Raw genomic sequence first — 115343 nt, forward strand, 5'->3', positions numbered from 1 at the left:
ACCTCTCCGAACTGATTTCACGGTCGACGACGCGTGATCACAGTTGTCATATCCTGCTGGCACACTCGCCCCATGAGCGAACGTCGACTGAACAGGTGTGCCCGATGACGGCCCGCGCAGGTGAGACCTTCGATCCGGATCGGTCCGCGTCGGATGTAGAGACAGCCCTGCTCGTTCCCCTCCCCGCATCCGGGCCGACCACCGATGCGGGCGAACCGGCCACCGGCGAATGGACGTCCACACGGGGTGACGGCTTCATGTTGTTTCCCCTCTGGGAAAGCGACGACCTCGTCGGCGTGTACCAACCCGAATGGAACGACGTCGAGGACATGGCGGAAGGTCATCTCTCAGCGTTGGTTGCGGAGTTGGACCGCAGATGGGGGCCGCACCGCACGGTGACGATGGGTCCGGCTCTGTGGAATCCGCCCACCGCAGAGCCCTTCCGCACCCTGGTCGCCATGGACTGCCTCGGCGACCTCAACGTCTGGGGACCGGTCACTGCGTCGCATTCCCGATGGGTCGCGGTCTCTCTCAATCAGTGCGACGGCGATGCCCCGATGATCCTCACCGCGCTGGTCACCGACCGACCCATCGAATCGCTCGAGTAAGGAGGGGAGCCCTGGGTTCTCCCAACAGGCCCTATCGAGCTGGCACACTCGCCTCCATGAGCGATCGCCCCGTCACCATCACTGTCACCGGCCACGCCGAACGCGAGTTCGCACCCAACCGGTGCACGGTCGTGCTCCGCGTGCACGCCGACGGCACGACGCGCGAGCACGCCGCCGATCCCGTCACTTCCGCGATCACCACGCTGACCGGCCTCGTCACCGAACTACGCGAACGCGACGACACCCCCGTCAGACGATGGACCTTCGACCAGGTTCGGCACAGTCGCCACCGCCCGTACAGCAACGAGGGCAAGACCCGGCCGTGGCGGTACACGTCGTCTGCGTCGCTCACGGTTACGTTCCACGAATTCGACGCGGTCAGCGGGTTCGTCGACACCGTCTCGGAGATCGAGGCCGTCGCAATCACCGACCTGCGCTGGTGGATCACCCGCAAGACTCGGGAGAAGCGGATCGCGGAGGTACGCGACCTTGCGGTCGGCAATGCCCTCGCCAAGGCCAAGGGCTACACGAAGAGCCTGGGTTACAGCGACTTCCGAGCGGTCGCCATCGCCGATCCGGGAATGCTTGGACTTCAACCGGGTCCGAGTCCGCGCGCAGCGGGTGCGCCCATGATGCACGCGATGCGTTCCGACATGGCATCGGCGTCCGAGGAGAGCGGCAGCGGTTTCGTCCTCGAACCCGACCGCATCACTCTCAGTGCCGACGTGGAAGCGCGCTTCGAGGCATCATGACGCGGGAGAAGTCCGTACCGTGGTTTCGGGAGGAACACATGTCACTCAGCAGTTCGATCCTGCGCTTCGCGGGACCTTTCAACGCAGTCATCATGGCCGCCGCCGACCTCCCGGTCATCGGCAGCCGCATCCGTAACTACGTCGCACCCATCACGTATGTCGGTCGCAAATCCGGCCGGGTGATCACACTTCCGGTCGGCTACCGTATCTCGGGCGACACCGTGAAAATCGGTGTCGCGATGCCCGACCAGAAGTCGTGGTGGCGCAACTTCCTCGGCGACGGAGCGCCCATGAGCATTCAGTTCGACGAAGAGCGAACAGGCCATGCCGTCGCACACCGCGACGACCGCGGTAACGTCGAGGTGGTCCTCGAGCTCGACTCCGCATGATCTTTGGTGGGTTGGAGTTCGCCCTGCGGGCAAGATCCCACCGAACTGAAGTCTCGAACGGCGACACCTGGCCTACAGTTGAGCAGGCAGCAGAAACCGGGAGTCGCCGTGAACTCGAACGAGACGATGATGGCGTGGCGGGTAGCAGACCCGCGACCGATCCACGAGCAACCGCTGGTCTTCGAAACCGGCCCGATCCCCACGGTGAGTCCGGACGAGTTACTGATCAAAGTTCAGGCCTGCGGGGTGTGCAGGACCGACCTGCACGTATCGGAAGGCGACTTGCCCGTCCATCGGCACAATGTGGTGCCCGGACACGAAGTCGTAGGCACCGTGCACCGGACGGGCGCTGCGGTCAGCGGGTTCTCACCTGGCGACCGCGTCGGTGTCGCATGGCTCCGGTACACCTGCGGCCAGTGTCGGTATTGCCTGCGCGGACGCGAGAACCTTTGCCCTCATTCGCGATACACCGGGTGGGACGACGACGGCGGGTACGCCGAATTCGTCACCGTGCCTGCAGAGTTCGCACTTCCTCTCCCGGAGGGCTACGACGACGTCGAACTTGCACCTTTGTTGTGTGCCGGCATCATCGGGTTCCGCGCATTGGAGCGCGCGGCCGTTCCAGAAGGCGGACGCCTGGGCATCTACGGCTTCGGTGGTAGCGCCCATATTGCGGCGCAGGTGGCGATGTATCGGGGCGTGTCGGTTCATGTCATGACCAGGAGCGCCGACGCCCGCGCGCTCGCCGAGGAACTCGGCGCAGAGTCCGTGCAGGGCTCGGCCGACAAGCCGCCCGTCCCACTCGACGCCGCCATTGTGTTCGCTCCGGTCGGAGATCTGATTCCGACCGCACTCGAGGCACTCGACCGCGGTGGCATCCTCTCACTCGCCGGCATCCACATGACCGACGTCCCTCCGCTGAATTACCAGCGGCATCTGTTCTACGAGCGGGAGATCCGCTCGGTGACAGCCAATACACGCGACGACGCGCGCACCTTCCTGCGCTTCGCCGGAGAGCATCGGATCCAGGTGAGCACGATGCGCTACCGTCTGTCGGATGCGGACCGAGCATTGACGGATCTCGCCGACGATCGTGTCCGCGGCGCTGCCGTTCTGGTACCCGACCGCGAATTCGGAGCGACAATCGCACGATGACGCTGGAGGATCCGCCGGACACACGTTCACGCACGAAGTGGCTCACCGCGGCCTTCTGGATCATCACGGCCGTATTCGCGTACTGGCTCGGGCTTCTCGGCTGGTGGAAAGAGTTGATCTACCTCGCAGCGTCAGCGGCGCTCATCCACCTGTGGTGGAAGCGACACCACGGTGGTCGGTACGCGGTCCTGTTCGGTGCTACCTGCGGTTTCTTCGCAGCTATGTCCCTGGGAGTGAGCGGTGTTGCATTCTTGTCGACCTTCTCCATCCCGGTCGACAGTGTCGGGCCGCGGACAGTCGAGTGTGGATCCGTCGTCGATCCGCTGTCGGCCGATGAACTGACAATCGCGGGAGGAAACCCAGCGACCAAGTACTACCCGATACCTCAGAGCGCGCTGGAACAGCAATGCTCGAATCGGCGTGACTTCCGAGGTCATCGAGCAACAGACCTGGCTCTGATCGGATTCGCGCTGGCCGCGCGAGCAACCGGGCACCTCGCGACCCGGCCGCGCACATGAACAGTCCTCTAACGCTTCCCCTCCCGTGCGAACACGAGGACTTCCTCTTCCGTCGGCGGACTCTTCGGATGGCAGGACAGGCACCCGCCCTTCATCCGCGCCGGCATCCTGCTGCTGAGTTTCTTCGCAGTGGGTGGATCACAGCACGCGTTGTCGGATCCGGTCTTCACGTCGATTCCGGCCCTCGCCGACGGCCGGTACGTCGCGGTGGCACTCGCCGAGATCAACCCGGTCGCACACCACGACGATCGAGATACCGCGCGGCCCGACGGAGGGAGCGACTACATCGTCACCACGGTGCGTAGCCGTTGTACGTCGTTCCGGCGGAACTCCTCGGCGAGCTGATCGGCCGTGATCGGGCCGTCCAGGATGTCCTTCCAAGGCAGGTCGTCTCCGGCAGACGCGAGAAACTCCACAGCCTCCTGCAGGTGCCGTGGCTCGTAGTTGTGGACCCCGGTAATGGTGCGCCATCCACGCACGATCCACTCCGGATCCACTTCGGTCGCGCCGACCGGTGCAACGCTGCCGGCGAGGACGGCGGTGCCGCCGATGCCCAGGGCGTCGATGCAATTCCGGATGCCGACGGGCGAGCCGGAGAGTTCGAGGGACACGTCCACGGTGCCGGAGGCCCCGGCCTCGGGCGACACCGGGGTGGCCCCGAGGCTCTGGGCCAGCCTGAGCCGGGCCGCATTCGGGTCGACGGCGAGGATTGCGGCGGCACCGCGTCGACGGGCCGCGGCCACGGCCACCAGTCCCAGCATGCCCAGCCCGTTCACCAGCACGCGTCGCCCTGACAGGTCACCGGCGCGTTCGAGGACAGCCATCACCGTGGCCACAGCACATCCGGCGGTGGCCGCGACGCCATCGTCGAGAGAAGAGGGCACCGGCACCACGGCCTGGCCCTCCCGTAGGAGGATGTGAGTGGCGTAGGTTCCCGACAGTGGCCAGTCGCTCTCGAACGACTCGTGACCGATCTTCTGCACGCTCGTGCACTTGGCGGTGAGCCCGCGCCGACAGATCTCGCAGCGGCCGCAGGACCGGGTCACGCCGAAGACCACCCGGGTCCCGGGGCTCACCGGGGAGCCGTCGACCAGGTGTCCCCTGTCGGTGCTGACCACCACGCCGACGCCCTCGTGCCCGAGAACCGACGGGCACGGAGCCTCACGTCGTCCGTTGACGGTATGCCGGTCCGAACCGCACACCGTGGCCGCGGTGAGACGCACCAATGTCTCTCCGGGTCCCGGCTCGGGAAGGGGCATTTCGATGGTGCCGAAGTCTGTGCCGCCGCGCCACAGAACGGCGTGCGCTGTCGCCGTCACCGGACTTCCCTCGCCATGACAGTGTGCGATGGGAGGTCGGCAACGGACCCGAGCACCAGATCGGCATCCAGAGCGTCGAAGTCCGCGCGGGTCAGGTGCCCGGTGAGCACACCGATGGAGGTCACTCCGGCGCGCCGGGCCGATTCCACGTCGGAGGCGGTGTCTCCTGCACTGACGACGGCGGCCGTGTCGTGCACGTCCAGATGGGCCATGACCGCCTGGATCAGGAAGGGCTCGGGACGACCGACGGGCACTTCGTCGCCGGCCACGATGTGGTCGATGATCTCCCCCTCCTTCCAGCCGAGAGAATCCAGGATCAAGTCTGCGATCTCCCGGGAGAATCCGGTTGTCAGGCCGATCTTGATGCCGTTCGCCTTCAGCTCGCGCAGGGCCTCTTCGACGCCCGCGAGAGGCGTCGGCGGGGTGTCGGTGTAGGTCTGCCGCAACTCTTCGCGGAACCAGGCCCAGGCTTGCTCGACCAGGATCTCGTCGGCGTCAACACCGCCGAGCTTCAGCAGATTCTCGATGGCCCACCGCTTCTCGGTGCCCATCCACTGCTGGAATTCCTCGTCGGTGTAGGTCGCTCCGTGGCGCTCGGTGGACTCGCGTAGGACGCGGTATACCTCGTCGCGGTCATCGATGGTGGTGCCTGCCATGTCGAGGATGGCGAGTTCGATCATGATGTCTTCTCTTTCGTGCAGTTCGGGTAGGAAGTGTTGTGGGGCAGATCGATCAGCGGACCACCTTGCGCAGCCACATGGAGAGCGCCTCGACCGCCAGCACCACGGCGACCATGAGGATGAGGATCGTGGTCACCACGTCGAACTGGTTGACGCGGGAAGCGTTGAGGAGCAGGAATCCGATGCCGCCGGCGCCGACGACGCCCAGCAGGGTGGCGGAGCGGATGTTGGAGTCCAGGAGGTACATGGTGTGGGCGATGAAGGCCGGTGCGGACTGCCGGAGCGTCGCGCCGAAGAACACCTGGATCTCGGAGGCCCCGGCGGTGCGCAGGGCGTCCTGGACGTCGGTGTCGGTCTCTTCGAGTGAATCGGCAACGAGTTTGGAGAGCAGCCCGACCGCGCCCACCGCCAGGGCCAAGGTGCCTGCCACAGCGCCGAGACCGGAGACGACCACGAAGATGATGGCGAGGATCAGTTCCGGGATGCCGCGAACCACCACGATGAGCATGCGGAAGAAGGAGCGGACGGCCTTGTTCGCCACCACGTTGTTCGCGGCGAGGATACCGATCGGGATGGCCAGGACCGCTCCGATGAAGGTGGCTGCCAGCGCGATCTGGACAGTGACCAGCAGCTGCTCCACGAGCGTGCCGAGTGCGCCACCCGTCGATGGAGGTAGGAACAGCCCCAGCGTGTCGGGGAGTGCAAGCAGGCCGTCCCACAGGGCACCCATGGAGATGTCGACGCGCCAGAGCGACGCCACCAGCAACACCACGATGGCGCCGCCGGACATGAACCTCCGAACCCGTGCCGCAGTCCACGGCGGGGTCAGACGCAGGTCGCCCGACAGACCGGCTGCACCGCGGTTGAACAGCCGGTCGGACCACGTACCTCCTACCACCGCTCCACCGGATCGCTTCATGATGGCGGCTCGGATTGCCCCGGAGAGCAGTTCGACTGCGATGCAGAGAATCAGCACGAGCAGGGCCAAAGCCATGCCTCGCTGGTAATCCAGGGTCCGGAGTGCGTCGGCGATGGCCAGACCGATCCCGCCTACCCCGACATAACCCAGCAGCACCGATGTGCGCAGGTTGATGTCGAAGCGGTGCAGGGCGGTTGCCACGATCTGAGGCAAGAGCACTTGGGGGATGGCCGAGAAGATCTGCTGACCGCGACTGCCACCGGCGGATTCGATCGACTCGCGGGGGCCGTCGTCGAGTTCCTCGATCGCGTCTGCATAGAGTTTGCCGACCATGCCCACGGAGTGGATGCCCATGGCGAGGATGCCGGCCGTCGCGCCCAGCCCGAACATACGCAGGAACACGATGGCCAACACAAGGTCCGGGACCGCGCGGGCCAGGACGATCGGCGTGCGGGCAGTGCCCTGCGAGAGACGACCCCTCGTGGTGGCCTTCGCGGCAGCCAGAGCCAGTGGGACGGACAACACTACGGCCAGGAACGTGGCCAGGAACACGATGGCCAGGGTCTCGAAGATCAGACTCACCGTCTCGGCCACCGGCGGGAAGTCGAGGGGGAACATCCGCTGGATGAAGGCGACACCGTTGTCCAGTGATCTGGCAATGGTCGCGAGGTTGATTCCGAGCGAATCGACCGACCAGACACCGGCGACCACGAGGACGATCATGACCAGCGCGGCCGCAACGGACCCGACTCGCGGGGCGGGTCTCGGAGGGAATTCGACGGGGGGTTTCCGGGTAGCGGTCGTGTTCACTGCCGACCACCATGGCCGGCCAGGGCCATCCCGGAGACACTGGTGTAGATCTGTGACGCTTCCTCGGCATGCAGACCCCCGGTGGTCTGGTCCAGGACGATCCGCCCACTGCGCAGTCCGACGATGCGGTCGGCGAAGTCGATGGCGAGCTGCACCTGGTGCAGCGAGGCAATCACCGTCAGCTGGTTCTCGGACGAAATCTCTTGGAGCAGACCCATGACTTCCCTGGCGGATACCGGGTCGAGGGACGCCACCGGTTCGTCCGCCAGGAGGACCTTGGGATGCTGCATGAGCGCTCGCGCGATGGCCACGCGTTGCTGCTGACCGCCGGACAGCGTGTCGGCACGCTGGTAGGCCCGGTCGGCGAGACCCACGCGGTCCAGCTTCTCGAGTGCCTCCCGTCGCACGCTCTCGGGATACATCATCAGCGACAGCCGGGGACCGACGAGCGATCCGAGTCGGCCGGTGCACACGTTCTCGAGCACGGACATCGGACCGATTAGGTTGAAATGCTGGAATATCACGGCGATCTCACGTCGAAGTGTCCGCAAGGACCTGCCCCGCAAGGACGCCACGTCCTGGCCGAGGACCGAGACGGAGCCGGATGTCGGGCGATGCAATCCATTGAGGTGCCGGAGCAGGGTTGACTTGCCCGAGCCGGACAGGCCGAGCAGCACGGTGATGGCACCGGTGCGGAACTCCGTGGTGACGTCGTCGAGGCCGAGGACGCCTGCGCCGAAGTCCTTGGTCACATGCTCGAGTCGCACGGCCGGGCGGGGCCGGGCGTCGGTGTCCGCAAGGGGGTTGTTCATGGTCAGGTCCTTGATGGCAGTGGTCATGCCAGGTCAGTTGATGCTGTGGCAGGCTGCGGCATCGGTGGCAGCGCAGATTTCACGGATCGCGTCGAAATCGGTGTCATCGACCGGCAGGTAGCCGTACTCGATCTCCTCGGGCAGGACGCACTCCCCCTCGGAGGCGCAGATGCCCGCCGCGACCAGCGCCGGCTTGTTGGCCTTCTCGCGGATGACCGTGGAGATCTGCTCGGCCACAGCGGGATCGAGAGTGTCGAGGTTCAGGGCGATCGGGTCTTCGGGGATCGGCTCGGACTCCCAGACGGACCGCAGGGCACCGTCGTCGACCTGACCGGACGTGACCAGCGTGTTGAGCATGGTGTCGTGAGCGAAAGCGGCGTCGCACGAGCCGGATTCGAGTGAGAGCAGCGAGGCGTCGTGGCCTCCGGCGAGGACTGCTTCGAGATCCGTCTCGAGGTCGATGCCCTCATTCATCAACCCCTCCATGGGGACCAGATAGCCGGAGGTGGACGCCGCGTCCACGAAACACACGGTCCGACCCCGAAGGTCGGAGAGGCCCTTGATGTCGGAATCAGCGCGGACGTACGCCAGCGAGGTGTAGGCCGGCTGCTGGGCGGGGTCGCTGGTGGGCGCGGCGATGGCGTCGATGTTCACGCCCGAGTCCTTGGCGATGACATAGGAGAACGGGCCGTAGGAAGCGATATCGATCTGCCCGGCGCGCTGACCCTCGATGACCGCGGCGTAGTCGGACGCGTTCTGGAACTCGACGTCGAGACCGGTTTCCTGCTCGATGAGCGAGGTGATGTTCGAGTAGTCGCTTTCCAGAGAGGAGGACGATTCGGCCGGGATAGCCGCGAACGTGATGGTCTCACTGTCGGATCCGCTGCCGCACGCAGCCAGGATCGGGACGGTGGCCGACGCGAGGACGGCGGCGCGAACAGCAGCCGATTTCGGGGAGAAAAAAGTCTTCACAAGTTTCTTTCTGAGGGGGTTGGCTCGGAGCCGTACATTCCGCGTGCGAACAGCGGTCGCGACAACAGCCCGGTGGTGTCGGGTTCCAGTGTGCCGCATCGCGAGCCAACATGTATATACATATCGGTCCGGTTCATGAAGTGTTCACCGAGCGCTCATCCAGCCGCCGTGTGCGGGTCAGAAGCCGGGTACGGAGCCACCGTTCAGCGCAAGGTCGGCGATTCCGAAAGACAGGGTCATGCCGATCCCGGACGTGACGACGGCGACTGTGGTGCGCTGATCGGGGCGCTCGAGCACGAGGTTGGTCGAGCGACTGTCGGCGTAACGGCCCAGCCAGCGCTGACGAACGACCGGGGCCGTGATTCCGAGGATTTCCGTGGCGCGTGCAAGCAACAGGTTTCCGACACGTTCGTCGATGAACGGCTCCGGGCTCGCCGCATAGGCGTGACTGTCTCCGATGAGCAACCCATCCGCCAGACCCGTCACCATCAGGTTCGCAATGCACTCGACCAGTTCCGGCTCCCGTTCGGCCAGCTCGCGGCGAAGTTCCGGTGCGGATGGCATGGCGGTGAAGCCTTCGTACCGGGCGAGGGAGGTGCCGGTCAGCATTGCGAGATCCGCCGGAACGGCGTGCGGCCGGTCGATCAGGGACATGACGAGCGTGCAGGTTCGCACCTCGTGACTCTCGGCGAGGTCGGGGAACAGGTGGCTGAGCCGGTAACCGGGGCACACCACGATCTGCGAGGCCGTGTAATCGCCGCGGTTCGTCTCCGCGACACCGTCGGCCACGGCGGTGACCTGGGTACTCCAAGCGAAGTCGACCCCCTGCGCCGCGAGCCAGCGAGCCAGCACGGGCGCCGCCTCACGCGGGTTCACCCTCATATCCCGCGGCAGGTGCACCCCGGAAAGCGCTGCCAGACCGGGATTTCCGATGGCGTCAGCCACTTCGACTCCACTCAGGGAGGTGACCCGATCGGGGCCGCGATGCTCGGCGAACTCTCGCAGGACCTGATGCTCGGCCTCCGTGGTCGCCGGGATATACGTACCACCTTCCGATGCCCAGAAGCCGGCCTGCTCGGCCGCGTTCACCCAGCCCGACCTGGCACGATCGGCGACGCCTTGTATGAGGTCCGCCTGGCCGGTGAAGCAGGCGTGACCGAAGTTCTGGATCGAGGAACCGACGGGGCGGTCATCGCTGTCGATGACGCGGACGGACCGACCCTGCTCGTGAGCCAGGAATGCGGTGGCAAGGCCGATGATGCCGGAGCCGATGACAAGAAGGTCGGAGTGATTACGCATTCGACGATAGTATGAGCACTCGACACCTCATTCAGTACATGTATAGACATATTTGCTGGCTGTTCACCCACATTTCACCACACCCTCCGGATCATGAACCGTTGCCCCAGCACAGCAAACATTTACTGTATATATAAGTCGTCACCGGAAGAGGGAGTACGAACCACCATGGGGACCACGCTTCAGCAACATCAAGAGATCGCGGCCTTCCTCCGGAACGCCATCAGCCGCAAGGAGTTCGCCCCCGGAGAACCGCTTCCCTCCGAGTCCGAGCTGTGCGAACGATTCCGCTCGTCCCGTGGGCCTGTTCGCCAGGCCATGGCCACGCTGCGCTCGGAGGGGTTGATTTCATCGGGTCGAGGGCGGCGGACCATCGTGCTCGACACGGTACCGACCCAGTCCTTCGACGGCGTGATCTCCTACTCGGAGTGGTGCCGCCAGTCGGGATTCGAACCGGGACAGGTGACCCAGAGCGTCACACGCCGACCCGCAGACGAGACACTGGCCGCCGCGCTGGATATCGAACCGAAGTCCCCGGTGGTCACGGTGTTCCGGCTACGGCTCCTGAACGGGGCGCCCGCCATGGTCGAGCGCTTGAACTACCCCCTCGATGTGGGGCGCCATCTCCTCACGTTCGACACCGACTCCGGCTCCATCTACCAGCATCTGATCAGCTCCGGAGTAGATATCGACAACGCCACCCGCACCATCGACGCCGTCGGTGCCGACGCGGACGATGCCCGCCTCCTGGAGGTCGTCGAGGGGACTCCATTATTGCGGGTCCGCCGCCGCGCATTCAGCAGTAATGGGAACACGGTCGAGTCCTCGGATGACAGATACCTGCCGGGGACAGCGAGCTTCACGCTGAACACGATCCGCGGAAACCCGTCCCCCCTGTCGATGGTGTCCGCCCGTTAGTCACGATCTCTCCATACCGAGCACGGGCACCGGATTCGTCGGTGCTCTCCGGATCAAAGAAGTCCTACGCCAAGCGAAGAAGAGGTACATGCTGACCGCAGCGATCCTTTTCGGGATGCTCGCCCTGGCCATGTGAAGTGCGACCGAGATTGCGATCGTCCTCGAACCACGCCGCCCTGCTCACGGTATGGCAATCATCGCCTGCCTCGTAGCGACATGGGTTTCATCGTTCTGCCCGTCGCGTGGCTGTCTCCAGAGTCGGACACCGCCGACATCGTCATCCCCGTCGCGATGCTGGTGATCCGGCGTTATCGAAGCGTGGTCGAGGCGATGATCGCCTCGTAGCACTTGCCTGCCGATACCACGTCACCAGCGGTTCCGGACATCCTCCGCCCACCCCACGATGTCCTCGACGCGCACCCGAGCGCCGGTGTCATCCGCGACCGTGCCGGACCAATGGCCGAAACACTGGTGGGTGCGGGAGGAGAAGATCTTCAGGTCGGTGACGGACTTCTTCAGGTGGAACGGGGTGAAGGTGAGGTCGACGGTGTCGCCGGTGATCCGCCACGGCGCCATCCAGTCGCCCGGATCGTAGGTCCACACCAACTCTTCGCTGATCTTCGACAGATGCCCGTCGACGACCAGCGCGTTCTCCACCGATCCGGATCCGTCGGTCCACTTCCCACCGACTTGGATTCCGATCACCTTGCCGTCGGTGCGGCCGGATCCCGCGCCCCAGTTCCAGTGCACCGCGTACGGCCAGCGTCCGCGCCCATGGTCGAGCGTCGCCCACGACTCCCCTTCGGGCACGTCCGAGACGACGCCGTCGACACGAATGGTCCCGGTGGCGGGCCGAGCGACGTCCTTGACGGTGTACTGGAACAGTCGATCGGTCCACGGCACGACGACACCGAGACACTCGTGGCACTCCGGTCTCTGAGCAAGGATGTCGATCTCCACACGCTCGCCGCGCGCCCACAACCGCGTCCCGCCGTCGACCTCGTCGATATCGATCCGTACTTTCCCGGTGCGGGATCGAACCGGACCCTCACCGAGATTGGCCGGCAAGGTCGCGGTGCGGGGCAACCCGATGGCGTCGTATGCGATCGTTTCCCCGCTTGCCCGGTCGAGTAGCCAGATACCGTGCACTGCTGCGTAATCGATGTCGGACACCACGAGCGCGACCACATGGGTCGGTGTGGTCACCGCCCAGTACTCCCACCGCTTGTTGCGTCCTTTCCCCGCCCTGCCGCGGCCGATACCGTCGGTGGTGATCAGCGGTGTGCGCGTCCACCCGACCGCGCCGGGGTTCAGGCGTCCGTCGGGCCGGGTCAGGGGTACCGGATCGGTGATCTCCCGTTCCCGCACTGCGAGAGGTGATGCCGCTCCCCCGGCGGCGTGGTCGTGTCGGCCGCGCAACCGAAGGTTCGACGCACGAACGGCGTCGGCGTCGACCTTCAGGACCCGACGGTCGTAGGTCATCAGACCGTTCGTCTCTTCTTCGACGTCGGCGAGCTGGGTGTAGATGAAGGCCGCGAGCCCGTCCTCGACTGCCGGGGCAACTTGCGTATGTTGCAGACGCAGAAAGGCGCGCTCGTAGGTCCACTGGTCGGCGAATTTGCGGTAGCCGAACTCCTTGTCGCTCCACACGTGCCCCGGGACCCGATAGGAATACCCGCCGTACTCCGACAACACCGCGACACGCTCATCTTTCGCGTCGGCCCGCGACAGCCGATAGGGCCGGAAGTAGACGTGCCGGCTGGCCATGTCGCCTCCACCTTGGTCGTGCCAACCGCTGGCATGGTCGACGGGCCGGGTGGCGTCGAGCGCCTTGATCCGCGCGGAGGCCACGACGGCATCGAATTGTCCCCATGCCTCGTTGAACGGCACCCATGCGGCGATGCTCGGTGTCGAACGCAGCAGCGCCACAGTCGTATCGAGCTCCTCGAGGAACTCGGTGCGTCCTTCGGCGTCCTGCCGTCCGAACCAGGTGTAGTGAGAATCGTCCAACTTCACGGGTAGAGCGACGGGTGCGGTGACGACCGCCTGCCGGTAGCTCCGACCACCGTTGACCATGTCCTGCCACACGAGGATGCCCAGCCGGTCGCAGTGGTGGTACCAGCGCAGCGGCTCGATCTTGATGTGCTTACGCAGCATCGTGAAACCGAGTTCCTTGGCCGTGACGATGTCGTGGATGAGCGCGTCGTCCGACGGCGCGGTGTAGAGGCCGTCGGGCCAGTACCCCTGATCGAGCAGGCCCGCATGCAGATACGGTTCGCCGTTGAGCAGGAGTCGGATGGTGCCTGTCGCATCGGGTCCGATACCGAACGAACGCATCCCGACGTAACTCGACACGTTGTCGGCACCGAGGGTGACCTCGACGTCGTACAGGAACGGATCCTCGGGCGACCAGAGACGCACGTCGTCGCCGAGCCGCAACCGCGTCGGCACCCCGACCGGCACGCTGCCCGAAACGACGTCGCTGCCGTTGGCACCGATCGTGACGACGGCAGCACCCTCGCCAGTGCCGCCGACCACCACACACACCTCGACCTCACCGGTGTCCACGTGCGGCACGAGATCGAGCCGCTCGACCCACCGCTGCGGCACTGATTCGAGCCACACCGTCTGCCAGATCCCGGATTGCGGTGTGTACCAGATACCACCGCGCTCGAGTTTCTGTTTTCCGCGGCTACGCCACGACGTGTCGGTGACATCCCGGACCCGGACGACGAGTTCGTGACTCTCACCGCGCAGAGCGTCGGTGACGTCGAGGGTGAACGGCAGGTATCCGCCTCGATGCCCCCCGACGAATGTGCCGTCGACCCACACTTCGCAATCCTGGTCGACGGCTCCGAAATGGAGCAACACACGATCACGCACGAATCCGGCAGGCAGCGTGACGCTCCGCCGATACCACAGCGCTTCGCCCGGCTGCAGTATCCGATCGACGCCGGATAGCGGTGCTTCCGGTGAGAACGGCACCACGATCTCCCCGTCCCAGTCGCGGGGTCGCTCGGTGACCGAGGCGCAGATGATGGCATAGTCCCAGTGGCCGTTGAGGTTGACGTAGGAGTCGCGCATGAGTTGTGGGCGCGGGTATTCGGGCAGGACACGGTCGGGATCGAGGGTTTCGCCCCATTCGGTGATCACAGGCTGGTCTCCAGAGGTTTCGGTGCGAGTGTCTGTGCGCCGCCTACCTTCCGCAGCAGGACGACGGGGATGACGATCAATACCACCACGACTGCGGCGGCAGGGAAGATCCACGGTGTCGGCACCTGTTTCACGACGCCGAGATCGACGAATGTCTCGTCGGCACCGGTGATCACAGCGGCACCGAGGAACGGTCCGATCACCATCGGCACGAGGACGGCGAACATCATCCGCAGTCCCTGCACCTGGCCCGCGCGATCCAGCGGAGTCAGGTTCCGAACGGTTGCCGAGATCGCGGCGACCCCCAGCATGAATCCCGCCATCATCACGATGCCTGCTCCGATGACAGCGAGCATTCCCCGCGCAGGGAACATCAGGAGCAGACCGACGACATAGCCAACGGCGACGGGCAGGATTCCCCTGGATGGGCTAATACGGTCCAGTACCCGGCCGCCGATCCCGCTGATCACTGCCGCACCGATCAACACCGACGCCAGGACGATCGCGTATCCGTCCATGTCGAGGTACCGCTGCACGTAGATGATCAGGTACGGCAGGAACACCTGGGTGCTCGTTCCGAGGATCGCCCAGGCCAGCAATGCCAGATACAGCCGCGGATTGTCGCGCACGGTGCTGGGACGCAAGCCATGGACCACCGACGACAGGTAACTGCCGCTCGGTCTCGGTTGTCGCGGCTCGCGGACCCCGAACCAGGCGATCACCCCGACCGCCGCGGTGGCGCCGCCGATGATCGTGAAGAACAGCATCCACTGGCCGCCCCTGGTGAGCGGGTCGAGCGCACCGAACACCAGCAGCATCGCCAGCAATGGCATCGTGGCCAGCACGCCGTCGACGCGGCCGCGATTGTCAGGGCGGGTCGAGTCGGTGACCCACGCATTGAACGCGGCGTCGTTCGCACTCGAACCGAGAATGCTCATCACACGGTCGAGTACGACGATCGCGATCACCGCGATCGTCACTGCATCGAGCATCGGCATCAATGACGCGGCGGCATCGACACTCACCAGCCCGAAACCGGCGGTACAGAGGCCCCACGGCACGTGCCCGACCGCGATGAACTCGCGTCGCCCGCCGGTTCTGTCCGACGCCGCGCCGGCGAGCAGCGTCGCAATGGTGGCATCGACGGCACTGGTCGCGACCAGGGTGGCGAGTACTGTCGGCGAGTCGGTGATCGTGTTGTAGACGAACAGGTTGAGGTAGATGCTCTCGACCGTCCAGGCCAGTTGCCCCGTCAGCCCGAGCAGCACCACCCAGATCCAGAGGCGACGATCGGCCACACGCTCGTGTATCCCGCGACCATGGTGGTTCGCGCCATCCCGGCGCGTGGACCGATCCCACCGTGTCGGACCTCGTCATGTCGCGCAGATACGCAGCGTTTCGACCGCACTGCGGTTGACCGGGGCAGCTCACCCAGGTGGATGTCCCGAATGGGTGACCACGTAGCGGACCACGTAGTCGCCCGCCTGTGTGCAGCGCGCGGACCGGCCATTGTGATTCAGGGCATACCGCGTTCGAAACATCCTCGTCCATTCATAACCGTAGTCACAACGGAAGGAATCCTGATGGGACAGCTTGAAGGCAAGGTCGCGCTGGTAACGGGAGCAGCACGCGGACAAGGGCGCTCGCATGCCATCCGGCTCGCGGAAGAAGGCGCCGACGTCATCATCGTCGACATCTGCGCCAAGCCGGCAACGACGAAGTACCGCGGTGCGACGGAGGACGAACTCCAGGAAACTGCCCGGCATATCGAGAAGCTCGGGCAGCGTGCCCATGTCGCTGTTGCCGACGTGCGGTCGCTGAGTCGGCTCCAGGACGTGGTCGCCGAGGGTGTTGCGAAGCTCGGACGCCTCGACACCGTGGTGGCGAACGCCGGCATCTTCTCGTCCAGTCCACTGCACGAGCTCACCGAAGCGCAGTGGGACGAAATGATCGACATCAACCTGTCGGGCGTGTGGAAGACAATGCGAGCGACTGTCCCCATCCTGATCGAGCAGGGTGAGGGCGGATCGATCGTCCTGATCAGCTCCACCGGTGGATTGCAGGGTTTCCCCAACTTCGCCCACTACGTCGCCGCGAAGCACGGCGTCACCGGTCTCGCCCGAACTGCCGCCAATGAGCTGGGCTCCCATCGGATTCGGTGCAACTCGATCCATCCTACGTCGGTGCTGACGGACATGATCGACAACGAGGACATGTACCGGCTGTTCCGACCGGACCTCGAGACGCCCACACACGAGGATTTCCGCGAAGCGTGCGAGACCGCGATGAACGTGCTGCCGACTCCCTGGATCGAACCGGCGGATATCAGCAACGCCGTGGTGTGGCTCGCTTCGGACGCGGCACGCTACGTCACCGGCATCGCACTGCCCGTCGACGCGGGCGCCCTCAACAAGGTCTGATCAGCAGACACCAGCAAGCGGGGCACCCGGAACCAACCCGGAGTGCCCCGCTCTGCGTGCGCGAACGCTGCGGCGATCTCGTGACGACCAATCGTTCCCAGCGTGACACCGCCGCTGCTCATTTGTAGTGCCTTCTCACCATTGCGCTGCGTGGAACCCCGCATGCACTGAGTCGTAAACCCCGACTCGGTGCATGCGGGAAACCGGATGTCAGAGCAATACTGCTCTCGCCTGCGCATACTCGGCTCTGAGACGTTCGATGATCATTGCAGCCGTCAGCACGGCGTCGACGGCGCCGATGCCCTGCCCTGCGCCCCAGATATCGCGCCACGGCTTCGCCTGCGGCTTCGGACCCGGCTCGGCGCCTTCGGTGATACCGAAGTTCGGCACGGCCGGCCTCGAGTCGCCGAGTGCGTCGGGATCGAGCCCGGCGGCTCTGATGCTTCCCCGAAGGTAGTTGCCGTGGACACCGGTGAACCGGCTCGAGTAGACGATGTCGCCGGCGCCGGAATCGACAATCATCTGCTTGTACCTGAGGTCGGCATCGGCTTCGGTACTAGCGATGAAGACGGAGCCCATGTAGGCGAGGTCCGCTCCGGCGGCCTGCGCTGCGAGGATCGCGCGGCCGTGGGCGATGGCTCCGGACAGCAAGAGCGGGCCGTCGAACCACGCACGTATCTCCTGGAGCAGAGCGAAGGGGGACTGTGTCCCCGCATGGCCACCGGCTCCGGCAGCCACCGCGATCAGCCCGTCTGCCCCCTTGGCGACCGCTTTGCGGGCGAACGTGTTGTCGATGACATCGTGAAGGACGATGCCGCCGTATGAATGGACGGCGTCGTTGACGTCCGCGCGGGCACCGAGCGAAGTGATCACGATCGGAACCTCGAACTCGACGATCGTGGCGAGATCCTCCTCGAGCCGAGAGTTGGTCTTGTGCACGATGAGGTTGACCGCATACGGGGCGGCCGGCGCTTCCGGGTTGTTCGCGTCGTATTTCGCCAGTCTCGCAGTGATATCGGCGAGCCACTCGCGCAGAACCGGCCGGGGTCGCGCGTTGAGCGACGGGAATGATCCGACCACACCGGAGGTGCACTGTGCGACAACGAGATCGGGACCGGAGACGATGAACAAGGGTGAAGCAACCACCGGCAGACGAAGCCGGTCGTGGAGGACGGGCGGCAGAGTCAAGTTCGTGTCCTTTTCGACAACACGGCAATACGGCAACAGTTCTCAGGGTGTGTCGTGCGGAGTGTGTGTTCCGAACCGCCGAGCATGGTAGGTCAGTGGCGCGGCGATGGGGTCGGTGTCGACACCCGTGACGCCTCCGACGAGAATGACGTGATCACCACCCGGGAGAATGTGATCGACCCTGCAGGACAGCCAGATTGCAGACCCGTCGAGTCGCGGTATCGAATCGTGCCGGTGCCAGAGTGTTCCCGCGAACTTGTCGTCCCCCTTGATGGCGAAACGCGTGGCGACGGATTGTTGCTGCGCCCCGAGGACGTTCACTCCGAACGTGCCGGTGCGCGTGATCGCCGACAGGCTTTCCGATGTCGTCGCCATCGCCACAGCGATCAGCAGTGGTTCGACCGACAAGGACATCACGGCACTGACGGTCGTGCCGTGTGGACGATCGCCGTCCATCGTCGTGACAACGGCGACCGGTGCGCACATGTGCGCCATCGCCTCTTTGAAGTCGGCCGATAGGTCGGCTTCACGGCTGGTCGTCGGGGTGGGGATGCTCATGGTCGATCGGTCTCCCAGGGACGTCGAGTGCGGTGGACGATGCCGTTCATGCAACGGCTGTACGACTGTCGGTGATCGAGGCTCGCAGGTCCGAGTAACGAATCGTAGGTAGGTCCCAGTGCTGGGCTTCGTCGATACCGGCCTCGCGGCACGGATCGATGCGGGACACCAGGGAGGCGAATGCCACCGGAAAGCCCTGCACATCCGCCCCGGCCGCTGCGCAGAGGTACCCGGCTTCCGCGATCAAGCGTGGTCTGCCGGGTGCGTTCTCGTCTGCAGCAAGGACAGGGATCACGTGGCCTGGGCGGGTGAACGAAGTGGGAGTCGATTGTCGATCTCCCAACGTGCGCAGAGTGACTGCGCGGTCCTGCGCGGAGATGCCGGTCGTGACGCCTTCTGCTGCGTCGACCGCCACGCACATCCGACCACCGAACGAATTATCGGCTTCCCAAACCATCGGCGGCAGGCACAGGCGATGAGCATCGAACTGGCTCACGGTGACGCAGACGAACCCGCTTCCTTCACGAATCATTTCGGCCACTACGGGCGTCGACGCGCGCCGGGCCAGGACCATCATGTCGATGCCGGTGCCGTTCAGATCGTCCACTGCCAGCACGGGGCCACCGGCCTGCAGGGCTTCGATTGCAGAGTCGAGGGCCGAGCTGCGCATGCAGCGCTGTGCGATGCTCATCGCCATCACCTGTCAGCCGGCAAGTCCGGTCGCGGACCAGAACGCTTCGAACGAGGACGGCACGAGATCGTTGCCGCGCACGACCTTGCCGTCGACGAATCGGTGGCCCATGACCATCGTGATATCCAGTTCGTGTTCGCCGAGCTTGCGGTATGCCCGGATCTTGGCGACCACGAGTTCGTCGTCGATCACATCGCAGCTGACCACTTCGTTCGCGGAGGCGTCGAGTTTGGCGAGCACACCGAGACCCTCCAGGAATTCCGCCTTGGTGTAGACCCGCTGTGTGCCGTCGAAGGTGAATCCGGCCCAGGTCATCGTGTCGTCGTACAGGTCCAGGAGGGGTGTGGGATCGCCTTGGTCGGCAGCGGCGAAAGCCTTGGTGAGCGCGTCGGCGTTCTGCTGTGTCATCAGTACCTCCGTACGTAGGAATGTGGTCCACACCACCTTCGCAGCGACAACGAGGTGCGGTAACCGTCCGATCACGTGACCGTGTACGGGGGCGTCCAGCCACGACTCCCGGCGCCATTTTCGCTGGTGAAGGCCTATCCTATCGAGAAAGGGGGTGGCGCATGTTCCGCCGACGACCGAAAGTGACACATCTTGACCCCCCATGTTGCGGTGCGTCACCTTCGGCCAGCAGAGTGATACGCGTCTCATAGGAGGTGCGGTTGAACGCCGACGAGTGGTTCGAAATCCATCAGTGCCGTGGCGAAGGTGAGTCGATCAAGGGCATTGCCCAACGGTTGGGTATCTCCCGGAACACGGTGCGCCGAGCTCTTGCGATGTCCGAACAGCCGAACGACCACCGACGATTGAAGGGATCGGTGGCCGACGAGGCGGATGCACGCATCCGGGACCTACTCCAACGGTCTCCGAGCATCTCCATCGCAGAGATAGGCAGATGCATCATGTGGAGCCACTCGCGAACACTTCTCGTACGTAAGGTGAACCAGATCAAGAGCGAGATGACCACCGTTCCCTTCGATCCCCCCTCGATCGGCACCGGACTTCCGCAACATCCCACCAGTTTCGTCGGACGGCACCACGAATTGCGCGAGATCCGCCGTCTACTCGGTGACCACAGGCTGGTGTCGGTCGTCGGCCCCGGAGGGATCGGAAAGACCCGACTCGTCGTACGAGCAGCGGAAGAGTACCGACGGGCGTTCGCCGACGGAATCCGCTTCGTGGAACTCGCATCCCTACGTAGCGAAAGCTTGGTGAGCCAGGCGATCGCCGATCGACTCGGACTCGAAACCCGCGACGGCCCGAACAACTCCGCCGACGACATCCTCGTCGAGTACTTGCGCAACCGAAGGATGCTCCTGATCCTCGACAACTGCGAACATCTCGTCGACGGGGTCGCAGCCCTCGTCAGCCGCCTGACCGAAGAAACGCGCAACCTGCGAATCCTCACCACCTCGCGGGAGTACCTGGCAATCCCCGGCGAGTACGTCTTCCACCTTCCGCCACTTTCCATCGACGGTGGTAAGGAATCTGGAGCTGTCGAGTTGTTCGCCAATCGCGCCGAGTCCGTGCTGTCCGGCTTCGAACTCAGCGACTCGAATGTGGACGCAGTCAGACGGATCTGTCAACGGCTCGACGGACTTCCCCTGGCCATCGAACTGGCCTGTACTCGCTTGAACGTCCTTTCGGTCGAGGACCTCGCGGAACGACTGGATCGGCGTCTGTCCATGTTGACCGTCTCCGCACGCGGACGCACACCGAGACACCGGAGTCTGCAAGCGACGATCGACTGGAGTTACGAGTTGTGTTCGGAGACGGAACGCATCTTGTGGTGCCACACTTCCGTCTTCGCCGACAGTTTCGACATCGGTATGGCGGTGGCTGTGTGCTCGGACGATGCGCTGTCCGAGGACGAGATCATGGAAGCAGTCGCCGCGCTCGTCGCCAAGTCAGTGGTGGTGCGTGAGATCTCGGACAACGGGGTTCGCTTCCGGCTGCTCGAATCGATACGGGAATACGGATGGGGGAAACTGACCATCCCGGAACGCCGTCACATGAACGAACGGCTCCTCGAATACTGTGCCCGTATCGTCGAAGAGTCGACCACCTCCTGGTACGGACCCGAGCAGCTGACGAAGGCGACGGCGGTCTCGATCAACCGCGGAAACATACGGGCTGCACTGCATTCGGTGATGAACACCCCCACCGATCCTGCACTCGTAGAACTGGCCGCTGACACGCTGGGATCCTCGAGATTCCTGTGGGCCTGCGGAATCTCCGTACGCGAGCACAGAATGTGGTTGACGCAGGCACTCGACCTGCCCGGAGTCTCGAGGACCGCACGCGGACGTATCCTCACCGTGCTCGCATTGGTTCAGACACTTCAAGGTGATCGAGATGCGGCCGACTTCACCTTACGCAGGGCACGCGAGCTCGCCGGCGACCGCGAAGATCCGGTCACCAGATCATTCGCGGTCCATATCGCAGGACTGCGGGACTTCTTCGCCGGCCGAGCGGATTCCGGGATGGCATACCTCGACGAGGCAGAACGCGGATATCAACTCCACGGCTGTGATCCGGAACTGGTATCGATGTTGCAGGTCCATCGAGGCATGCTGCTCTGCTCCACGCAGGACGTATCCGGCGCCGCCGATGCTTTCAGCCGAGTGTTCACCAGTACCGACGAGATCGGCGAACTCTGGTTCCACTCCTACGCGACCTACGGACTCGGCCACGTCGCACTGCTCGAGAACGATCCGGACACCGCTGCCCAGCGCGCGCTCGAAGCACTTCGCTACCAACGAGAGTTCGCCGACCCGATCGGCAAGACAGTGATGGCAGACCTTCTGGGATGGGCACTCGCCGAGCAAGGCCACGGTGCACGCGCCGCGGTCGTGCTGGGCGCGGCCTCATCCATGTGGGGATCGATCGGTCGACAACTCTACGGTGCAGATCACTGGAATACCTTGCGCGCACGCGCAGTCGATACGGCACGGCACCACGTCGGCGGTTCGGCATTCGATGCCGCATGGGCCCGAGGCCAGGCCATGACCGCCCCCGAATTGCTCGCCTACATCTTCGACGAAGACTGTGCCAAGCACGATCACCCTGCCCCAGACCGGAGTTACTCCGCCCACGCAACAGCTAGGGCCGATGCCTCCCAACTCGACCTTCTCTCACCCCGTGAGCGAGAGGTCGCCGAACTGGTCGCACAGGGACTGACCAACAAACAGATCGCCGGGAGGCTCGTGCTGTCATCTCGTACCGTGGAAGGGCATGTGGAGCACCTGCTACGCAAGTTGTGCCTTTCGCGACGAACCGAGGTACCTCGAGCACTGTTCGCGACGTGAACGGAACCATCGGGCCCGCCACGCCCGGGCCGCCGGAGCGGCCCGGGCGGACTCGTAACGCACCCGGCGATCAGCCCTGCTGATAGCCGGGCAAGATCGCCCCGGCCGCATCACTCAACGTCATGCGGTCGATCAGAGCGTGCTGAGTGGCAACAGCTGCGTCACGGACGCACCGGCCCAGCACGCTGGGGTTACGAACCGTGGCACTACCGGCCCAGCGGTGAGCAAACATCACGACATCGCCCGCGACCTCCTGAACCCAGGTCGCAGCCTGCCGTAGACGCGCGTGCTGCTCGTCGGAGATCGGCAGTCCTGCTGCCGCGGTCTCCTCCGCATCCCCGAATACCTGGTAGACGTAGGCACAGGCGGCCTTGTACAAGGCTTCGTGGCGGGCGAACTCGATACGGAAGACATCGGAGTCACCGACGGCACCGTCGTATCCGGGCCGGACCTTCCCCGCGACGATGCGGGCGATCTCCTCCAAGGCTCGCTCGGCCAGCCCCAGTGCCACAGGTGCGTGGCCGCCGACACCGATGCCCAACAGCCCGAGCTTGTACACGGACTCGGGCCGGACTGGAACGGTCGAGAAGGTGTTCATGGTGAACCGCTCTGCGACGAACACGTCGGTCACGCGGTAATCGTACGAACCGGTGCCGACCATCCCCATGACGTCCCAGTTGCCGAGGAATTCGATGTTCTCCCTGGGGATCCAGGCGATACGGGCCTCGGGCTGCCCGTCCTCTCCCACCATCGGATTGCCCTGGTCGTCGTGTACGACGAAGCCTGCGCCGATCCACGATGCGTGGGCCGAGCCGCTGGCGAACTGGAAGCGGCCGGTGACACGGTATCCGCCGTCGACTCGCACGCCTGTGCCGGTGGGGACGATCATGCCCGCTGTGATGCCTTTGTCGACACCTGCAAACATCTCGCGCGCACCGTCGGGATTCGTGTAGCCGACCGCAACACCGGTGCTGCAGGAGTTGGCCATGAACGCCCAGCCCGTGGAGCCGTCGGCGCGTGTGATCTCCTGGACCACCTTGAAGGCACTGACGATGTCGAGGCCGGCACCGCCGTATTCGTCCGGCACCAGAATCCAGAACAAGCCCGCCTCCGCAAGCGCCTCGTAGACAGGCCGAGTGATCGTTGCTTCTGTTTCGATGGCGTTCGCTTCGGCCTCGATGACCCTGGCTACTTCGCGGGCGCGATCGAGATACTCGGCCCCGCGAGCTCGCTGCTGATACGTCGAGAGAACGGGCGCGGTGATTGTCATCCGAGGATTCCTTCCAGATGGGTACGACGGGTACCTGCATATGACTGGAATCACAATGACCCGCCACGCGTATCTCGACAGCGGGGCAACTACGTGGTCGACTACGGGATCCCGACAACCGGGTACACAGCCAGGCTATAACAGCATCCCGCCTGCGTGACGGGGTCAGGATGTGTCGGTAGCGAAGACAGAGTATTTGGTTGCAGTGGCCCTTTCGAAAGAGGAGCATCCGAGCTGAGTCTTTCACTCCGCCCTTTCGATCCCGGTGCCGATCCGTAGTGATCACGTAGTTGGACGGTATCGACTCACCCAATTGCGAGGGCACAGTTCATCTACGAGTCGTGCCGCGAGGCGGGAACCACGACCGACTCCGACTCACACCTGAGCAAAGAGGTCACACATGCAGTTCGGCAGCGCCTGCTCCACCCTCGTGTCCCACGCACGTGGCCAATCCATCGGCGACCTTCCGCGGCGGTCCTCGGCACGCTTCCCGGACAAACTCGCGATCGTTCACTGTGAGGTGCGGTTGACGTTCGCGCAGTTCGACGCGGTGGTCGACCGCGTCGCAGCCGCGCTCCACGCTGCCGGCCTGCGCCGCGGCGATCGCCTGGCAGCGCTCTCGCACAACTGCTGGCAACTCCCTGTCCTCAACTTCGCGACTGCCCGGCTCGGGGTCGTCTTCGTCCCGATCAACTTCATGCTCACAGGGCCGGAGATCGCCTACATTCTCGACGATTGCCGAGCCGATGCCTTCGTGGTCGAAGATGCCCTCGTCCCCGTCGCCGACCAGGCCGTCGCGGACTCTGCGGGAAGTGTCCGGATCAGAGTCGGTATCGAACTGTCCGATTCTCCAGTACCGGACAGTTGGACACCGATATCGGAGTGGACGGAGTTCCGTGGCGATGCAGCGCCGGAAGTGCCGATCGGCGACGACGACGTCATCCGGATCATGTACACCTCGGGCACGGAGTCACGCCCGAAAGGGGCTCTGCTCACCAGCAGGTCCCTCATGTGGCAGTACATCAGTTGCATCGTCACCGGAGGAATGAGCACCGAGGACAAGGAAATTCATGCTCTTCCGCTCTATCATTGCGCCCAATTGGACAACTTCCTCAGCACCGACATCTATCTCGGGGCCACCAGCGTCATCCTCGACAGACCGGCCCCCGAATTGTTGTTGCGCACCATCGAAGAAGAACAGATCACCAATTTGTTCTGCCCTCCGACCGTATGGATCGCCTTGCTGAACTCGCCGAACTTCGACACCACCGACCTTGGGTCGCTGCGCAAGGGTTATTACGGTGCCTCTGCTCTCCCTGTCGAGATCCTGCACGAGATGAATCGCCGACTTCCCGGAATCCGACTGTGGAACTTCTACGGTCAGACCGAGATGTCTTCTTTGGCAACGGCCCTGGGTCCGGAAGACCAGATCCGCAAGGCAGGTTCTGCCGGTCGGCCGGCGTTGAATGTGGAAACTTGCATCGTCGACGACCAGGACCGCCCACTACCCGCAGGAGAGGTCGGCGAGATCGTGCACCGCAGTCCGCACGCCACGGTGGGTTATCTCGGCCGGCCCGAGAAAACTGCAGAGGCGTTCTCCGGGGGGTGGTTCCATTCCGGTGACCTCGGCTACCTCGACGACGAAGGCTATCTGTGGGTGGTGGACCGCAAGAAGGACATGATCAAGACGGGCGGCGAGAATGTTGCCACCCGAGAGGTCGAAGAGGTTGTCTACGCCCTCGACGGCGTCGAGGAAGTAGCGGTATTTGCTGTTCCCCACCCTCGCTGGATCGAAGCCGTTGCAGCAGCCGTCGTCGTCGCCGACACCGAGATCGACGAAGCCGCCGTCGTCGCGTACTGCCGGAAACATCTGGCCGGCTACAAGGTCCCGAAGCACGTCGTGATCGTCGACAGCCTTCCGAAGAACCCCAGTGGCAAGATTCTCAAGCGCCGACTGCGTGAACAATTCTCCGCAGAACCGTCCATCGCCAGAACGTAGCGCCGGAAACATCTGATTCGCCCGACGCGACATCCGTTACCGGCAGGCCGTTTCTGGCGTCACCCTGATGATCGACAAAATGTCCGAAGTTCGGACAGTCATCCGTGTCGACTCTCACAACAATGACATCTCAGTGACCAGCACCACGGAAGGGCTCGAGATGTCGACAGCGAATGCTGAACCTACGGAAACCGCAACGCAATCGCTCGAACTGGATGCACTGATCATCGGCGCAGGAGTTGCCGGTCTGTACCAGCTGCACCAGCTACGAGAACAGGGTCTGCGAGTGCGCGCATACGACGCCGCCGACGACGTCGGGGGTACCTGGTACTGGAACCGTTATCCCGGTGCGCGTTTCGACTCCGAGGCGTACATCTACCAGTACCTGTTCTCAGAAGAGCTGTACAAGAACTGGAGTTGGAGCCAACGCTTTCCCGGCCAGCCGGAGATCGAGCGCTGGATGCACTACATCGCAGACTCCCTCGATCTTCGCCGCGACATCCAACTGTCCACCAGAATCACCAGCGCGCACTACGACGAACTCGCCGCGAAGTGGGTCGTGCGGACCGATCGCGGCGAGACGATCACCACTCGGTTCCTGGTCGCCTGCAGCGGAATGCTGTCGGCTCCGATGTCGTCCATGTTCGAGGGGCAGGAAAATTTCGACGGACAGATCTTCCACACCTCCCGTTGGCCGAAGGACGGTGCTGATCTCGACGGCAAGCGGGTCGCTGTCATCGGGGTCGGCGCCACCGGCATCCAGGTGATCCAGACCGTCGCCGACAAGGTCGAGCATCTGAAGGTGTTCATCCGCACCCCCCAGTACGCGCTACCGATGAAGAATCCAGCCTTCGACGAGTCGGACGTAGCGGCATACAAGAACCGGTTCGCCGAGCTGAAAGAGACACTGCCGACCACCTTCAGCGGCTTCGAATACGACTTCGAGCACGTGTGGGCAGATCTGACTCCGGAACAGCGCAACGACGTGCTCGAAGAGATCTACGAGAACGGCTCATTGAAGCTGTGGCTCGCGTCGTTCGGTGAGATGTTCTACGAAGAGGAGATCAGCGAAGAGATCTCGGAGTTCGTCCGACGCAAGATGCGCGCACGCCTCCAGGATCCACACCTGTGCGACCTGCTCATCCCCACCGACTACGGCTTCGGCACGCATCGTGTGCCCCTGGAAACGAACTATCTCGAGGTCTATCACCGCCCGAACGTCGAGGCCATCGGAGTCCGCAACAATCCGATCACCCGGATCGTGCCCGAAGGCATAGTTCTGGCCGACGGCACGCTGCACGAGGTCGACGTCATTGTCATGGCCACGGGTTTCGACGCCGGCACAGGAGCATTGACGCGGATCGACATCCGCGGGCGCGGCGGACGGTCACTGAAGGACGACTGGAATCGCGACATCCGCACGACCATGGGTCTGATGGTGCACGGCTACCCCAACATGCTCACGACCGGTGCGCCTCTGGCCCCGTCCGCAGCACTGTGCAATATGACCACCTGCCTGCAACAACAGACCGAATGGATAGCCGAATGCATCCGGTATATGCGGGCGCACGACCACACTGTCATCGAGCCGACCCTGGCCGGTGAGGACGAGTGGGTCGCCCACCATGACGAGACCGCGAACGCCACCCTGGTCTCGAAAACCGACTCTTGGTACAACGGCGCAAACGTCCCCGGCAAGCCCCGCCGCGTGCTGTCCTACATCGGCGGAGTCGGCGTCTATCGGGAAAAGACCCTCGCTGCCGCTGCCGCCGGGTACAAAGGTTTTCAACTGAGCTGACCCACTACCCACTTCATCTGCTCGCCCGAGGAGGACGACCATGATCGAGAACCCGTACTACACAAGTGAATTTCATGGCGATTACGACGTGATCAGCATTGGACCACTCGATTTGGAGGAAGGCGGTTCCATACCCGAGTGCCGACTCGCGGTAGCAACCTTCGGCGCTTTGAACGAGGCCAAGGACAACGCGATCCTCATCCCGACGTGGTATTCGGGTACGCACCAGATCTGGCGGGATGTCTATATCGGCCCCGACCACGCACTCGACCCGGAGAAATACTTCATCGTCTGCATCGATCAGATCGGTAGCGGGCTGTCGATTTCACCGCACAACGCCGCCGGCGCCAACGCAGGAATCGCGATGTCGAAGTTCCCGCACGTCCGTATCGGTGACAACGTGGTCGCGCAGGAACGCTTGCTGCGGGAGCACTTCGGTATCACGCGGCTTGCGCTCGTGACCGGCGGTTCGATGGGAGCTCAGCAGACTTACGAATGGGCAGTGCGATTCCCCGACAAGGTATTGCGTGCCGCACCTATCGCGGGCACTGCCCAGAACACGCCGGGCGACTTCCTCATCGCCCAGATCATGCGCGAAGCGATCCAGTCGGATCCGGGATGGAACGGCGGTGAGTACACCTCCCACGAACAGGTCGTCGACGGTCTGACCCGGCAAGCCCATATCTGGGCAGTTCTCGGCTTCTCGACCGAGTTCTGGAAGCAGGAGATCTGGCGGGCAATGGACTTCGACTCCAGGGACGCATTCCTCACCGGATTTCTCGAGCCCTATTTCACTGCGATGGATCCCAACGCGCTCCTCACTCAGTCATGGGCGTGGCAGCGCGGTGACGTCGCCCGTCACACCGGCGGCGATCTGACTGCAGCGCTCGGACGAATCACCGCCAAGACCTTCGTCATGCCCATCGACGAGGATCAGCTGTTCCCGGTGCGGGACTGTGAGCCCGAGCAGCAATTGATCAAGGACAGCGAACTGCGGGTCGTCGAAGACACCCTTGGCCATTTGGGGCTGTTCGGTGTTTCGCCTACCTATATGCCGCAGATCGACCGCCATCTCCGAGATCTCCTCGACACCGAGATCTGACCAGCTGTACCGCGCAGTCACATCTTCGAAGGGAATCCAGTGCATCACCTCATCGTCTGCTACGGCCACCCCGATGACCCCGAGTCCTTCGACCGGTACTACAGCGCCACCCATCGCCCATTGGCCGACAGGATCCCCGGTGTGCGTACCTGGCATGCCGGCAAGGTCAGCACGCTCGACCGGTCGCAGGCGCCCTACTATCTCGTAGCCGTTCTGAGCTTCGACTCCAGACAGGCGCTCGACGACGGGCTCGCATCAGCCGAAGGGCAGGCCGCCGCCGCCGACATCGGAAACTTCGCCACTGGCGGCGCCACCTTGTTCGTCACCGACGGCTTCATTCCCTCCGCCTGAACTGGGGCCGCGCCTCCCGGACCATGCACGCACTGGGTCCGGGAGGCGCAGTCGTCCGGCTCCGCCACCCACCCTCGCACCTCGAGCCCGCCCCGAGTTGGAGCAGGTTTCCCACCCGATGTCCCATTCTGGGACACTCGAGACAGGTGATCTGCGACACAGTGATGTGGAAACGGCAGAGACACGCAGGACGGAGATGCGATGGATACTGACTACCGGAGGCGGCGAGTGACCACCGACCGTCGACCCGCTTCATCCCTGTCCACAACCGACGACGTCTCGAGTTTTATCGCCCAGTCGTGGCAGCGATCTCGCCAGGCGGGTGTAGTACCGGATGGTTCGAACCCTCCTCGTCTCCAGTTCGTCGAGGACCTCGACCTGCGGCGCAGGCTGGTCCAATGCGCTTCACCGATCCTCGATCGCCTTCACGACGACCTGTCCGGAATGTCGCTGAGCGTCGCGTTGACCGACGAGCATGCGCAGGTCATGTTGCGCCGCGACAACGATCCTGCCCTTGCCGCGAAGCTGGATGGTGTCTGCTTCGCGCCGGGGTTCAACTACTCAGAGGACGTCATCGGTACCAATGGCGTCGGCACAGCCCTCGAAACCGGGATGGCCGTCTACGTCAACGGGCGCGAACACTTCCACGAGGCAATTCACGATTTCAGCTGCGCCGGCGCACCTATCCACAATCCGATTCTCGGGCGTGTCGAAGGGCTGATCGACATCACCGGTCTCGCCCGAGAGGCGAACCCCCTGATGCGTCAGCTCGCGCTCGGAGCTGCCCGGGACATCGAATCCGCACTCCGTTCGACGGGATCGGAGAAGCAACAGCTCGTACTGGGAGAGTTTCTGGCAGCCTGTCGGCGGCGGCAGGCCGCGGTGTACTCACTGAGCTGCGGTGTCTTCATGTCGAACTCCATCGGCTCTCGCCTGCTCGATCCGATCGATGAAGCGTTCCTCCGCGAGGAGGCGCATGCACTGCTCGGCCCTTCGCAGATCACCCAACTCGACCTTCACCTGCCCTCGGGCGGAAGTATCACGGTCAAGCGCAACATCATCGAGGACGGTGTCGAGGTCGCGGGCGTGATCCTGGAAGTCGAACGGTCCCCGCACCCCACACGCGCGATCACACGCCACCGAAGCATTCCCGTGCTGCCGGGGTCGACCGGTTCGTCACCACAGTGGGCGCGGTGCAGCAGTGAGCTGATCGCGCTCGCCTCGTCAGAGGCCAACACGATCCTGCGAGGAGAAGGCGGAAGCGGCAGGCTCACCCTTGCCCGCGGCGCGCACCTGTACAAGAATCCGCAAGCACCGATCGTCGTCGTGGAGTGCGATGCCACCCAGCCCGTGGAATCGGGCGTAAGTAAGGCGATCGAGTCTTCCGCCACCACAATCGTTCTGCGCAATATCGATCTACTCGACGCACAACAGGACCAGGTCGTCTCCGATTTGGTATCCGCCGACCAGCGCAGCTATCCCGCACGGTGGATCGTCGCCACTTCATCCACGGATGGCAGTCGACTCCTGCACTCGGTCCTCGCCCGAAACTTCGCCACGACACTCGACGTCCCCGCTTTACGGCATCACCCCGATGACATACCGGCCATCATCCGGATGCGCTTGGGGCAGAGTGCACCTCACCGAGAGTCGGATATTCGCGATGACGCGTTGCGAGTGCTGAAGAAGTATCACTGGCCGGGCAACATCACCGAACTCGTGGACACTCTCGAGTTCGCCCTGCGTGTCAAGCCGGCGGGGGCGATCACCGCCGCAGATCTGCCACCCGCACTCAGTTCTGCGCCTCGGCGAACGATGACGACGATGGAAATCGCCGAACGCGATGCCATCGTGGTGGCGCTCCGCGAATGTGGAGGCAACCGCGTCGCAGCCGCGAAATCGCTGGGAATCGCCCGATCATCGCTCTATCGGAAGATCGAGACCTTCGGCATTCACGTCTGATGTGGATCATCGGCATCGTCGGCGCGGTCCGGACGAACGCCCTGTCTGTCAGTATGGGCTCATGTCAGCCCTGAGAATCTTAGGACGCGTGACCGGATGGACCTGCATCGCGATCGGAGGCATCCAGCTCGTCGGCGGAGCCTCCGCGGAACCCGGCATGACCGATGACGCGACCGTGGACTCACACGTGCGCTTCATGGGCCCCGTCTTCGCCGGCTACGGATTGAGTTGGCTCGACGCCACGGCTCGCCCCGAACCGGACCTGAACCGGATGCGGATCCTCGCCGGATTGATGGCTCTCGGAGGTGTCGGCCGGCTCGCGACCCGCGCCACCCTGGGTCGGCCCCACCGCTTCCATGATCTGCTGCTCGCCGTGGAGCTCGCTTCCCCGGTAGTGGTGGAGGTGTTGGCCCGGCGCGAGCGTCCCGCGCGCGGTTAGCCTCCGACCCGGATGCCTCGATCAGCGCCTGGTGCCGTGTGCCGCACCAGACGACCTTGACAGGCAACCTTTGGGTTGCTTATTTTGGAATAGGCAACCCAAAGGTTGCTTGAAGAGGTGATGGTGGCATGGACGAGGTATTCAAGGCGCTCTCCGACGCCAACCGCAGACGACTACTCGACCGCCTCAACATGCGTAATGGGCAGAGCCTGCGGGAGCTCCGTGAGGGACTGGAGATGTCCCGGCAGGCAGTGACGAAACATCTCGCCGTGTTGATCGACGCAAACCTCGTCGCGACCGTACGGCACGGTCGGGAACGTCTGCACTACCTCAATCCCGCCCCCATCAGCGAGATCGCCGACCGCTGGATCGGCAAGTACGACCGCGAACGCCTCCACGCGCTCGCGGACCTGAAACGATCCCTGGAGGACCGACCGATGAGCAAGCCCACGTTCGTGTACGTCACGTATATCCAGACCACCCCCGAGAAGCTCTGGCAAGCACTTACCGACGCCGCCTTCATCCGTCGCTGGTTCGGTGGGATGGCCATGGAATCCGACTGGCAGGTCGGATCACCGATCATCGCAATCGACCCGGACGGCACCCGGGTCGAGACCGGGGAGGTCGTGTTGGAATCCGAACCGGGCAAACACCTGGCCTACACCTTCAAGGTCGCAGCCGACGCCGGCAGCGAGTACGCCGAGTTGGCCGAAGAACCGGCGTCGCGGGTCACGTTCGAACTCGAACAGGACGGCGAGACAGTCAAGCTGACGCTGACCCACGATGACTTCATCGGACCGGAGAGCAAGGTTCTGGAGTCCGTCCAGCACGGCTGGCCGGCGTTCATGTCCAGTCTGAAGACTTTGCTCGAGACCGGTGAGCCGCTGCCCTGACCATCAGACGATCCACGCTGCCTCGTACCGCTCCCCGACCACCGTGTCGTGGTGGTCGGCGCCGCCAACTCCGCAATCCAGATCGCGGTCGAACTCTCCGCACACTCGAGAGTCGTGCCGATGTCTCGCCATCCGATCCACTACGCGACCAACACTCTGATTCCGACGAGTTCCCATTTCTGGGCGTGACTTTCACGTGCGGACGCGTGCCGATCTGTCGGCGGTTCGGTCACAGGCCGATACCCGTGGTCGACACACAGGGCGACAATCAGAGAATCGACGACGGTGCGCCCGAGCAACGCGACAGGTTGTCGGCGCACGAATTGTACGAGCCTCGGATTATCGTCGGCACGTGAAACGATGGGGTCCAGTACGCGGTTTCCGACAAATTCCGTCTGTTGTAACGGCAGTGTTGTCTGTTTCTCACGTGACCCGAGCGACAAGTCGTGCAGTATTGCAGCATGACCAGCGGCGGTGAACTCCCGCGCTTCGACAACAAAGGTGTGCCGAATGAAGTCGACCCGACCAACAAGGCTGAGAACTGCGGTATTCCTGACGGCCGTCGCCGTTGTCGCCGGCTGTTCGAACTCTTCGGGTGACACCGCAGTAGCCGAGCACGACACGCAGCCGGCAACACTACGTGTCTCCTACGGAGACGGCGCCGACAATTACGGATTCCTTCACCTGCCCGGCGGCGACGGCCCGCACCCGGTGGTGGTGATGGTTCACGGTGGAGGCTGGCTCGAAGATCACGATCTGTCGTATTTCGAGCCGCTCTCGCAATCGCTTGCCGACGAAGGCATCGCGGTCTGGAACATCGAATACCGTCGTGTCGAGGGTGCCGGAGGATGGCCGATCACGCTCGCCGATGCCGACGACGCCACCGAAGCACTCGCGACTTCTGTGCAGGACGCGGCCGGTGGGAGCCTCGATCTGGAACGAGTGCACCTCGCCGGACATTCGGCAGGAGGGCATCTCGCCGCCTGGATCGCAGGACGTCATACCCTTCCCCCGGATGCCCCGGGTTCGCAACCTGAGATTCGTCCGGTGAGCGCGACCATCATGGCCGGGGTGTTCGATTTGTCGCTGGCTGCCACTGCCGGGCACGACGGGTTCGTACGCGAACTGCTCGACGGCATGCCCGACGACCATCCCGACCGCTACGCAATCGCCTCGCCCATCGAGCATCTTCCCGTCGGCCTGCCGGTGACGGCTGTGCACGGTACCGCAGATCAGACCGTGAACCCCGTGCAGTCACGCACGTACGTCCAGGCGTCCCAGGCCGCCGGCGATCCTGCCGAGCTGCACATGCTCGACGGGCTCGGGCACGGCGAGTTCGGGGACGTTCACTCACCCGCGTGGAGCGCGGCGAAACAGATCATCGTGGAGCACGTAGGCGTCTGAGGACGACGGTGAACCGACCGGCGTAGGTCAGCTGTGCCCAAGGAGTTCATCGGCGATGAACGCCGTCCACGAGAGGATCCGCTCGGTATCGGTCGTCGGGAAGTACTTGTAGTCCCGTGCCGTGACCGTCTCCGCCAGTTCGGACAGGTCGATGTTTCCGCTCGACGTGTCGTCGGGCGCAGAGCCGGAGAACAGCCAGACCAGCCGTTGTGTCAGTGCGGGGGCGTGACGTCTGCACGCCTCTCGCGCGACGTCGGGCCAGCCGTCACCCTCCGTGTCGCTCCCGATGACGATGGCCTCGAACTCCGCGGCCCGTTCGAGGTCGGACAGGGTGCCCAGTGTGACATCGAATCCGTGTTGGGCCAGCGACCCCGCGATCACCGTGGCGGCGCGCCGGGTAGTGCCTCGGGTGCTCTCCGTTGCGACAAGGACGGACATGCCCACCGGGTTCCCCGGCGCCGGAGTGGGGAAACATCACTTCGAACGTGGCTACACCGAGTCCTCAGGTAGCGACGGCCCCCCAGTCCTCGGGTGCCACCTCGCGGATCGTCTGCCCGAAAGTCCACGCGTGGCCCTCGGGGTCGTCCGAGGAAAAACTGCGGCCGCCGTACGAGTGGTCTTCGAGATCACCTGGACGCCGAACGAACACATCTGTCACCCATTCGTCTGATATGAACGGTTCGCCGCGCCACTTCCCCTGGTTGGTGCCGTGCGCCAGGATCACCGCGACGTCGCCGTACACCCGCGCGTCCAGCACCGTGAAGTCCATTGCCGAATGCGTCAGGTCTCCGGAGGCGACGAACGCGAGGAACGAGTCGCGTCCGATCGGGCCTCCCTCAGGCCCGACGAGCTTCCAGTCGGGCTCGGCAAAAGCGCGATCCGGTCGGCGTCGTCGGCGACGATGGCGTCCGCCCACCCCTGCAGCAGCGCGGCGAACCGGGAGACGGGTAGCGCCCCGCCGCATTCCACGATCCCCTGCCACGTGGCCGCCAACTCGCGAGCAACGGTCTTCTCCCGCAGCAGCCGGAGCAGGACCCGGTCACACACCTCGAACCGCTCGGACCGGCCGGCGGGGCTCTGCAGTCGCTCCCAGAGCTCGTCCCCCACCTGTCCCAGCACGTCGGCGGATTCGAAGGAGCCGTCCCACAACTCGGCCGCCGGCATTCCGAACAGGGCGCGACACCCCACGGGCGACAGTTCGATCACGACGCCTTCCTGACTGCCATCATGAGCGATCAGCGCGGTCGACGCCTGCAGACCGCTGAGTACACACCGATAGCTGTCGGGATGTTGCGCCGGAAGGTCTGCGCGCACACGACGATCGGGGCTCCGATACTCACGATGAACGTCATGTGCCGCGACGGCAGCCCGCGATGGATTCCCGCGGGAAACCCCGCCATGCGATAGCCGAGGTAGCCGTCGACCAGTCCGCGCAGCGGTTCCGCTACTGCGCGGGTGGAATAATCGACGACCGGTTCCACGCCTGCCAGTGTATTGCGCATGGAAGCCGCTCTGAGCGGAGAGATTGGGGCAGGACGGCGTCGAGGGAATCGCAAGGATCGTGCCGCCTTTCCGCAATCAGCCTCGGTGCCTCGCGCGCCCCAGATTGCCCCCGCGGGTTGCCGTGTCGTGCCGTGTTTCCTCTGTGTGCGGCCCGGTCGAATGATCCCGCCATCCGACCAGCACCTTGTGCACGGTTTCAGCTCCGTGCAGCGGCGCAGGTGGTGCAGGCAGGTCTGCGGGGTAGATGAGAAAAGGCGTGCTCTGCGGGCCGCCCATCCCACCGTGCGAACCGACCTGCTCCTCGAACGCCGCAACCTCGTCGGTGTCGGGCCAGTACGCGCCGCCGACCATGATGTCGGCGACGTTGTCGAAGGTGTCGGTGCGACGCACCTTCGCCAGCGCGTCGTCGCCCATCACCGCCAGCGGGTCCTCGCCGGTCACCTCGCCGGTGGTCAGGTCGACCTGTCCGTGGGGCCCGAGCACCACAGATCCGCCAGGCGCCGCGACGAGCAGAAAGCCGATCCCGGGATGTTCACGCAAGCCGGTGAGTAGCCCGGGGTGGGCAGCCTCGATGGCATGGATGTCGGCGCGACCGGGCAGGTGCGGGAAGTAGATCAGACCGAGGTTGCCCGAGCCCAGCACGATCGGCTCACCCGTAGACGGGTGCGCCTCCTCACCGGCGGTCGGCGAATGCACACTGGCCGCGGCGTAGCCACGCCCTTCCGCTCCCGGCTGGGAAGGCACCTCGGATCGACGCTCGTACCAGTGACGCCGGACAGCGTCCGATTTGCTCCTTGATGCCAGCCGGATCAACAACTGCCCCAGTGTTTCCCCGTAGCGTTGCAGAAAGGTCGCGCCCTGACTCTGGCCGTGGTCGGACAGCACCACCACGCGGTACGGCCGGTCGGCCTGCGCCACCACCGCGAGCAGCATCTCGACGACGTCGTCGAGTTTGGTCAGCACCGCAAGGGTCTCGGGCCGGGAGATACCGGAGTGGTGCGACACCTCGTCGTACCCGATCAGATCGAGATAGACGGTGCTGCGTCCCTTGATCAGATCTCCGACCACCGCGGCAGCGGCGACGTCGGTGGCCAGCACCGTCGCGAACGCTCGGACGAATGGGTACACCCCGCCCCGCGGCACCCGCGGCCGGATATCTTTTCGCTTCTGCCGCAGAGACTGACGTATTTCCCGTTGCAGTTCCGCGACCATCCTGATGACGGTGCGCAGTGCGCTCGCCGGATCGGCGAAATAGTCGCGGTAGCCGGCACCGCCACCGAGGCGCGCACCACGCATGCGGCTGACGACGAGCACGTTGTCGTGCGCGCCCCCGGTGAACAGGTTCCCGCGGCTCGCACCGTCGCGCGCGAGCAGCCCGGGAATGTCGCTGCGTTCGAGTTCTCGCTGTTCGTTGTCGGCCGGGTTGCTGAACACCGAGACCCGTCCGGTGCTCTTGTCGTACCAGCGGAAGGCAGGCACGTTGTGGTTCGAGCCGTGCAGCACGCCGAGTTGGGTCGCGCCCGTCTGGCTGCTCCAGTCCGTATGCCACGGCATCAGGCGGTGGGTCTCACGCACCAACTTCGCCAACCCGGGAGTCACACCGTCGGCGATCGCGCGGCGCAGCACGTCGTAGCCGAGGCCGTCGATCTGGACACACAACAACCCCGGGGACGCGTCCGCGAGCACCCTGTGGCGACGCAATCGGAACCGTTGTCGGCGTACCTGCATCAACCGGTATGCGTTATCGGAGCGGGAAGCGATGGCTCCCGAGACCACGGACGTGAACAGCGAGAGCAGCGCCGCGAGGAAGAACGCATCCTGCCATCGGTCCACCGACGCCAACGGTACGAGGTAGAGCGTGAGCAGCATGATCAGTCCACCGGCCACGAACACCCCGACGAACAACAGTACGGGCCCGATCCATGACATCAACCGCATCATCACGGGCCACAGCGCCGCGTTGAGCAGCCCGAAGACCAACGACAGCGCCAACGCGGCCGGAAGGGTCGGAATCGGAGCGAACCCGGACGGATCCAGTGTGATGCCACCGAGGATGCGGTCGAGCACGATGATCGCGAGCGCCGACAAACTCCACAGCACAAGGAACTCGACGAGCACTCGAACCATCCCACTCACCGTGCGCATCTCAGTCCCTCCCCTCGTCTGGAATCGTAAGGGGCGTGAACACCACCGCGGGCCGAGATGACGCCCCGTCCGGTGTGCGCTGGCTCGGACATGCCAGCACGCTGATCGCGGATCGGGGGACGGTCGTCCTGACCGATCCGGTGCTGACCGACCGCGTCGCGCATCTGCGCCGCCGACGGGGCCCCACTCCCAGCGGGCCGCACGTGCGAAACCCGGACGCGGTCCTGCTCTCGCATCTGCACGCAGACCACACACATCTACCGTCGTTGCGGCTGCTCGATCCGAGCATTCCGATCGTGACCCCGTGGGGAGCGATCGACGGTCTGCCCGCACTGCGCCGGTTCGCCGACCGCCTGGTGCCGCTGCGCATCGGCGAAGAGATACGGATCGGCAGCGTCACCGTCCGAGCCGTGCCCGCCCGGCACGACGGCCGGCGCTGGCGACGCGGCCCGGAGCTCGCTCAGGCGATCGGTTTCGTCGTCGAGGGCGACCGCCGGACCTACTTCGCCGGTGACACCGATCTGTATCCGGGCCTTGCCGACCACGTCGGCCCCGTCGACATCGCGTTGCTTCCCGTCGGCGGCTGGGGCCCCACCCTCGGCAACGGTCACCTCGACCCGTCCCGAGCCGCGGTCGTCGCGCGTCTCGTGGCTGCGGGACTGGCAGTACCGATCCACTACGGCACCCTGTGGCCGGTCGGCCTCGACGCCGTGCGCCCCCGATTGTTCTTCGGCCCCGGAGCCGAGTTCGTCCACCATGCCCAGCAGGCAGGTATCGACGCGGTGGAATTGTCCCCAGGTGGCGAACTCGGCACGCCGCACGAGTGAGGCGCTCTACGAGTCAGCGAAACAACTCGACATTCGCGGCGGCCCACCGAGCGAAGGTCGTCGCGGGCCGGCCGAGAATCTCCTCGACCGTCGTCAATGCCGATTGTGGATGATCGACGAGCAGCGCCCGACCATCCAGATACCACCCGGCGTACTCACCCATCGAGCGAGCAAGCACCGCTTCCGCTTCCTCCCGCGGCACCTCGACGAACGGCACGTGGCGCCCGAGCGCCGAACCGATGTCATGAACCATCTGCGGATGGGTCAGCGACTGTGGCCCGGTGAGTTCATACGTTCGGCCGGAATGGGACTCGCCGAGCAGTGCCTGCGCCGCAACCGCAGCGATGTCTTCGAGCGCGATCGGGGCATTCGCCGCGGTCGGATACGTGCCGCGGACCTCACCCGTCGTGCATATCTGCTCTGCCCAGATGGTCGCGTTGGTCATGAACTCGCCTGGTTCGAGGTGGGTGCATTCGAGGCCGGACGCTTCGACGTCGGCCTCGATGCCGTACCAGTCGGTTCCCGGGGCGCCGGTGAGGGTGACGAACCGGCGCACCCCGGCGTCGCGCGCGAGGATCGCGACTTCCCGCGCTGCCGCGGGGACCGGCGCGAGGTACACGGTGTCGATGCCGTCGAACACCCCGCTGAGTGAATCAGGCTTGCCCACATACCCTTCGACGACTTCCACGTCGCCGGGTAGCGCCGCCCGCGTGGGGTTCACCGTCAAGGCGCGCACGTGTGGGGCATCAGCGCGCATCAGTTCGTCCACCACGAGTCTGCCGACGTTTCCGGTTGCTCCCGTCACGAGAATTGTCATTTCACCAGAGTAGGTCGCCGTCGCAGCTCCAGTCGGCGAATACCTGCACCATATGCAGTGCAAAGCTGGACGTCCGCGCTCACACCCGATTCGGGATCGCTCGGATTTCTTGGTTACGTCAACGGCGTATAGCGACGTTGATCCAACCAAAGTTCGATCTGCGCCGTGACAATCCGGGCGCGATGTCCACCGTGCACAACCGGCAGAGGTAGACGGATCTAGTCTTCCGCCACCTCGAGCACGACGTCGATGTTGCCACGCGTCGCGTTGGAATACGGGCAGACCTGGTGCGCCTTCTCGGTGAGTTCGAGCGCCTTGTCGCGCGTCAGATTCGGCAGTGAGACCTCGAGGGTCACCGCGAGCGCGAAACCGCCCGCGTCCGTCGGGCCGATACCGACACGAGCACCGACTGCAGAATCGCTGACGTCGGCGCCTTCCTGACGCGCGACCATCTGCAGGGCGGAGTGGAAGCACGCCGCGTATCCGGCGGCGAATAGCTGCTCGGGGTTGGTGCCCTCGCCGTTGCCACCCATTTCGCTGGGAATCGCAAGGTTCACGTCGAGCTTTCCGTCGCTGGTGCGGGCGTGGCCGTTGCGTCCCTCACCGGTGGCGAGGGCTTCTGCGGTGTAGATGATCTTCATGACGGGTCTTACCCTTCTTCGGAGGTTCCGCCGGTTGCGTCCTGCAGCGCGGCGGTCAGCTGGTGAAGCGTGTCTCGAAGCGCGACCAGTTCGTCGACGCCGAGCCCACTTGCGCGCGCGATGCAGCCGGGGATGTCCTCGGCCTCCTCGCGGAGCGCGTTGCCGGCATCGGTGAGGTGAACGACGACTCGGCGTTCGTCGGCGCGTTGCCGTCGACGTTCGACGAGCCCGGCGGTCTCGAGCCGTTTGAGCAGCGGCGACAGCGTGCCGGTATCGAGATCGAGGGCGTCGCACAGATCGTGCACTCCGCGTGCGTCCCGTTCCCAGAGCGCCAGTAGTACGAGGTACTGCGGGTAGGTGACGCCCAGCCGCTCGAGGTGGGGCCGGTACACGGCGGTGGTGGCGCGCGACGCCCGGTACAGGGCGAAGCACACCTGCTCGTCGAGTGCGAAGTGATCGGACACGGCACCGAATGTAGTGCACAGTTATATTGTGCGCAATATAGCTGTCCGCGATCTACCTCATGAAGCGCGTCACGATACGACCGAGATCAGCGAACGGCACCCTGCCCCTCATGGCTGGGTCAGTCGTCGAATCGCATTGAGGGGCAGCCTCAACCACGTCGGCCGGTTCCGCGCCTCGTACACCACCTCGTATACCGCTTTGTCCACCTCGTACGCGCGAAGTAGTGCACCGATCCCCCGCGGATCGGATCCGGACGTGGCGGCATATCCGTCGCAGAACGCGGCGGAATTGCGCTGCGCCCACTCCCCCGCCCGGAACTCCCGTTGCGTCGCGACACCGTCGGGCTCGCGCTCGCGCACCGAATGGTGCGCCGCGTAGTCGAAGGACCGCAGCATCCCGGCTACGTCTCGCAGCGTCGTGTCAGGGCGCCGGCGTTCCGCGAGCGACTTCGCCGGCTCCCCCTCGAAGTCGATGAGCAGCCACCGCTCCGGTGTCCGCAGCACCTGACCGAGATGCAGATCGCCGTGGATACGCTGCACCGCGACCGGGCCGAGCATCGCGACCTCGCCGAACAACGCCCGCAGGTCGGGCACGAAGGCAGCGAGTTCGTCCACTTCGGCGGCCGCGGCCTCGAGTCGCCCGACCATTCCCGCGGCGAGCTCCGCCGCCGAGCGCTCCGATTCACCGAGACCAGCGGCGAGATGAGCGTGGACCTCGGCGACCGCGACGCCCATCCGGTGCGCCTCACCCGCGAAGTCCGTACCGACCTCGTCGGCGCGCAGATCCCCTTCGATGAGCAGGTCCCGGACGCTTCCGAGCGCCATCGACCAGCCGTCGGCGGAGTTCGCCGCAAAGTCCTGAACCATCGCGAGGGTGGTACGGACGCCGTCGATGTCCGCTTCGATCCACGCGCGTATCGGCGCCACCGACCGGCACTCCACCTCGGCGAGCGCGAGGTGGAGTTCGACGTCGGGATTGATCCCCAGCGTGACACGACGGAACATTTTGAGCAGCAACTGTTCCCCGAGCACAACAGAGGTGTTCGACTGTTCTGCACTCAGTGCACGCCCCCGCATCCCCGGCTCGATCTGCGTCCCCGGAACGGTGTGTAGGTCGATGGGGCCGCGGGTTCCGCCGAGCGCCAGGCTCTGTGCGTACAGACCGATGACCTCCTGGTCGCGTAGCCCGTCATACACGAACACGGAGTGGCGGGCCGCCTTGTCCGGCGCGGTGATCGTCGCCGGTACCAGTTCGTCCGGCAGATGCGATCGATAACCGAGTGGCACCTGATAGATCTGCTCGGGTGTGGAATCGAACGTGACCGCCACGAGCAGGTGGTCTGCACCGAACCCCGGCTCCTCGGCCAGGGGTTGCCGCAATACAACTCTCACGCCGGTGATCGTGTGCCCCTTCGCGGCAAACCACCGCTGATGCGGCAGCCACTCCACCAGTTGGGCTTCGAGTTCGGAATCCGGATACAACCGTCCGTTCTGTTCGGTCATGGCTGCACCGCCGCTTCCGCCTCGCTGCTGACCGGATGCACTCCGGGACCTTCGCGCGCGGGATCCGGCTGCAGCGCGAACCAGAAGAACCCGTGCCCGGGAAGCGTGATCATGTACCCCTCGTCCGTGATCCGCGGGAACGGCACGGACCCTGTGAGCTCCACCGGAATCCACCCGGCGAACCTCGACAGATCCAGCACCACGGCCTGCGGATATCGCGACAGATTGTTCACGCACAGGATCACGTCGCTGTAGTTGCGGCCAGGCCCGGGGTCCATTTCCCGCAGATACGACAGCACCGCGGGATTGGCGCTGCCGAGTTCGGTGAACGCGGCCTTGCCGAACGCAGGATGCTGCCTACGCACCTGGATCATCCGGCGCGTCCAGTGCAACAACGAGTTCGTCGAATTGAGCTGCGACTCGACGTTGACCGCCTGATACCCGTAGGTCTGGTCCAGGATCGTCGGCAGATACAGGCGTGCCGGGTCGGCTCGGGAGAAGCCCGCGTTGCGATCGGGCGTCCACTGCATGGGTGTGCGCACCGCATCGCGATCACCGAGCCAGATGTTGTCGCCCATACCGATCTCGTCGCCGTAATACAGCACCGGCGAACCGGGCAGACTCAGCAGCAACGCTGTGAACAGTTCAAGTTGGTTGCGGTCGTTCTCGAGCAACGGGGCCAGACGCCGGCGGATCCCGATGTTCGCACGCATCCGCGGATCGGTGACGTACTCGGCGTACATGTAGTCGCGTTCCTCGTCGGTCACCATCTCGAGGGTCAGTTCGTCGTGGTTACGGAGGAATATTCCCCACTGGGCGGTCCGCGGGATGGGCGGCGTCTGGGCGAGGATCTCGGAAATCGGAAACCTGCTCTGTCGTCGCACCGCCATGAAGATCCGCGGCATCAACGGGAAGTGGAAGGCCATGTGGCATTCGTCGCCGATCTCGGGTTCGCCGAAGTACTCGACCACGTCGGTCGGCCACTGGTTCGCTTCTGCCAGCATGACCCGGCCCGGATATTCGGCGTCCATCACCGCGCGGCACTTCTTCAGGAAAGCGTGCGTCTCGGGCAGGTTCTCGCAGTTCGTGCCCTCACGCTCGAACAAGTACGGCACCGCGTCGAGGCGAAATCCGTCGATGCCGAGGTCGAGCCAGAACCGCAGGACGTCGAGCATCGCGTCCTGCACGGCAGGGTTGTCGTAGTTCAGATCCGGCTGGTGCGAGAAGAAGCGATGCCAGAAGTACTGCTTGCGGACGGGGTCCCACGTCCAGTTCGACGACTCCGTGTCGACGAAGATGATGCGCGCATCCTGGTACCCGGTATCGGAGTCGGACCACACGTAGAAATCGCCGTACGGGCCGTCGGGGTCGGTACGCGAGTCCTGAAACCATGCGTGGGTGTCGGAGGTGTGGTTCATGACCAGGTCGGTGACGACGCGAATTCCTCGCTTGTGGGCCTCGTCGAGGAACGTCACGAAGTCGTCGACGGTACCGAATTCCGGCAGTATCGCGCGGAAATCGCGGATGTCGTAGCCCCCGTCGCGCAGCGGAGAGTCGTAGAAGGGTGGCAGCCAGATGCAGTCGGCGCCGAGCCAGGCGATGTAGTCGAGCTTCTCGGTCAGCCCGCGGAGATCGCCGGTGCCGTCCTGATTCGAGTCGTTGAACGCGCGTACGAGCACCTCGTAGAACACCGCGGTTTTGAACCAATCCGGATCGACAGGGAGACTACGCGCGTGCGCGAAGTCCTCGGATCGTGTCTCGACGATACGTCCGTCCGCGGTGTGCTCCGGTTCCACTGCGCGAGGGTCCGGGTGGGAGCTTTCCGCTGGCATGGCGCCTCCGTGCTCGTCGCGTCGCAAGACAGACGTGAGGAGGGTTCCCCGTTATCCGGGAATCCACACCCTGTTGGATCGAGAACATGAGATCGCTCCCGATCAGTGCGGTCCACCCCGCGCGAACGGAGACAATGCGCTCAGCGCGACCACGTCGGGAGATCGATACACGACGGCGTGGCCGACTCGTGGGAGATTTCCTGTTCTGCCCGGTGCAGGGTGGTCGCGGTGGCTGCGGGTTCACCCGACCCAGGGTTGCGGGCGTAGCGGGGGTGCGCGCCGGAGCTGATCTGGATCCCGACGCGGTGACCGGCGGCGAATTCGTGGAAGGTGGGCCACAGGCGGACCTCGACGATGCGGAATCCGTCCGAATCCGGTTCGGGATCGGTGGCTTTCGTTCCGACGGAGCCGATCCGGCGAATACCGTCGCAGACCGTCATCGCGCGGCCGTCCGGATGCACATCGCAGATGCGGACGAACAGGTCGGCGCTGGGCCGAGACGAGCGGAATCGGATTCGGGCGACAGGTTCACCGGCGACAGTCAGGGGTTCGGCGAGTGCGTCGCCGCGGAACACCACCACATCGGCCCGTCGTTCGTGTTCGGTGTTGTCCGCCGGATCCGATTTCGGATCCAGGCTCGGGCCGCCGAGGGCAGGGGTGGGATCGGAGGGGTCGTAGACGTAGGTAGTGCTGCCACCAGCGGGCTTGTCGGGCCCGAACCTGCCGCTGGGCTGGAGGAACAGCGATTCGGTGGAGACGCCCTGGGGTGGCCACGTGGGCAGATCGTGCCACTCGTCGGCACCGGTGCGGAACGCACGAACCGGTGCGACGCGTGTGGTGGGCGCGTCGGCGAACTGCTCCTTCAGGAACTCGACTGCCCCCGTGATCGTCGGCGCGGCCATACCGCGGGACTGGTGAGCCCACGGCCCCACCGTCAGGCTCGGCGGCCTGCCGGCCTCGACGAGTTGGGCGTAGTTGCGTAACTGCCAGGGCAGGAAGATGTCGTACCAGCCGGTGACCATGAAGATCGGCGCGGCGACCTCGGGAACGGACGCGGTATGCGACTGCTGGGTCCAGTACTGGTCGGCGAGGTCCTCGCGGGCGACCCAATCCTGGTACCAGTCGACCTTCCGTCCGTTCGCTGCGACGTCGCCGGCGGTCAGCGGCAGCACGTCGAACGCCTTCCGCAGTTTCGAATCCGGGCCGCGTAGCCCCAACAGCAGGGGCAGCATCTCCCGGTGGTTCATGCGGTCCATCATCTGCGTCCAGCCCAGCGCATTGCGCATGGAGAAAGCGCCATTGTCCCAGGTGGTGGCACCGAAGTCGGGCATGGTGACGAGCAGACAGAGCGCGTTCGGGGCGTTGTCGGGGTCGGTGCGTTCGAGTTCTGCCGCCACCGCCCACTGGGTGAATCCCATGTAGCTGGCGCCGTAGGTCGCGATCGGACCGGTGTGCCACGGCTGGTCGCGGACCCAACGATGCGTGGCCAGACCGTCGCGCTGTTCGTCGATCTGCGGGGTGAAGACTCCCCCGGACCCCCACGTGCCTCGGCAACTCTGGAACAACACCCGGAAACCCTCGCGGGCCAGAGCCCGCGCCGAACCTGCCACCCCGCCGCTGCGTCCATATGGGCCGCGAATCACGACGGTGGGCAGGCGCGGATCGGTATCGCCGAGTGGGGTGATGAGGTCGGCGAGGAGCACGACGCCGTCGTCCATCGGAACCCGGAGATTCTTACGGACCTCGATGTCGTACGGTCCGGGTTCGAGCCCTTTGATGGTCTTGGATTGAATCCAGCGACCGAGATGTTGACGTAGCGTGCTCACACCATCGATGCCCACCCCTACGATCCCCATGGTTGGTCAGTTTCGCCGAAATACCGTTCCGGGTCAATGACGTACACACCGTCACCCTGACGAGAGGTACCCCGTCAGGCGACACGCACCACCACCCGGGGTGGCCCGGCCTTCCCCGCACCTGCTGCGCGGGTCCAGTCTCGGCCGTCCCAGAGAACTATATTGTGCGGCACTATCTTTCCGAGAAGCGCCAGGACCTGTCGGTCCGGCACATCGTCGATCAAGTGTGTTCCGGAAGGGAAGTCGACGAGGCCGTCTGTCGCCAGCACCTGCGGCGCCGTGTACTGGGAACCACTTCCATCGGGTGTGTGCGGTTCTCCGCCGACAGCGAGATAGGCATACCGGTGTCCTCGCAGCGCCTGACCGAGATCGACGTCCGGCGCGTGATCGGACCGCAGCGTCAGCCGAGAGCGCCCGGCACCTCCGCCCGTCTCCACGAGCATGTACTCCGGCTGCCTCTGCCGTCCGGATGATGCCGGTTCGGCGGTGGGGATTGCCAGGTAGTCGTCGACGACCGGCACGAACGCCGTCGGCTCACCGTCTGCGGCATCGGACCAGTCGAGCAGGCCGCGCGGCGAGTGGAGCGGCGAACCCGTCACCACCGAGGGCAGCGCTGTACCGTCCTCGACGCGGAAACCGTAGGCACGTTGCGGAACCCGGAACTCCGATACCGCCCAGGCCGCGAGCTGCACGACCACGTCATGTCGGGGAGAGCGGGTGAGATAGTCGGTCAGAAACGCGCGGCGCGGATCCTCGATGCGGCGCAGACCGTGCTCGTCGACGCGCAGCCGAACCTGCTCCCAGTTGTGGAACGGCAGCAGCGCGTCGCGGAGGAGCACCAGTTGGTGCAGCCACTCGTTGTACAGCTGCATCAACACCGGAGCGTTCGGCGTCCGCGCGAGGTGAGCGGCTGCAGCCGGCGTCCACAGATGTCCCTCGCAGTTGCTACGCAACACCACTCCGCACACCGGAACTGCAGACTTCTCGGCGAGCGTCGTGATACCGGAACCGATCACGCGAGCCTGCCGCGCCAGTTCCCGCCGACGGTCGTCACCGGTGCGCTCGAAGTGCTCGACTCCGAGGACGGATTCGCGCCCGGCCGTGGCGAGCGATGCGGCGAGGCCGGCGAGGAGGTCCTTCCGCACTTGCTCGCCGGGAACATGGACCAGCACAGCGCCGATGAGGCCGCCTGCGCTGCGAACGAAATCCGTCGCCGTGACCGACGCGCCGGTGGCCCAGTTGTTCCATCCGGTCATGATGCGAACCTCGCTCCGTAGAAGAGTGGCCGGCTCGACGCATCGAGCACGATGCCGTCGGCCGACGCGGACGTGCCGACAACAGCGGATTGCTCGACCAGAGGTATGGCATATCCCTGATCGATCACCTCGCGCGCCGCTTCGTCGGTGAGACGTTGGCGCAACGACGGTTCTGTGACGCCTCCCAGCTCGTCGAGCAGCGCATCGATACGGGCGGGCTCGGTGCGCCGGTTGGGGTTGCCGGCACTCGCCGACGAGAACACGGTGTTCAGGACCTCCGGATCGGGTCGCGTCACCGCCCAGCACACGAAATCGTAGTCACCGTTGTTCTGCGCTTCCAGATTCGCCCCCGTGTGCAGCGGCACCAGCCGGAAGTCCACTCCGACGCGGGCCAGCTGCTGCTGCACGATCTCGTACACGTCCGAGCGGGTCTCGGTCGCCGCGAACACCAGACGCAGGGTCAGCGGGCGCCCCTCACGGACACGGATGCCGTCCGGCCCCTGCAGCCACCCGGCGGCGTCGAGCTCGGTGGCCGCGCGATCCGGGTCGTAGGCGAGCTCGGCGGACAGGTCGACGTAGCCGGGTGTCGCTGCGGACAGCACGCTGGTGGCGTAGCTCTCGTGCTGCGACAGTACCGAGGCCAGTTCCGGTCGATCGATCGCGTGGTTGACGGCGCGTCGCACTGCGGGATCCGACAGTGCGGGGCTCTGGTCGTTGGCGAGGAGCGTGTAGACGATGCCGGGGCGAGCACGCGCGAACACTTCGATGCCTGCCGCGGACAGCGCCGACTCATCCTGCGCCTGAACATCGGTATCGACATCGATCTGGGCGGTCTGCAAAGCTCCCGACCGCACCCCCGACTCGGTCATGACCGTGAACTCGAGTCGTTCGATCGCCGCGGCACCGGTGTGCGTCGCGGTGGTGCCGGGCCAGCTGTAGTCGGTACGCGACGACAGGGTGGCAGACGCGTTCGGGGCGTACTGGTCCAGAACGAACGGGCCAGACCCGATCAGCTGCCCGGTGCATCGCTCCTCCGGGCTCGTATCGAGTGTCGCCGGGGCGAGAAGCCCCGTGGTCACCATCGACGTCGCCTGCAGGAACTGCGCGTTCGGTACGTCGAACGCGAACTCGACAGTGCGAGCATCGGGGGTCTCGATGCTCCGCAGTCCGCTGACATACGAGAGCCCGAACGGGGATTTCGCACCGAGATCGCGTAGGTCCTCGAAATTCGCGGCCACGGCCGCCGCATCGATCGGGGTGCCGTCGCTGAAGGTGGCGTCGTCGCGGAGCGTGAACCGGAAACGAGAGGCATCGTCGGATACCGTCCACTCGGTGGCAATCCAGGGCACGATCTCGCCGGTCTGCGGGTCCTGGTCGGTGAGGTTGGCGACCAGTTGCCGACCCACGTGCAGGGATTCGGTGTAGGGGGCCTGATGCGGATCCAGGCATTGCGGGTCCGCGGACAGTGCGATCCGCAGCGAGCGTGGGCCGGTCGAGTTGTCGGAGCAGGCGGCGAGACCGGACGCGGTGACACTCGCGGCGAGGATCGCGCCTGCCGCGCGCACGATTCGAGAAGCAGACATGGGCTTCGGAACTTTCTGAGGTGGACGAATGCTGTGCGCAGAACTCTTCGCGTCAGGGCTGTTCGGGTCTACGTTCGAATTTCATTGGTTGAAATCGTGTTGTCCATGTCACGGAGGTCGAGCTCATGACCAGCGCTACTCGAACGGGAGTCGCCCGGCGCCTGTTCAGCATTCTCGAAGCGTTCGAGGACTCCGCGTCACCGCTGAGACTCAACGAGATCGCGCGGCGGTGCGGCCTGTCGTCCGCCACCACGCTGCGGATGGTCCGCGAACTGGTCGACTGGGGTGCGCTCGACCGTCTCGAAGACGGCAGCTATCGCGTCGGGATGCGGATGTGGGCAATCGGATCGCATGCGCCCTGCGTCCAGCGAATCCAACGGGAAACCACATGGCACCTACGGAGTCTCGCCGCTGCCAGTGGCCGCACTGTCGTGCTGGGCGCAGCCGTCGGAGGTGCTGTGGTGATCGTCGACCGGGCGCTCGGCCCGCGGCGCGACGGCACTGCTGTCGAGATCGGCGACAGGTTCCCGCTGCACGCGACCGCGGTCGGCAAGGTGTTCCTCGCCGCGGGAGATCCGCCCACAGCCGTCACCGAGCGCTACACCCGCTACACCCTCGACATCGCCGCACTCTCTGCGCCGCTGGCCCGGACCCGTCAGACCGGCATCGCGCGGGAGCGCGAGGAGTATCGGTACGGACGCTATGGCGTTGCCATCGGGATTCGCGGACCGTCGGGGCGGATGTCCGCGGCGCTCGGGGTCGTCGGAGCGGCTGTGCCCGACGAGCAACAATGGGTCCGGTTGCTGCAGGAAACGGTGGGTACCGTGACCGAGAGCATCATGCGGGTAGGATAACCGTTCGTCCGGGATTGCGGCAGCGTGTCAGTGCAACGTCAGTCGATCGAGGTACTTCGCCACCACATCGACTTCGAGATTGACGGCGCTACCGACATCGGCGCGACCCAGCGTCGTTGCCGACAGCGTGGTCGGAATCAACGAGACCCGCAAGCTGTGTCCACTGGCGTCGTGCGCGAGGGCGCTGACAGTCAGCGAGACCCCGTCGATCGCGACAGACCCCTTCTCTGCGACGAAGCGGGCGAGTTCTCTGGGCAGGGATATCCACACTTCCTCCCAGAAGTCCGACGGTGAACGCCCCAGCACCTGACCCGTGCCGTCGACATGCCCCTGCACAATGTGCCCGCCGAGGCGGGTGGTGGGCAGCACAGCGCGCTCGAGGTTCACTACCGAGCCGGGATCGAGCTTCTGCAACGTGCTGCGCAGCAATGTCTCCTGCATGACATCCGCAGTGAACTCCCCACTGTCAAAACACCGCACCACGGTCAGACACACACCGTTGACCGCGATCGAATCGCCATGTCTGGCGTCGGACGACACCAGTGGTCCTCGGATCCTCAAACGGGCTGCCTCGGGAAGATCCTCCTTTCCGACGATCTCGCCGAGTTCTTCGATGATTCCGGTGAACACAACTCTCCCTTCGGTCAAGAACAGTCGGTCGGGTCGGGGCTTGTCACGTGTGCGGCTCACCGTGCCGGCGAGCAAGGCGGATTCGCACTTTCCGCACGTGAGCGCAGCTCGCACGTTCGGCTGCGTCCGCATCACCTGCGATCAATGCGTCGGTGATGGCGTGGTGCTCCTCGACGGACAGGCGCGCGTACTCACGATTCGACCATCCGCTAGGAAATGCTCGACTGGTCTTGTTTTCGAACGAAGCCACGGTGCGTCGCAGAGTTTCGTTAGCCGCAACGTCGGCGATGAAGCCGTGAAAAGCGACATCTAGTTCCATGAATCGGCTCTCGGGAGTATCACCGGTAAGCGCAGCATCCTGCTCATCCATCATGGCTTTTAGGGCATCCACGTCGACCTCCGTGAGCCGGGTTGCCGCGAGGCGGGCCGCTAGACCCAAGAGAGGCTCCTTGACCTCGTAGATCTCGATGAGCTCGGAGATCTCGAGGCGGGCAACCTCGGCGCCTCGGTTCGGAACGTGAGTAGCAAGCCCCTCATGGATAAGTCGCTGGACTGCCTCGCGAACGGGACTACGGCTGATCTCCAGTTCCCTTGCCAGCGCCGGAACACTCAGTGCGGTCCCCGGCTCGAAACCCGAGTCGAGGATGCGTTGGCGAAGTTCCTCGTAGGCCCGATCCGCCAAGGACCCGCAATTCGCTGCATCGTCCCCACCGGGGTGGACGACGACAACACTGCGTAGCGACATATCGCCTCTCTCCGATCTACATGCAACACGGATACAGAGGCAGCATGACCTCGTACCCAGTATCGGCGGATCCACCTTCATCGCCGCCGTGGTTCTGGCGACCTACAGCATGCAATCTGTTGATCGCGATCCATCACTTGGGTGAATCATCTCCGAATCTTTCCGGGATTTGCGAAGGCCAGATGCCTTGTAACGGGATTGTCATGCGATATCTACCATGTGAAACACGAGATCCCGAATAGTAGTGCTCGGATCGCCAACGTTACATGCAATCGGGTAGAACCGACCGGGGAAGGCCCTCCCCGACTCCATGACGGTACAAATGCCGCCCACTCATCACGGTGCACCACGCCACCGATCTACGGCGCTGCATCCGTCAAACCACGCGAGGAGCACCCCCGTCATGACCGCTGTGAGTGAATCCCAGAACCGCCCGTATCTTGACGAGTTCGTAGCGCTGCTCGGCGACCTTCAGGTACTGTCCGAGGGACGGAAGATCTCTCGATATCTCCGCGACTTCTCTTGGTACAGCCCGATTCTCGAGAACGCACTCGCAGATACATCGGTCGACGCCGTCGTGCGCCCCAGGAATATCGATGAACTGACCGCCGTCGTCGCGCTTGCCGCCCGCCATCGCATCCCGATCACGATGCGCGGCGCCGGGACCGGCAACTACGGCCAGTCGTTGCCGCTCGAACAGGGCATCGTCGTCGACATCAAGGGTGTCGCCGGAATCCTCGATGTTGCCGAGGGGCGAATCGCAGCACTTCCCGGGACGATCATGAAGTCGATCGAGGAAGCTGCCCGTGGGACGGGGCAGGAACTCGCTGTCATGCCGAGCACGTACCGTGTCGCCACGGCCTCCGGTTTCATCTCCGGCGGTTCCGGCGGCCTCGGCGCGGCCGCACATGGCGACCTGTGGAGCAACAACGTCCTGGCCGTCGAACTGATCACCGTGGAGGAACTCCCACGCACCATCCGCCTCGAAGGCGCCGACGTCAACCTCATCCTCCATATGTACGGCACGGTTGGCGTCATCACCCGCGTCGAGATGCGGTTGGTACCCGCACACACCTATGAAGACGTCCTCGTTGTCTTCGACGACTTCGAACAGTGTTGCCGATTCGGTTGGGAACTGGTCGACTCCGACATCCATGCGCGGCTGGCCTCGCTCCAGCAGGCACCCATCCCGGCGATGATGACACCGATCACTCACGAGATTCCCGAAGGCAGCCATGTGGCATTGGTCTGGTCGGACCTCGACGATGCCGCGTCGATGCGTGCACTGGCGGAGTCGTACGGCGGCACGGTGAAGGCGTGGCCCGAGGGCGCCACCCACATCACCCAGTTCCCATACAGTCACACCATCCTGTGGTCGCGCAAGGCCGAGCCAGAATCATCCTGGCTGCAATGCGAATACGCCTCCGGCGACAAAGATCGATTCATCGAGCAGGTGCGTGCAGTCACCGAGCGGTATCCAGGCGTGTTTCTCCAACACATCGAGATCAATACCTCTCCGGATCGGACCGTGCGGTGCATGGGAATCCCGCCGCTCGTCGGGCTTGCGAATCATGAAGAAGCACTTGATGAACTGATCAGCTACTGCACGGGGCTGGGGATCTACCTGCTCAATCCACACAGCTACGTAGTGGAAGAAGGTGGATTCGTCGGCGATACCGAGCGGATGCTGGCTCTCAAGCAGGAAGTGGATCCATTCGGAATTCTCAACCCCGGGAAGCTCGGTGAGAGCTTCTTCTCCGACCGGACCGCCGTCGTCGTCTCCTCCGAGCGCGACATGCGCGCGCCCGAGCAACTCTCGGGCGAGTGACACCTAGGTCCCGACAATCCTTCGAATCGGAGGCACAGAAATGAGCACACGCACCAGTCAGCGCGCACTGGGTATCCTCTGCGCGCTGGGCACCGCGGCCACGCTTATCAGCTGCAGCAGCGAGGACGGGGCGACATCGACGGCGGCCCCAGCAGAATCAACGGCCACGATCGGAGCCGACCGCTGCGAGCAGAACCGCGCCGCAGGCAAGATCATCTATCTGACCTCATACGATCTCGGCGGCGGAGCCGGGGTCTTGAGCCAGGTCGCCGCCGAGGGCATGGGCTTCTATGACGACCTGTGCCTCGATATCGAGGTCCGCGCCAAGACCGACAACAACTCCCAGATGGTCAGTGCCGGCACTGCACAGTTCGCAGGCCTCGGCAGCGCCAGCGACGTTCTGGCCGCACAGGCCAACGGCGCCGAGGTCACGGGCATCGGCACCTTCGGCAATGTCGGGCAGGTCACCCTGATCACCATGACCGACGGGCCCATCCAGTCGCTGCAGGACCTCGAGGGCGCGACGCTCGGCTACAAGGTGACCATGCCCGGGCAGCTCCGTTCGATGATCGAGGATGATGGCGTCGATTTCTCCAAGGTCGAAGACGTGAAGGTGGGCTTCGATCCGCGGATCCTCCCGCAGGGGCAGGTCGATGCACTGCAGGGCTACAAGGACAACGAACCTTGGATCCTCGAGGCCGAAGGCTACGACGTCAGGATGTGGGATCCCGCCGAATTCGGCGTCGGGGGAACATTCTCCACCACGATCGTCAATACCGCGTGGGGCGAAGCACATCCGTCTGCGGTCGAGGATTTCCTGCGTGCCACCTACCATGCTTTCAATTGGATGCGAGAGAGCGAGCAGAATCTCGACGAGGCCATCGCCTACTCGGAATCCGTCTCCCAAGCCGGCTACGACGCAGCACACGAGAAGAATCGCTGGAAATCGTCGAGCGACCTCATCGTCACGAATCTCCTCGACGGTCACGGGGTGGGCTATCAGACCACTGACTTGTGGCAGCCGGAAGCCGACGAGCTGCTGCGGTTCGGCATCGTGACCGAGGCCCTCGATGTCGGTTCGCTGCAGACCTCGAAGTACGTCGATGCGATCTACGACGGGCCGGAACTCATCTGGCCAGCGCCCGGAGCCCTCGCACCGTAACCGGCTCGAAAGGACACCAGAGATGACACACATCGCCGCCACAGTGACCGAGCCGCACCCTCGAGCAGACAGCAGAATCATTGTCCGCGGAGTCCACAAGAACTTCGGATCCGGACGCGACACGTTCACTGCACTACACGATGTCGACCTGGAGATTCAGGAGGGCAGTTTCACGACACTGTTCGGACCGTCCGGATGTGGAAAGACCACCCTGCTGCGCATCCTCGCCGGGCTACAGACCCAGGACAGCGGAGAGATCTCACTGTTCGGACAGACCCCCCGGGCTGCGACCCGCGAGAAGAACATTGCCTGGATACCGCAGTCGTCGGCGCTCTTGCCATGGAGGGAGGTCCGCGCCAACGCCCTGCTGTCGAAGGTGGTGAACCGGCGAGCCGATCGCCGTGCCTCTCCCAAGCGGGTCGACCAGGAAGTCGAGACGGTGCTCAACGAGATGGGGCTGCGCGACTTCGCTCGCTCCCGACCTTCGCAGCTGTCAGGTGGCATGCGCCAACGAGCCTCGCTGGCCCGAGGGTTCGTTCATGGTGCACCGGTGATGCTTATGGATGAGCCGTTCTCCGCCTTGGACGAGTTCACCCGCGAGGCGCTGCGTTACCAATTGCTCGACATGTGGCAACTACTACGCAAGACCGTCGTGTTCGTGACGCACTCCGCGTCCGAGGCAGTGCTCCTGTCCGATCGCGTGGTGGTGATGACCTCCCGACCGGGCAGGATCCACCGAATCATCGACGTCGATCTACCCCGCCCTCGCCATGCCAGGCTCGAACGATCGATCGAATTCCACGAGAAGGTCACCGAAGTCCGAAACGCACTCCAGGAAGGGTGGAGCTGATCATGGTCGCCGAGGTGCACACACGTCCGCCGAGAACACTCCCGGCGAAGCTGCTCGACCCGAACAAGCTCATGCGGCGGCTCCCCCGCCCGTCCCTACATTCGACCGTCGCCGTGCTTGCCCCCGTGATCTTGATGGGGTTGCTCGCGTTGGGTTGGGAGTGGGTCGCGAAAAACCGCACCAGCGTCCTTCCCACCCTCGGCGCGGTCTTCACTGATCTCGTCGACCGGCCGGCTTTCTATCGAGAACACCTCGGATACACGCTGTCGACCGCACTGATCGGTTTCGTGATCGGGATCGTCGTTGCGATTGTGCTGGCCATCGTCGTCGTGCACGTCCCGTTGCTGCACGCTGCCATCATGCCCATCGCTGTACTCGTGCACGCCACCCCGATCGTGGCCGTCGCACCGGCCCTCGTCGTTGCCTTCGGATTCGGTACGACACCACACCTGATCGTCGTCGCTCTGATGGTGTTCTTTCCGATGCTCATCAACGCGATCACCGGATTCAAGGCAGTACCGGACGACATGATGGAAGTCTTCCGTTCGATGGCCGCCTCGAAGGCCGATATCTTTTGGAGGCTGCGACTGCCGATCAGCGCAACCTATCTGTTCGCAGCCGCCCGGACCTGCGTGACCCTGGCAATGATCGGGGCCGTCGTCTCCGAGTTCCACGGTGCCAACCAGGGTCTCGGCGCCACCATCGTGCAGGCCATGACCTACCTGAACCTTCCACAGATGTGGGGTGCGATCGCGATCTCGGCACTCGTGTCGCTCGGACTGCTCGGTGCCGTCGGCCTCCTCGAGAAGGTCGTCGTCCGCTGGTAGCGAATTCTCGGCGTTCTAAACCACACCCTCCCTACCCGTATCCACCCTGAGGAGAAGTACATGTCCCCCACCGAAAGCATCGTTGTACCCGTCATCGACATCAGCGGCTTCCTCGACGGGTCAGACCCCCACACCGCTCCCCGCGAAATCAACCACGCGGCAACGACAAGCGGATTCTTCCAGATCGTGGGGCACGGCATTGATGCCGCGCTGATCGACGCTGCCTATCAGGTTGCGACGGGACTCCAGTCGCTCCCCCGAGATGTCAAGGACACTCTCCGATCACCGTCAGGTCATCCGTTCCGTGGCTTGATGACCAACTACGACCTGAACGGAAAGATCTGTTCCGAGGGCTACACTGTGTCACGCTTCGACAGCCCGACCGACGCAATGGCGCACGGAGTCGACCCCGACTTCGCCGACTATTTCGACGACAATGTGTGGCCGCCGGTCGACAACTTTCGCGAGGTGATGACCGCGTGGTCGACCCGGGTCCGCGCGCTCGGCGCCCAAATGATGCGCGCATTCGCGGTGGGGCTCGAACTGCCCGCCGACTACTTCGACACCTACACCGCCCTCGACGCCTCGACCTCGACGATCCGTTCCTACCCCGCGCGCCTCGCACCACTCGACCATGATCCGACGGTCATCTTCGACGAGCACTTCGACGGCGGCATGCTCACGATGTTGCACCAGCGTGGAACCTACGAGGGCCTCGAGGTGAAGACACTCGACGGCGCGTGGTTCCCCGTCCCGGTCTACGAGGACGCATTCGTCATCAATGTCGGTGAGCTGATGACCCGATGGACCAACGGCAGGTGGCCGGCGACGCGACATCGCGTCGTCGCGTCGAGGGACCCACAGGGCTACCGCTTCACGCTCCCGACCTTCTACAACGTTGCCGTCGACACAGTGGTCGAACCATTGCCTACCACAATCGGCGACGACAGAGGAGCACCGTTCGAAGCTGTGACGGTGTACGGCTGGTTCCGCCGCCATCTGGCGACGACATACAAGGAACGCAAGCACACCCGAGTACCTGCCGCAGCCGAAGCCTTCGTGGCAAGCCTGCAGGACGCACCGTGACCACATCCGACCCTACCCACCGCATAGACCACCGCGGAACCGAATCCGCGGACATCGAAGCCGAAGTCGACTTCCTGGTGAACGTGATGGGGATGACCCTGATGCGTTGGGGAGTCCATGCCTGCACCGGAAAGCGCATCGCACTGCTGCATGACGCCGCAGCATCGAAGGTAGAACTGATGGAAGTCGACTCGGTAACAGGGGAACTCGACCATATCGCCTTCGCAGTGGAGGACCTGCACACGGCGCACGGCCAGGCGCTCCGCGCCGGGTGCACCGAGGAGCGTGGCCCGTTCCGCATCGATGCGGCCGGGGCCGACACCTCCTTCGTCCGCACGAATGGGGGCGCGCTGCTGCAGCTGATCAGGTATGACGCGGACAGCCCGGATCGAAGGCCCTGGGGGTGATCCCGACGCTGTCGCTGATCCAAGTACGTTGATCCCATGCGGCTACTCCCGGTTGTCTCGACGATCTCTGCGCTGTGCGCGGTGCCGATCCTCCTTTTCGTCGTTCCACAACTGGTCGCCTCGGGAGTTGTCGAGGTCGGGGGCAGTGTCGAGTTCATGGTGGTACTTCCGACTCTGATCGGGCTGCCCTGCTCGCTCATCGGAGCCACCGTCGGGGTCGGTGGTCTCCTCGGGCGGCGCACTCACGGGCTCGAGACGGTACTCATGACCATCGGCCAGGTGACGACGGTGCTACTGGCGCTTGTCATCGTTGTGTGGGCGTTAGGCTTCGCCTCGACGGGCTGGGAACTGCTGTTGTTGCCCACGTCGCTCATGGTCGGTCAGGTCATCGTGGCAGCGGGTCTGATCAAGACCGCTCGGCAATACAGGGCGTCGCCGGTGGCGGGTCCCGACTCAGCCGAGTGACGCAGCGGGGTCGATGCCGCCGAAAAGCTATTGTTCGTCGTCCGAGTGGCTCACGATGTTGACCACGGTGCCATCCGGCGCGCGCACGAAGAATCGCCGCACGCCCCACGGCTCCGTCGTCAGCGGGTACACGATTTCGAACCCGCGCCGTTGCGCGTCCTCGTAGGCGGCCTCCACCTCGTCGCCGACGTGGATGGACAATGCGGAATCCACGGGCGCAGTCTCATCGCCGCTCACGAGTTGCACGGTGGCGCGCCCGTCCGGGGTGGTGAACCGGGCGACCCATCCCAGATTCATCTCCTCGACGGAAAGCCCGAGATAGTCGGCGTAGAAGCTGCGGGCTTCCTCGATGCTCGGGACGTTCAGGTTTGCGGTGAGACCGGTGGGACGCATGTCGGAATCTCCTTCGGACTCGGGTGCGTTCCACCCGATTCCACTACATGCATGGGCATACCCGTGGCGGTTCGGGCTCGCGCAAGACCGTCACGCGCTATCCGTGCCGATGAGTGCGCGCCCCCATCGACTCGCACGTTCCGCTTCGCCAGGTGCAAGGACTGTCCGCTTGTCGACAAGAAAACTCTCCGGCTCTGCAACGAGAGTGAAACCGGCTTTGCGAAGTTTCTTGCCGATCGACTTCGATGCTCGGCCGGTCAACAACGGGTTGGCGTCGAGTCTCGTGTCGAACGCGGCGGCCTTCCCGGTAACCTGGCCGAGGGAAGCGAGCCATTCGCGCACGCCGTCGCTTTCCGCGTCAGGTTCGAGGGTGAGCGGGTTGTCGGGTTTCTCGGCCGCCTCCACTGCGCCGTGGCGGGTGGTGGGCCTGCTCATGCCGTGCACGTGGGTGGGGCCGCCGACCACCACCAGGTCGTACGCGGTGAGATCTTCGTCCCTCGCGTCTGCGGCTGCGACGATGGTCACCGCGGCAGCTTCTCCGATCCCCTGCGCAATCGCTTCCGCGACGTGACGGGTGTTCCCGTACATCGATTCGAAGATCACGAGAACCTTCATGGCGGATATCCTCTCGCCGGGAGAACTGCCGGCCTCGAGGCGACCGGCACGTCAATGCTATGCCCGTCGTGGGGTCGTCATTCGCGGATATCCCTCGAGAGCACCGGTGCGAGTTCATCCGTATAGAACCGGAAGAACCCGTCGACGTCCGGCCCCGCATTCACAAGGGCGAGATGGTCGAATCCGGCGTCCGCATAGGTTCGGATCTTCTCCAGGTGGCGTTGCACATCGGGACCGTAGGCGAAGCTCTCGGCTATGTCCGCTTCACGAACAACGGACGCTGCTGCCTCGAAGTTGACCGGATTCGGCAATTCCGCCTGAACCTTCCATCCGGTGGCAGAGAAACGGAACAGAGTGTGGGCCGACGTCAGCGCTGCCTCTTCTGTCGGTGCCCACGACAACGACGCCTCGGCATAGCGCGGCCCGTCACCACCGGCCTTCTTGTATTTGTCGACCAGATCGGGATCCGCATCCGTGGTGAAAAGTCCGTCGCCCAGCTCTGCAGCGAGCTTCACTGCCGGCCCGCCCGAACCCGCGACCACGATCGTTGGGAGCTCGTCGGGAAGATCGAACACACGCGCGTCCTCGAGCTGAATGTGGCGTCCGTCGTAGCTGTGGTAGCCGCCGCTCCACAACAAACGGATCACCTCGATCGACTCGCGAAGCATTTGCGTCCGTGTCGCGGCGGGTGGCCAGCCGCGTGCCACCACATGTTCGTTGAGCCGCTCACCGCTTCCCAGACCGAGGACGAACCGGCCTTCCGACAGGAGGGCCGTCGTCGCCGCAGCCTGCGCGACGATCGCGGGGTGATAGCGAATGAACGGGCATGTCACACCGGTGGCCAGGCCGAGTGTCGAGGTCTTCGCGGCAATCGACCCCAGTATCGACCACGCAAAACCAGAGTGTCCCTGATCGTGCAGCCACGGATGATAATGGTCGCTGATCTCGACGAAATCGAAGCCGGCCTCCTCCGCACGCACCGCCTGCCGGACCAGCTCGGTCGGTGAATACGCCTCCGCGAACAGTTTGTATCCGATTTTCACAGCGCCTCCGTTCACTCCTTCGGCAAAGCGCATGCATAGGCGCACACGACTGCCTCGTAGAGCGGTCTACCCACGGCGACGCTTCTCGAACCTGCCGACGGCACGTTGGGGGTGAGTTTCTCGTTCAGTATCGGTTGTAATGCTGCACAGTCTGCGCTTCGCCAGAGCAGATGCATTTTCGGTCGAGGCTTCGGTTCGAGGTCACGGCACAAAACCGAATACCGAGAGCATCGTGGGAATCCATGCTGTGCGGACATGCGTTGCAGGACAGCGCTGATTCCTCTGCGCGTGCCGGGTTCAACATTTCGGTCGGGTTCGACGCCATGGTGGCGCTCCAGTTCTCGGCCTTTCGACTTCCGGCCGGGTTACGCGCCGAGGACGACATGGCTGATCGCTCATATTCGAGTGTCCTCGGCAACCCCGAGGCTACCCTGGACCCGGCAGAACTTCGCCATCCTCGGCTTTTGCCGTCGGGTTGGCAATCGCAGACCCCTGACGCCAATGTGTCGCCGATCGGACGAGGGGACCGATCGATGGGCGAACACGGGGATGACCGACACGCTCGAAGCCGACCTGCCGCATCTGAGGTCGGTATCTCACCGCTTCGATCTACACGCCGAAGAACTGCCATCATGTCGCATCGCTTGGTCGCAGCCCTTTGAATCGATCTCAGCTCACCCGAGATTCAGGTTGCGCGAGCATATTTCGAGAGTCGCAGAAACTACATTCGAACCGCTGATTTCGCGGATACGTCCGGGCGAATGATCCCGCGATCTTCCCAGCTTCCCGCTCGCGCAATCGCGGCCGCGGGAAGCTGGGATGATCGCGACAAGGTCGCACCGCTGGACGGCGTCGGCGTTGACTCGCGGTCGGGGTACCAGCCCACCCGATCCCACTACGTGCACGAGCATCTCTATGACACTTCCCGCGGTCGGAGCCGCCCGCTGATAGATTGGCATGTATGCTGCTCAGCCGCCTGATGCAGGACGCGCTTGCCGCCACACCCGACAAACCCGCCCTCATATTCGAGGACACGGTGCTGTCATATCGGGAGCTGCACGACGCGATCGAACGTTCGGCCCGGGGCCTGCTCTCGCTCGGGATCGGCCGCGGCGATCGCGTGGCGATCTTCATGCGCAACCGGTGGGAGTACGTCGAGTTGTACTTCGCGTGTTTTCGCATCGGTGCGATCGCGGTACCGCTGAACCACCGGTTCCAGACCGACGAGGTCGTCTTCGCCGTCAACCACTGCACGGCGAAGTTGCTGATCGCCGACGAGGCACTGCTGCCGATCGTGAAGGACGTGCCCGAGCAGGCGCCAAGCCTCATCGGGATGTACGTGTACGGCGGCGACGCAGCACCGGACGCGCCGAACCGGTGGAGCGATGTGGTCGCCGCGGCATCCGATTCGGTCGTACGGTCCGAGGTCGACGACGACGATCCCGCGATGATCCTCTACACCTCGGGCAGCACGGGCAAGCCGAAGGGCGTCACCCACACGCATCGCTCGATCGGAGCGACCGTGGCAAGCCGCGTGACAACACAGCAGCTGGACGCCGACGACATCTCGCTGGCGGCCACTGCGATCTGCCACGCCGGAGCCGCGATCGGCGTGACGTTTCCGACCCTGCACGCAGGGGGCACCGTGGTGATCCTCGCCGAGAGCGATCCGGGGCTGTTCCTCGACGCAGTGAACACGCACCGGCCCACGCGCACCGTGCTGCTGCCCGCGCAGCTACTCGACGCCGTGGTCGACCCGCGCGCGACGAGCGTGGACTTCGGGAGCTTCCGGGAGGTCGCGTGCGGCGGCGATCAAATGTCGTCGGACCTCTACGACGAGTTCGCGAAGGTCGCCGACCTGCAGCTCAACCAGCTCTACGGGCTCACCGAGTGCGAAGCCGTGAGCATGAACCCGCCGTTCGGGCTGGTCGAACGTGGCTCGTTCGGCCTTCCCCGCGCCGGCGTCGAAGTGCGCATCGTCGCGGCAGCCCCCACTGCGGATGACACCGACGGTTCGCAAGTGCTGGATGCCGCACTCGGCGAAACCGGCGAGATCTGGGTGCGTAGCGACTCGGTGATGACCGGGTACTGGGACGACCCCGAGCACACCGCGGCAACATTCGTCGGCGACTGGCTGCGCACCGGAGACCTCGGCAGCCGCGACGCCGACCGCTACCTGCACTTTCAGGGGCGCATCAAAGAGATCATCATCAAGGGCGGCTCCAACATCGCCCCCGGTGAAGTGGAGGATGTGCTCGAGGCGAGTCCCGGCGTCGAGCTGTGCGGGGTCGTCGGCACGCCCGACGCGCGACTCGGGTCGCTCGTGCACGCGTTCGTCGAACTGAAGCACGGCCTCGCCGACCCGCCCACCGAAGCCGACCTGTGGGCCTTCGCAACCGAGCGGCTGGCGGCCTACAAAGTGCCCGATCGCTGGACGTTCGTGACCGGTCTGCCGCGCAACCACGTCGGCAAGATCGACCGGCACGCGCTGCATATTCGCGCGGCAGAACTCGACGCGACGTAGGGCACGGCTCGGCGAAGGTAGCTCGCCGAGGAGATCACCAATCACTGTGTACAGCAGCAGAATCGAGTGCATCTCCTGCAAGCTTCTCCAGATAGCCGGCGACACCGTCCTCGTCGTTACTCGGCAGGACGTGGTCGGCGAGCGCGAGGACTTCCGGCATCGCGTTGGACGGGCACAGTGCCGTGCCCGCCCACAACAGCATCGGGACGTCGTTGATGGCGTCGCCGGCGACGGCCACCTCCTCGGCACCGATCCCGTCGACCGCACAGAGCTCGGCAAGCGCACTCGCCTTGGAGACACCGGACGCCGCCATCTCGACGTACGGCGCACCGGAGTGCGTCAGCTCGACGCCGTCGACACCCGCCGCCACTGCCACCCGGTACAGCTCCGCGCTGGGAACCTCCGGATGTCGGGCGACGATCTTCACCATCGGCTCATCGATGTCGGGCAGCATTTCCGACAGTGCCATCTCGTGCGGATGCCGGTGGTGGTCGGCGTACTCACACAGCGCCGCGTATGCCCGCTCGGCGACGAAGCGAGTGGGTCCGACGTTCGCGAACACGACACCGGGCATCAGCGTCCGCACCCGGTCCATCGCGGCCGCGGCCGCCGCCACCGCGATCGTCGTGGTCGCCGTGATCACCGGAGTTCCATCGGCCAGATCGAGGACCACCGCGCCGTTCGCGCAGATAGCCTTGCCGCGGAATCCGCACGACTGCGCCAGCTCGTGCACCGAATGCCGAGCGCGAGCGGTCGCCCACACCACCTCGATACCCGACCGTCGCGCGTCTTCCATGGCTTGGGCGGTGCGAGGCGAGATCGTGCGGTCGGACCGAAGAAGGGTGCCGTCGAGGTCTGTCGCGAGGAGCCGAATTTGCGTCACCTCGGCATGATGCCAGGCAGCACGTGCACCCACACCTGAGACCTGGCCCGGTGACTGCCGGGAGCTGCGTGCAAGAGAGAGCAGATCGTCATGACCGCGCGCACAGCAGCAACCAGACGTCCCGTCCGCCTGTGCTCGCCGTCCGCTTTTCAGGCGGTAGTGCTCGGCTCCTCCGCATCTCGTTCGGCGCGGTCGGGGTAGGTGTTCGTGAAGTGGACCATCCAGACGATCAGGCCGATCGGGACTGCCCAGTTCAGGAAGAAGTCGAGTAGGTACGGGCTGTCGGTGCCCGTGGCGTGGGCGTCCAGGGCGGTGACGAGCACGGCCGCTGCCCCCATCAAGGTGATGGCGACACCCCACGCCGCGGACAGGACCAGGTTGATCCGCCGGAACAGCGGCGAGCCCCAGTATTCGCGGGGCGTCGATTTCTTGGCGTACTCGGCGGTGAACGGGCGGATGGACGAGGTTGCCAACACGGCCAGACCGAGGACCACACCGACCAGCGGACGTCCCCACTCGTACAGCCACTGGTCCACTCGGTGGTCGCCGATGAACCCGACCACAGCGATCACGGTGAACAGGACGAGGGAGTACATCTCGATCTGCGTGGGGCTTGACGTGCGTCGCCCGTAAATGACGAACACGAGGCTCATCACAGCAGCCAGCAGTGCGCTCCAGGCGACGCCGTCCGCGGCCAGTCGCTGGGCAACCAGGGTGAACACGATCCAGGGAACGAAGCCGACGAAGATCGACAACGGATTCAAATTCTTGGGTGAATTATCAGGCATGGCACTGCAGTCCTTTCCGGACGGATGGTGGGTACGGCCGAGGTGTGCGGGGATCTCTGGCGGTCACGGAACCGGAGTGGGGGCGAGGTCGCTGCCGGGCCCCACCAATGCGCAGTTGTCTGTGGGGGCTGCACCGGCGAAACGATCGGTGAAGAACTGTGCCGTCTGCGCCTGGAACGGCAGGAACGCGTCGCTGTGCGAAAGACGGTCGTACTGAGCGTAGGTGACGGCAACACCACGCTCGCAGTATTCGTGCGCCAACCCTTCGACATCGCCGGTGATCATCACCGAATCGCCGGTACCGTCGACATCCCCGACCGCCAACAGCATCGGCACCCGCGGAGTGCCCGCTGTGCCCATGATGTTGTCGTTGATGGCGCGGACGATGCCGGAGATCTCGAGCAGCGATGTGTAGGGGGCTTGAAGCATCTCGGTGTCGGTCAGGCCCGGGTAGTGGGAGGCGAACGCGTTGATGCACTGAGAGCTGACCGTGTCCACGATCTCCTGCCCGTGCGGGTTGAGGAACGTGGTGGTGTCGAGACCGTAGGTGCGCTGGTAGGCGACGATCAGTGCCGGGATGACACCGGCCCAGTCCTTGCTGCCGCTGACGTAGGGCAGGTTGTGGGCCAGGTTCACGGGCAGGCCACCGGCAGCTGCGCCGACGATGTTCAACTCGGGCGCGTACGCTGGCGCGACCTCCGCACCCCACTGGGTGGGCACCGAACCGCCGGAGTAGCCGGCCAACCCCACCGGCGTCGACGCGGGAAGCCCCAGCACCGATTCTGCGGCGCGAATCCCGTCGAGTGCCGCGTAGGCAGACTGGCGTCCGATGGTCCACTCGAGATCGGGGCCCTCGTAATCGGGGACCACCACCGAGTATCCGGAAGTCAGATAGCCGGTGATCACGCCCTGTTCGAACGTGCCCGCCTGACTGTAGGTGCCGTTCCCGGTGAGGGTGTACGACGGATCGCATTCGGACCCGAGCGCGTCGTACGCCATGTGATAGGAAATCAGCTTTGCCGGGCCGGGCGCCAACGGCCGCAGGATCGTCGCGACTGTCGTGGTCGGGCGGTCGAACTGGTCGGTGGTCCGATAGAGCACCTGGGTGCTCGTGATCGGTGTGGCCTGATCATGGAATCCGTAGGGCATCGTCCGGGTGTCCAGCACCGAACCGGGTGCGACGTCGTCGAGCGGTCCGTCCCACGTGTAGAACGGGTCGGCCGACGGCAAGGGAACCACCATCGGGGCCGCTGGCTGTGCGGCCGCTGTGCCGACCCCGGCCGCCGTCCCGGCGAGCAGGACAGCGGCGGTGAACACGGCGCCGGCACAACGCCGGACCGGCCGGGCGGGGAAGCTGACTGGGGGCATGGAGGGCAGCCTGTCTCGGACGCGACTCCCGCCCGGGGACCAGGTGGGGTGATGTCCGTCGTCGGATGAAGTGGCGAAGAACCGACCGGGACGTGATCCGACGTGCGGAGCGAGCCCTCGGCGCGACTGCATCAAGCATTGAGGCGATGCGGAACAAGATCACCGATGTTCAGCGGCGGAAGCACGCGCACTCCGAGCATGATCGCATCGCACACCAACGCTGTCGGCGCACCCGTCGTACATACATAATTGTCGAGCTTGTCCCAGTTGTCGCAGTAACCGGCGAAATCGATGAGATCGCGGAGCTCTCGAGCTCGCCCTCGGATGAATTGCCCTGTCCGACCGAATGTTCCCGCGATCGGCCCAGCTTCCCGCTCGTGCAATCGCGGCCGCGGGAAGCTGGGATGATCGCGGGAATCGACAGGATCGGCGTGCAGGCACTCACCGCCGATGAGAAATGGCGCCGACAGTAGTCATAATGCTGTCCGGTGAAGACGCCCTGCGCGCATCAAGGGAGAGCAACGAGATGAGACCACTTCGATACTCGATCAACGTCACGCTCGACGGCTGCTGCCATCACGAGGCAGGGCTCCCCCCTGACGCGGAATCGATGCGCTACTGGACCGATGAGATGGAACGAGCCGATGCCCTGCTGTACGGCCGGGTGACCTACGAGATGATGAAGTCGGCGTGGCGGAAGCCGGCCACGGGAACGTGGCCTGACTGGATGGATGAGTGGGAGTTCCCGTTCGCCGAGACCATCGACCGCGCGAAGAAGTACGTCGTGTCGAGCACGCTGACCGGGGTCGACTGGAATGCCGAACTGGTGCAAGGCGACCTGGGGCAAGCGGTTCAGCGGCTCAAGCAGGAGCCAGGCGAGGGCATTCTCATGGGTGGCGTGACGCTCCCCCTGGCGTTGGCAGATCTGGGGTTGATCGACGAGTACATCTTCGTTGTGCAGCCGGTCCTTGCCGGACACGGGCCGACGTTGCTCGCGGGTCTGCGCGAGCGCATCCAGCTCGAGCTCGTGGATCGCCATGAGCTCCGGTCGGGGGCGGCCGCCCTGCGATACCGGCCCACACGAATATCGGCTTGACGTGATTGGTCCTTCGGTCGGGCGTCGCGCTACTCAGCATTCGTACGCTGTGTGACGAGATGGGAAAACGCGTGCTACGGCTGAGCCGCGAGATCTGAGCGATGGCGCGAGCGCTCGTTCTTGAGGTCCACCGCCCAGTCGATCAGCTGCACTACATCGTCGTCCGCTGCGCAGAAACTCGTCGGCCGGAACACCGCTATGGTGGCGCCGGCGTCGCGCCACATGCGAGCCTTGTCTGCGGTCGCGCCGTAATCGACGGTGCCGTCGTCCCGTCGTTCGGGCGTCACCGACACCTGAACGATGGGCGAGCGCGGATCGCGTCCGTGTTCCTCGAACGTGTCGCGCAGCAGTGCCACGCTGTCCGAGAACGACTGCATGTCTGCGGGATTGACGGTCCATCCATCCGCAACACGAGCAATACGATCGAAATTACGCTTACTCGGTCCGAATCCGAAGATCACCGGCACCCGCTCCTGAACCGGGAAGGGCAGCGAGTGGAACTCCTCGAACGCGAACTCGCGCCCCTGGAAGGTTGCGGGCGCCTTCGTCCAGAGCTCTCGGCACGCTCGGACGGTGTCTTCCATGCGTCCGAATCGGGCGTCGAACGGCATGTTGGTGGCCGTGTACTCGGCCTCCTGCCAGCCGACACCCATACCGATTGCGGCGCGGCCACCGGAGATCGCGTCGAGTGTGGCGATCTGCTTGGCCAGCAATACCGGCGGACGCACCGTCGCGATCAGCACCGACACATTCAGCAGGACCCGCTCGGTCACCGCGGCGACCGAGGAGAGAAGCGAGAGAGGCTCGTACCAATCATGTTCCAGCGGGAACGGAAAGTTGTGTGTCCGTCGTCGTTCCGCGTGGGCGGTCGCATTGAAACCGAGGTGGTCTCCGGTGGTGATCACGTCGATTCCTGCGCGATCAGCGCGCGCAGCCAACTCCAGCACCGGACGGATCGCGCCGCCGTAGAGGTTCTCAGCTCCGAGAATGTTCAGACCGACCTGCATGGCGCTCCTTCGTTACGAAACGATAGTTTCGCGCACTATGGCAGTCGGGTCTGTCTCGATCAATCCGCGTTTCTGTCAGCGGGAGTTCCGTCGGAGTGTCCGCACATTCTGGGCCTGGGGACCTGTCACTCCGTAGCCGATCTCGTATTCGACCTGCTGGTTGTCTTCCAGCGTCGTGAAGCCGTTGCCCGCAATCTCCGAATAGTGCACGAATATCTCGTCGCTACCGTCGGCCGGGGTGATGAATCCGAATCCCTTCGAGTTGTTGAACCACTTCACGATGCCCTGCGTCACGCTTCCGACCTCCATCTTCGGTGTCAGCAGGCGTCCCGAAGCGCCCGCCGTGTTGTTCGGTTTCCGTGTCGAGCACGGGCCGGCCCATCTCGTTCGACGAGCGGATCACGCGTCGCGTTCGGCCGGGTAGCAGGGGCGCAGAGTGCGTTCGCCGAGCCGGAAGGAACGTCGGCGCGGGTCGAGACGCCGGGACCGTAGCGCCCCCTGCAGCGCTACGGTCCCGGCGAGTCCGGCGGCCAGCAGGGCCAGTGTGTGGGCGGGGGTGTTCACGCCGCGTTCTTTCCTCGCCTCGAGTTCCTGTCTTTGCGCGTCGGCCGGCCGGTACGAGGCGGGGTGTCGTCGTGTGCGTACATGGCCTCGATGCGAGCCTTGATCTCCGTGGTGCTCATCGATCCACCAGTCGCCACACGGTGGGGAGATCGTGGTGTGCGCGATGCATTCATACGTGAATTCCTCTGTTTTCAAGCATGTTTCGACTGCGATACAGCAGGAACGCTGCATGACGGTCAGATCATGAGGGCAGCGAGGCCGACGCAGGCGACGGTGAGCACGGCGATCAGCGCGCACAGGGCGAGTGAGCCGGTCAGCGCCAACATGGGTGCGCCGGCCGGGACACCGGAGCCTAGGGCGATGGCCGTGTGCGACCGAAATCGGGAGTCCGACGGTTCCGCGTGGTTCATGTGCGTGTCCATGCGCAAGTCGGTCTGTGGCATCAGCAGCTGCAAGTTCTTCGGCCTTTCCGAAATCCCAGCCGGATCGAGAACGGTCCGGTCCCCCTGGGAACTGTGGGTGTGGCATGTGTGTGGTGTGTGTCTATCGACCCCTGAATTTGCGATAGATCACAACCTGTTAGCCCCTGGAACCAGTTCTACATCACAATCGTGATCGCGGCCACCTAGGTAAATTCCTGATTTGCGCTGGTGAGAGACGGTTTCGGTACGTTCGTGCAGATTATCGGCGCCCACGTTCACACAGCCAGGTCGGGTGGCTCCGTGCCTGATCACAGTGGTTTTCTACGCAACCCGTGCGGTGCCGCACTCGGACAGGCAGCCCAGTACTGATGCGGCACGAAGGTCTTCCGACGCCGGCGCGGGGGTCGTGCAGCGAAAAGATTGAGGACTTTCGACCCACCCGGGTGTTGCGGTAGTACCTGTCGACAATCGGGTGGTAAGCCCGTGGCGCGGTCAGCCGACGGTGAGCTGTCCGGTCATCTCTGGATGGTAGGTGCAGTAGATGTCGTAGGTACCAGACTCCTCCGGCGCGGTGAACGTGACCGTCTCGCCGGCCTCGACCTCGACGTCGAAGGTGTCGTCGCGGGCCGTGACGCTGTGCTCGACCTGGTCGTCGTTCCGCACGGTGACTGTGGTGCCCGGGCCGACCGAATCCGGGATCTCGAATGCGAAGTCCTTGATGACGATCATCACGGCTTCGGCGTTACCGGTGTCGTCGGCCGGGGTCGTGGTGACCGTCGACGAGTCGGTATCGGACCCGCATGCGATCAGAGCGAATGCTGCAGTCAACAGTGCTACGAGGAGCAACGCTGCGCGCTTCATGAGTGCCTCCTGTTCGGGCCCCCAGCTACAAATTCAACACCCCATGGACGCGAGAAGACCCGAAATCAGCCGAACTTCTTCGCCGTGGTTCCGTACCCTCGTAGGGGTAGCCTTTCGCAGCCAGTGTTCCCGGTCGTCGTCGAGCACCCATGCGACGACGGCACCGGCATGCGTCGAGCGAAGGCACGCTCCCATCCCATACCGTCTTCGACGAACAGCACGCCCGCCGGCAACCCGTCGCAGCGTCCGAACGTAAGGCGCCTTGACGTGTCGGATCCGGATTGCGGCGCTCACCTTCGCGTTGCATGCTTCTTGCGGAAGGCCGCGACTACTTCGGTTCTGGCGACGTCACCGACTCCACTCCGCGTGACGATCCAATTCCCGCGCGAGCACATCGAACCGCGGGTGCCGCGACCACGCCGCACGATCCCCGATCACATACAGGCGCTGCTTCGCCCTGCTCACGGCGACGTTTACAAGATTCGGTTTCGACGACGCCCACCGCTTCGCGCCTTCACGGGCCGGGTCGCCTCCCAACACCAGGACGACGACCTTCGCCTCCCGTCCCTGTGCGGTGTGCACGGTTCCGGCGGTGATCCCGTCGTACCGGGAACGCAATCCCGCGAGGCGCCGCGCGACGTCCCGGAAGGGACTGAGCACGATCACGTCGTCCATCGGATGTTCCCTGCTCACCAGGTCCTCGAGAAGTTCGACGAGTCGGTCGTGTTCGGCCTGCACGAAGTGGCCGTTCGACGTCCCGGTCACGTCGTACCACTGCGACGGCGGCAGATCACCGTCCGGCTGCGGATTCCCTCCGTGGATCATCGTGCCGCCGTACGCGATGGTGTTGACGACAGAGAACATCGGCTCGGCACAGCGCCGGTGCACACGCAGGGGCGCACCCACCCAGATCGGTTCGTCGTCGCCTCGCAAGGTCGTTCCCCACCGAGTGAGACGGTCGGCGATGGACTGGGTCGACGACCGCCCAGGCAACCACCGTTCGTCCACGCCGAACGCACCTCGCACCGCCTGCTGTGCCCGGAACGGCAGAGTCACCACAGGTTCGAGTTGTAGCGGGTCGCCCACGACGACGGTCCGTCGCGACCTCCAGATCGCACCGACCGGGTTCTGCGGTGTCGCCTGGCCGGCTTCGTCGATGAGCAACCAGCCGAGGGCTTCACGTCCGAGCCCACGGAATACCCGGTCGAAGGAGGCGAACGTCGTCGACACGAGCGGGACGACGAAGAACAATGTGCGCCACGCGTCGGCGACGGCCGCCGGATCCAGGTCGTGTGGCGCGTTCCCTGCGACGACGTCCATCGCCCCATGCATGCTCTGACGCATCTGTTTCGGCACCTGCGCGAGGAACTCCTTGTGGAGCGCGAGCGCTGCCACGAACAGTCGTGACCGTGCCTCGTTCAGGGCCATGTCCGACCACGGCGCGGCCAGCTCTCGGTCCGGGTCGTCGGCCCACTCCGGCCCCGGCATCGCGCCACCCCACCTCTGCCGCAACTCGTCGAGAGTGCAGTCGAGTTCGTTGCGGCGATACCGCACTGCGTCGGATCGCTGGGCGAGTTGATCGTGGGTGCCCCGTAGGTCGACCAGCTTCTGCATGGTGTGCTGGTGTGCTGCGAACGCGTCGGCGTACTTCTCTTCCCACACCGCGAGTGCATCCGTCAACCGGGTGTGGTGGGACTGCCAGAGCCGACGTTCCTCGCGTGCGCCGCGGCTCATCCGCCACCACGCCACACGCTGCTCGTTGTGCGCGGCGAGTTCGTTCTCGACTGTGGCCCGGCCCTGCTGGAGACGGTCGACGGTACCGCGTTGCACCACTTCGATGCCGGCCGCGGAGCGAAGTGCCTCGGTGTGGGCCTCCACCTGGTCGAGGACTGCTCGCAGTTCGCTGTCGCGGTGGGCTCGCTCGCGGTACCGCTCGTACCCGTGCTGACGTTCGTCGATCATCGCGGCAACAGCGTCGCGCGCGCGGCGATACTCTGCGACGGCGTCGTGCCATGATCTGGTCGGCCCGGCCGATTCGAATTCCTTGAGGATCGACTGCAGTCCTCGTCGAGTGGCCTTCTTTCCGCTGCTCTTCTCGTCGAACCAGAGCGTGTTCGTGAATCCGGTGCGGTAGCTCTTTCGTCCGAGCCGGGCGGCGGTCAACCCCCAGGCCTTCGAATCCTTGCCGGTGTCGTTCAAGAGCGCCGTTGCGATGTCTGCGAAATAGTCGGTGTCGAACCGGTCGGAATGGATGGCGTCCGCTGCGGGCATCTCGAAGCTGATGTTCTCGACAGCACCGTTGTTGGACGAGGCCACCACGATCTCGAATCCGTGGAAGGCGTCTGTCCACCGCTGCACAACCCTCGTGTACTCGCCGGCTTTCCAGCGGTGTGGCGTCGCCGTGAACGCGTCGGCCGGGCTCGCGAGATGCGCGAGACGATCGGCGCGTTCGACGACGACCGCGGCGACGAGGTCGCGCAGCAGCGTCGATTTCCCTGTCCCCGGTGGCCCGTTCACCGCGAAAATCCCGGCGTTGCTGTGTAACTCGTCCATGATCGTGTTGACGGCGAACTGCTGCCCGAGCGCCAAGGGATGTTCGGGCTTTCCTGGCCACCGGCCGGGCGGAATTGCTTCGGGCCGGCACGCCACGAACGACGCAGCCGGCACAGCACTGACGTCGACGCGTCGGGCCGTGTCGAGCACTGCGTCCTCGGTGAGGTAATGCGCGAGTCCGGTGCCGATGTCTCCGGCGGCGACTCGGCCGGCGACCATCCCCAGGTCGGCGGCGATGAAGCTGTTGAGAAAGTCGGTGCCGTCGACACCGTCGGACTGCTTGACCTCCACCGACCGGACACGGATCTCCGCGCAGTCGATCATGCCGTTCACGCCCACAAGCGCGGCGATACGTCGCCGTATCGCCGAGAGCCGTTCGGTGTCCAGGGGTAGGCGGCATCCGCAACGGGGGTTGATGTGCTGTTCGTCGTCGAGGAGTTCGGTCAGAAGTTTCTGCGCGTCGTCCAGTCCGTGCAGCCAGGACGCGGAGCCCGGTCCCGGGTTGCAGGTACGCCCGGCCGCCCACGCCAGCCCGGACAGCACTTCGGACCCGGAAACGACACAGCCGTACTTGTCGACGACGAGTGCCGCCAGCGCGCATTCCCCCGACGGTCGCGGATCGTAGTTCTCCTCACCAGGGGCGAGGATCTCGTCGACAGCGGACCACACATCGTCGATGCGGTACACGCCGAAGTAGACGATGTGCTGCCGCTCGTAGCCGGCGCGTCGCGGAGATATGCGCAGCCGATGGCCGTGTTCCCACGGCAGCAGATCGCGAGGCGTCACCTTCTCCACGGGCGACAGAGTGTCGAACTTGTCGACCTTCGGTACCTGCTGAGGGCTGAACAACTCCACCGCTCGCCAGAACTCGATGATGCCGCCCTGCCGATGATATTCCGCGTCCACCGCTCCCCCTCACTGCACAGTCAAGTCGGTTGCGAACCCTAGCGAAGGGTGCCGACACAGCGACCATCTACTGCGGAATTGGTGGACACCACCCGAGACGCTATTCTGTGGCGGATCGGACAAGGGGACCGATCGATGGGGGATCATGGGGATGACCAACACGCTCGAAGCCGACCTGCCACAAATCCGGTCGGTGTCACGCCACTTCGATCTGCACGCCGAAGAGCTCTGCGAGATCGACACCTCACCGATGAGGGCTCATTCGACAAACGGATTCCTGCAGGTGTCGTCCGTCGCCGCCGCGCTCGGCGACGCCGAGGCAGCAACCCGCCGCGCCCTGTTGATCCTCGCCGATAGATCATGGGCACTGCACGACACCATGAACCGCGTGTGTGAGGACTACTCACAAACCGAGGAACACTTCAGGGACGAACTCGCGAGGGCAGTGTCCGCGTGATTCCCTCGGTATCCGATGTACGTCAATGGAATTGGTCGGCGCTATCCGAACAGGTGATCTCAACAGAGTCGGTCGCCACCCGACTCGAGGACGCCCGCGACTCGATCCACGCATCCACCAACGACCTCTGGTCTGCATGGACAGGTATCGCTGCCGACGCCGCAGCAGACCACCTCGACCGCGAACGCAAGTCCGACACCAACATCTCCTACGAACTACGCGAAATCGCCTCCGCCACCAGAAGAGCCGACGAAGATCTCGCACACGCAGCCCGTGTGGCTCTCGACAGAATCGCCGCCGCCGAACGAGCCGGCTTCACTGTCGGTGACGGGGGCGTCACCGCCGGGCCAGACTTCACAGGGGTCTACGAGGGAGAACCCGACGCCGCCGCGCATTGGGGCATGATTCAAGACGCACTGCGCGTGATCGGTGAGGTGGACGACGACCATGCACGCCGCATCACCGGCATCGTCTCGAACCTCATCGACGTCACACCATCACCAGCAGCCTTCTCCCCCGACGAAGCCGCCCACGACTGGGCCATGCTCACCGATGGCACGGTCACGTCCGAAGATCTGGGACGGTTCACCACGAACCTTGCCGCAGCCGGACTCGACCCGCAGTCTCTCGATGAGCTTGCGAAAGGCAAGGTCGTCACCGCCCTTCCAGCAGGCGCGTTCAGCTACCTCGAGAACCTGTACGGCGAAGCCGGAGCGGATGGCGTCATGGAGTTGCAGCAGCAACTCCTTGCCGACGGCAGTACCTCAGCACTCGACGCCCGCGACAGTCTCGCAAACGGAATTCTCACACTGTCGAACGAACACGTCCGCGACGTCGACGACGACCGCGGCGGATGGGACCGCCTACCACAGGACGTCCGCGACCTCGTCGGAGCGCGCCCCGGCTCGGCCCAGCTCGACGGTTACCAGGTCCCGCCCACCTTGTCCGCATTCATGGACACCTTGCCGCCCGACATCCGGAGCGAGCTCGAGTCCGAGCCAGGCGCCGCGGCCACTGCACACCGCAACGCACTCGCCGATCCGGCTGACGCCGCCTACATCGACTCCGTGATCCGCGGGCGCGAATTCTGGGACTTCGTCGGAACAGGGAACGGCACTCCCGGCGCCGAACTCGGCACGAAACTCGTCGAATCGGCCGCATCCCAGGCATCCGTGCTCGATACGCCCGGATCCGGCACCTCGCCGTACGACACCATCCCCATCACGGTCGGTCATGCCGGCGAATCGATGCTCGACGTCGCCACGAGCAACCACGACGTCAGTGCCCGTGTGCTTGCAGGAGACCTGAACGGAGACGGCCGCACCGACATTCAACGCGACGACATTCTCACACCACTGTTCACTCATGCCTGGGACGACGGTGGAGAGTCCGCAGGACGCCTCACCAACTGGATGACCCACGAGATCGGCGACGCCCACGCTGCCGGCGACCCCGCACGTGCCGACCGCGCGGAGCTCGCCGCGCTCCACCTGTCGCAGTATCTTTCACACGAAGCGAGCTTCGACCGATTGATGGACGTCCACGGCGAGAACACCTCCAGTATCGGTGAGGTGAATCCCGGACTGGTTCGAGCATTCGCCGACGGGTTGCATGGGTACATCCCCGAACTTGTCAGGGCGGACGCGTCAGGGGCCTGGAAAGAGGACAACCTCGATTCACCCAATTCGAACGAGAACGCGCGTCGCATCTTCACTCTCATGGCGACGGATCAGGAATCCAGTGCCATATTCGGAAGCGCGGCTACTGCATTCGGTCGGTACTACGCAGACGACTTCGTCGAAGGCCCCTCGTATCTCGGTGCTTCCAACGCGGGTCGCCTCCAAGCGCTGCTCGATACCGGCATCTACAACGCAGGAAGAGAAATGTTCGACGACCGCGCTCGGATCGATGAGTTCGTGCAGCAGCGCCGAGAAGACACGTTCAACACGAACTACACGATCATCCGGAATCTTGTCGCACTCGATCCCCGCCTCAGCGGCACGGTCGGACTCTTGATGGACGTCAACAGCACCTCTATCCGAGACACGTTCGTGCCGGCATTCGATAACCCCGAGCTGACCCCGTTCACCGGCGACTTCAGTCGATACAGCGCGCCGAACGCGTACAACCTGCTGGAGAATGCGGTGGGGCGGTACGGATTGCCGGACGATCCCACCATCGTGGACGACCTTCGCACACTCGGACTGTTGAGATCCGACGGAACACTCACCTACCCGAGCGGCGACCCCTCCCTCGACAAAATCACCGACCTCGCCGACCGGACTTTAGAGACACACGGAATCGACTTCTCCACCTTCCGCGAGCACTACATCGACGCATACGGAAGCGTCGCACCTACTACAAGGGAGTCGAGCAGCCCACGATGAAACATCCCACCACCGGAAAAACCATCATCGTGATCGTCACCGCAGCATTGACCTTCACGACAGGAGCCTGCGCAACACCCGACCCCGTGCCGACACCACCTGAACCCGAACAGGTCTCCTTCGCAGCACTCGACGCCGACGCAAAACTGATGTCACATCGCTGGAATGCACCAGACGGTGTTTCACTCGACTCACGAGAACTACAAGCGGTCCGGTCCTACATCGAAAGCGCAAGCACCTACGACCACACGGCAGATCGAGCCAGCGTCCACCCCGGATTCTGGGATGTCCGAACCCAATGGGAAACCACTCCCATACCTGAATACGGGACGGTCTACCACCACATCCTCCTGATCGAACCCTCCGTCCACATCGGCGAACCCGTAACAGAAGTATTGGTGTGCAGCGACTATATGAACACCGCGATATCCACAAAATACGCATGGATACGCATCCATACAATGCGGTACACGCCCCTACGAATCCGACTGTCCACCGACGGCCCTGCCACCACTCCAGCACTCGACTACGAGCATCGACTTCCCTATCCGACGTGGAATGTATTCGAAGGCCTCGAAATAGAACGAGCAGATGGCGACCGCGGCAGCAAGAGGCCCATGTGGACCATCTGCGATGAGGACATGCCGGGATACAACCCGGAAGCACCCCAAGAGGAGGAGCTTCCGGCCGCGCCCGTCGTCGAACCGTTCTACCCCGGCTGGCCGACCCTCCTCGACGAGCATCCATAGAATCGTGGGTGTGTCCGGAGCATCTGATGCAGTGAAACAGCCAGACCGCATGGCGTCACCCTGCATTCACAGAGAGATGCGAGCGGGTCCGAGCAAGTGGGCGCCGATCACTCCGTCACACAGGCGCATCCATATATCTCCGCGATGCCGGAGGTACGCGGCATACGGGAGGATGCCACCGCGCCCGGCATCTTTGGTGCATTTCTACCCAACCAGCGACCAATATTCCACCAAAGACCCCCTCCATCATCGTTTCGATGTGCTCGGGATGTTCACCGGAGCGGTATCCCCGCCGTCAGCGAACCGAAACGATTCGTGCGCGGCGAAATCGATTTGTTCCGTTGACAATTCGACGTGACCACCGAAGAGGTGTGGGCAAGATTCGGGCATGGGTGCACGGCGCCGGGACGCCGTCGGTGCTCGCCCTCCAGCAGGATCGGTCGTTGTCGGGCTCCTCCTTGGAGCGATGGGCGTGAGGTGCGGCGGCACGTCTATCACTGCGGTCCCGCATCCCCTGCACGAGCGGTCTTTCGCCGCCAGTGATCGCGGTCGTCGTCGAGCATCCACTCGACCACGTCGCCGTCGGGGCGGACGGCGTCGGTGAGCCAGTGGGTCTCGTCTGGTGCCCACCCGGCGATCACACTCGCGGCATCTTCGTCGACGTCGATCGCGGTGCCCGCCGCGGCGAGATATCCCGTCACCGTGAGGTGCACTCCCCCGTACATTTCGGCGACGCGACTCCAGTCGGGCATCACCCAGCGACCGTCGCGGCCGGTGGTCCGGTACCAGTCGTGACGTTTCTGCGCCGTCACCTCCAACGGGAAACGCCGGCACAAATCGGCCCACGCATCGGCGCCGTCGATCTCGAACACCTCGATTCCCGACGGCACCGGCATGCGTCGAGCGAAGGCCCGCTCCCAGCCCATACTGTCTTCGATGAACAGGACGCCCGCCAGCAACCCGTCATCAAGAGACCGCGCCGAACAGCGCGCCTCCCCCGGAAAAGACCACCACTCACCCGAGAAGTTCGCCTTCGGGTCTTGCGGGCGCTCGCGTTCCGCTTTGGCTTCCTGGTCGACGACGCGGTCGCGCCATGCGACCAGGCAGTCGGTGAGCGGCTCTTGTTCGGGGGGTTGCTGCACAGATGATTCGGCAGAATCGGCCCAGCCCACCGACCATTGGTCGTCGCGAGCCACCTCGGTCGGCCACCAGTCGACGTGAGGTGACTGCGCGATGTGGTCGGCGACGCGCCGCAGTTCTCGTCGCATGGGGGTGGTGGCGGCGAGGATGTCTTCCCCGTCGGGTTCCTGCCAGTAGCGGGCATTGTCCACCGCCATCCCGAGCGCCGAACGCAGGACCGCTGCCGTCACCTCGGGGAGCAGCACGGTCGAGAGCTTACGGGCGACCTCCTCCGGTGGAAGGTCGGGCAGCGGCTCGTCGGCACCCGGGCCGTACAGGACACCCGGGTTGGGGTCGAGGTTGTGTGCGGCGTAGAAGACGGCGGAGTTGAAAGAACTCCGGTCGTAGCTCTGCCAGGTGGCGCGGTCGGCTTCCCGCGCAAATTCCAACAACAACCTGCGGCCGCGAGGGCCTGTCAACAATGCGTTTGCCGTCATGCGGACCAGTAGATCACCGGACGACCCGAATCACCGGTGGTGTACGGCAGGGCGTCAGGGCACCCGGACGCCCTGCCACTGATCAGTCCAGCGATCGATACACGCGTGACTCGAATTCGAGGAACCCGTCGACAGATGCGCGGTCGGCGAACGGCAGGATCTGCGTCGCCCAGATCCCGGCGACATCTGCACTACGATCGATCCAGTAATACAGATTTGCCAATCCGGCCCAACTCAACGATCCGGCGCTGCGACCTGTAGGCGCTTGCTCTTCGTTGACCATGAAAGTGTAGGCCCACGTCTTGCGCTGCCCGGGAAAGAATTCTGCGTCGTTCGACAGTTCCGGCTCGACGCCGGGCAGCATGGTCACCTGAAGATTGCCGAGACCGTTGATCGCGGCGTTCGCAACGGTTTCCGGCTGCAGCACCCGGCCATGTTCACCTTCGCCGTCGTTCAGCCACATTTGCAGAAAACGGCTGTAGTCACCGACGGTCGAGTACAGACCGTGGCCACCCATATCCACCTCGGGTTCCTGCGGCAGCACCAGACCGGTCGGTTCCAGCGTCCCATCCTCTCCACGTTGGTGGACCTCAGTCCGCCGGTCCTCCATCGACGGAGTCAGAACGAATGATGTGTCGCTCATTCCGAGAGGGCCGAATACCCGCTCCGCCATGACCTCCCCGAGTCGCTTCCCGCGAATGGCCTCGACCACCAGCCCCGCCCAATCGATGTTGGATCCGTAATTCCACCGGGTGCCGGGCTCGAACAACAACGGGGTGTTCAAGGCGGCACGAGTTGCTGTGATGACACTCGGATGCACGCCGTCGACGACGAGACGATGATACGTCTCGTCGAAGAACGAATAGCCGAGTCCGGCCGTGTGCAACAAGAGCATTCGTGTGGTGATCGGCGTCTTGGGAGCTCGCAACTTCAGTGCCCCGGCATCATCGAAACCCTCTGCGACGGACAGGTCTGCGATCTCGGGAACATAATCCGAGGCGGGAGCATCGAGGTCGAGCAGCCCCTCCTCGACGCACTGAAGCACCGTCGTTCCGGTGATGGCCTTGGTCGTGGAGAACATCGCGAACACTGAATCTGGCTTCATGGGTGCCGCATCGTTCAACGACCGGACACCGGCCGCACCCTCGTACACGGATCCTGTCGAGCGCGTCACCGCGGCAGCCACACCGGGAACGAGGTCGGGGCCATTTGGAGCGGTGGTGACATCGGCGAGGGCATCGTCGAGCGTCGACTTCAACGGAGATTGTTTCAGCGTGGACATTTCGATCCTTCCGGTGTGATCAGCAGCACAACGAAAGGTAGGGCGATCGCTCACCCGGTTACGTCCGCGATCGGCAGCAACCGTCTTCAATCGGCAACAACGACTCGGTCAACCCCTACGCCGCCACGCCAACGTCTCCGACGGGTTCTCCCCGAATCGGCGGCGATAGGCGGCTGCAAAAACGCCCATGTTGACGTAACCCCACTCGTGGGCAGCCGACGACACCGACAATGCTCCCGCAGTCAATGCCCGGTGGACACCCTGCAGCCGACGCTCGATGAGATACGCGCGCGGCGACATTCCCACGTACTTGTGGAACGCGCCGTTCAGCGCGCGAACGCTGACACCTGCAGCCCGTGCCGTCTCAGCGACGGTCGGCAGGTCCTTGACGTGCTCGTCGATGTACTGCACCGCTGTCCGCACATACCCGGGTGCCGCGACAGAAGGGGGCTCGGAGAGATCGATTCCGGCAGAGCTTGCCCACTCATCAAGCAGATGAGCAGCGATCATCTCTTCCAGATTCCGGCCCACTCGCCCGGTGGCGACCGCCTCGGGTGCCGTCGACGCCGTTCGCGCAGCGTACTCGAGCAGAGCCAGCCACGGACTGTTCTGCCCGCCGACCACGCACTGGTGGCTCCACAACCGCTCACCCGGGACGTGGCCCCACCACTGCAATGCCAGGTCGGACAGCAGCCGGTGCGGAATCGTCAGGTTCAACTGCAAGTGGTCGGGCGCCGCGCCGAGCCGATAATCCACCCGGCTACAGTCGGCGACGAAAGTCCCACCCACGGTCAGCTCTGTCTCGTCGCGTGTTCCTGCCGCGTGACGTGTCGATCCTTGCAGGGTGGTCAGCACGAGGACGTTCCCCGCGTCGGAGTCGAAATTCCGGAGGTCGACTTCCACGCCGTAGCAGAATCGCGTCATCGTGATGGTGCTGATCTGCACGGAGAACATCGACGACGCGGGAATGACATTGCGGCCGATCGGCTGCACGTCGAACCGCATGTACTTGTCGTCCGTCCAGGCACGTATCGCGTCCCAATCCGATTCGGGAGCGGCCAGGTGACGGCTACGCGGTGGTCTCGGGTCCGGCTGTGGCAACACTCGTCCACGGTAGGCGACGAGACCGGTCGGTGCGCGCCGGCGCCCCAGGCCCTACGACTGTCAGTCATTCACGCACCCGGAGGACATGAACATAATTGGCGACGGCCAACCACCCATGTTGTGCACCGCGGCGACATCGGCCTCCGGGAGCAATCACACGAGTTGGTTTACGAGCTCACGCTGGAGTCTGCAAGGGATGATTCGCTGCTACTCGGGTGAGCGGAGAATCGAATCGACTGCTGTGTATAGGATTTCAGTTTCTCGTTGAAGAATGGAGTGATCCGACGGTAACGCTCGCTCCATCGACAGGCCGGTGAGAACAGTGTTCAGGAGCCTTGCATACGCTGTGATGTCGGGCCTGGGTAGAGCCCCCTCATTCGCGAGAAGCGTAAGCCAGTGTTCGACCCTGCGCTCCCCTTCACTTGTCATGGCGACGTATGCAGTTCGGATCTCGTCGGTGGGTTCCGGGACGACGAAGGCGTCGAAGAATTTGATCCAAACTTGTCGCGATCGTTCACCCACCTCCACGCTCAGGACCTGCCGCAGGCACTGAACCAACCGGTCGCGAGCCGGCACCGACGTGTCGTGAATGATCTCGCTATCGGGTGTGACCACGTCGTAGATCGTTTCGAGGACGGCGTCGCGCAGTGCGCGCTGGGTCGGGAAGTGGTGGCGCAGCGACCCCATGCTCACCCCGGCTCGTGCCGCCACGGTCCGCACGCTGAGCGTCGACGCGGGATCCTCCTCGATCAGCTCGCAGGCCGCGATGATGATCCTTGCCTTCGTGTCGAGACCGCCCTGATCTTGCTCCATCGTCCTACTCCTCCATCACCAGCACGCTGCACTAGCACACCGTACTAGCACAATGTGCTACCGTCGGGTCACCCCGTAATAGTACAGCGTGCTGGTCGCCAGCCGTTCCAGCAAGAAACCCGTCCAACCTGCGAGTTCAGGAAGGAATCACATGAAACCTCGCACCACGACCGTGGCCGTTGCGCTGACAAGCATGGTCGTCGCCGGCTGTTCGCAGGCACCCGCGCACGTCAGCACAGTGTCGATGGGCTCGACAGATGTGCAATGGAGCGCCTGCCCCGATGGCGTCGAAAATCCTGAAGACGGCCCGCCCCAGTTGCAGTGCGCCACTGTGCCCGTCCCCCTGGACTACGACGATCCCGAAGGCGCACAGATCGACATCACGATCTCCCGGCTGCCGTCGAACAACCCGGACGCGCGACGGGGTGTGCTGCTACTGAACCCGGGCGGACCGGGAGGGACCGGCCTGGATCAGCCCAACTTTCTTGTATCGCAGGGCATATCGCCGAGCGTGCTGGACAGCTACGACCTCATCGGCATGGACACCCGCGGAGTCGGACACTCCTCGCCCATCAGTTGCGGATTCACCGACGACCTTCAGTACTACGGCGCAGTCCCGCCGTACGTCGTGGACGAGGCAGCATTCGCCGAGCAGACGGCAACTGCGGAGGAAGTCGCCGAACGATGCGCAGCCAATGACCACGACGGCCGAATGCGCCACGTGAACACAGCGAACATGGCGCGCGACCTGGACCGCGTCCGGGCGGCGCTCGGCGAGGAGAAAGCGAGCTTCCTCGGATACTCGTATGGCTCCGCGCTCGGTGCCGCGTACGCCTCGATGTTCCCGGAGAGTACGGACAGGGTGGTGCTCGACAGCAACATCGGCGACACCCATCTCGATCACGACGGGATGCGCAGATACTCACGAGGCATGGAAGAGACGTTTCCCGACTTCGCGGAATGGGCTGCCGCACGGCATGATCGATACGGATTGGGCGAAACACCGCAACAGGTGCGCGACACCTACTTCACCATCGCCGAACAGCTCGATCGAACACCTATGGACGGGATCGATGGCCGCGTGTTCCGATTGGCCACCTTCGTCACGTTGTACAATCAGGCCTCCTACGAGACAGCAGCAGAGAGCTGGCAGTCCTTTCTGAACCCCACCACGGCCGCACCCGCGGACGAGCCGCCGCCGGGCAATGGGCCATCGCCGGCAGACAACAGCTGGTCGGTATTCCTCGCGGTCACCTGCAACGACGTCGAATGGCCCGACGATGTCGACGTCTACCGACGAGCAGTGGACGAAGACCGCGAGACCTACCCGCTCTTCGGCGCTGCAACCGCGAACATCATGCCGTGCGCGTTCTGGCAGCACACGCCGGCCGAGCCGGCCGTGTCGATCGACCCGGAAGGTCCGACCAATGTCCTGATCGCACAGAACCGACGCGACCCCGTGACACCTCTGCGTGGCGGCGAACTCCTCGATGAGAAGTTCGGCGAGCGATCACGGCTGCTGACCGTCGACGGAAGCGGACATGGGGTCTACGCCCTCGGCAACAACCCCTGTGCACAGGACATCATCACCGACTACCTGGTCGAGGGCGTCATGCCCGAACAGGACACCACGTGCAGCGAGGCTTGACCATGCCCTAGGGGCACGGTGTTTCGTTGTGGTGAGCGGTCGACCGATCTCGTCACCGAACCGGTCGCCGTGTCGCTCGCGACGCCCCTACTGATCGGAGTCCGAATGCCCACCCCGAGGACCGACGATTCCTTGCCCGAATTGATCGACGTCGAGGACTTCTTCGCCGATCCGCACTTCGCCGGCGCATCGATTTCGCCGGACGGAACCAGGCTGGCCTACCTGGCACCGAAACACGGGCGACGCAATGTGTGGGTGCGCGGCATTCACGAGGACCACGACGACGCCGTCTGCGTCACGCACGACAGCAGACGCGGGATCTCGACCTTCCACTGGACCGGCGACTCCCGCTGGCTGCTCTACCTTCAAGACACCGACGGCAACGAAGACTGGCATCTCCACCGAGTGGACCCGGATGCCCCGGACGTACCGGCCGTCGATCTGACGCCGCTGCCACCGGGATCACGAGTGTTCGGTGTCGAGCCTCTGGCGTCGTCGCCCGGCAGTGTGCTGGTGTGGATGAATCAGCGACCGACGTTCATCGACGTGTTCCGAATCGATGTCGCTGCCGGCGAGACGGCGATGCATATGGAGCAAGCCGAACCGACCGTCAGCACACTGCTCGACCGCAACGGGTGTGCGGCCTTCGAAACTGTCGAGACCGAGGACGGCACCCTCGAGATCTCCGCGGTGGACCCCGCAACCGGCGACCGCCACCTCCTGCACCGTCTGGGCGGAGCCGAGCATCCTCTCGGCATCTACCCGCAGATCGTGACACCCGACGGAAAGGGGCTTCTACTCGGCAGCTACCAGGACTCCGACGACCTGCGGCTGGTCCGCATCGATCGAGACACCGGCGAGGAAACAGTGGTCTGCGCCGTGGACGGGCACAACCTGTGCACTCTGGACATCCACGCCCCCGGCCTGCTGCCACCGGCCGTCTTCCTCAGCCGCCGTACCGGCGAGGTGATCGCCGCTCGGTTCGTCGGGGACAGGCCCAGAATCGAGGTCCTTGATCCGCACTTCGCCGAGGTTCACGCGAAGCTGGAGAAGCTCTCCGACGGGGTGCTGGGCACGTTGTCGTCGGACGAGTCCGAGCAACGATGGATCGCCACGTTCATCCACGACCGCGAACCAGCGGTGACCTGGTTCTACGATCACGCCACCGGTGAGAGCAAGCAGCTGTTCCGGCCGTATCCACACCTGGACACGGCAGCGCTGGCTCCGATGGAAGCCGTGAGATTCCCGGCCCGCGACGGGCTACCACTGCACGCGTTCCTCACCCTCCCGATCGGGATCGAGCCACGAAACCGGCCGCTGGTCCTTCTGGTCCACGGCGGGCCCTGGGCTCACGACACCTGGGGATACAACCCGGAGGCGCAGCTGCTGGCCAACCGTGGTTATGCGGTGCTGCAGGTCAACTTTCGGGGCTCGACGGGCTACGGCCGACGGCATGTCACGGCTGCTATCGGCGAGTTCGCGCGTGCGATGCACGACGATCTCCTCGATGCCACCGACTGGGCCGTCGCCCAGGGCTACGCCGACCCGAACCGACTCGGAATCTTCGGCGGCTCCTATGGCGGCTATGCGGCACTTGTCGGTGTCACGGTCACCCCCGACCATTTCGCCGCCGCGGTCGATTACGTGGGAATCTCCGACCTCGCGAACTTCCTGCGGTCGATGCCGCCGTTCGCGCGCGCCCACTTCACCAACAGCTGGTACCGCTATGTCGGCAACCCTGACGATCCCGCCCAAGCAGAAGATATGGCCACTCGATCACCCATCACCATGGTCGAGAAGATCCGTACGCCGCTTTTGGTGGCCCAGGGCGCGAACGACGCCCGCGTCGTCCAAGCGGAGTCCGACAACATCGTTCGATCCCTGCGAGATCGCGGTGTGCCGGTCGAGTACCTCCTCGCCGACGACGAGGGCCATGGCTTCGCGAACCCGGAGAACCAACACCGGCTCTACCATGCGGTCGTACGTCACTTCGCCGAGCATCTCGGTGGGAGACGATGACAGAACACCGAGACACAGGAGACGGCATGGGGTGGAGCACTCGCGAACTCTCCGAACTCGCTGGCACGACGGTGAAGTCGGTGCGGCACTATCACGACATCGGCATTCTCGATCAGCCGCCGCGGGCATCCAACGGCTACAAGCAGTACGGCGTCGCGCATCTTGTTCGGGTGTTGCAGATCAAACGCCTCACCACGCTCGGATTCTCGCTCGCGCAGGTTGCCGAGATGGGTGAGGACATCACGCATCCGGTGCAGTCGTTGCAGGCGCTGGACGCCGAATTGGCGGCCACCATCGAACGGCTACAGCGTGCGCGGATGGAGGTCGGCCTTCTTCTGCGGCATTCCGCGAGACCCGATCTTCCGCCCGAATTGGCTCTCGCGGGCAATGTCGGCGACCTCTCCGATGCCGACCGATCCTTCGCGACGTACTTGACCAGAGTGCTCAGCCCATCCGACCTCGACGCATACGGCGAATTGTTGCGCAGCCCCGCCACACAGACCAGCGCAGATTTCGACGCCCTGCCTGCTGACGCCGACGAACAGACGCGGGCAGACCTGGCCCGACGAATGATCCCCGAAATCGAAACCTTGACCGAGCAGTATCCCGGCGCATTCGACAGCGAAATCGCACACGATCCCCGCACTGCGCGCAAGATCGGAGCCGTGATGTCCGAGGTCTACAACCCCGCACAACTCGACGTACTGCGCAGAGTGGCGCTGGCACGTCATACAGACGACAGCGCCGACAACTGACAATCCCCATTCCCGATCGGAGCTCGGTTCCCATGTTCGGACCTCGATATCGAGGCGCGCTCTCACTGCCACAGCCCATGCCCGTTCTCGCCGTTGCGGCCTCGACGCTCCTGGCCCTCGGCGCGTGCAGTTCCGGGCCGACGACGTCGCACGCACTCCAACCCGAGCCGGAGTCCTCTGCGGAGTTGCAACGCTTCTACGGCCAGGACCTGGTGTTCGGCGCGTGTGAGGGTTACGCCACCACCGCCGCCGACCAGGCCGTATTCACCAGCGATCCCGGATTCCGCTGCGCCCGTGTGGAAGTTCCTCTCGACTATGACGAACCCGACGGCGAAACTGCGCAGATCGCACTGCTCAAAGCACCTGCCCGGGGCGAACCGGTCGGGCCCTTGATTCTCAACCCCGGTGGACCCGGAGGTGCCGGCATGAGCATGGCCGCAGTCGGCGCCACCACCTTGGCCGAGAGCCCTCTCACCGCGAACTTCGACCTCGTCGGGTTCGATCCCCGCGGTGTCGGAGCCTCCACACCTGCCATCGACTGCTTCACCGACGCCGAAACCGACGCGGGCGAAGCCGGGACCACCGTGCTCACCGGCTCCGGATCGTGGACCGAGGACGATACTCGAGCGCTGGTGGAGCAATGCTCGCAACGGTCCGGCGGCGACGAGGTGCTGGCCGGTGTCGGCACCCGCGACACGGCACGCGACATGGATATCCTCCGCGCCGTACTCGGCGACGACAAGCTCAGCTACCTCGGCCGCAGCTACGGCACGAGGCTCGGTGCGGTGTACGCCGAGATGTTCCCCTCCAACGTGAGGGCAATGGTCCTCGACGGAGCCATCGATCCGCACTTGGGAACCGTCGAACGCCGCATCACCCAGTTCGCCGCTTTCCAACGATCTTTCGACGATATGGCAGCCGGGTGCGCCAAGGCGCCGGACTGCCCACTGGGCACCGATCCGAGCAGGGCCGTCGAGATGTTCCACGACATCACTCGTCCCCTCATCGACGATCCGATCATCACAGCAGACGGGCGACGGATGGACTTCGACGCCGCCTACGGCGCAGTGATAGCCGGGCTGTACGACTCGCGGGTATGGCCGGTCATCACCAAGGGGATCGGCGAGTTACGCGCGCGTGCACCCGAGACTCTGCTGCGCATCACCGACGCGTTCGGAGGCCGGGGAGAGGACGGTACATATCCGAACGCTCCCGAGGCGAACTTCGCGATCAACTGTATGGACGAACAACGCAACACTCCGGAACAGGAAGTCGACCTGAAGCATCGGATCCAGGCGGTCGCTCCGTTCACCGACGCCGGACTCGGCCCTGAAGGCGCACGTGACCCATGTGAATCATGGCCCGCAGAACCCACATTGAACTACCCGTATGCCACCGACATCGACGGACTACCCGACACGCTGACCATCTCGATCACCGGCGATCCATCCACACCGTACGAGGCGGGTGTGAGCCTCGCCGACACCTTGGGCGGCAGCCTGCTCACCGTTGACGGTGATCAGCACACGATTGCATTCAACGGCACCAGCGATTGCGTAGACACCATCGTCGCCGACTACGTCATCGATCTGACATCCCCGCCGGAGCACTCCCGATGCAGTCTCTGACCACCGGTCTGCACCGACCTCGCGCGGCCTACAAGTTGGCCCCCGGAGCCTCTTCGAGCAGGCCGAGAAGACTCGACAGGTCCGCGAGATCCTCGAGGTGGTGGTCGCTTCCTGCCGCCGCGAGAATGCTCGGATCCTGGTAGCCCCCACCGATCGAGATCGGCGTGTAGCCGGCTCGCCGCGCACACGTCATGTCATAGGCGGTATCGCCGATGTAGAACGCGTCGTCCCCGAGGGGCCGGAGCGAAGCCAGACATTCCGCCTTGTCGGCGACCGACGCACGAACGTGGTCGAACACCCCGGTAAGGCCGTTGCGCTCGAGGTCGTTGTGGACAACCGCAGCGTCCGCAGCGGTCACCACACCTGTGACGACGCCGTGCCGCCGAAGCTCTGCGAGCATGTCGGCCGCACCATCACGGACCGGTGCAGGTGACTCCATCACCGTGTTCCACCGCGCCTCGACGCCATCGACCTCCGAGTCGGCGATGCCCATCCCGCGCAGCCAGTCCTTCATCGGCAGCGTGAACGAATTCTGGAATGTGGCGCGGTCCATCGTCGGGATCCCCCGGCCCGCGACGGCGTCGTTCGTCGCGGTGACAGCTCGGTCGAGATCGTCCATGACCGTCCCGTTCCAGTCGAACAGGACGAGTAGGCGAGCACGCACGGTCATGGAATTTCTCCTGGAAGTCGAGGGATGCGCCGACGCGACCACGCCGGGTACGAGAGATCTCTGCACGGAAGGTGTCTCCGCTGACCTTCACATTGCCACGCATTCCTGAAACTTTTGTTCAGAATCATCACGCTTGTGAAAACTTCATTCGTCGTTCACCTGTGGTGGCACTCCGGTTCACGGCGAGCCCATAGGTTCACTGCCATGACCGACAAGGCCGTGAAGTCGGCTCCGTTATCGCACAGCGATATTCGGCAGCTGATCAGGTCCCACCTCCTCACCTTCTCACCCGCCGAGCGCCGTGTGGCCGACGTGGTCCTGTCGGACTCATTGGAACTGCTCGATACCTCCGTCACCGAACTTGCGGAGCGCGCCAACACATCTGCAGCAAGCGTGGTACGAATGTGCACGAGTATCGGTCTCCGCGGCTATCAGGAACTGAAGACACGGCTCGCCCTCGAGCATATTCCCGTCACACACCTCGACTCCGATTCCGAGCGCGATGGCCACAACCTGACGACAACGATTCTGCGCGATTTCGCCGCCGCGCTGAGAGATACCGCAAGCACTCTCGACATGGAATCGGTGAATGAGGTGGTGGCGGAGATACTTTCCGCACAGCGCATTCAGCTCGCCGCTGTCGGAACGTCGGCGATGCTGGCCTCCGACTGCGCCTACCGACTCAGCACACTCGGCCTCAACGTCACCTATGTCGCCGATGTCCACGCACAACACATCCAGGCACGGATGCTCCGCGAGGCCGATCTCCTGTTCGCCATCAGCCACACGGGTTCGACCTTCGAAACACTGGCCGCGGCACGCGCAGCGAAGGCTTCGGGGGCAAAAGTCGTGGCGCTCACCAGTTTCACTCGATCTCCACTGACCGAACTGTGTGACCGGACCATCATCGCCGGCAGCGCAGAAACCCGAATTCGCGTCGAAGCCGTCACCAGCAGGCTCGTTCACCTCGCTGTCCTGGACGCGCTCCACATCATTCTCAAACGACAGGTACCGGACGTCGAGAGGTATCTGCAGGCAACTGCAGACGTCCTGGCCGAACACCGCTTCTGACCAATCCCCTCCCTCAATGCAAGGTGCAACAAACATGCATGGAACAGTCCGCGGCGCCGACAGAATCGGCCTTCCCGGAGTGATCGTCTCCAATGGACAGGACACCACCCACACCGACGACAACGGCGCATACACGCTCCCGGAACGAGGACGATTCGTCTTCGTCTCCCGTCCCGAAGGGTTCACCGCTGCCCGCTGGTGGTTTCCCGCCACGCCCGGACCCGTCGACTTCGACCTCGTGGAACGTCAGCAGAGCTTGCCTTTCGAAATCGTGCATCTGACCGACACGCACCTGAGCGTTCCCGGTGGCGTGGCGGAAGGCACCGAACGCAAACGGCGCTCGATGTACCCGGAAGGTGGTCTGTCGGACCAGTTCACGACACTCCTGCGCTCGCTCCCGACGACCTTGCCCGACGCGCAGGCGATCTTCCTCACCGGCGACCTCGTGGACACCGGAGTCTCCGATGAGTACGAAGCTCTGGTCGAGGTGCTCGCAGCGAGCCCCCTTCCTGTTCATGCGATTCCCGGAAACCACGATCACATGAACGGCCGCAGCGAGACGGTGATCTCCCCGAACAACTACCTCACGAACACGGCCGACCCCTCCGCCTACGAAAGCCATCTCGGTCCCCGGTGGTACAGCTTCGACATTCCGGGCCTGCATGTCGTCGCGATGGACTGGCACACCCACGAGCTGGGGCTCGACAACGTTGTTCAGGAAGAGTGGCTCCGCAACGACCTGGCGCTGGTGTCTCCGGACACTCCGTGGGCATTGCTGTTCCACGACCAGCCGAACGACACCCTGCTCACTAAGGTTCCTCGCCCGCCCGTGGCCACGTTCTCAGGCCACTGGCACACCTCGCGGGTGGTACGGGTGGACGGCACGCTGCACGTCAACACCGCGCCCACGCTTTTCGCAGGACTGGACTACAGTCCGCCATCGCTGCGACGAGCAGTCTGGGACGGCACGGAGTTCACCCTCGACACCGTGGCACTCCACTCGTGCGACGACGCCCGACTCGCCCCTGTTCTGAGCAAGTCCACCATCGCCTCCGCACCGAATGCATCGACAGTCGAGGCCGTCCGCTGGCGTACCTTCCTCACCGGCGGCGGTCATCGACAAGGCGTGTCGATCGACGAAGGCCGGGTCTTCGTCGGCTCCCAGATCGAGGACTCGCCGGGAGGAGCCGTCGAGGCACTCGAACTCGACACGGGCCGCGTCCTGTGGACCGCGAACACAGCATCGTCCGTCAAGGTTGCCCCGACGGTCGTCGGGGATGTCGTGGTCGGTGTCGAGGTCACCGGCGACGTGTCGGGCTACGACCGGGCCGACGGCACGCTGCTGTGGACCTGTCCGTCACCCGACCCTCTGCGACGCTTCGCGTGGGGAGCGCCGTCGAAGGCCGACGGCAGTGTGGTGGTCGGAGATCAGGCCGACCTGCGCCGTATCGACGTCGCCGACGGCAGTGTCCTCTGGCGGCGGACCGATCTGGCTCCCCATCACAATCTCGTGAGTCATACCGCTCCCCTGATCGTCGACGACCTGGTGGTGGCAGGTTTCTGGCCCAGCCCCGAACATCCCATCGGGTTGAGTCTGGACACCGGCGACAACCTGTGGACGCAGGCTGCCGCGGAATCGTCGGCGGACTTCCGGAAGACCAAGCGCCTGCTGGTCATGGGCACCGCCGCGTACGACGCCGCGACCGAGACGGTGCTCCTGCCCGGATACTCAGCGACAGTCGCGGTGGATGCCGCATCCGGAACATTGACGTGGGTGGCGGAGCATGCGGGCAACTACAGTGCAACCTCACCGGTGGTCACCGATCGAGGCATCCTCGTGACAGTCGTGGGACGCGGGCTCACGATGCTCGATCGCACCGACGGGCACATCCTCTGGGACCTCGAAATCGACTCGGCCGCCCCGTTCCCCATGCAGCCCTACTCCAAGCAGTCCGGTTCTGTCCTCGCACCGCCACTGGTGCTCGACGACACGATCTTCCTTCCCTGCCTGGACGGAACGATCCGGACGTACTCCCTCGACGGCGTACCGCTCACCAGCGTTTCTGCCGGTGTGCCCGTGGCTGCGCCGCTGGTCGACGCAGGGCACCTCCTCATCGGGGTCGGACTGGACGGTGGCGTCTTCGCGATGGACCGAGAGGCGCTGCTGTGACCGCCACGCTCAGCTCGCGGGTCGAGGAGAAGAAACCACCGTCCTCTTCCACCGACGCAACGCAATCCGACTACCGTCCCTCGACATGGCGTCGGTGGGCCCCGGTGATCATGGTGTCGCCCATGGCGATCCTGGCATCCGTCTTCATCTTCCTCCCGGCGGTTCTCACGTTCATCGGAAGCTGGTTCTCGATTCCGCTGGCCGGCGGCGAATGGGCTTTCGTCGGATTCGCCAACTACCAGAAGATCTTCGGCGACTCTCGGGTGTGGCAGGCGATCACCAACACCGTCCTGTACTCGCTGGGCACGATCATCCCGAGCCTCGCGATCGGTTTGTTGCTGGCGTTGCTCGCCGATTCCCTCACTCGCGGAAGGGCACTGGTTCGTACCCTGCTCTTCCTGCCCATGACCGCAAACCTGGTCGCCATGGCCGTGGTCTTCACGTTCATGTTCGACTTCCGTAGCGGCGTCGCGAATTCCCTGCTGGGCATGATCGGCGTCGCACCGATCAACTGGCTCGGCAGCACGGACTACTCGCTGCTCACCGTCGCACTCGTCGGAATCTGGCGGACCGCGTCGTTCACCATGATGATCTTCTTCGCCGGCCTGGCGACCGTCCCGGACACCATGCACGAGGCCGCACGCATGGAAGGCATCAACGGGTGGACGCGACTGGTGAAGATCACGCTGCCCGTGATGAAGCCGTCCGTGGTGTTCGCCGTGGTCATGGCCGTCCTCCAATCCGTCCAAGCATTCGACACGGTTCGGGTGATGACAGACGGCGGCCCACAGCATTCGTCCGAACTGATCCTGACCATGGCATGGCGGATGGGCTTCCAGTACTTCGATCTGGGCGCGGCGTCGGCACTGTCCTTCTTGATGGTGGTGGCGCTGCTCGCAGTCGGCATCTGGCAGCGACGCATGCTCTCCGGAAAGGCCGAACGATGAACACTGCCCTACGGACCGGCAGGTGGGTACTCCTCACCGTCGCACTCCTGATCTCGCTGTTCCCCTTCTACTGGATGCTCCGCACCTCGGTTGCAGACCACGACCAGGTATTCGGCACCGGATTCTCCCTGCTGCCGGACGGCATCACCTTCGACGGTTACGCCCGCGCGTGGAACGATGCGTCGCTGGGCAACGCCATGGTGGTGGGGTTGCTCGTCACCTTCGGCATCCTGGCCCTCCAACTGCTGACCTGCATCCCGGCCGCGTACGTGCTGACAGTGCACCGTGCGCGGTGGACCGGCAAGCTGTTCGGGTTCGTCATGCTGTGCCTGCTCATACCGGCGCAGGTCACGATGATTCCGCTGTTCATCGGCCTCAACCAGGTCGGACTCGGCGATACTTTGGCCGCGCTGATCCTGCCGTTCGCCACATCGGTGCTCGGTACCTTCATGATCCGCAACCAGATGATGTCCATCCCCGCGGCGCTGTTCGAGGCATGCGAGATGGACGGACTCGGACCCATCCGCACGATGATCAGCATCGTCACGCCCATCGCGATGCCCGGTATCGCCGCCTTCAGCGTGTACTCGATCTTCGTTCACTGGAACGACTACATGTGGCCCCTTCTCGTGGCACGAAGCCCCGAGATCCAGACTCCCCCACTGGCATTGTCCATCTTCCAGGATGCCAGCACCGGATTCGACTATCCCGCGCTTGCCGCCGGTGCTGCGATCGTCACTGTGCCGATCGTCGTCATCTTCCTCGTCGCCCAGAAGCATTTCGTGCGGGGCATGAGCGGTACCGAAATCACCGGATAGCAACCTCCACACCCCACAACAGGAGCAACAGACTCATGCGTTCCCGTACACGTGTCCTCGTCGGCACCACCGCAACAGCCCTCACCTTCGGTCTCGCCGCGTGCGGCGGCGCCGGCACCACCACGACAGATCAGCCTGCAGACGGAGCGTCGGTGGCCGCTGCCGTCGACGTCGACCAGTGCGCCGTCGAAGGAACCGTCATCGACGTCGCATTCAACTCGGTGGCAACCGAATCCATGGCTGCTGCCGTGAAAGCGATGGAAGCGAAATACCCGGGCCTGACGTTCGACGCGGAACCGGCAGCGTCCACGTCCTATGACGATCTCACCCAGCAGATCGTCGCCGACATCGCCGTGGGCAACCGCCCCGACCTCATCATGACCGGACTCGGACAGATGCAGTTCTGGGTCGACGCCTACGATCCCGTCCCCTTCGATTCCTCAGTGCTGGCCGATACCTACCAGAAGCAGTTCCTCGGCGCCGGCACCGCACGTGACGGTGTCACCTACGTGGCGCCCGCGCAGATCTCCGCGCCGGTCATGGTCGTCAACCAGGACCTGCTCGACGAGGCCGACGCGGGGGCAGCCGAAGATATCAAGACCTACGACGATCTTCTGCGTGTCGCGGAGAAGGTCACCACGAAGACCGGGTCGCCGTCCGTCTCGATCGCTCCTACGGGCCTGCCGGAGTGGTTTGCGCAAGGACTCATCCAGGCTTCCGGCGGCACTCTCGTCGATTCCGAAGGCGCCGCAGCATTCGGTGACGCTGCCGGTGTCGACGCACTGCGCATCTCGTCCGACCTCGGCAGCAATGGGTGGGAGGCCGGCATTCCCGACGCCACCCAGGCCATGGACATTTTCACCTCGGGCACCTTGCCCATCTCGATGGTCACCACGTCCAACATCGCGGCGATCAGCCAAGGTATCGGCGACAAGTTCGACTGGATGCCCATCAAACTACCGACCGTCGACGGCAACCAGGATCGCGCGTTGCCCGCAGGTGGCAACGGCTACATGGTCCTCTCGGAAGATCCCTGCCGCGCAGCGTTCGCCAATGAGCTCATCGGGCAGATCCTGACCCCGGAGAGCGTGCTGCAGGCGTCGGGCACTCAGCGCAGCTACATCCCCGTGGACACCACTGCTCGCGACGAACTTCTGGCATCCGACCAGGCGACCCCGCAGATGACGTTCGCGTGGACCTTCGACAACGAACTCACCCAGTGGGGTGGGTTCCCGGGCGCACACACCGCCGAGATCTACGACATCATCGAAGTGATGAACCAGCAGCTCCAGACCGGCGCGGACGCCGAAAGCACCGTGCAGAGCGCAGTCGAGTCCATCAACGCAATCGTAGGAGCCGTGTCGTGACCGCCATCCAGATCTCGGGTGTCACCAAGACCTTCGGCGACGTCGCGGCACTCGCAGATATCGACCTCGACGTCGAGTCCGGTGAGAACATCGCAATCCTCGGACCGTCCGGTTCCGGCAAATCCACCCTCTTACGGATCATCGCCGGCCTCGAGGCTGTCGACACAGGCGAGATCCGGTTCGGAGGTGAGCCACAGAACGGGATCCCGCCCGAGAAGCGTGATGTGGCAATCGTTTTCCAGAGCTACGCTCTCTATCCACATCTGAGCAGTCGCGAGAACATCACCCTGGGCCTGCGACACGGGAAGAAGCTCAGCCGCGCGGAGGCAGACGCTCGCGCCACCGACATCGCCACCCGGATGCAGGTCGAGCACCTCCTCGATCGCAAGCCTCGGCAGATGTCGGGTGGGCAGCGTCAGCGCATCGCGCTGGCCAGGGCGCTCGCTCGGCGCAGCAACATCGTGCTGCTCGACGAACCGCTCTCCGGGCTCGACGCCCAGCTCCACGCCGCCCTCCGCGTGGAGATCGCGGGACTGCTGCAGTCGGTGGGTGCCACCGGCATCAACGTCACCCACGACCAAGCCGACGCGATGGCAATGGCGTCCCGTATCGCCGTCATCAACAAGGGGCGCATTGAACAGCTCGGCACCCCCGATGAGCTGTACCGGCAGCCGCAGACGTTGTTCGTCGCAGGTTTCGTGGGCACTCCTCCGATGAATCTCTTCCGCGTCGACCCCGAAACCCGCGTGTCACGCTTCGGTCCCCTTCTCGGTGGCGACGACGCCATCACGCTGGGTGTACGGCCCGAACGGTTCCACCTGGGTGAAGGAGCCCTGCACTCGTCGGAGATCTGGCGTGTGGACGGCAGGGTCGTCCTCATCGAGCCGACCGGGCGCGAACGGATCGTGCACGTGCAGTGCGGGGACTCGGTCGAGTCCTTCGCCATCCTGGTGGGCAGTGAGAACGTGCCTGCGATCGGTGAGCACGTGACCGCATGGTGCGAACGCAGCCACGTTCACGTGTACTCGAACCTCACCGAACAGCGACTCGGCAACGCACAAGAGTGCGGCATCGGCCTTCGCGAACCGGTGCTCGTTGCGGGTTGAGTCCCGACTGTCGGGTACTACCATTGTTGACGGTGCCGTGGGTGTGCATGGGTTCGTTGTCCGCGCACACCCACGGCTTCCTGCCCAAACCCTTGACCTCGAGCTCGCTCGAGGTTCTACCGTCACCTACATGACAACTATTCCGGACCCCCACGACCTCGAGCAGATCCGCGCGATCGTCCGCGACGTGCAGGATGGCTTCAACACCAACGATGCATCACTGATGAACGCCCATCTCGCCGACGACGCGATCGTCGTGAATGCGCGGGGTGCGGTGCTCTCCGGACGCGCAGCCATCCAGAAGGTGTCGGAGGACGCGCTCGCCGCCGGTTACCTGAACGAGTCGACGGCCTACTACGAACTGAGCGACGTCGCCGCCCCCTCCCCCGACGTCATCGTTGCCCGGAAGAACGCATGGTCGACGAAGCAAGACGCCGACGACGGCAATCCGCCGGAGATGAACGCGTTGTACATCTTCGTGAAGAGGGACGGTCGCTGGCTCATCTGGAGGCGACAGAACACCATCGTCTCGAGTTAGACCCGAGTCGCTGTTCCGCGGCGGCCTGCGAGTATCGACTTACAACACCGTTCAATCACACTGCGCCCAAGTGATATTCGACCAAACCCTTGCGTTCACTGTACGAACGGTGCCAAGATTCCAAGATCGTCGACAATCCGAGCGGCGTCACAATTGAAGAAGGCCCGCCAGGAGTTGCACCTCCCGACGGGCCGGTTGTCCGACTTACAAGGAGTCGAACGTGGCCAAGAATACCTTGGCTGGCGGGGTGCGTCGTGGACCGCGCCTGGCCAGCAACTTCACCATCCTCAGTAACGCCGTCCTCAACGACGACCGCCTCTCCTTCCGTGCGCGCGGCGTCCTGATCTGGCTCCTTTCGAAGCCGGACGATTGGCGCACCCGATCGGACTCGATCGCCGCGCAGTCGCCGACGGAAGGCCGCGATGCCATCCGCTCCGCTCTTCGTGAGCTCGCCGAACTCGGCTACCTCGTGCGCGAGAAGTTCCAGAACGAGCTCGGCCAGTGGTGCACCGTCCAGACCATCTACGAAGAGCCTGCCATCACGCCGGGGCCTGAGAATCCGACGCGCGGCGACGCGGACGGCGGAGAGCCAGGCGCTCTTATAAGTACTGATAGACCAAGGAATGAAACTAACCGCCCGTCAAGGGCTTTGAACGTCCCGCTCAGTCCCGACATCGCCGGCCTTGCAGCGGCGTGTCGGCACGCAGGATTGAGCGCGACGTTCGCATATCTCAAACCCGAAGCGGCTGCGGTGATCGACGAGTTGATCGAGGTGCATGGAGTGTCGAAGTTGGTTACAGCGGCAAGATCGGTGCACCGTCCGGCGGATCCCATGCGATTCGCGCAGGCGTGGATTCCACTCTGGCAGGGATTGGCGGTGCCGCGGATGGTGCCGGACAAGTGCGGGAGGTGCGACGAGTACGGGTGGTTGCCTGACGACGAGCATGGCCGGGCCGTTCGATGCAGTTGCCGAGCACTTGCGGTTGCCTGAGTGAAAGGTGGGCAACGTTCCGCGTTCGCCAAAACCCTCCTCCACCCGCTCTGCTATCGTCCCGACCGGACACATCGGGGGATTCTGTCGGGGGGACAGTAGTGACGTTGCACGTAGACCCGCACACGCTTCGTGCGTTCGCCGCATCGGCCAGTGGCGCGGCGGACGCCAGCGAGAAACGGAATATCCGCGCCCCATACGCACACTCGCAATCAGCATTTCTCGGCACCGGTTTCAGCACTGCAGCTGCGTGCGGTCACATCGCCACCGCACAAGCACTGGCGAACCTCCGCCAGCGCTCATTCGAAGTCACCGACATCTCGAGCAGCGCAGCAAACGACTGCGATATCGTCGAGACCGGCTTCGCCGCAGCACTCACGTCCGCGGACCTGCCCGCGTGAACCCGAGCGTCACGTCCGTTACCGCATGGAACCCCAACGCCTTGCGGGCGACCGCCGTCGCACTCGACGATCTCGTCGACAAACTGGACGACCGCATGAGTGGACTGCTCGACGATCAGGACGTCCTCTCGGAGCAGTGGAAAGGCGACGCCGCGAACGCTGCCGCCCTCCGCGTCGTCCAAGAACGTTCACTCGGCAGCGCCATCGCCGGAGCCCTCCTGCAGATCGCCGACGCCTACCGCACAGGTGCACCGATCATCGAAGGCACACAAATGCACGTCCTCGCGCTGGTGAGAGCGGCCGAACATCAATCGTTCACAGTGCACGACAACGGAATCGTCGACGCAGCGAACCAGATCTCAGCCCTTCGTGCCCTGCTGCCACCCGGCGCGACCTACGACACTGCGTCCCTCCAACTCGAACGCCAGGCCGCCGAACTGAGTGTCGCGCTGGTCGACGCTCTCCAGTAGGCCGCGGCAGGCGCCGACGACACGACCGCCCGTATCCACGCTGCCGTCGTAGTGTTGGAGGACGCTGCCGAAGCGGCGACGCCAGGAGTGGTCGTCAAATCCGTGAGCGGGGAGTTCTCCTTGGTTCCGGACGTGCCCGCCACCGTTGCCGCGTCCACGATCGGACTCATGTCCGATGCAACCAAGGAAGGCTTGAAAAGCGCAGCCCTATCGACAGGTGACGACCTCGGACGCGGTATCCGGGCCAGGCGTGACTGTACCCCGATGAGCAGATCGTTGATTCCAGCCCTGACTGGTAGCGCTCGTAGGAACTACCGCCTATGGCCTCACCATCTGGATCAGTTGGCTGGTCGGTGTCGGCGAAAGCCTCGTGCCATTCGGACGCGACACACGAGAGGTCGCGATCTTCTCCGCAATTGGCGCCGCTGTCACCGACACCGGCGCCTCACTACTGGCTTCGGTACGAATTCACTACGGTCCTGCACATCTACCCGAATGGCATCAGGCGGTATGCGCGACGAAGAATTCTGTTTTCGATTCGTGAATCCGATCTGTTCCTCCACTGGGACGAAATCGCGCAAATCTCACAGGGAGACTTAGGCGTACGCGTCGGATCCGCGTCTCACCCGGTCATCGATCTGTCCACCACATCGACTGTCCCGATACCTCTCAGGACTCAGCATGACGCCGACAACTTGGTCGCGATCATGGCGCACATGCTGATTTCGGAGTCGAACACACTCTTCGCGTTGTTGAAGCATCTTCACGAAAACCCGCACGACCGAAAACTCGTCAGCGAGCCGAGCGCAGCCGAACTACTGAGGCCTCCCCCCTGCGTGAACGCTTCCACTCGGCACGCACTCAGAGAGCAAAGGCGTAGTCACGAAGGGCTCAGTTGCACGACTTCGTCGACGCGCTGTTGACCGGCAGCATCAATGCGGCGGACGCACCGGTTGCATTCATCCGTGGCCTCCCTAGCCCGGGGCTTTCACGGTAATTCGACCGTACCCCTATATCGCACAGAAAGAACGGTTCTCCGACCTGCGATAATTCGACTTGTCTAAGGTTGAATAATCGCGTGATCCAGGAACACCCTTCAGGTGAGCAAGTCAACGTCCTGCTACCCACAGCTGTCCGCATCGGGCACCGGAACCAATGTCGTGTCGCATGCCGGCACTACCCTGCTGCTCCGCACCGCGGAGAAAACCGGACTTGCCGCAGTGCTGTCGACCGAACTCTCCGGATTCCGGAAACCGTTGGCGCACCACGGTCCCGGCAAGACCCTCCTCGACCTCGCTGTATCCCTGGCCATCGTCGGGGACTGCCTCGCCGACATCGACCAGCTCCGCGCCCACCCGAGGTCTTCGGTTCGGTGGCCTCCGATCCGACCATCTCCCGCCTGATCAGCGCGTTGGACGCCGATGCCGACACCGCACTGTCCGCGATCGGCCGGGCCCGCGCCACCGCCCGTTCCCACGCCTGGACCGCAGCCGGTCCGGCGGCACCGGATCGCGACATCGACGAGCACCACCCGCTGTGTGCGTTCGTCGACAACGGGACCGACGGCACCGGCGAAACCGTCGCGATGCTGCTGCGCCCCGGCAACTCCGGCTCCAACACTGCCTCCGACCCTCCCCAAGCCTGCGTGCAGGGAGGTGCCCCCCTCACCGTGGTGCAGGACGCACTGGCGCAGTTGCCGTCCGACTCGGCGTATCGGGTCGGGAAGAAGGTGCTCGTGCGTATCGCACGATGCCGGCGGCACCCACCAACTGATCGAGTATCTGACCAAGCGCACACTCTCGTACTCGGTCGGATTCGGGTTGACCTACACCCACGCGGAAGCGATCGATCTGGTTCCTGATCAGGCGTGGACCCGGCCTACGACGCCGACGGGCTAGTCCGCGACAGCGCTGGGGTACCCCCCTGGGCGAAGCCCTTGGGGGAGGGACACCGAGATCACCGACCTGCTCGACCTGTCCACCTGGCCGAGAAGGCGTGCGTGTGATCGTGAGAATGGAACGTCTGCATCCGGGTGCGCAGCTGCGATTCACCGACCGCGACGGCCTGAGGTTGACCGCGTTCGTGACCAACACCCGCCACGGGCAGCTACCCGATCTCGAGTTGCGGCACCGGCGTCGCGCTCGGTGCGAGGACCGGATCCGGACAGCGAAAGTCACAGGGCTACAGAATCTTCTGTTGCACGGGTTCGATCAGAACCGCATCTGGTTGGCACTGGTGCAACTGGCGAGCGAATTGACGGCGTGGATGCAGACGCTCGCGTTGACCAACGCGACTGCCCGCAGATGGGAGCCGAAACGGCTGCGGCTGCTGTCGATCGCCGGGAAGATCGCCAGGCATGCTCACCGGGTTCGGCTGCGGCCGGCCGCGACGGCTCCCGCTGTCGATGTTCTCGTGGCCGGCCTGAACCGGCCTGCAGCACTACCCGCACCTGCGTGACCTGCACATATCTTCTTCATCGAGACGAAAGGACACTCAATTCGGGGCCGTGGACCTCGACGTCACCCGACTGTGTCGGGTAGTCGATCGTGGACACACACCGGATCCGCGGTTTCCGCACCCAATCCGAACCGCTCAGGACGGCACGCCAGTCGCACGAAAGATCGAGGTGTCGTCTGCCATGAGCATGGGACCAGTGTGAGCTGATTTCGCCAGGGTGATGGGACCACCTGGATTGCCAGTTATGGGACCACCGGCGCGCCTTGCCGGTGGTCCCGTCGTTTGCTCGTTCGATCGTCTGTGACAGCTCAAGCGAGGTCGCGGAGGTCGACGAGCATGGCTTTTCGGGAGATCAGTGTGAACGAGATCAGAGAAGTACTGCGATTGTGGCTCGGGACGGCCGCTCTGCCGGCACCTGGGCTGCGCACGATCGCAGACCACGCCGGGGTGGACCGCAAAACCGTCCGACCTGACTTGGCTCACTCTGAGGCAGCAAATCTTGGCCCATCCCTGTGACCAGCAGGTTCCGGTGTGAAACGAGCCGATTTCACGCACTAACGAGGCCGGTCTACGCTCGCCGTGTGGCGTTTATCAGGAAGGTGCGCACCAAGTCCGGAGCCACCGCCGTGCAAGTCGCCCGCTACATCGGCGGCCGACAAGAAATCATCAAACACATCGGATCCGCCCACACCGAAGCCGAACTCGGCATGCTGCTCGAACGAGCCCGAGCCTGGCTCGACCCCGAGCAGCACGCTCTCGACCTGGACATCACCCCGAAATTACCGGTCGAACACACCCTTCCGACCGGCCAAGGCGCGCTGCTGCCGACCGCAGAGCAGCGACCGGTCGTCGACGCGCCAGGCCGGACCGAAACCACCGCATCGATCCTGTTGCGGCAGGTCCTGCACACCGCCTACGACCAGCTCGGGTTCGACCGGCTCGACGACGCGGTGTTCCGTGACCTGGTCATCGCCCGTATTGTCGAACCCGGCTCGAAACTCGATGCCGGTCGGGTACTACGTGATCTCGGCGCCGACCCACCGAGCTACGCCACCATCAAACGGCACCTGCGATGGATCATCGACCGCAACTATCGCGCCGCGATCGCCGAACAGTGCTTCGCCTACGCCGCGAACACCGGCGGTCTGAGCCTGCTGCTTTATGACGTCACGACCTTGTATTTTGAAGCAGAAAAGGAGGATGACCTGCGGAAAGTGGGTTACTCGAAGGAACGTCGGGTTGACCCGCAAATCGTCGTCGGACTCCTGGTGGACCGCACCGGATTTCCCTTGGAGATCGGATGTTTCGAAGGCAACCACGCCGAAACCCGCACCATCGTGCCGATCGTGCGCCAGTTCCAGGCCCGCCACGACATCGAGGGCGTGGAGATGGTCATCGCTGCCGACGCCAGGATGCTGTCTGCCACGAACCTGACCGACCTCGATGCCGCCGGCCTGAAGTTCATCGTCGGCTCCCGGGTCACCAAAGCTCCCGGAGACCTTTCCTCCCATTTTCATTGGCACGGAAACGCCTTCACCAACGGTCAGATCATCGACACCATCACCCCACGACACGGCCGATCGGTAGTCAACAACGTCCGCAAACGTGCCGAACCGGTATGGAATCGGACAGAACATCCGAACGCGTGGCGGGCGGTATGGCAATACTCGACCAAACGGGCAGCACGTGACGAGAAGACGCTCAACGCACAGGAAGCCCGCGCCCGCGCGATCGTCGACGGTGACACGGTCCCGAAATCGACACGGTTCGTCAAGACCACCGCGAAGGGTCGCAGTCTCGACACCGCTTCTCTCGACCGAGCCCGGTCCCTCTCGGGCCTCAAAGGTTATGTCACGAATTTACCTGCATCACTGATGGATTCGAGTGAGGTCATCGCGAAATATCATGACCTGTGGCATGTCGAGCAGTCGTTCCGGATGTCCAAGACTGATCTGCGGGCGCGGCCGATCTTCCACCGCACGAAGGACTCGATCGAGGCGCATCTGACTGTGGTGTTCGCTGCGTTGGCGATCTCGCGTCTGATCCAGGACCGGACCGATTTGACGATCGGCAGCGTCGTCAAGAAGCTCCGCCCACTGCGTTCTGCGACCATCGCGATCAACGGCACCCGGCACACGTTTCCGCCCCAAGTCGACCCCGAGATTGAGGGTCTTGTGGATCGGATTTCCGGTTCGGGGTTCACGCACTAACGAAATGAGCCAACTCAGGTGAGCTGATTTCGCCAGGGTGATGGGACCACCTGGATTGCCAGTTATGGGACCACCGGCGCGCCTTGCCGGTGGTCCCGTCGTTTGCTCGTTCGATCGTCTGTGACAGCTCAAGCGAGGTCGCGGAGGTCGACGAGCATGGCTTTTCGGGAGATCAGTGTGAACGAGATCAGAGAAGTACTGCGATTGTGGCTCGGGACGGCCGCTCTGCCGGCACCTGGGCTGCGCACGATCGCAGACCACGCCGGGGTGGACCGCAAAACCGTCCGACGCTACGTCGAAGCCGCTCAGTCTGCCGGACTGACAAGGGACGGCACCGCAGCCGACATCGATGACGAGCTGATCGCTGCGGTCGTCGATACCGTGCGCCCCGACCGGCCTCATGGGCATGGTGCGGCATGGGAACAATTGGTTCCTCATGAGGAGCAGATCACCAGGTGGGTGGCCGGAGACGGTGAGCAGAAGCCGCTGACTATCACCAAAATCGAAGTGCTCCTCGCCCGCCAAGGCTGCGTGGTGCCGTACCGGACGCTGCACCGGTTCGCTACCGAGCGGTGCGGTTTCGGCCGCAAGGACCTCACCGTTCGGGTCGTCGACGGGGATCCGGGTGTCGAATGCCAAGTCGACTTCGGGTATCTGGGGATGCTCACCGACCCCGAGGACGGTCGGGCCCGGAAGGTCCATGCCCTGATTTTCACCGCCGTGTACAGCCGCCACATGTTCGTGTGGCTGACCTATTCGCAGACGCTGGCGGCGGTGATCGCCGGATGCGAGGCGGCATGGAAGTTCTTCGGCGGGGCCTTCGCGGTCCTGATCCCGGACAACCTCAAACCCGTCGTCACCGCCGCGGACCCGATCACCCCACACTTCAGTGACGGTTGGCTCGACTACAGCAGTCACGTCGGATTTGTCACCGACCCTGCACGGATCCGCTCACCGAAGGACAAACCCCGCGTCGAACGCACCGTGCAATACGTGCGCGGAAACTTCTGGGCCGGTGAACGCTTCACCGATCTCGCCGAGGCTCAGGCTGCGGTTGCTCGTTGGTGCAGCACCACCGCGGGCATGCGTATCCACGGCACCACCTGCGCACGACCGCTGGACGTCTTCGACACTGCCGAACGACCCCTGTTGTTGCCGGTGCCGGCGGTCTACGATGTGCCGATCTTCAAGGACGTGAAAGTGCACCGCGACTTCCACGCAGAAATCGGGCGGGCGCTGTATTCGTTGCCGCAACAGTGGATCGGATCGACCCTGTCAGTGCGCGCCGACACCGAACTGGTGAAGTTCTATCACCGCGGCACCCTGGTGAAAATCCACCCCCGCAAGCCGCCGGGTGGACGGAGCACCGACCGCGCTGACCTGCCCGAACACAAATTCGACTACGCGCTACGTGATGTCACCTCCCTGATCGCCAAGTGCACCGCGCACGGGCCGAACATCGGGATCTACGCCGAACGCATCCTCGACGATCCGCTGCCGTGGACGAGGATCCGCAGCGTCTACCGTCTGCAAGGACTGGTCCGCCGTTACGGAGCCGAACGGGTCGAACAGGCCTGCTCCCTGTCGCTCGACCTCGACGTCGTCGCGGTCACCAAGATCGCCTCGATGCTCGAACGCGCCACCGAAAAGACCTCGCCGGATCTGCCGAAAGCAGTCGGACACACAGCATCACGATTCTCACGTGACCCGTCCGAATTCAACACTGCCGCAAACACACCCGCACTGTCAGTCGTCGGCGACAGCGCCGAGAACACGGAGACCCACCGATGAGTGCCCACACCCGCACCGCAGCCACCGAACCTGTCGGCACCGACATGATCCGACTGCTCAAAGCCCTCAAGCTCGGGGCGCTGGCCGACACGCTGCCCGAACGTGCAGCCCTGGCCCGTCAACACAAACTCAGCCATATCGGGTTCCTCGAAGTGCTTCTCGCCGACGAAGTGAATCGGCGTGAATCACGTTCGGCGACACTGCGAGCCACCAAAGCAGGACTCGACCCGGCAATGGCGTTCGATACCTGGAATGCACTCGATGATCTGCGCTACGACCGGACACTCCTCGGAGATCTGACCTCATTGCGGTTCCTCGACAATCAGCAGTCCGCGATCGTCCTCGGCCCAGTCGGAGTCGGCAAGACACATCTGGCAACAGCATTAGGGCACATGGCAATCCGTCGGCGACACAGTGTCCTGTTCGCGCGATCGGACAAGCTGTTCACCCGGCTCCGCGCAGCCCGATTGGACAACACCGTCGATGCCGAGATCCGCAGATTGACCGCAATCGACGTCCTCATCATCGACGACTTCGCGCTACGACCGCTCGATGCCACCGAAACCAACGACTTCTACGAACTCATCGTCGAACGGCACAAGAAGAAGACCACGATCGTCACATCCAATCGCGAACCGTCCGAGTGGCTGACGATGACCGCAGACACCCTTCTCGCCCAATCCGCGATCGACCGGTTGACCTCCAACGCCCACACGCTCGTCGTCGAAGGACCGTCCTACCGTCAACGCACCCGCCCCGGAGCAGTTGACGCCGACACCGACAGCACGCATCCTCAATAACGCGCCACGGTGGTCCCTACCCTCTGGCAATCAGGTGGTCCCATCAACCTGGCAAGCGACACGAGGCTAACTCATCTTGACTTCTTGATTAGACACCAGTTACTTCGTGTGGCGATACGCTGAACCAGAGCGCAGAAGTAGAGTCTGCCGTTTCCTGGAGGTGCGAGCCATGCACGAGGAGCACAATGCAGCCCCCGGTTGGTATCCGGATCCTGACGGGCAAAAGCGATACTGGGACGGCGCGCAGTGGCTCGATCTCCCCAATCCTGAACCCCAGCCTCCACAATGGAAAACGCTTGCACACAGCAAGGTTGGGTGGATAACAGTCTCCTGCCTCATCCTCGCGCTGGGAATTGGTCTCGCCATGAAACTCAGCCACGATGCCAATGCGAGGGCCGAAATGGCAGCCGCCGAATCTGCAACTTCCGAGGCGCAGCAAAGAGAAGCCGAACGAATCGCTACCGAGAACGCCGATCGAGAGCGGCGCGAAGAGGCCGAAAGGGCGATGCGACGCATGAGCATCACTCAAGTCGAGTCCAGCATCATGGAAATGGCCGAGGGCCACGCAAACTCATCGATAATCGATGGGCCGGTAATCTCCGTATCATGTTCTCCAGTCAGCGGAGGGTCCGTAGATGACCTTCTCGCACTCACGACTGTACTCGAGTGTTTCGCAGCCACGGAAGTCAATCCGAACGGTTCCAGGAGCGGATACAAGTACCACGCAACTATGAACTGGGAAGAGGAGACCTACACGTATGGATTCGGCGCTCCCTAAGCCTTCCAGGTAGATTCACTTCGCAGAGAACATCACACCAAGCGCGGTCATCCCAATGTCCGAGAACATGATGGCAAACGAACATCCCTCCGCTGATGGGTCAGTTGGGCACCCCTTGGATACGAATTCAGCGTGCTGACCGTACAGAGTCTCGAACATTCCATTCAGGCTCTCTTCGTAGGAGGGATCCAGACTCTGCGCAGCGGAACGTTCGAAGAACTCGAGATACGCCTGCCGGTCATACATGCATTGCACCGGATCGGCGTCATCACGACACTTCGTCGATGTCATCCGTTCGTGCTGCTCAGCCATGGAGGCTGCCGGCTCAGTGGCACGCGGGACGGTACGAGTCGTCGGTACTGACGAACTCGGAGCTTCCGCCGCCGCGCTCTCCGCGACCGTTTGATCGAAAGGAGAAGCCTCATCGCCCGACGAGGCGCAGGAAACAATTGCGAGAACCGCGAAGAGTGAGACCAAGTAGTGACGCAACCTCATTATCCCATCCTCACATCGTGCCGAGTCCTTGCCGCGAGAATTCGGAACAAGTCACGGCGAGTGCCGTACTCCGTATACAACCACCTCACAGCACTCGGCCACTGAACCGACCCGAGTCGGTCACCGAAGTGGGACATCGACACCGCCTGAGAACATCGAGTCGTGTAGTTCGAGGTGTGACGCTGTAGCACCGCTGAGCACATATGTAAGATTCCCGGATACAGATTGTCCTGGATTCAGGCTGGCCAACACTAAATCCGACGTCCAGTCGAACTCCGGCTCGAACTTTCGATCATTTCTATCTATGAGATATAGCGAGCTCACCGATACCGTCTGTGGACGATCTCCGATGTTCCTGATTTCGATCGATGCTGTCGCACCATCCCACGTGTGGACAACAAACTCGAACTTGCCGTCACGATAGGGTCTTCCAAGACCTGATGGAACAGCTGGGGCCGCTGGTGAGGTAGGGGGAGCAACTGCTGCTGCTACGGGCGCAGAAGCCGGAGCGGGGCTGGTGGTCTGCCGAACCGTGGCCGGACGTGGTGTCGTTGACGGAGCTGTGTACGCCACAGTAGTCCGTTCGGCGGCCGTCGAGCGGGGGTTATCACTGTTCTTCACAACAAGCGAGCCAATGCCCATAACCACCAGTATGGACAGTACGACAACCGGGAGCTTCCACTTGTCGAATTTGCGTTTCGGCGGCTCTGCCGTTGGCCCCGGAGAATCCGCAGCGGTATTGGCTGGAACTGACACTGCACCAACAACTGCGCGTGGATATGTCGACGACGTCCACTGCTGACCGTCCCACCAGCGGTACTGGCGTGGGTCGTGCGGGTCTGGATGCCATCCGGAGGGTGGAAGCATGGATACGTGTCCGTTCTGCGAGGTTTCTACTTGTAGTTCGATCGGCCGCACCGGCCCGTTACAACCTCGATCGATCTGACGGAGTCTTGATCTTGTAGCCTCTCCTCCACTCCACAGGCACTCACCATCTCGGTCCAGGTTAAATTAGTTTCAGGACAAGCAATCTCACCATCCGATTGGCGATCTTCCCACGGCTAATTCTGGACCAATTTCAACAGCCTTGAGACGTGAACGCCGCATTGGACGGCAAGATCGTTATGACCGCGTGTCGGGGCCGGGCTCCTCGTCAACGAACTCGAGCGGCGGCCGAGCCCGAGCAGAGTTTGACAGCACTCAGACGGGTTCGTGTCGTTCGGACAGATGACAAGGACCACAAGAAATAAGACGCCTTTGTAGCGGGCCATCGGCAGGGGCGAGTGAACTGGTCCGTGAGCACGGGCAGATCGGCTACGGCCCGCTATCTTGTTCTGTGATGGATCCGACTCCATCGTGGCGATGGCCGGCAGAATCTTTCCACCTTGCAAGCCGGACGGCATCCCTGCTTCGATCTTGAAGATCGCTACACTCCCCCCATGGCTCGCATCCGCTCCATCGCCGCAGGCACGCAGAAGGTCCAAGCGCATCCGACCGAAGTCGATTGTTACTACAACATCATCGATGAGGATGAGACCCGCCTGCTTCACTTGAGCACGTTCGGTTCCGACTATCGCCAGTCCAAGCCGAAGAGCAGTCAATCCATCCAATTAGACCGTGACATGGCAGTCCAGCTCATCGAGGTCCTTCTCAAAGTCTTTCCGGACATCCTTCCTGCGGCCAAGGCTGCCCTGCCCGGCCCTCGGGGTGCCTCCGACATAGCGTGGCCGGTCGACGAATCTCCCATATTTCAGTCTCTCCTCAGAGAGCTCGGAATCAAGGACTGAGCGCTTCATCACCGTTCCCGTGTGAAGCTTCGAGCGGAGTTGATGGTCGGCCCGCCACTCTGAGAACACAGCGACTGACCGACATTTGCACGACCTGATTATTCTCGTCTCAACTTCGCGACAAGAGCACTCGCGTCAGTGCGTTCAAGCGGCATGAATTCGTAGCAGTTGACAGCCGGCCACACGTCACGATCGCTATCGGCGTCAGTGAGGATCGCGAGCTTCAGGCTCTCCCACAGAATCTCCACCACCCACCCGTCTCCCACTTCAGCTCCGATTTCGGGGAGAGGCGCACCCGCCTCTGCGAGCTGAGACAGCAGCGGCCGAGCCTCACTGGCAACAAGATCGAGTCGGGTGAAGAACTCGTCCCAGTAGCGGTGCTGTTCGTAGCCCAGCGCGGCCTGGCCGACGAGGATCGCGAGTGTCAGTGCCGGGTATTTCGCGATGACGTCCTCGGCGGTCCGGCCGAGACGGAGCATGTCTGCAGCTTGGCGGCCGTACATTTCCTGAGCTCGGCGGATCTCGTCCTCGTCGAGGTTGATCTCGACTACGAGGGACGCTTTCTCCAGTCGCCGCGTGATCTCGAACTCCTGGTCGGACAGCCATTGCTGCCGGAACGACGCCCCACTCAACGAAAACTCCCCCTCCTCGCAAGGAAACCTTGCGCACTAATCCGACAGACCTCACGAACCGCCCATGTAACGGTTGTTTCGTTCCGGAACGTTAAGTTGATACATCACGACTTCAACGCAGCAGGAGCACTCACAGCATGACCACCGCATTACCGAGCGAGGAGCTCAACGTCGCCCCGGGGTCGATCGTGGTCGTTCGCGACGAGGAGTGGCTGGTCACGTCCGCCGAACAGGGTTCGGATGGATGGCTGGTGAAGGCTCGGGGTTTGTCTGAGCTGGTCTCCGAGACCACTGCGACGTTCTATTCGAGCCTCGACCGGATCGAGGTGCAGGATCCACGCGAGGCGGAGGTCATCGCCGACGACTCGTCGGGCTATCGCAAGTCGCGGCTGTGGCTCGAAGCTTTGTTACGCAAGACCCCATTCCCCTACGGCGACCAAACGCTCACGGTATCGACGCAGATGCTCGCCGACTCCCTCGGTTACCAGCGGGCCGCGGTCGCCAAGGCCCTCGACCCGCAACACATCCGCCCGCGCATCCTTATCGCGGACGCTGTGGGCCTCGGTAAGACCCTAGAGATCGGCATGATCCTGTCGGAGCTGGTGCGACGCGGGCGCGGCGAGCGGATCCTGATCGTCACCCCGAAGCACGTGCTCGAGCAGATGCAGCACGAACTGTGGTGCCGGTTCGCGCTCCCGTTCGTCCGCCTGGATTCAGCGGGTATCCAGAAGGTGCGCCAGAAGCTGCCGGCCACCCGCAACCCGTTCACGTACTTCAAGCGGGCGATCATCTCGATCGACACGCTCAAGAGCCCCCGCTACAAGGCGCACCTGCAGCGTCAGCACTGGGATGCAGTGGTGATCGACGAGTCACACAACCTCACCAACGTCGGCACCCAGAACAACGAATTGGCGCGCGTGCTTGCCCCGAACACCGAGGCGTTGATCCTCGCGTCGGCCACCCCGCACAACGGTCGTGAAGAGTCGTTCGCGGAGCTGCTGCGACTGCTGGACCCGACGGCGGTCGCGGCCGACGGGACATTCACCAAGGACGATGTCGCGTCGCTGCTGATCCGCCGGCACCGCCACCACCCGGAGGTGGCCGCGGAGGTGGGTAGCGACTGGGCGGAACGCGCCGAGCCGGTTCACACACTCGTCGCACCGTCGCCGGCAGAAGATGCTGTTGCTCAGGAGCTCTCGAAGACATGGCTGCATCCGGATTCGGGACGCTCCCCGTACTCGGGTGAAACGAAAGCGTTGTTCCCGTGGACGCTGGCGAAAGCGTTCCTGTCCTCCCCCGCCGCACTTGCCGAGTCGGTCAAGCAGCGGCGCAGCAAACTCGACCCGCACAACGCGGAGCAGGCCGTCGAGCTGGCCGCACTGACCACCCTCGACGAGCTGAACGCGAAGGCCCTCAACGAATCGGCCGGCAAGCAGGCTGCACTGGTGCAGCGGTTGAAGGAGATCGGAGTCGGCGCGAAATCACCGATGCGCGCGGTGGTGTTCGCCGAGCGTGTCGCCACACTCCGGTGGCTCACCGAGCACCTGCCGAAGGCTCTGGGTCTCAAACCCGAGAACGTCGCGATGCTGCATGGTGGGCTGTCCGACGTGGAACAGCAGGAGATCGTCGACAGCTTCAAACTGGAGACGTCCCGGATCCGAGTGCTGGTTACCGGCGACGTCGCATCCGAAGGCGTGAACCTGCACGCGCAGTGCCACCACCTGATCCACTACGACATCCCGTGGTCGCTGATCCGCATCGAGCAGCGCAACGGCCGTGTCGACCGGTACGGGCAGAAGCATCCCCCGGTGATCTCGTCGCTAATCCTCGAGCCGTCCGACCCGGAGTTCTCCGGCGACCTGCGCGTGCTTTCCCGCTTGCTGGAGCGGGAGAACCAGGCACACGGCACGCTCGGCGATGTCGCGTCGCTGATGGGCAAGCATTCGGTGACCGATGAGGAGAACGCGATCCGCGACGTGTTGGTCGGTAAGCCCACGCTCGACGAGCAGATTCGCGACCTCGAGGACGTGGCCGACGGTGACGACCTGGACGCGTTCTTCGCGCAGTTCGACCTCGACGAGCCCGCCGAGGACGATCCGAAGTCCGCGCTGCCGCAGGCCCCGCGACAGAGCCTTTACCCCGACGACCTCACCTTCCTCGATGAAGCGCTCAAGGCCGCGTTCCACGACGTCCCCAACGCGAAGCTCGAGGACGGAGGCGTGGGTTGGACGGTGCACGCCAACCATGCGGTCGCGGAGCTGACGCCGCCGCGGGATCTGCGACAGCGTCTCAGCCAGTTGCCGCAGAACTACTTGCAGCACGGCAAGGTCCTCGAACATCTCACCCTCGCAACATCTCCCGAGATCGGCAACGCCCAGCTCGCGGCAGCGCGCGAGGGCAAGGGTGTCGCGGGCACGACGTGGCCGGAGGCGCACTACCTTGGACCACTGCACCCAGTCCTCGATTGGGCGAGTGACCGCGCTCTGAGCTCGTTGGGCCGCAACCAGATCTTTGTGATCCGCGGTGACGTAGACGCGCCGACGGTGCTGCTGATGGGCACGTTGATGAACCGCCGCGGTCAGTTGATCTCGCGAGTGTTCTCGACCGCCTCGTTCCCCAGCCCTTCAAATCCGTCTTTCTGTGTGGTCGAGACGCTTGAGAATCTCGACTTCCTCACCACCGACACGGGCCTGCGGCCGGGATCGGCTAATCCTGGACCGGTCGCCGACGCCGAGCAGTACCGGGCGATGGTGCCGATCGCCGTGGATGAAGCGACGACAGCGATGCGCATGGTGCTCGATGCCCAGGAAGCCGCGGCCACCGAGCGGCTCGATCGGTGGCGCAAGCGTGCCGATCGGTGGCATGCAGGTGCCGAGCAACTCGAGCTCTTCGCCGCGCAACGCAAGAAGGTGGACACATTGTCGCGCCGGATCGCGGAGGAGCAGCGCCTCGCCGAATCTCTGGCCCCCACTCAGCAGTTGGTGCGTCCACTGCTCCTGATTGTTCCCGCCGTTCAGACCACCGGAAAGGACCAGTAGTCGTGGCCTCCTTCGATTCCATCGTCATCGGCGAGGATTGGATCAGCGAGCACTACTTCACCACCGATTCGGCGAAGGAATCGTTCCACGGCAAGGTGCTGGAGCTGCGCAAGCTGTGGGATGCGGAGAAGAAGGAAGACCGCACGACGGTTCGCGACGACCTGCTCGCCGCCACCAGGGATCTGCAGACCGCGCTCGCGGGGCTCGCCGAGAACCCCGACAACGCTCCCGAGGTTCATACCCTCGTCCGGACGACGTTCGGTTACCCGGCGACGCTGTCGACGTTCACCGCCGAACGCGCCGGCTCCGAATTGGAGATCCCGAACGCGAAGCTCGATGGTGTCGCTGAGGTGCTGTTCCTGCAGGCGGCTCCTGTCGCATCGATCGAGGATCTCCTCGACCCTGACACAGGTGCACTGATCACGGCGGCCGTCGAGGACGGCAAACCGATCGAGTCCGCACCGAAGGCAGTGTCGGCAGCGTTCCGGTCGGATGCGCCTCCGGCATTTGTGGTGGTGCAGGCGGGGCAGTGGCTGTTGCTCGCCGAGGCGGAGCGTTGGGCGGAGGGGCGCTATCTGGCCGTCGACCTGCTCGTCGTCGCGGAGCGTCGACATGAGGCCAAGGGCGGCGAGATCGACCGTGTCGCTGCCATCTTCGGCAATCAGGCGCTCCTGCCGGATGCAGATGGAAACCTGTGGTGGGCGGGAGTGCTCGAGGATTCGGTCAAGCACACCGTCGGCGTATCGAAAGACCTGCGCGAGGGCATCCGCCTGTCCATCGAGATCATCGCCAACGAGGTCGTCGAACGACGCGCCGCGAAGGACCTCACACTCGACGGGATCGACGGACAGAATCTGGCGAAGCATTCTCTGCGGTTCCTGTATCGCATCCTGTTCCTGCTGTATGCGGAGGCTTCGCCCGAGATGCGGGTACTGCCCACAGGCGCCGCAGAGTACGAGGAGGGCTACGGCCTGGACCGACTGCGGGAGCTGACCCTCACCGAACTGGTGTCGGAGCAGGCCCGCCACGGAACGCACCTGTACGAGTCGCTTGCGACGCTGTTCCGGCTCGTGGACCGCGGCCACACCCCCACCGTTCGTGAGGACGTCGCGGATGATCCGGCGCCGGGCCTGGAGTTCCAGCCGCTGCGCGCCGACCTGTTCAAGCCCGCATCGACAAAGCTGATCGACGAGGTAGGCCTCGGCAACGAGGCCACGCAGCGGGTGCTCGAGCATCTGTTGCTGTCGAAAGAGAGCAAGGGCCGCAAGGGCTCCGACCGAGGATTCATCTCGTATGCGGAGCTCGGGATCAACCAGCTCGGTGCAGTGTACGAGGGTCTGATGTCGTACACCGGGTTCTTCGCGGAGGAAGACCTGTACGAGGTCGCGAAAAACGGTGATCCGGAGAAGGGCTCCTGGGTGGTACCGGTGGACCGCTCCGATCATTTGAGCGAGAAGGACTTTGTCCGAAAGGTGGACGAAGCAACCGGCGAAGAGAAGGCGGTGCTGCATCGTAAGGGCACATTCGTGTTCCGCCTCGCGGGTCGCGAGCGACAGCAGTCGGCGTCGTACTACACCCCGGAGGTGTTGACGAAGTTCGTTGTTTCGCAGGCACTCGAAGAGTTACTGGATCAGAACGATGAGCGGACGACCCCTGAGCGGATCCTGCAGCTCACCATCTGCGAGCCCGCCCTGGGATCCGGCGCCTTCGCGATCGAGGCCGTCCGTCAGCTTGCCGCGGAGTATCTCAAGCGCAAGCAGGAGGATCTGGGCGATCTGATCGATGCGGATCAGTACCCTGTCGAGCTTCAGAAGGTGAAGGCGCACATCGCCCTGCACCAGGTGTATGGGGTGGACCTCAACTCGACGGCCGTCGAGCTGGCGGAAATCTCGCTGTGGCTGGACACAATGGTGGCCGGCCTGCAGGCTCCGTGGTTCGGCCTGCATCTGCGACGCGGCAACTCGTTGATCGGTGCACGCCGGTCCGTGTATGCGCCCAGCCTGCTCGCAAAGAAGCAGTGGCTCAAGACAGCGGCAAAGGATGTCCCACTGGGCGAGGAGATCGGCGCCGGCATCCACCACTTCCTCCTCCCTTCGGAGGGCTGGGGCGCGGTGATCGATACTGCCGAGGCGAAGACCTACGCGCCAGAGAAGCGCGAGGAGCTGCGACTGTGGCGCAACGAGATTCGCAAGTCACCGAGCAAGCCGATCATGAAGCGTTTGCAAGCGCTCGCGCAACGGGTGGAGACGTTGTGGGAGTTCACTCTTCGACGGTTGACGATTGCGGAGTCGGAGATCCGCCGCGAGATCCACTTGTGGGGCTCGGATCCGGTCGAGCACACCCCGGCAGTAACGCGCGAGGAGATCGAGAACGTCCTGAGCGACCCGAATGGCGCGTATCAACGTCTGCGTCGAGTGATGGACGCTTGGTGCGCGGTCTGGTCATGGCCGCTGACAACGGATAAGGAACCGCCAGATTGGGATCAGTGGGTCGGCGGCCTTGAAGCTGTCCTCGGCATTCAAGTGAAGGAGACTGCCGCAGAACGACGCGGGCAGTTGAGCATCGGTCGCGATGCGAGCTGGCAAGAGCTCGGTTTCGCTGAGGAGAACGACCTACTGTTGTCGCGCGCATCGACGGTTGGAGATGCGTATCACCAGTTCCCATGGCTGGACGTCGCACAAGAGATCTCAGAGCGGCAGGGCTTCTTCCACTGGCAGCTCGACTTCGCTCCTGTTTTCGCGCGCGGCGGTTTCGACCTGCAAGTGGGTAACCCACCGTGGGTGCGCCCCGACTGGGACGAGACCGCTGTCCTGGCTGAGTTCGATCCATGGTGGCAGCTGGCCGACAAAGCGCAGGAAAGTATCAAACTGTCTAAACGCCGATCAACTCTTGAGCCTGCAGGAGCACTGTCGACATTCCTAAACGAGCGTTCAGGACAGGCAGGACAGACAGAGGCCCTGAGTTCCACGACTGACAGGCCAGTATTGGATGGTATAAGAGCTGACTTGTATCGCTGCTTCATCGAAAGGACATGGCGCTCAACCTCTAGCTTAGGAATCATCGGACTAATCCATCCTGAAGGTCATTTCACGGAACTCCGCGCAAGAAGCCTCCGCAGTGGCGCGTATAAACGACTCCGGCGCCATTGGCATTTCAGAAATCAGCTAAAGTTATTCTCCGAAATCGGAAACACACGAGAGTACGGTGTTCACATCTACGGACACCCTCTAGAACAACCGAAATTTCTGCAGGCGTCAAATACGTTCCATCCTGCCACTGTCTTACGATCGTTAGTCCACGATGGTTCAGGTACGCCTCCCGGAGTAAAAGACGCAGCAGGAGACTGGGACACATCACCTCACCGCGACCGGATCTTGCACGTCAACGCCACGGTGATCAACAGTTGGTCCGCTCTAATTGACGAAGTAAATGTACCCCCGCTCCAGGGGCGCATGCTGTACCCGGTCAACCGATCCAGCGCGCAGGTACTCACGAAGATTACTGTGATGCCAAGGCTCGGAGAGGTTGAGTGGACGTACGGATGGAACGAAACTACCGATCGCGCCCGTGGCCTGTTCACCCAAACATCCGCCGTTCCCTCCGAATGGAAGGATGTAATCCTCCAAGGTCCGCACTTGACAGTTGCGACGCCGATCTATCAACAACCAAACCCAAGCATGAAAAGCCACAGGGACTACTCCGAAATCGATCTAGATGGAATCTCCGAGACGTTCATCCCTCGAACAAACTATCAGGTCGGAAAACCCTACGAAGAATATATTTCAGCATATCCAAAATGGACCGATGGATCTACTGCAGACCACTTCCGTATTGCGTGGCGTGAAATGTGCGATGTTTCCACCGTCAGGACCTTACATTCAGCAATCATCCCTCCCGGACCCACACACGTTGGACTAATTCACACACTGAAACTCGATAATTTTGAGAGGTTGATTTCACTAGCAGGATTTAGCCATTCGATCATCGCCGACTTCATAATAAAAATCATTGGGGCTGGACACATAAAGAGCTCGACCTGGGAACGATTCCCCAGGATGGATTCACACGTTCTGTCTGAAGCCCTCGCACTACGAACCATGCGGTTGAACTCGCTGACCTGCCAGTACGCGCCCCTCTGGAGCGAAGTCTTCGATCCGAGCTGGTCCAATGACCGGTGGGCTCCAGGCGTCGGAATCGAACATCCCGATCGTTCACCCATCGGCGACGTCAGCCCCGTCTGGGAATGGTCCACCCCACTCCGCCGCGCCGCCGACCGCCGCCAGGCACTCGTTGAGATCGACGCAATCGTCGCAATCATCCTCGGGATCACCGCGGACGAGTTGATGACGAT

At 63.9% G+C, this 115343-nt stretch carries 102 protein-coding genes and 1 pseudogene (1 of these 103 running past the window's edge); 53 read left to right on the plus strand and 50 right to left on the minus strand.

What is annotated here, in order from left to right:
* The first annotated feature begins 104 nt into the window (after positions 1-104).
* The 5 genes from EV641_RS06565 to EV641_RS06585 all read left to right on the plus strand — a co-directional run bounded on the left by EV641_RS06565 (position 105) and on the right by EV641_RS06585 (position 3422).
* Positions 105-608: a hypothetical protein gene (locus EV641_RS06565; RefSeq protein WP_054713135.1), complete on the plus strand. Its 504-nt coding sequence runs from the start codon at positions 105-107 to the stop codon at positions 606-608.
* A gap of 56 nt (positions 609-664) precedes the next feature.
* Positions 665-1360, plus strand: coding sequence for an SIMPL domain-containing protein (locus tag EV641_RS06570; RefSeq protein WP_054713134.1), 696 nt, complete (start codon positions 665-667; stop codon positions 1358-1360).
* A 38-nt stretch (positions 1361-1398) separates the two neighbouring features.
* A complete protein-coding gene (locus EV641_RS06575; RefSeq protein ID WP_054713146.1) occupies positions 1399-1749 on the plus strand; it encodes a hypothetical protein in 351 nt (116 codons plus the stop codon).
* A gap of 126 nt (positions 1750-1875) precedes the next feature.
* Complete coding sequence (locus EV641_RS06580) at positions 1876-2904, plus strand: zinc-binding alcohol dehydrogenase family protein (RefSeq protein WP_132471366.1); 1029 nt, start codon at positions 1876-1878, stop codon at positions 2902-2904.
* Complete coding sequence (locus tag EV641_RS06585; RefSeq protein WP_132471208.1) at positions 2901-3422, plus strand: hypothetical protein; 522 nt, start codon at positions 2901-2903, stop codon at positions 3420-3422. The genes EV641_RS06580 and EV641_RS06585 overlap by 4 nt, the downstream gene beginning before the upstream one ends.
* Positions 3423-3703: 281 nt before the next feature.
* Here EV641_RS06585 and EV641_RS06590 read toward each other — a convergent pair whose 3' ends face one another.
* The 6 genes from EV641_RS06590 to EV641_RS06615 form a co-directional block, all read right to left on the minus strand.
* Complete coding sequence (locus EV641_RS06590) at positions 3704-4741, minus strand: zinc-binding dehydrogenase (protein WP_241996890.1); 1038 nt, start codon at positions 4739-4741, stop codon at positions 3704-3706.
* The gene (locus tag EV641_RS06595) at positions 4738-5421 is read right to left on the minus strand and encodes a phosphonatase-like hydrolase (RefSeq protein WP_054805140.1); all 684 of its coding nucleotides are present in this window, start codon (positions 5419-5421) and stop codon (positions 4738-4740) included. The genes EV641_RS06590 and EV641_RS06595 overlap by 4 nt, the downstream gene beginning before the upstream one ends.
* A 52-nt stretch (positions 5422-5473) precedes the next feature.
* Positions 5474-7063, minus strand: coding sequence for a phosphonate ABC transporter, permease protein PhnE (phnE, locus tag EV641_RS06600; RefSeq protein ID WP_132471368.1), 1590 nt, complete (start codon positions 7061-7063; stop codon positions 5474-5476).
* A gap of 83 nt (positions 7064-7146) precedes the next feature.
* The gene (gene phnC / locus EV641_RS06605) at positions 7147-7962 is read right to left on the minus strand and encodes a phosphonate ABC transporter ATP-binding protein (RefSeq protein WP_132471369.1); all 816 of its coding nucleotides are present in this window, start codon (positions 7960-7962) and stop codon (positions 7147-7149) included.
* Between the two features lie 33 nt (positions 7963-7995).
* Positions 7996-8934, minus strand: coding sequence for a phosphate/phosphite/phosphonate ABC transporter substrate-binding protein (locus EV641_RS06610; RefSeq protein ID WP_277874480.1), 939 nt, complete (start codon positions 8932-8934; stop codon positions 7996-7998).
* 177 nt (positions 8935-9111) lie between these two features.
* Complete coding sequence (locus EV641_RS06615; RefSeq protein ID WP_054714791.1) at positions 9112-10233, minus strand: TIGR03364 family FAD-dependent oxidoreductase; 1122 nt, start codon at positions 10231-10233, stop codon at positions 9112-9114.
* A gap of 168 nt (positions 10234-10401) precedes the next feature.
* Here EV641_RS06615 and EV641_RS06620 point away from each other — a divergent pair, with 168 nt between their 5' ends.
* Both EV641_RS06620 and EV641_RS30085 read left to right on the plus strand, forming a co-directional pair.
* Positions 10402-11151, plus strand: a complete 750-nt coding sequence (locus EV641_RS06620) for a GntR family transcriptional regulator (RefSeq protein ID WP_132471210.1) — start codon at positions 10402-10404, stop codon at positions 11149-11151.
* A gap of 216 nt (positions 11152-11367) precedes the next feature.
* Entirely contained in the window at positions 11368-11496 is a 129-nt protein-coding gene (locus EV641_RS30085) for a hypothetical protein (RefSeq protein WP_277874481.1), read from the plus strand.
* A 21-nt stretch (positions 11497-11517) separates the two neighbouring features.
* On the opposite strand, the gene EV641_RS06625 is transcribed toward EV641_RS30085, so the two are convergent.
* Together EV641_RS06625 and EV641_RS06630 are read right to left on the minus strand one after the other, a co-directional pair.
* On the minus strand, positions 11518-14304 hold the full coding sequence (locus EV641_RS06625; protein ID WP_132471211.1) for a DUF2804 family protein: 2787 nt from the start codon (positions 14302-14304) through the stop codon (positions 11518-11520).
* The gene (locus tag EV641_RS06630; RefSeq protein WP_199233162.1) at positions 14301-15602 is read right to left on the minus strand and encodes an MFS transporter; all 1302 of its coding nucleotides are present in this window, start codon (positions 15600-15602) and stop codon (positions 14301-14303) included. The genes EV641_RS06625 and EV641_RS06630 overlap by 4 nt, the downstream gene beginning before the upstream one ends.
* A gap of 285 nt (positions 15603-15887) precedes the next feature.
* Between EV641_RS06630 and EV641_RS06635 the strand changes: the two genes are divergently transcribed.
* Entirely contained in the window at positions 15888-16724 is an 837-nt protein-coding gene (locus EV641_RS06635) for a mycofactocin-coupled SDR family oxidoreductase (RefSeq protein ID WP_054713128.1), read from the plus strand.
* Positions 16725-16934: 210 nt separating this feature from the next.
* On the opposite strand, the gene EV641_RS06640 is transcribed toward EV641_RS06635, so the two are convergent.
* From EV641_RS06640 to EV641_RS06655, 4 genes are read right to left on the minus strand one after another with little or no spacing between them, the layout of a single operon-like run.
* A complete protein-coding gene (locus EV641_RS06640) occupies positions 16935-17912 on the minus strand; it encodes a nitronate monooxygenase family protein (RefSeq protein ID WP_054713127.1) in 978 nt (325 codons plus the stop codon).
* A gap of 42 nt (positions 17913-17954) precedes the next feature.
* The gene (locus EV641_RS06645; RefSeq protein ID WP_054713126.1) at positions 17955-18470 is read right to left on the minus strand and encodes a flavin reductase family protein; all 516 of its coding nucleotides are present in this window, start codon (positions 18468-18470) and stop codon (positions 17955-17957) included.
* A gap of 46 nt (positions 18471-18516) precedes the next feature.
* Entirely contained in the window at positions 18517-19161 is a 645-nt protein-coding gene (locus EV641_RS06650; RefSeq protein ID WP_241996891.1) for a 3,4-dihydroxy-2-butanone-4-phosphate synthase, read from the minus strand.
* Between the two features lie 12 nt (positions 19162-19173).
* Positions 19174-19569: a nuclear transport factor 2 family protein gene (locus EV641_RS06655; protein WP_132471212.1), complete on the minus strand. Its 396-nt coding sequence runs from the start codon at positions 19567-19569 to the stop codon at positions 19174-19176.
* A 260-nt stretch (positions 19570-19829) separates the two neighbouring features.
* Here EV641_RS06655 and EV641_RS06660 point away from each other — a divergent pair, with 260 nt between their 5' ends.
* Positions 19830-22475, plus strand: coding sequence for a LuxR C-terminal-related transcriptional regulator (locus EV641_RS06660; protein WP_132471213.1), 2646 nt, complete (start codon positions 19830-19832; stop codon positions 22473-22475).
* 70 nt (positions 22476-22545) lie between these two features.
* On the opposite strand, the gene EV641_RS06665 is transcribed toward EV641_RS06660, so the two are convergent.
* Positions 22546-23745: an acyl-CoA dehydrogenase family protein gene (locus tag EV641_RS06665; RefSeq protein ID WP_132471214.1), complete on the minus strand. Its 1200-nt coding sequence runs from the start codon at positions 23743-23745 to the stop codon at positions 22546-22548.
* 400 nt (positions 23746-24145) lie between these two features.
* Here EV641_RS06665 and EV641_RS06670 point away from each other — a divergent pair, with 400 nt between their 5' ends.
* The 8 genes from EV641_RS06670 to EV641_RS06705 all read left to right on the plus strand — a co-directional run bounded on the left by EV641_RS06670 (position 24146) and on the right by EV641_RS06705 (position 33693).
* Positions 24146-25744: an acyl-CoA synthetase gene (locus EV641_RS06670; protein ID WP_132471215.1), complete on the plus strand. Its 1599-nt coding sequence runs from the start codon at positions 24146-24148 to the stop codon at positions 25742-25744.
* A gap of 160 nt (positions 25745-25904) precedes the next feature.
* Positions 25905-27542, plus strand: a complete 1638-nt coding sequence (locus tag EV641_RS06675; protein ID WP_132471373.1) for an NAD(P)/FAD-dependent oxidoreductase — start codon at positions 25905-25907, stop codon at positions 27540-27542.
* A 40-nt stretch (positions 27543-27582) separates the two neighbouring features.
* Positions 27583-28644 (plus strand): alpha/beta fold hydrolase, encoded by a 1062-nt coding sequence (locus EV641_RS06680; RefSeq protein WP_054713123.1) that lies wholly within the window; start codon positions 27583-27585, stop codon positions 28642-28644.
* Positions 28645-28683: 39 nt separating this feature from the next.
* On the plus strand, positions 28684-28995 hold the full coding sequence (locus EV641_RS06685; protein ID WP_054713122.1) for an EthD family reductase: 312 nt from the start codon (positions 28684-28686) through the stop codon (positions 28993-28995).
* 228 nt (positions 28996-29223) lie between these two features.
* Complete coding sequence (locus EV641_RS06690) at positions 29224-30957, plus strand: helix-turn-helix domain-containing protein (RefSeq protein WP_241996892.1); 1734 nt, start codon at positions 29224-29226, stop codon at positions 30955-30957.
* A 61-nt stretch (positions 30958-31018) separates the two neighbouring features.
* A complete protein-coding gene (locus EV641_RS29150; protein ID WP_277874482.1) occupies positions 31019-31396 on the plus strand; it encodes a DUF4345 domain-containing protein in 378 nt (125 codons plus the stop codon).
* Between the two features lie 128 nt (positions 31397-31524).
* Positions 31525-32289, plus strand: a complete 765-nt coding sequence (locus EV641_RS06700) for a metalloregulator ArsR/SmtB family transcription factor (protein WP_054713120.1) — start codon at positions 31525-31527, stop codon at positions 32287-32289.
* Positions 32290-32799: 510 nt separating this feature from the next.
* Entirely contained in the window at positions 32800-33693 is an 894-nt protein-coding gene (locus EV641_RS06705) for an alpha/beta hydrolase fold domain-containing protein (protein WP_132471217.1), read from the plus strand.
* 27 nt (positions 33694-33720) lie between these two features.
* Here the strand turns inward: EV641_RS06705 and EV641_RS06710 are convergent, their stop codons facing one another.
* From EV641_RS06710 to EV641_RS06725, 5 genes are all read right to left on the minus strand, one after another.
* Complete coding sequence (locus EV641_RS06710; RefSeq protein WP_132471218.1) at positions 33721-34131, minus strand: flavodoxin domain-containing protein; 411 nt, start codon at positions 34129-34131, stop codon at positions 33721-33723.
* A gap of 64 nt (positions 34132-34195) precedes the next feature.
* The gene (locus EV641_RS06715) at positions 34196-34519 is read right to left on the minus strand and encodes a nuclear transport factor 2 family protein (protein WP_241996909.1); all 324 of its coding nucleotides are present in this window, start codon (positions 34517-34519) and stop codon (positions 34196-34198) included.
* Positions 34474-34899 (minus strand): hypothetical protein, encoded by a 426-nt coding sequence (locus EV641_RS29670; RefSeq protein WP_241996926.1) that lies wholly within the window; start codon positions 34897-34899, stop codon positions 34474-34476. The genes EV641_RS06715 and EV641_RS29670 overlap by 46 nt, the downstream gene beginning before the upstream one ends.
* A 29-nt stretch (positions 34900-34928) precedes the next feature.
* A complete protein-coding gene (locus EV641_RS06720) occupies positions 34929-35174 on the minus strand; it encodes a hypothetical protein (RefSeq protein WP_132471219.1) in 246 nt (81 codons plus the stop codon).
* Positions 35175-35271: 97 nt separating this feature from the next.
* A complete protein-coding gene (locus EV641_RS06725) occupies positions 35272-37341 on the minus strand; it encodes a phage holin family protein (protein ID WP_132471220.1) in 2070 nt (689 codons plus the stop codon).
* Between the two features lie 35 nt (positions 37342-37376).
* Between EV641_RS06725 and EV641_RS06730 the strand changes: the two genes are divergently transcribed.
* Complete coding sequence (locus EV641_RS06730) at positions 37377-38168, plus strand: MBL fold metallo-hydrolase (RefSeq protein ID WP_132471221.1); 792 nt, start codon at positions 37377-37379, stop codon at positions 38166-38168.
* Between the two features lie 13 nt (positions 38169-38181).
* Here the strand turns inward: EV641_RS06730 and EV641_RS06735 are convergent, their stop codons facing one another.
* From EV641_RS06735 to EV641_RS06770, 8 genes are all read right to left on the minus strand, one after another.
* Complete coding sequence (locus EV641_RS06735; protein WP_132471222.1) at positions 38182-38985, minus strand: NAD(P)H-binding protein; 804 nt, start codon at positions 38983-38985, stop codon at positions 38182-38184.
* 218 nt (positions 38986-39203) lie between these two features.
* Positions 39204-39626 (minus strand): organic hydroperoxide resistance protein, encoded by a 423-nt coding sequence (locus tag EV641_RS06740; RefSeq protein ID WP_054720523.1) that lies wholly within the window; start codon positions 39624-39626, stop codon positions 39204-39206.
* Positions 39627-39634: 8 nt separating this feature from the next.
* Positions 39635-40090, minus strand: a complete 456-nt coding sequence (locus EV641_RS06745; protein WP_054720521.1) for a MarR family winged helix-turn-helix transcriptional regulator — start codon at positions 40088-40090, stop codon at positions 39635-39637.
* A 108-nt stretch (positions 40091-40198) separates the two neighbouring features.
* Positions 40199-41593, minus strand: coding sequence for a hypothetical protein (locus EV641_RS06750; protein ID WP_132471223.1), 1395 nt, complete (start codon positions 41591-41593; stop codon positions 40199-40201).
* On the minus strand, positions 41590-43425 hold the full coding sequence (gene treS, locus EV641_RS06755) for a maltose alpha-D-glucosyltransferase (protein ID WP_132471224.1): 1836 nt from the start codon (positions 43423-43425) through the stop codon (positions 41590-41592). Before treS ends, EV641_RS06750 begins: the two co-directional genes overlap by 4 nt.
* 140 nt (positions 43426-43565) lie before the next feature.
* Positions 43566-45281: a CocE/NonD family hydrolase gene (locus EV641_RS06760; RefSeq protein WP_132471225.1), complete on the minus strand. Its 1716-nt coding sequence runs from the start codon at positions 45279-45281 to the stop codon at positions 43566-43568.
* Between the two features lie 74 nt (positions 45282-45355).
* Positions 45356-46537 carry a hypothetical protein gene (locus EV641_RS06765; protein WP_132471226.1) on the minus strand — a complete coding sequence of 394 codons (1182 nt, stop codon included), beginning with the start codon at positions 46535-46537 and terminating at the stop codon, positions 45356-45358.
* Positions 46534-48120, minus strand: a complete 1587-nt coding sequence (locus EV641_RS06770; protein ID WP_132471227.1) for an ABC transporter substrate-binding protein — start codon at positions 48118-48120, stop codon at positions 46534-46536. The genes EV641_RS06765 and EV641_RS06770 overlap by 4 nt, the downstream gene beginning before the upstream one ends.
* Before the next feature lie 125 nt (positions 48121-48245).
* Here EV641_RS06770 and EV641_RS06775 point away from each other — a divergent pair, with 125 nt between their 5' ends.
* On the plus strand, positions 48246-48974 hold the full coding sequence (locus tag EV641_RS06775; protein WP_132471228.1) for an IclR family transcriptional regulator C-terminal domain-containing protein: 729 nt from the start codon (positions 48246-48248) through the stop codon (positions 48972-48974).
* Positions 48975-49001: 27 nt separating this feature from the next.
* Here the strand turns inward: EV641_RS06775 and EV641_RS06780 are convergent, their stop codons facing one another.
* Both EV641_RS06780 and EV641_RS06785 read right to left on the minus strand, forming a co-directional pair.
* Entirely contained in the window at positions 49002-49604 is a 603-nt protein-coding gene (locus tag EV641_RS06780; RefSeq protein WP_132471229.1) for a riboflavin synthase, read from the minus strand.
* Positions 49605-49647: 43 nt separating this feature from the next.
* Positions 49648-50349, minus strand: a complete 702-nt coding sequence (locus EV641_RS06785) for a GntR family transcriptional regulator (protein WP_158289127.1) — start codon at positions 50347-50349, stop codon at positions 49648-49650.
* Positions 50350-50752: 403 nt separating this feature from the next.
* Here EV641_RS06785 and EV641_RS06790 point away from each other — a divergent pair, with 403 nt between their 5' ends.
* Genes EV641_RS06790 through EV641_RS06820 form a run of 7 tightly spaced genes read left to right on the plus strand, consistent with a single transcriptional unit; the run spans position 50753 to position 56974 of the window.
* A complete protein-coding gene (locus EV641_RS06790) occupies positions 50753-52177 on the plus strand; it encodes an FAD-binding oxidoreductase (RefSeq protein WP_158289128.1) in 1425 nt (474 codons plus the stop codon).
* A gap of 40 nt (positions 52178-52217) precedes the next feature.
* A complete protein-coding gene (locus tag EV641_RS06795; protein ID WP_132471232.1) occupies positions 52218-53339 on the plus strand; it encodes an ABC transporter substrate-binding protein in 1122 nt (373 codons plus the stop codon).
* Positions 53340-53361: 22 nt separating this feature from the next.
* Positions 53362-54189 carry an ABC transporter ATP-binding protein gene (locus EV641_RS06800; RefSeq protein ID WP_132471233.1) on the plus strand — a complete coding sequence of 276 codons (828 nt, stop codon included), beginning with the start codon at positions 53362-53364 and terminating at the stop codon, positions 54187-54189.
* 2 nt (positions 54190-54191) lie between these two features.
* Positions 54192-55016 (plus strand): ABC transporter permease subunit, encoded by an 825-nt coding sequence (locus EV641_RS06805; protein WP_199233163.1) that lies wholly within the window; start codon positions 54192-54194, stop codon positions 55014-55016.
* Positions 55017-55076: 60 nt separating this feature from the next.
* Positions 55077-56102 (plus strand): 2OG-Fe(II) oxygenase family protein, encoded by a 1026-nt coding sequence (locus EV641_RS06810; protein ID WP_132471234.1) that lies wholly within the window; start codon positions 55077-55079, stop codon positions 56100-56102.
* Positions 56099-56509, plus strand: coding sequence for a hypothetical protein (locus tag EV641_RS06815; protein ID WP_132471235.1), 411 nt, complete (start codon positions 56099-56101; stop codon positions 56507-56509). Before EV641_RS06810 ends, EV641_RS06815 begins: the two co-directional genes overlap by 4 nt.
* 36 nt (positions 56510-56545) lie before the next feature.
* On the plus strand, positions 56546-56974 hold the full coding sequence (locus EV641_RS06820; RefSeq protein WP_132471236.1) for a hypothetical protein: 429 nt from the start codon (positions 56546-56548) through the stop codon (positions 56972-56974).
* A gap of 27 nt (positions 56975-57001) precedes the next feature.
* Here the strand turns inward: EV641_RS06820 and EV641_RS06825 are convergent, their stop codons facing one another.
* The 4 genes from EV641_RS06825 to EV641_RS30245 all read right to left on the minus strand — a co-directional run bounded on the left by EV641_RS06825 (position 57002) and on the right by EV641_RS30245 (position 59659).
* Positions 57002-57367 (minus strand): VOC family protein, encoded by a 366-nt coding sequence (locus EV641_RS06825; RefSeq protein ID WP_132471237.1) that lies wholly within the window; start codon positions 57365-57367, stop codon positions 57002-57004.
* Positions 57368-57457: 90 nt separating this feature from the next.
* On the minus strand, positions 57458-57982 hold the full coding sequence (locus EV641_RS06830; protein ID WP_132471238.1) for a flavodoxin domain-containing protein: 525 nt from the start codon (positions 57980-57982) through the stop codon (positions 57458-57460).
* A gap of 77 nt (positions 57983-58059) precedes the next feature.
* Complete coding sequence (locus EV641_RS06835) at positions 58060-59025, minus strand: TIGR03557 family F420-dependent LLM class oxidoreductase (RefSeq protein WP_132471239.1); 966 nt, start codon at positions 59023-59025, stop codon at positions 58060-58062.
* Positions 59026-59149: 124 nt separating this feature from the next.
* Positions 59150-59659 (minus strand): RGCVC family protein, encoded by a 510-nt coding sequence (locus tag EV641_RS30245; protein WP_347238219.1) that lies wholly within the window; start codon positions 59657-59659, stop codon positions 59150-59152.
* Between the two features lie 327 nt (positions 59660-59986).
* Here EV641_RS30245 and EV641_RS06845 point away from each other — a divergent pair, with 327 nt between their 5' ends.
* Positions 59987-61549 carry an AMP-binding protein gene (locus EV641_RS06845; RefSeq protein WP_132471240.1) on the plus strand — a complete coding sequence of 521 codons (1563 nt, stop codon included), beginning with the start codon at positions 59987-59989 and terminating at the stop codon, positions 61547-61549.
* 34 nt (positions 61550-61583) lie between these two features.
* Here EV641_RS06845 and EV641_RS06850 read toward each other — a convergent pair whose 3' ends face one another.
* The 3 genes from EV641_RS06850 to EV641_RS06860 all read right to left on the minus strand — a co-directional run bounded on the left by EV641_RS06850 (position 61584) and on the right by EV641_RS06860 (position 64588).
* The gene (locus EV641_RS06850; protein WP_132471241.1) at positions 61584-62432 is read right to left on the minus strand and encodes a Cof-type HAD-IIB family hydrolase; all 849 of its coding nucleotides are present in this window, start codon (positions 62430-62432) and stop codon (positions 61584-61586) included.
* 149 nt (positions 62433-62581) lie between these two features.
* Positions 62582-63220, minus strand: a complete 639-nt coding sequence (locus tag EV641_RS06855) for a hypothetical protein (RefSeq protein ID WP_132471242.1) — start codon at positions 63218-63220, stop codon at positions 62582-62584.
* 63 nt (positions 63221-63283) lie between these two features.
* Positions 63284-64588 (minus strand): lipase family protein, encoded by a 1305-nt coding sequence (locus EV641_RS06860; protein ID WP_132471243.1) that lies wholly within the window; start codon positions 64586-64588, stop codon positions 63284-63286.
* A 526-nt stretch (positions 64589-65114) separates the two neighbouring features.
* On the opposite strand from EV641_RS06860, the gene EV641_RS06865 reads away from it, so the two are divergent.
* Positions 65115-65684 carry a dihydrofolate reductase family protein gene (locus tag EV641_RS06865; RefSeq protein ID WP_132471244.1) on the plus strand — a complete coding sequence of 190 codons (570 nt, stop codon included), beginning with the start codon at positions 65115-65117 and terminating at the stop codon, positions 65682-65684.
* Positions 65685-65758: 74 nt separating this feature from the next.
* Here EV641_RS06865 and EV641_RS06870 read toward each other — a convergent pair whose 3' ends face one another.
* The 7 genes from EV641_RS06870 to EV641_RS06885 form a co-directional block, all read right to left on the minus strand.
* A complete protein-coding gene (locus EV641_RS06870) occupies positions 65759-66691 on the minus strand; it encodes a TIGR03619 family F420-dependent LLM class oxidoreductase (protein WP_054720184.1) in 933 nt (310 codons plus the stop codon).
* A 75-nt stretch (positions 66692-66766) separates the two neighbouring features.
* On the minus strand, positions 66767-66985 hold the full coding sequence (locus tag EV641_RS06875) for a cold-shock protein (protein ID WP_054720187.1): 219 nt from the start codon (positions 66983-66985) through the stop codon (positions 66767-66769).
* Between the two features lie 105 nt (positions 66986-67090).
* Positions 67091-67255, minus strand: coding sequence for a hypothetical protein (locus EV641_RS29155; RefSeq protein ID WP_158289129.1), 165 nt, complete (start codon positions 67253-67255; stop codon positions 67091-67093).
* A complete protein-coding gene (locus EV641_RS30090; protein ID WP_277874483.1) occupies positions 67252-67374 on the minus strand; it encodes a hypothetical protein in 123 nt (40 codons plus the stop codon). The genes EV641_RS29155 and EV641_RS30090 overlap by 4 nt, the downstream gene beginning before the upstream one ends.
* 117 nt (positions 67375-67491) lie before the next feature.
* Positions 67492-67665, minus strand: coding sequence for a hypothetical protein (locus EV641_RS29165; RefSeq protein WP_158289131.1), 174 nt, complete (start codon positions 67663-67665; stop codon positions 67492-67494).
* Between the two features lie 504 nt (positions 67666-68169).
* Positions 68170-68538 (minus strand): cupredoxin domain-containing protein, encoded by a 369-nt coding sequence (locus tag EV641_RS06880; RefSeq protein ID WP_054717689.1) that lies wholly within the window; start codon positions 68536-68538, stop codon positions 68170-68172.
* A 348-nt stretch (positions 68539-68886) separates the two neighbouring features.
* Complete coding sequence (locus EV641_RS06885) at positions 68887-71997, minus strand: AAA domain-containing protein (RefSeq protein ID WP_132471246.1); 3111 nt, start codon at positions 71995-71997, stop codon at positions 68887-68889.
* Positions 71998-72148: 151 nt separating this feature from the next.
* On the opposite strand from EV641_RS06885, the gene EV641_RS06890 reads away from it, so the two are divergent.
* Genes EV641_RS06890 through EV641_RS06900 form a run of 3 tightly spaced genes read left to right on the plus strand, consistent with a single transcriptional unit; the run spans position 72149 to position 75590 of the window.
* On the plus strand, positions 72149-72454 hold the full coding sequence (locus tag EV641_RS06890) for a hypothetical protein (protein WP_132471247.1): 306 nt from the start codon (positions 72149-72151) through the stop codon (positions 72452-72454).
* A gap of 53 nt (positions 72455-72507) precedes the next feature.
* A complete protein-coding gene (locus tag EV641_RS06895) occupies positions 72508-74841 on the plus strand; it encodes a hypothetical protein (protein WP_132471248.1) in 2334 nt (777 codons plus the stop codon).
* Complete coding sequence (locus EV641_RS06900; protein ID WP_054805304.1) at positions 74838-75590, plus strand: hypothetical protein; 753 nt, start codon at positions 74838-74840, stop codon at positions 75588-75590. The genes EV641_RS06895 and EV641_RS06900 overlap by 4 nt, the downstream gene beginning before the upstream one ends.
* A gap of 494 nt (positions 75591-76084) precedes the next feature.
* Here EV641_RS06900 and EV641_RS06905 read toward each other — a convergent pair whose 3' ends face one another.
* The 4 genes from EV641_RS06905 to EV641_RS06920 form a co-directional block, all read right to left on the minus strand.
* Complete coding sequence (locus EV641_RS06905) at positions 76085-77206, minus strand: hypothetical protein (RefSeq protein ID WP_241996893.1); 1122 nt, start codon at positions 77204-77206, stop codon at positions 76085-76087.
* An 82-nt stretch (positions 77207-77288) separates the two neighbouring features.
* Entirely contained in the window at positions 77289-78488 is a 1200-nt protein-coding gene (locus EV641_RS06910; protein WP_132471249.1) for a serine hydrolase domain-containing protein, read from the minus strand.
* Between the two features lie 108 nt (positions 78489-78596).
* Positions 78597-79592, minus strand: a complete 996-nt coding sequence (locus EV641_RS06915; RefSeq protein ID WP_241996894.1) for an AraC family transcriptional regulator — start codon at positions 79590-79592, stop codon at positions 78597-78599.
* A gap of 207 nt (positions 79593-79799) precedes the next feature.
* Positions 79800-80405, minus strand: coding sequence for a TetR/AcrR family transcriptional regulator (locus tag EV641_RS06920; protein WP_132471251.1), 606 nt, complete (start codon positions 80403-80405; stop codon positions 79800-79802).
* Positions 80406-80556: 151 nt separating this feature from the next.
* Between EV641_RS06920 and EV641_RS06925 the strand changes: the two genes are divergently transcribed.
* From EV641_RS06925 to EV641_RS06940, 4 genes are all read left to right on the plus strand, one after another.
* Complete coding sequence (locus EV641_RS06925) at positions 80557-82053, plus strand: alpha/beta hydrolase (protein WP_199233165.1); 1497 nt, start codon at positions 80557-80559, stop codon at positions 82051-82053.
* 105 nt (positions 82054-82158) lie between these two features.
* Positions 82159-84072 carry a S9 family peptidase gene (locus tag EV641_RS06930; protein ID WP_132471252.1) on the plus strand — a complete coding sequence of 638 codons (1914 nt, stop codon included), beginning with the start codon at positions 82159-82161 and terminating at the stop codon, positions 84070-84072.
* A 26-nt stretch (positions 84073-84098) separates the two neighbouring features.
* Complete coding sequence (locus EV641_RS06935) at positions 84099-84827, plus strand: MerR family transcriptional regulator (protein WP_132471253.1); 729 nt, start codon at positions 84099-84101, stop codon at positions 84825-84827.
* Between the two features lie 32 nt (positions 84828-84859).
* The gene (locus EV641_RS06940) at positions 84860-86455 is read left to right on the plus strand and encodes an alpha/beta hydrolase (protein ID WP_241996895.1); all 1596 of its coding nucleotides are present in this window, start codon (positions 84860-84862) and stop codon (positions 86453-86455) included.
* 28 nt (positions 86456-86483) lie between these two features.
* Here EV641_RS06940 and EV641_RS06945 read toward each other — a convergent pair whose 3' ends face one another.
* Positions 86484-87125, minus strand: a complete 642-nt coding sequence (locus tag EV641_RS06945) for an HAD hydrolase-like protein (RefSeq protein WP_132471254.1) — start codon at positions 87123-87125, stop codon at positions 86484-86486.
* 204 nt (positions 87126-87329) lie between these two features.
* Here EV641_RS06945 and EV641_RS06950 point away from each other — a divergent pair, with 204 nt between their 5' ends.
* The 15 genes and pseudogenes from EV641_RS06950 to EV641_RS07025 all read left to right on the plus strand — a co-directional run bounded on the left by EV641_RS06950 (position 87330) and on the right by EV641_RS07025 (position 105040).
* Positions 87330-88196 carry a MurR/RpiR family transcriptional regulator gene (locus EV641_RS06950; protein ID WP_132471255.1) on the plus strand — a complete coding sequence of 289 codons (867 nt, stop codon included), beginning with the start codon at positions 87330-87332 and terminating at the stop codon, positions 88194-88196.
* A gap of 34 nt (positions 88197-88230) precedes the next feature.
* Positions 88231-90366, plus strand: coding sequence for a PQQ-binding-like beta-propeller repeat protein (locus EV641_RS06955; protein ID WP_158289132.1), 2136 nt, complete (start codon positions 88231-88233; stop codon positions 90364-90366).
* Complete coding sequence (locus EV641_RS06960; RefSeq protein WP_132471257.1) at positions 90363-91313, plus strand: sugar ABC transporter permease; 951 nt, start codon at positions 90363-90365, stop codon at positions 91311-91313. The genes EV641_RS06955 and EV641_RS06960 overlap by 4 nt, the downstream gene beginning before the upstream one ends.
* Complete coding sequence (locus EV641_RS06965) at positions 91310-92131, plus strand: carbohydrate ABC transporter permease (protein WP_199233166.1); 822 nt, start codon at positions 91310-91312, stop codon at positions 92129-92131. The genes EV641_RS06960 and EV641_RS06965 overlap by 4 nt, the downstream gene beginning before the upstream one ends.
* 35 nt (positions 92132-92166) lie before the next feature.
* The gene (locus EV641_RS06970) at positions 92167-93498 is read left to right on the plus strand and encodes an extracellular solute-binding protein (protein ID WP_132471258.1); all 1332 of its coding nucleotides are present in this window, start codon (positions 92167-92169) and stop codon (positions 93496-93498) included.
* On the plus strand, positions 93495-94604 hold the full coding sequence (locus EV641_RS06975) for an ABC transporter ATP-binding protein (RefSeq protein WP_132471259.1): 1110 nt from the start codon (positions 93495-93497) through the stop codon (positions 94602-94604). Before EV641_RS06970 ends, EV641_RS06975 begins: the two co-directional genes overlap by 4 nt.
* Before the next feature lie 130 nt (positions 94605-94734).
* On the plus strand, positions 94735-95142 hold the full coding sequence (locus EV641_RS06980) for an SgcJ/EcaC family oxidoreductase (protein WP_132471260.1): 408 nt from the start codon (positions 94735-94737) through the stop codon (positions 95140-95142).
* A gap of 220 nt (positions 95143-95362) precedes the next feature.
* A complete protein-coding gene (locus EV641_RS06985; RefSeq protein ID WP_132471261.1) occupies positions 95363-96133 on the plus strand; it encodes a replication protein in 771 nt (256 codons plus the stop codon).
* Between the two features lie 101 nt (positions 96134-96234).
* Positions 96235-96534 (plus strand): hypothetical protein, encoded by a 300-nt coding sequence (locus EV641_RS06990; RefSeq protein ID WP_132471262.1) that lies wholly within the window; start codon positions 96235-96237, stop codon positions 96532-96534.
* Positions 96531-97004 carry a hypothetical protein gene (locus EV641_RS06995; RefSeq protein WP_132471263.1) on the plus strand — a complete coding sequence of 158 codons (474 nt, stop codon included), beginning with the start codon at positions 96531-96533 and terminating at the stop codon, positions 97002-97004. The genes EV641_RS06990 and EV641_RS06995 overlap by 4 nt, the downstream gene beginning before the upstream one ends.
* Positions 97005-98104: 1100 nt before the next feature.
* Positions 98105-99461, plus strand: a pseudogene (locus EV641_RS07000) (transposase).
* Positions 99462-100042: 581 nt separating this feature from the next.
* Positions 100043-101671 carry an IS1634 family transposase gene (locus tag EV641_RS07010; protein WP_132471265.1) on the plus strand — a complete coding sequence of 543 codons (1629 nt, stop codon included), beginning with the start codon at positions 100043-100045 and terminating at the stop codon, positions 101669-101671.
* 156 nt (positions 101672-101827) lie between these two features.
* On the plus strand, positions 101828-103462 hold the full coding sequence (gene istA / locus EV641_RS07015; protein ID WP_132471266.1) for an IS21 family transposase: 1635 nt from the start codon (positions 101828-101830) through the stop codon (positions 103460-103462).
* Positions 103459-104262, plus strand: a complete 804-nt coding sequence (istB, locus tag EV641_RS07020; protein ID WP_132471267.1) for an IS21-like element helper ATPase IstB — start codon at positions 103459-103461, stop codon at positions 104260-104262. The genes istA and istB overlap by 4 nt, the downstream gene beginning before the upstream one ends.
* 169 nt (positions 104263-104431) lie before the next feature.
* Positions 104432-105040: a DUF2510 domain-containing protein gene (locus EV641_RS07025; protein WP_132471268.1), complete on the plus strand. Its 609-nt coding sequence runs from the start codon at positions 104432-104434 to the stop codon at positions 105038-105040.
* Positions 105041-105055: 15 nt separating this feature from the next.
* Here EV641_RS07025 and EV641_RS07030 read toward each other — a convergent pair whose 3' ends face one another.
* Complete coding sequence (locus EV641_RS07030) at positions 105056-105535, minus strand: hypothetical protein (RefSeq protein WP_132471269.1); 480 nt, start codon at positions 105533-105535, stop codon at positions 105056-105058.
* 120 nt (positions 105536-105655) lie between these two features.
* The gene (locus EV641_RS07035; RefSeq protein ID WP_132471270.1) at positions 105656-106402 is read right to left on the minus strand and encodes a DUF4352 domain-containing protein; all 747 of its coding nucleotides are present in this window, start codon (positions 106400-106402) and stop codon (positions 105656-105658) included.
* Between the two features lie 572 nt (positions 106403-106974).
* On the opposite strand from EV641_RS07035, the gene EV641_RS07040 reads away from it, so the two are divergent.
* Positions 106975-107322, plus strand: a complete 348-nt coding sequence (locus EV641_RS07040) for a hypothetical protein (protein ID WP_199233167.1) — start codon at positions 106975-106977, stop codon at positions 107320-107322.
* Positions 107323-107420: 98 nt separating this feature from the next.
* On the opposite strand, the gene EV641_RS07045 is transcribed toward EV641_RS07040, so the two are convergent.
* Entirely contained in the window at positions 107421-107954 is a 534-nt protein-coding gene (locus EV641_RS07045; RefSeq protein WP_132471271.1) for a hypothetical protein, read from the minus strand.
* A gap of 137 nt (positions 107955-108091) precedes the next feature.
* Here EV641_RS07045 and EV641_RS07050 point away from each other — a divergent pair, with 137 nt between their 5' ends.
* Positions 108092-110992 carry a helicase-related protein gene (locus EV641_RS07050; protein ID WP_132471272.1) on the plus strand — a complete coding sequence of 967 codons (2901 nt, stop codon included), beginning with the start codon at positions 108092-108094 and terminating at the stop codon, positions 110990-110992.
* Between the two features lie 2 nt (positions 110993-110994).
* A protein-coding gene (locus tag EV641_RS07055; protein WP_132471273.1) for a DNA methyltransferase crosses the window boundary here: on the plus strand, positions 110995-115343 show its 5' portion. The gene runs 229 nt beyond the window's last position; only the first 4349 of its 4578 coding nucleotides appear in the window; it begins with the start codon at positions 110995-110997; its stop codon lies off the right edge, out of view.

The organism is Rhodococcus sp. SMB37 (genome assembly GCF_004345605.1).
In the GTDB taxonomy this organism is placed as follows: Bacteria; Actinomycetota; Actinomycetes; order Mycobacteriales; family Mycobacteriaceae; genus Rhodococcus.

Coding starts and splice junctions, on each gene's coding strand:
- EV641_RS06565 (WP_054713135.1), top strand. CDS start 105: ATGACGGCCCGCGCAGGTGAGACCTTCGATCCGGATCGGTCCGCGTCG.
- EV641_RS06570 (WP_054713134.1), top strand. CDS start 665: ATGAGCGATCGCCCCGTCACCATCACTGTCACCGGCCACGCCGAACGC.
- EV641_RS06575 (WP_054713146.1), top strand. CDS start 1,399: ATGTCACTCAGCAGTTCGATCCTGCGCTTCGCGGGACCTTTCAACGCA.
- EV641_RS06580 (WP_132471366.1), top strand. CDS start 1,876: ATGATGGCGTGGCGGGTAGCAGACCCGCGACCGATCCACGAGCAACCG.
- EV641_RS06585 (WP_132471208.1), top strand. CDS start 2,901: ATGACGCTGGAGGATCCGCCGGACACACGTTCACGCACGAAGTGGCTC.
- EV641_RS06595 (WP_054805140.1), bottom strand. CDS start 5,421: ATGATCGAACTCGCCATCCTCGACATGGCAGGCACCACCATCGATGAC.
- phnE (WP_132471368.1), bottom strand. CDS start 7,063: ATGATCGTCCTCGTGGTCGCCGGTGTCTGGTCGGTCGATTCGCTCGGA.
- phnC (WP_132471369.1), bottom strand. CDS start 7,962: ATGAACAACCCCCTTGCGGACACCGACGCCCGGCCCCGCCCGGCCGTG.
- EV641_RS06615 (WP_054714791.1), bottom strand. CDS start 10,233: ATGCGTAATCACTCCGACCTTCTTGTCATCGGCTCCGGCATCATCGGC.
- EV641_RS06620 (WP_132471210.1), top strand. CDS start 10,402: ATGGGGACCACGCTTCAGCAACATCAAGAGATCGCGGCCTTCCTCCGG.
- EV641_RS30085 (WP_277874481.1), top strand. CDS start 11,368: ATGGGTTTCATCGTTCTGCCCGTCGCGTGGCTGTCTCCAGAGTCGGAC.
- EV641_RS06635 (WP_054713128.1), top strand. CDS start 15,888: ATGGGACAGCTTGAAGGCAAGGTCGCGCTGGTAACGGGAGCAGCACGC.
- EV641_RS06645 (WP_054713126.1), bottom strand. CDS start 18,470: ATGAGCATCCCCACCCCGACGACCAGCCGTGAAGCCGACCTATCGGCC.
- EV641_RS06650 (WP_241996891.1), bottom strand. CDS start 19,161: ATGAGCATCGCACAGCGCTGCATGCGCAGCTCGGCCCTCGACTCTGCA.
- EV641_RS06655 (WP_132471212.1), bottom strand. CDS start 19,569: ATGACACAGCAGAACGCCGACGCGCTCACCAAGGCTTTCGCCGCTGCC.
- EV641_RS06665 (WP_132471214.1), bottom strand. CDS start 23,745: ATGACAATCACCGCGCCCGTTCTCTCGACGTATCAGCAGCGAGCTCGC.
- EV641_RS06670 (WP_132471215.1), top strand. CDS start 24,146: ATGCAGTTCGGCAGCGCCTGCTCCACCCTCGTGTCCCACGCACGTGGC.
- EV641_RS06675 (WP_132471373.1), top strand. CDS start 25,905: ATGTCGACAGCGAATGCTGAACCTACGGAAACCGCAACGCAATCGCTC.
- EV641_RS06680 (WP_054713123.1), top strand. CDS start 27,583: ATGATCGAGAACCCGTACTACACAAGTGAATTTCATGGCGATTACGAC.
- EV641_RS29150 (WP_277874482.1), top strand. CDS start 31,019: ATGTCAGCCCTGAGAATCTTAGGACGCGTGACCGGATGGACCTGCATC.
- EV641_RS06700 (WP_054713120.1), top strand. CDS start 31,525: ATGGACGAGGTATTCAAGGCGCTCTCCGACGCCAACCGCAGACGACTA.
- EV641_RS06705 (WP_132471217.1), top strand. CDS start 32,800: ATGAAGTCGACCCGACCAACAAGGCTGAGAACTGCGGTATTCCTGACG.
- EV641_RS06710 (WP_132471218.1), bottom strand. CDS start 34,131: ATGTCCGTCCTTGTCGCAACGGAGAGCACCCGAGGCACTACCCGGCGC.
- EV641_RS06725 (WP_132471220.1), bottom strand. CDS start 37,341: ATGCGCACGGTGAGTGGGATGGTTCGAGTGCTCGTCGAGTTCCTTGTG.
- EV641_RS06735 (WP_132471222.1), bottom strand. CDS start 38,985: ATGACAATTCTCGTGACGGGAGCAACCGGAAACGTCGGCAGACTCGTG.
- EV641_RS06740 (WP_054720523.1), bottom strand. CDS start 39,626: ATGAAGATCATCTACACCGCAGAAGCCCTCGCCACCGGTGAGGGACGC.
- EV641_RS06750 (WP_132471223.1), bottom strand. CDS start 41,593: ATGACCGAACAGAACGGACGGTTGTATCCGGATTCCGAACTCGAAGCC.
- treS (WP_132471224.1), bottom strand. CDS start 43,425: ATGCCAGCGGAAAGCTCCCACCCGGACCCTCGCGCAGTGGAACCGGAG.
- EV641_RS06760 (WP_132471225.1), bottom strand. CDS start 45,281: ATGGGGATCGTAGGGGTGGGCATCGATGGTGTGAGCACGCTACGTCAA.
- EV641_RS06765 (WP_132471226.1), bottom strand. CDS start 46,537: ATGACCGGATGGAACAACTGGGCCACCGGCGCGTCGGTCACGGCGACG.
- EV641_RS06770 (WP_132471227.1), bottom strand. CDS start 48,120: ATGTCTGCTTCTCGAATCGTGCGCGCGGCAGGCGCGATCCTCGCCGCG.
- EV641_RS06775 (WP_132471228.1), top strand. CDS start 48,246: ATGACCAGCGCTACTCGAACGGGAGTCGCCCGGCGCCTGTTCAGCATT.
- EV641_RS06785 (WP_158289127.1), bottom strand. CDS start 50,349: ATGTCGCTACGCAGTGTTGTCGTCGTCCACCCCGGTGGGGACGATGCA.
- EV641_RS06790 (WP_158289128.1), top strand. CDS start 50,753: ATGACCGCTGTGAGTGAATCCCAGAACCGCCCGTATCTTGACGAGTTC.
- EV641_RS06795 (WP_132471232.1), top strand. CDS start 52,218: ATGAGCACACGCACCAGTCAGCGCGCACTGGGTATCCTCTGCGCGCTG.
- EV641_RS06800 (WP_132471233.1), top strand. CDS start 53,362: ATGACACACATCGCCGCCACAGTGACCGAGCCGCACCCTCGAGCAGAC.
- EV641_RS06805 (WP_199233163.1), top strand. CDS start 54,192: ATGGTCGCCGAGGTGCACACACGTCCGCCGAGAACACTCCCGGCGAAG.
- EV641_RS06810 (WP_132471234.1), top strand. CDS start 55,077: ATGTCCCCCACCGAAAGCATCGTTGTACCCGTCATCGACATCAGCGGC.
- EV641_RS06820 (WP_132471236.1), top strand. CDS start 56,546: ATGCGGCTACTCCCGGTTGTCTCGACGATCTCTGCGCTGTGCGCGGTG.
- EV641_RS06825 (WP_132471237.1), bottom strand. CDS start 57,367: ATGCGTCCCACCGGTCTCACCGCAAACCTGAACGTCCCGAGCATCGAG.
- EV641_RS06830 (WP_132471238.1), bottom strand. CDS start 57,982: ATGAAGGTTCTCGTGATCTTCGAATCGATGTACGGGAACACCCGTCAC.
- EV641_RS30245 (WP_347238219.1), bottom strand. CDS start 59,659: ATGATGGCAGTTCTTCGGCGTGTAGATCGAAGCGGTGAGATACCGACC.
- EV641_RS06845 (WP_132471240.1), top strand. CDS start 59,987: ATGCTGCTCAGCCGCCTGATGCAGGACGCGCTTGCCGCCACACCCGAC.
- EV641_RS06855 (WP_132471242.1), bottom strand. CDS start 63,220: ATGCCTGATAATTCACCCAAGAATTTGAATCCGTTGTCGATCTTCGTC.
- EV641_RS06860 (WP_132471243.1), bottom strand. CDS start 64,588: ATGCCCCCAGTCAGCTTCCCCGCCCGGCCGGTCCGGCGTTGTGCCGGC.
- EV641_RS06865 (WP_132471244.1), top strand. CDS start 65,115: ATGAGACCACTTCGATACTCGATCAACGTCACGCTCGACGGCTGCTGC.
- EV641_RS06870 (WP_054720184.1), bottom strand. CDS start 66,691: ATGCAGGTCGGTCTGAACATTCTCGGAGCTGAGAACCTCTACGGCGGC.
- EV641_RS30090 (WP_277874483.1), bottom strand. CDS start 67,374: ATGAGCACCACGGAGATCAAGGCTCGCATCGAGGCCATGTACGCACAC.
- EV641_RS29165 (WP_158289131.1), bottom strand. CDS start 67,665: ATGAACCACGCGGAACCGTCGGACTCCCGATTTCGGTCGCACACGGCC.
- EV641_RS06880 (WP_054717689.1), bottom strand. CDS start 68,538: ATGAAGCGCGCAGCGTTGCTCCTCGTAGCACTGTTGACTGCAGCATTC.
- EV641_RS06890 (WP_132471247.1), top strand. CDS start 72,149: ATGACCAACACGCTCGAAGCCGACCTGCCACAAATCCGGTCGGTGTCA.
- EV641_RS06900 (WP_054805304.1), top strand. CDS start 74,838: ATGAAACATCCCACCACCGGAAAAACCATCATCGTGATCGTCACCGCA.
- EV641_RS06905 (WP_241996893.1), bottom strand. CDS start 77,206: ATGACGGCAAACGCATTGTTGACAGGCCCTCGCGGCCGCAGGTTGTTG.
- EV641_RS06910 (WP_132471249.1), bottom strand. CDS start 78,488: ATGTCCACGCTGAAACAATCTCCGTTGAAGTCGACGCTCGACGATGCC.
- EV641_RS06920 (WP_132471251.1), bottom strand. CDS start 80,405: ATGGAGCAAGATCAGGGCGGTCTCGACACGAAGGCAAGGATCATCATC.
- EV641_RS06925 (WP_199233165.1), top strand. CDS start 80,557: ATGAAACCTCGCACCACGACCGTGGCCGTTGCGCTGACAAGCATGGTC.
- EV641_RS06930 (WP_132471252.1), top strand. CDS start 82,159: ATGCCCACCCCGAGGACCGACGATTCCTTGCCCGAATTGATCGACGTC.
- EV641_RS06935 (WP_132471253.1), top strand. CDS start 84,099: ATGGGGTGGAGCACTCGCGAACTCTCCGAACTCGCTGGCACGACGGTG.
- EV641_RS06940 (WP_241996895.1), top strand. CDS start 84,860: ATGTTCGGACCTCGATATCGAGGCGCGCTCTCACTGCCACAGCCCATG.
- EV641_RS06945 (WP_132471254.1), bottom strand. CDS start 87,125: ATGACCGTGCGTGCTCGCCTACTCGTCCTGTTCGACTGGAACGGGACG.
- EV641_RS06950 (WP_132471255.1), top strand. CDS start 87,330: ATGACCGACAAGGCCGTGAAGTCGGCTCCGTTATCGCACAGCGATATT.
- EV641_RS06955 (WP_158289132.1), top strand. CDS start 88,231: ATGCATGGAACAGTCCGCGGCGCCGACAGAATCGGCCTTCCCGGAGTG.
- EV641_RS06965 (WP_199233166.1), top strand. CDS start 91,310: ATGAACACTGCCCTACGGACCGGCAGGTGGGTACTCCTCACCGTCGCA.
- EV641_RS06970 (WP_132471258.1), top strand. CDS start 92,167: ATGCGTTCCCGTACACGTGTCCTCGTCGGCACCACCGCAACAGCCCTC.
- EV641_RS06980 (WP_132471260.1), top strand. CDS start 94,735: ATGACAACTATTCCGGACCCCCACGACCTCGAGCAGATCCGCGCGATC.
- istA (WP_132471266.1), top strand. CDS start 101,828: ATGGCTTTTCGGGAGATCAGTGTGAACGAGATCAGAGAAGTACTGCGA.
- istB (WP_132471267.1), top strand. CDS start 103,459: ATGAGTGCCCACACCCGCACCGCAGCCACCGAACCTGTCGGCACCGAC.
- EV641_RS07025 (WP_132471268.1), top strand. CDS start 104,432: ATGCACGAGGAGCACAATGCAGCCCCCGGTTGGTATCCGGATCCTGAC.
- EV641_RS07030 (WP_132471269.1), bottom strand. CDS start 105,535: ATGAGGTTGCGTCACTACTTGGTCTCACTCTTCGCGGTTCTCGCAATT.
- EV641_RS07035 (WP_132471270.1), bottom strand. CDS start 106,402: ATGCTTCCACCCTCCGGATGGCATCCAGACCCGCACGACCCACGCCAG.
- EV641_RS07040 (WP_199233167.1), top strand. CDS start 106,975: ATGGCTCGCATCCGCTCCATCGCCGCAGGCACGCAGAAGGTCCAAGCG.
- EV641_RS07050 (WP_132471272.1), top strand. CDS start 108,092: ATGACCACCGCATTACCGAGCGAGGAGCTCAACGTCGCCCCGGGGTCG.